At 74.0% G+C, this 113,911-nt stretch carries 90 protein-coding genes, 5 tRNA genes and 3 pseudogenes (1 of these 98 cut by a window edge); 43 read left to right on the top strand and 55 right to left on the bottom strand.

The features are described 5' to 3' along the window. The 5 genes and pseudogenes from AB0Q99_RS13195 to AB0Q99_RS13175 form a co-directional block, all read right to left on the bottom strand. Nucleotides 1-949: the 5' portion of a phospholipid carrier-dependent glycosyltransferase gene (locus AB0Q99_RS13195; RefSeq protein ID WP_363571040.1), read on the bottom strand. It extends 854 nt beyond the left edge of the window; 949 of the gene's 1,803 nt are visible here — the first part of the coding sequence; it begins with the start codon at nt 947-949; its stop codon lies beyond the left edge, outside the window. A 103-nt stretch (nt 950-1,052) separates the two neighbouring features. Beyond that, complete coding sequence (locus AB0Q99_RS13190; RefSeq protein ID WP_363571294.1) at nt 1,053-1,421, bottom strand: hypothetical protein; 369 nt, start codon at nt 1,419-1,421, stop codon at nt 1,053-1,055. 68 nt (nt 1,422-1,489) lie between these two features. Continuing rightward, nucleotides 1,490-1,761, bottom strand: a pseudogene (locus AB0Q99_RS13185) (sigma factor); the annotation flags it as partial. 93 nt (nt 1,762-1,854) lie between these two features. Next, the gene (locus AB0Q99_RS13180) at nt 1,855-2,481 is read right to left on the bottom strand and encodes a hypothetical protein (protein WP_363571038.1); all 627 of its coding nucleotides are present in this window, start codon (nt 2,479-2,481) and stop codon (nt 1,855-1,857) included. Nucleotides 2,482-2,697: 216 nt separating this feature from the next. Further along, nucleotides 2,698-3,465: a CDP-alcohol phosphatidyltransferase family protein gene (locus AB0Q99_RS13175; protein WP_363571036.1), complete on the bottom strand. Its 768-nt coding sequence runs from the start codon at nt 3,463-3,465 to the stop codon at nt 2,698-2,700. Between the two features lie 311 nt (nt 3,466-3,776). Here AB0Q99_RS13175 and AB0Q99_RS13170 point away from each other — a divergent pair, with 311 nt between their 5' ends. Both AB0Q99_RS13170 and AB0Q99_RS13165 read left to right on the top strand, forming a co-directional pair. After that, nucleotides 3,777-4,352, top strand: a complete 576-nt coding sequence (locus AB0Q99_RS13170; RefSeq protein ID WP_363571034.1) for an NUDIX domain-containing protein — start codon at nt 3,777-3,779, stop codon at nt 4,350-4,352. Nucleotides 4,353-4,419: 67 nt separating this feature from the next. After that, complete coding sequence (locus tag AB0Q99_RS13165) at nt 4,420-5,106, top strand: HAD family hydrolase (protein ID WP_363571032.1); 687 nt, start codon at nt 4,420-4,422, stop codon at nt 5,104-5,106. An 80-nt stretch (nt 5,107-5,186) separates the two neighbouring features. Here the strand turns inward: AB0Q99_RS13165 and yidC are convergent, their stop codons facing one another. Both yidC and AB0Q99_RS13155 read right to left on the bottom strand, forming a co-directional pair. Beyond that, on the bottom strand, nt 5,187-5,891 hold the full coding sequence (gene yidC, locus AB0Q99_RS13160) for a membrane protein insertase YidC (protein ID WP_363571030.1): 705 nt from the start codon (nt 5,889-5,891) through the stop codon (nt 5,187-5,189). A gap of 115 nt (nt 5,892-6,006) precedes the next feature. Then, nucleotides 6,007-6,300: a DUF6412 domain-containing protein gene (locus AB0Q99_RS13155; RefSeq protein ID WP_363571028.1), complete on the bottom strand. Its 294-nt coding sequence runs from the start codon at nt 6,298-6,300 to the stop codon at nt 6,007-6,009. Between the two features lie 236 nt (nt 6,301-6,536). On the opposite strand from AB0Q99_RS13155, the gene AB0Q99_RS13150 reads away from it, so the two are divergent. After that, complete coding sequence (locus AB0Q99_RS13150; RefSeq protein WP_363571026.1) at nt 6,537-6,821, top strand: type II toxin-antitoxin system Phd/YefM family antitoxin; 285 nt, start codon at nt 6,537-6,539, stop codon at nt 6,819-6,821. Further along, a complete protein-coding gene (locus AB0Q99_RS13145; RefSeq protein WP_363571025.1) occupies nt 6,814-7,236 on the top strand; it encodes a type II toxin-antitoxin system VapC family toxin in 423 nt (140 codons plus the stop codon). Before AB0Q99_RS13150 ends, AB0Q99_RS13145 begins: the two co-directional genes overlap by 8 nt. Here AB0Q99_RS13145 and AB0Q99_RS13140 read toward each other — a convergent pair. The 3 genes from AB0Q99_RS13140 to AB0Q99_RS13130 all read right to left on the bottom strand — a co-directional run bounded on the left by AB0Q99_RS13140 (nt 7,223) and on the right by AB0Q99_RS13130 (nt 9,780). Continuing rightward, nucleotides 7,223-7,828: a hypothetical protein gene (locus AB0Q99_RS13140; RefSeq protein WP_363571023.1), complete on the bottom strand. Its 606-nt coding sequence runs from the start codon at nt 7,826-7,828 to the stop codon at nt 7,223-7,225. The genes AB0Q99_RS13145 and AB0Q99_RS13140 overlap by 14 nt on opposite strands. Before the next feature lie 102 nt (nt 7,829-7,930). Further along, nucleotides 7,931-9,043: a Gfo/Idh/MocA family oxidoreductase gene (locus AB0Q99_RS13135; RefSeq protein WP_363571021.1), complete on the bottom strand. Its 1,113-nt coding sequence runs from the start codon at nt 9,041-9,043 to the stop codon at nt 7,931-7,933. A gap of 101 nt (nt 9,044-9,144) precedes the next feature. Beyond that, nucleotides 9,145-9,780, bottom strand: coding sequence for a MarR family winged helix-turn-helix transcriptional regulator (locus AB0Q99_RS13130; RefSeq protein WP_363571019.1), 636 nt, complete (start codon nt 9,778-9,780; stop codon nt 9,145-9,147). Between the two features lie 215 nt (nt 9,781-9,995). Between AB0Q99_RS13130 and AB0Q99_RS13125 the strand changes: the two genes are divergently transcribed. The 5 genes from AB0Q99_RS13125 to AB0Q99_RS13105 all read left to right on the top strand — a co-directional run bounded on the left by AB0Q99_RS13125 (nt 9,996) and on the right by AB0Q99_RS13105 (nt 15,128). Next, nucleotides 9,996-10,553 carry a carboxymuconolactone decarboxylase family protein gene (locus AB0Q99_RS13125; RefSeq protein WP_363571017.1) on the top strand — a complete coding sequence of 186 codons (558 nt, stop codon included), beginning with the start codon at nt 9,996-9,998 and terminating at the stop codon, nt 10,551-10,553. A gap of 200 nt (nt 10,554-10,753) precedes the next feature. Further along, on the top strand, nt 10,754-11,533 hold the full coding sequence (locus AB0Q99_RS13120; protein ID WP_363571015.1) for an HAD-IIA family hydrolase: 780 nt from the start codon (nt 10,754-10,756) through the stop codon (nt 11,531-11,533). Between the two features lie 91 nt (nt 11,534-11,624). After that, complete coding sequence (locus tag AB0Q99_RS13115; RefSeq protein ID WP_363571013.1) at nt 11,625-12,998, top strand: low temperature requirement protein A; 1,374 nt, start codon at nt 11,625-11,627, stop codon at nt 12,996-12,998. Between the two features lie 78 nt (nt 12,999-13,076). Next, nucleotides 13,077-13,805 (top strand): uracil-DNA glycosylase, encoded by a 729-nt coding sequence (locus AB0Q99_RS13110; protein WP_363571011.1) that lies wholly within the window; start codon nt 13,077-13,079, stop codon nt 13,803-13,805. Nucleotides 13,806-14,054: 249 nt separating this feature from the next. Further along, entirely contained in the window at nt 14,055-15,128 is a 1,074-nt protein-coding gene (locus AB0Q99_RS13105; protein WP_363571009.1) for a glycoside hydrolase family 6 protein, read from the top strand. 54 nt (nt 15,129-15,182) lie between these two features. On the opposite strand, the gene AB0Q99_RS13100 is transcribed toward AB0Q99_RS13105, so the two are convergent. The 4 genes from AB0Q99_RS13100 to AB0Q99_RS13085 form a co-directional block, all read right to left on the bottom strand. Continuing rightward, the gene (locus tag AB0Q99_RS13100; RefSeq protein WP_363571270.1) at nt 15,183-17,042 is read right to left on the bottom strand and encodes a kelch motif-containing protein; all 1,860 of its coding nucleotides are present in this window, start codon (nt 17,040-17,042) and stop codon (nt 15,183-15,185) included. Nucleotides 17,043-17,127: 85 nt separating this feature from the next. Then, entirely contained in the window at nt 17,128-19,227 is a 2,100-nt protein-coding gene (locus AB0Q99_RS13095; RefSeq protein ID WP_363571007.1) for a cellulose synthase catalytic subunit, read from the bottom strand. 625 nt (nt 19,228-19,852) lie between these two features. Further along, nucleotides 19,853-20,638, bottom strand: coding sequence for a 3-oxoacid CoA-transferase subunit B (locus AB0Q99_RS13090; RefSeq protein ID WP_363571005.1), 786 nt, complete (start codon nt 20,636-20,638; stop codon nt 19,853-19,855). Between the two features lie 4 nt (nt 20,639-20,642). Continuing rightward, nucleotides 20,643-21,404, bottom strand: a complete 762-nt coding sequence (locus AB0Q99_RS13085; protein ID WP_363571003.1) for a CoA transferase subunit A — start codon at nt 21,402-21,404, stop codon at nt 20,643-20,645. Nucleotides 21,405-21,817: 413 nt separating this feature from the next. On the opposite strand from AB0Q99_RS13085, the gene AB0Q99_RS13080 reads away from it, so the two are divergent. From AB0Q99_RS13080 to AB0Q99_RS13055, 6 genes are all read left to right on the top strand, one after another. Beyond that, a complete protein-coding gene (locus AB0Q99_RS13080) occupies nt 21,818-23,089 on the top strand; it encodes a substrate-binding domain-containing protein (RefSeq protein ID WP_363571001.1) in 1,272 nt (423 codons plus the stop codon). A gap of 5 nt (nt 23,090-23,094) precedes the next feature. Next, complete coding sequence (locus AB0Q99_RS13075; protein WP_363570999.1) at nt 23,095-23,892, top strand: ABC transporter ATP-binding protein; 798 nt, start codon at nt 23,095-23,097, stop codon at nt 23,890-23,892. Nucleotides 23,893-23,927: 35 nt separating this feature from the next. Beyond that, entirely contained in the window at nt 23,928-24,746 is an 819-nt protein-coding gene (locus AB0Q99_RS13070) for an ABC transporter ATP-binding protein (protein WP_363571268.1), read from the top strand. Continuing rightward, nucleotides 24,746-25,612: a branched-chain amino acid ABC transporter permease gene (locus AB0Q99_RS13065; protein WP_363570997.1), complete on the top strand. Its 867-nt coding sequence runs from the start codon at nt 24,746-24,748 to the stop codon at nt 25,610-25,612. Before AB0Q99_RS13070 ends, AB0Q99_RS13065 begins: the two co-directional genes overlap by 1 nt. A gap of 206 nt (nt 25,613-25,818) precedes the next feature. Beyond that, nucleotides 25,819-26,946 carry a branched-chain amino acid ABC transporter permease gene (locus AB0Q99_RS13060; RefSeq protein WP_363571266.1) on the top strand — a complete coding sequence of 376 codons (1,128 nt, stop codon included), beginning with the start codon at nt 25,819-25,821 and terminating at the stop codon, nt 26,944-26,946. Beyond that, on the top strand, nt 26,943-27,848 hold the full coding sequence (locus tag AB0Q99_RS13055; RefSeq protein WP_363570995.1) for an alpha/beta hydrolase: 906 nt from the start codon (nt 26,943-26,945) through the stop codon (nt 27,846-27,848). Before AB0Q99_RS13060 ends, AB0Q99_RS13055 begins: the two co-directional genes overlap by 4 nt. Before the next feature lie 154 nt (nt 27,849-28,002). Here the strand turns inward: AB0Q99_RS13055 and AB0Q99_RS13050 are convergent, their stop codons facing one another. Then, entirely contained in the window at nt 28,003-29,277 is a 1,275-nt protein-coding gene (locus AB0Q99_RS13050) for a hypothetical protein (protein WP_363570993.1), read from the bottom strand. Between the two features lie 386 nt (nt 29,278-29,663). Next, complete coding sequence (locus AB0Q99_RS13045) at nt 29,664-30,251, bottom strand: VTT domain-containing protein (protein ID WP_363571264.1); 588 nt, start codon at nt 30,249-30,251, stop codon at nt 29,664-29,666. Between the two features lie 637 nt (nt 30,252-30,888). Here AB0Q99_RS13045 and AB0Q99_RS13040 point away from each other — a divergent pair. Next, nucleotides 30,889-31,980: an LLM class flavin-dependent oxidoreductase gene (locus AB0Q99_RS13040; RefSeq protein WP_363570991.1), complete on the top strand. Its 1,092-nt coding sequence runs from the start codon at nt 30,889-30,891 to the stop codon at nt 31,978-31,980. 76 nt (nt 31,981-32,056) lie between these two features. Here AB0Q99_RS13040 and AB0Q99_RS13035 read toward each other — a convergent pair whose 3' ends face one another. Beyond that, nucleotides 32,057-34,114, bottom strand: a complete 2,058-nt coding sequence (locus AB0Q99_RS13035; protein WP_363570989.1) for an EAL domain-containing protein — start codon at nt 34,112-34,114, stop codon at nt 32,057-32,059. A 387-nt stretch (nt 34,115-34,501) separates the two neighbouring features. Then, nucleotides 34,502-34,927: an OsmC family protein gene (locus AB0Q99_RS13030; protein WP_363570988.1), complete on the bottom strand. Its 426-nt coding sequence runs from the start codon at nt 34,925-34,927 to the stop codon at nt 34,502-34,504. 292 nt (nt 34,928-35,219) lie between these two features. Between AB0Q99_RS13030 and AB0Q99_RS13025 the strand changes: the two genes are divergently transcribed. Together AB0Q99_RS13025 and lepB are read left to right on the top strand one after the other, a co-directional pair. After that, nucleotides 35,220-35,555, top strand: coding sequence for a chorismate mutase (locus tag AB0Q99_RS13025; protein ID WP_363570986.1), 336 nt, complete (start codon nt 35,220-35,222; stop codon nt 35,553-35,555). A gap of 229 nt (nt 35,556-35,784) precedes the next feature. Next, on the top strand, nt 35,785-36,618 hold the full coding sequence (lepB, locus tag AB0Q99_RS13020) for a signal peptidase I (protein ID WP_363570984.1): 834 nt from the start codon (nt 35,785-35,787) through the stop codon (nt 36,616-36,618). Here lepB and AB0Q99_RS13015 read toward each other — a convergent pair. The 3 genes from AB0Q99_RS13015 to AB0Q99_RS13005 all read right to left on the bottom strand — a co-directional run bounded on the left by AB0Q99_RS13015 (nt 36,581) and on the right by AB0Q99_RS13005 (nt 40,706). Continuing rightward, nucleotides 36,581-37,714 carry a DMT family transporter gene (locus AB0Q99_RS13015; RefSeq protein ID WP_363570982.1) on the bottom strand — a complete coding sequence of 378 codons (1,134 nt, stop codon included), beginning with the start codon at nt 37,712-37,714 and terminating at the stop codon, nt 36,581-36,583. The genes lepB and AB0Q99_RS13015 overlap by 38 nt on opposite strands. Nucleotides 37,715-37,985: 271 nt before the next feature. Next, entirely contained in the window at nt 37,986-40,412 is a 2,427-nt protein-coding gene (locus AB0Q99_RS13010) for a transglycosylase domain-containing protein (protein WP_363570980.1), read from the bottom strand. Nucleotides 40,413-40,632: 220 nt separating this feature from the next. Beyond that, nucleotides 40,633-40,706: transfer RNA gene (locus AB0Q99_RS13005), tRNA-Lys, on the bottom strand. Between the two features lie 264 nt (nt 40,707-40,970). Between AB0Q99_RS13005 and AB0Q99_RS13000 the strand changes: the two genes are divergently transcribed. Further along, on the top strand, nt 40,971-41,822 hold the full coding sequence (locus AB0Q99_RS13000) for an alpha/beta hydrolase (RefSeq protein ID WP_363571263.1): 852 nt from the start codon (nt 40,971-40,973) through the stop codon (nt 41,820-41,822). A gap of 80 nt (nt 41,823-41,902) precedes the next feature. Here the strand turns inward: AB0Q99_RS13000 and AB0Q99_RS12995 are convergent, their stop codons facing one another. From AB0Q99_RS12995 to AB0Q99_RS12975, 5 genes are all read right to left on the bottom strand, one after another. After that, nucleotides 41,903-42,547: a GPP34 family phosphoprotein gene (locus AB0Q99_RS12995; RefSeq protein ID WP_363570978.1), complete on the bottom strand. Its 645-nt coding sequence runs from the start codon at nt 42,545-42,547 to the stop codon at nt 41,903-41,905. 72 nt (nt 42,548-42,619) lie between these two features. Beyond that, a tRNA-Lys gene (locus AB0Q99_RS12990) sits at nt 42,620-42,693 on the bottom strand. Nucleotides 42,694-42,818: 125 nt separating this feature from the next. Then, on the bottom strand, nt 42,819-44,948 hold the full coding sequence (locus AB0Q99_RS12985; protein WP_363570976.1) for an ABC transporter ATP-binding protein: 2,130 nt from the start codon (nt 44,946-44,948) through the stop codon (nt 42,819-42,821). After that, nucleotides 44,945-45,955, bottom strand: a complete 1,011-nt coding sequence (locus AB0Q99_RS12980) for an ABC transporter permease (RefSeq protein WP_363570974.1) — start codon at nt 45,953-45,955, stop codon at nt 44,945-44,947. The genes AB0Q99_RS12985 and AB0Q99_RS12980 overlap by 4 nt, the downstream gene beginning before the upstream one ends. A 15-nt stretch (nt 45,956-45,970) precedes the next feature. After that, on the bottom strand, nt 45,971-46,951 hold the full coding sequence (locus tag AB0Q99_RS12975; RefSeq protein ID WP_363570972.1) for an ABC transporter permease: 981 nt from the start codon (nt 46,949-46,951) through the stop codon (nt 45,971-45,973). Nucleotides 46,952-47,353: 402 nt separating this feature from the next. Between AB0Q99_RS12975 and AB0Q99_RS12970 the strand changes: the two genes are divergently transcribed. Together AB0Q99_RS12970 and AB0Q99_RS12965 are read left to right on the top strand one after the other, a co-directional pair. Next, nucleotides 47,354-49,060 carry an ABC transporter family substrate-binding protein gene (locus tag AB0Q99_RS12970; protein ID WP_363570970.1) on the top strand — a complete coding sequence of 569 codons (1,707 nt, stop codon included), beginning with the start codon at nt 47,354-47,356 and terminating at the stop codon, nt 49,058-49,060. Nucleotides 49,061-49,526: 466 nt separating this feature from the next. Beyond that, nucleotides 49,527-50,738, top strand: a complete 1,212-nt coding sequence (locus tag AB0Q99_RS12965; RefSeq protein WP_363570968.1) for a low temperature requirement protein A — start codon at nt 49,527-49,529, stop codon at nt 50,736-50,738. Between the two features lie 73 nt (nt 50,739-50,811). On the opposite strand, the gene AB0Q99_RS12960 is transcribed toward AB0Q99_RS12965, so the two are convergent. Then, the gene (locus AB0Q99_RS12960; RefSeq protein ID WP_363570966.1) at nt 50,812-51,810 is read right to left on the bottom strand and encodes a LysR family transcriptional regulator; all 999 of its coding nucleotides are present in this window, start codon (nt 51,808-51,810) and stop codon (nt 50,812-50,814) included. Nucleotides 51,811-52,077: 267 nt separating this feature from the next. Between AB0Q99_RS12960 and snpA (AB0Q99_RS12955) the strand changes: the two genes are divergently transcribed. From snpA (AB0Q99_RS12955) to AB0Q99_RS12940, 4 genes are all read left to right on the top strand, one after another. Further along, nucleotides 52,078-52,737 carry a snapalysin gene (gene snpA / locus AB0Q99_RS12955; protein WP_363570964.1) on the top strand — a complete coding sequence of 220 codons (660 nt, stop codon included), beginning with the start codon at nt 52,078-52,080 and terminating at the stop codon, nt 52,735-52,737. 302 nt (nt 52,738-53,039) lie between these two features. Further along, on the top strand, nt 53,040-53,663 hold the full coding sequence (snpA, locus tag AB0Q99_RS12950; protein ID WP_363570962.1) for a snapalysin: 624 nt from the start codon (nt 53,040-53,042) through the stop codon (nt 53,661-53,663). A gap of 215 nt (nt 53,664-53,878) precedes the next feature. Beyond that, nucleotides 53,879-54,538, top strand: a complete 660-nt coding sequence (locus tag AB0Q99_RS12945) for a pentapeptide repeat-containing protein (protein ID WP_363570960.1) — start codon at nt 53,879-53,881, stop codon at nt 54,536-54,538. A gap of 254 nt (nt 54,539-54,792) precedes the next feature. Next, a complete protein-coding gene (locus AB0Q99_RS12940; protein WP_363570958.1) occupies nt 54,793-56,871 on the top strand; it encodes a phosphocholine-specific phospholipase C in 2,079 nt (692 codons plus the stop codon). Nucleotides 56,872-56,948: 77 nt separating this feature from the next. On the opposite strand, the gene AB0Q99_RS12935 is transcribed toward AB0Q99_RS12940, so the two are convergent. Both AB0Q99_RS12935 and AB0Q99_RS12930 read right to left on the bottom strand, forming a co-directional pair. After that, a complete protein-coding gene (locus tag AB0Q99_RS12935) occupies nt 56,949-57,593 on the bottom strand; it encodes a dihydrofolate reductase family protein (RefSeq protein WP_363570956.1) in 645 nt (214 codons plus the stop codon). Nucleotides 57,594-57,724: 131 nt separating this feature from the next. Then, the gene (locus AB0Q99_RS12930; RefSeq protein ID WP_363570954.1) at nt 57,725-58,531 is read right to left on the bottom strand and encodes a phosphoribosyl-dephospho-CoA transferase MdcG domain-containing protein; all 807 of its coding nucleotides are present in this window, start codon (nt 58,529-58,531) and stop codon (nt 57,725-57,727) included. Between the two features lie 251 nt (nt 58,532-58,782). Here AB0Q99_RS12930 and AB0Q99_RS12925 point away from each other — a divergent pair, with 251 nt between their 5' ends. Continuing rightward, nucleotides 58,783-59,010, top strand: coding sequence for a hypothetical protein (locus AB0Q99_RS12925; RefSeq protein WP_363570953.1), 228 nt, complete (start codon nt 58,783-58,785; stop codon nt 59,008-59,010). A gap of 47 nt (nt 59,011-59,057) precedes the next feature. Here the strand turns inward: AB0Q99_RS12925 and AB0Q99_RS12920 are convergent, their stop codons facing one another. Beyond that, on the bottom strand, nt 59,058-62,297 hold the full coding sequence (locus tag AB0Q99_RS12920) for a S41 family peptidase (RefSeq protein WP_363570951.1): 3,240 nt from the start codon (nt 62,295-62,297) through the stop codon (nt 59,058-59,060). 201 nt (nt 62,298-62,498) lie between these two features. On the opposite strand from AB0Q99_RS12920, the gene AB0Q99_RS12915 reads away from it, so the two are divergent. Then, complete coding sequence (locus AB0Q99_RS12915) at nt 62,499-64,196, top strand: glycosyl hydrolase family 18 protein (RefSeq protein WP_363570950.1); 1,698 nt, start codon at nt 62,499-62,501, stop codon at nt 64,194-64,196. Nucleotides 64,197-64,257: 61 nt separating this feature from the next. Beyond that, nucleotides 64,258-65,451 (top strand): MFS transporter, encoded by a 1,194-nt coding sequence (locus AB0Q99_RS12910; protein ID WP_363570948.1) that lies wholly within the window; start codon nt 64,258-64,260, stop codon nt 65,449-65,451. A 4-nt stretch (nt 65,452-65,455) separates the two neighbouring features. Here AB0Q99_RS12910 and AB0Q99_RS12905 read toward each other — a convergent pair whose 3' ends face one another. The 4 genes from AB0Q99_RS12905 to AB0Q99_RS12890 form a co-directional block, all read right to left on the bottom strand. Next, nucleotides 65,456-66,091 (bottom strand): DJ-1/PfpI family protein, encoded by a 636-nt coding sequence (locus AB0Q99_RS12905; protein WP_363570946.1) that lies wholly within the window; start codon nt 66,089-66,091, stop codon nt 65,456-65,458. Then, nucleotides 66,091-67,062, bottom strand: a complete 972-nt coding sequence (locus AB0Q99_RS12900; RefSeq protein WP_363570944.1) for a GlxA family transcriptional regulator — start codon at nt 67,060-67,062, stop codon at nt 66,091-66,093. The genes AB0Q99_RS12905 and AB0Q99_RS12900 overlap by 1 nt, the downstream gene beginning before the upstream one ends. 188 nt (nt 67,063-67,250) lie before the next feature. After that, nucleotides 67,251-67,324, bottom strand: a tRNA-Lys gene (locus AB0Q99_RS12895). A 93-nt stretch (nt 67,325-67,417) separates the two neighbouring features. Next, complete coding sequence (locus AB0Q99_RS12890) at nt 67,418-68,326, bottom strand: NADP-dependent oxidoreductase (protein ID WP_363570942.1); 909 nt, start codon at nt 68,324-68,326, stop codon at nt 67,418-67,420. A gap of 187 nt (nt 68,327-68,513) precedes the next feature. Here AB0Q99_RS12890 and AB0Q99_RS12885 point away from each other — a divergent pair, with 187 nt between their 5' ends. Both AB0Q99_RS12885 and pgi read left to right on the top strand, forming a co-directional pair. After that, on the top strand, nt 68,514-70,097 hold the full coding sequence (locus AB0Q99_RS12885; protein ID WP_363570940.1) for a Na+/H+ antiporter: 1,584 nt from the start codon (nt 68,514-68,516) through the stop codon (nt 70,095-70,097). Nucleotides 70,098-70,285: 188 nt separating this feature from the next. Then, nucleotides 70,286-71,947, top strand: a complete 1,662-nt coding sequence (gene pgi, locus AB0Q99_RS12880; RefSeq protein ID WP_363570938.1) for a glucose-6-phosphate isomerase — start codon at nt 70,286-70,288, stop codon at nt 71,945-71,947. Nucleotides 71,948-72,097: 150 nt separating this feature from the next. Here pgi and AB0Q99_RS12875 read toward each other — a convergent pair. The 3 genes from AB0Q99_RS12875 to AB0Q99_RS12865 all read right to left on the bottom strand — a co-directional run bounded on the left by AB0Q99_RS12875 (nt 72,098) and on the right by AB0Q99_RS12865 (nt 73,304). Continuing rightward, nucleotides 72,098-72,171 (bottom strand) — tRNA-Lys (locus AB0Q99_RS12875). A gap of 68 nt (nt 72,172-72,239) precedes the next feature. Then, nucleotides 72,240-72,797 carry a bifunctional DNA primase/polymerase gene (locus tag AB0Q99_RS12870; RefSeq protein ID WP_363570936.1) on the bottom strand — a complete coding sequence of 186 codons (558 nt, stop codon included), beginning with the start codon at nt 72,795-72,797 and terminating at the stop codon, nt 72,240-72,242. Nucleotides 72,798-72,947: 150 nt separating this feature from the next. Then, nucleotides 72,948-73,304, bottom strand: a complete 357-nt coding sequence (locus tag AB0Q99_RS12865; RefSeq protein WP_363570934.1) for a hypothetical protein — start codon at nt 73,302-73,304, stop codon at nt 72,948-72,950. A gap of 234 nt (nt 73,305-73,538) precedes the next feature. Here AB0Q99_RS12865 and AB0Q99_RS12860 point away from each other — a divergent pair, with 234 nt between their 5' ends. Next, on the top strand, nt 73,539-73,847 hold the full coding sequence (locus AB0Q99_RS12860) for a hypothetical protein (protein ID WP_363570932.1): 309 nt from the start codon (nt 73,539-73,541) through the stop codon (nt 73,845-73,847). An 85-nt stretch (nt 73,848-73,932) separates the two neighbouring features. On the opposite strand, the gene AB0Q99_RS12855 is transcribed toward AB0Q99_RS12860, so the two are convergent. From AB0Q99_RS12855 to AB0Q99_RS12845, 3 genes are all read right to left on the bottom strand, one after another. Beyond that, nucleotides 73,933-75,324 carry an AAA family ATPase gene (locus tag AB0Q99_RS12855; protein WP_363570930.1) on the bottom strand — a complete coding sequence of 464 codons (1,392 nt, stop codon included), beginning with the start codon at nt 75,322-75,324 and terminating at the stop codon, nt 73,933-73,935. After that, complete coding sequence (locus AB0Q99_RS12850; RefSeq protein ID WP_363570929.1) at nt 75,324-76,949, bottom strand: hypothetical protein; 1,626 nt, start codon at nt 76,947-76,949, stop codon at nt 75,324-75,326. Before AB0Q99_RS12850 ends, AB0Q99_RS12855 begins: the two co-directional genes overlap by 1 nt. Before the next feature lie 260 nt (nt 76,950-77,209). Further along, nucleotides 77,210-78,409: a hypothetical protein gene (locus tag AB0Q99_RS12845; protein ID WP_363570927.1), complete on the bottom strand. Its 1,200-nt coding sequence runs from the start codon at nt 78,407-78,409 to the stop codon at nt 77,210-77,212. 230 nt (nt 78,410-78,639) lie between these two features. Between AB0Q99_RS12845 and AB0Q99_RS12840 the strand changes: the two genes are divergently transcribed. Then, complete coding sequence (locus tag AB0Q99_RS12840) at nt 78,640-79,296, top strand: histidine phosphatase family protein (RefSeq protein WP_363570925.1); 657 nt, start codon at nt 78,640-78,642, stop codon at nt 79,294-79,296. Nucleotides 79,297-79,390: 94 nt separating this feature from the next. On the opposite strand, the gene AB0Q99_RS12835 is transcribed toward AB0Q99_RS12840, so the two are convergent. From AB0Q99_RS12835 to AB0Q99_RS12825, 3 genes and pseudogenes are all read right to left on the bottom strand, one after another. Further along, nucleotides 79,391-79,960, bottom strand: coding sequence for a DinB family protein (locus tag AB0Q99_RS12835; RefSeq protein ID WP_363570923.1), 570 nt, complete (start codon nt 79,958-79,960; stop codon nt 79,391-79,393). A 121-nt stretch (nt 79,961-80,081) separates the two neighbouring features. After that, nucleotides 80,082-80,304 (bottom strand): annotated as a pseudogene (locus AB0Q99_RS12830) (hypothetical protein); the annotation flags it as partial. A gap of 91 nt (nt 80,305-80,395) precedes the next feature. Next, nucleotides 80,396-82,018, bottom strand: coding sequence for a tetratricopeptide repeat protein (locus tag AB0Q99_RS12825; protein WP_363570921.1), 1,623 nt, complete (start codon nt 82,016-82,018; stop codon nt 80,396-80,398). 263 nt (nt 82,019-82,281) lie between these two features. Between AB0Q99_RS12825 and AB0Q99_RS12820 the strand changes: the two genes are divergently transcribed. Further along, nucleotides 82,282-82,794: a hypothetical protein gene (locus AB0Q99_RS12820; protein ID WP_363570919.1), complete on the top strand. Its 513-nt coding sequence runs from the start codon at nt 82,282-82,284 to the stop codon at nt 82,792-82,794. Between the two features lie 231 nt (nt 82,795-83,025). Next, nucleotides 83,026-83,934, top strand: a complete 909-nt coding sequence (locus AB0Q99_RS12815; RefSeq protein ID WP_363570917.1) for a fused MFS/spermidine synthase — start codon at nt 83,026-83,028, stop codon at nt 83,932-83,934. Nucleotides 83,935-84,254: 320 nt separating this feature from the next. Here the strand turns inward: AB0Q99_RS12815 and AB0Q99_RS12810 are convergent, their stop codons facing one another. The 5 genes and pseudogenes from AB0Q99_RS12810 to AB0Q99_RS12790 all read right to left on the bottom strand — a co-directional run. Next, a complete protein-coding gene (locus AB0Q99_RS12810) occupies nt 84,255-85,175 on the bottom strand; it encodes a hypothetical protein (RefSeq protein ID WP_363570915.1) in 921 nt (306 codons plus the stop codon). Between the two features lie 110 nt (nt 85,176-85,285). Next, entirely contained in the window at nt 85,286-85,732 is a 447-nt protein-coding gene (locus AB0Q99_RS12805; protein WP_049660764.1) for a DUF4442 domain-containing protein, read from the bottom strand. A 163-nt stretch (nt 85,733-85,895) separates the two neighbouring features. Further along, nucleotides 85,896-85,971, bottom strand: a tRNA-His gene (locus AB0Q99_RS12800). A 191-nt stretch (nt 85,972-86,162) separates the two neighbouring features. Further along, a complete protein-coding gene (gene orn, locus AB0Q99_RS12795) occupies nt 86,163-86,765 on the bottom strand; it encodes an oligoribonuclease (RefSeq protein ID WP_363570913.1) in 603 nt (200 codons plus the stop codon). Nucleotides 86,766-87,634: 869 nt separating this feature from the next. Further along, a pseudogene (locus AB0Q99_RS12790) lies at nt 87,635-88,633 on the bottom strand (helix-turn-helix domain-containing protein); the annotation flags it as partial. Between the two features lie 995 nt (nt 88,634-89,628). Here AB0Q99_RS12790 and AB0Q99_RS12785 point away from each other — a divergent pair. Further along, nucleotides 89,629-90,429 carry a GNAT family N-acetyltransferase gene (locus tag AB0Q99_RS12785; RefSeq protein WP_363570911.1) on the top strand — a complete coding sequence of 267 codons (801 nt, stop codon included), beginning with the start codon at nt 89,629-89,631 and terminating at the stop codon, nt 90,427-90,429. A gap of 38 nt (nt 90,430-90,467) precedes the next feature. On the opposite strand, the gene AB0Q99_RS12780 is transcribed toward AB0Q99_RS12785, so the two are convergent. Then, nucleotides 90,468-91,703 (bottom strand): HAD-IA family hydrolase, encoded by a 1,236-nt coding sequence (locus AB0Q99_RS12780; protein WP_363570910.1) that lies wholly within the window; start codon nt 91,701-91,703, stop codon nt 90,468-90,470. Between the two features lie 1,124 nt (nt 91,704-92,827). Here AB0Q99_RS12780 and AB0Q99_RS12775 point away from each other — a divergent pair. Further along, complete coding sequence (locus AB0Q99_RS12775; protein ID WP_363570908.1) at nt 92,828-93,367, top strand: universal stress protein; 540 nt, start codon at nt 92,828-92,830, stop codon at nt 93,365-93,367. A 131-nt stretch (nt 93,368-93,498) separates the two neighbouring features. Here the strand turns inward: AB0Q99_RS12775 and AB0Q99_RS12770 are convergent, their stop codons facing one another. From AB0Q99_RS12770 to AB0Q99_RS12755, 4 genes are all read right to left on the bottom strand, one after another. After that, entirely contained in the window at nt 93,499-94,689 is a 1,191-nt protein-coding gene (locus AB0Q99_RS12770; RefSeq protein ID WP_363570906.1) for an acyl-CoA dehydrogenase family protein, read from the bottom strand. Nucleotides 94,690-94,871: 182 nt separating this feature from the next. After that, on the bottom strand, nt 94,872-95,822 hold the full coding sequence (locus tag AB0Q99_RS12765; RefSeq protein WP_363571261.1) for a hydroxymethylglutaryl-CoA lyase: 951 nt from the start codon (nt 95,820-95,822) through the stop codon (nt 94,872-94,874). A 32-nt stretch (nt 95,823-95,854) separates the two neighbouring features. After that, nucleotides 95,855-98,161, bottom strand: coding sequence for a biotin carboxylase N-terminal domain-containing protein (locus tag AB0Q99_RS12760; RefSeq protein WP_363570904.1), 2,307 nt, complete (start codon nt 98,159-98,161; stop codon nt 95,855-95,857). 178 nt (nt 98,162-98,339) lie between these two features. Next, on the bottom strand, nt 98,340-100,052 hold the full coding sequence (locus AB0Q99_RS12755) for a carboxyl transferase domain-containing protein (protein ID WP_363570902.1): 1,713 nt from the start codon (nt 100,050-100,052) through the stop codon (nt 98,340-98,342). A 133-nt stretch (nt 100,053-100,185) separates the two neighbouring features. Between AB0Q99_RS12755 and AB0Q99_RS12750 the strand changes: the two genes are divergently transcribed. Next, nucleotides 100,186-100,908, top strand: coding sequence for a TetR/AcrR family transcriptional regulator (locus AB0Q99_RS12750; protein WP_363570900.1), 723 nt, complete (start codon nt 100,186-100,188; stop codon nt 100,906-100,908). Between the two features lie 323 nt (nt 100,909-101,231). Next, entirely contained in the window at nt 101,232-105,248 is a 4,017-nt protein-coding gene (locus AB0Q99_RS12745; RefSeq protein WP_363570898.1) for an ABC transporter ATP-binding protein, read from the top strand. 83 nt (nt 105,249-105,331) lie between these two features. Here AB0Q99_RS12745 and AB0Q99_RS12740 read toward each other — a convergent pair whose 3' ends face one another. Next, nucleotides 105,332-106,303 carry an ATP-grasp domain-containing protein gene (locus AB0Q99_RS12740; protein WP_363570896.1) on the bottom strand — a complete coding sequence of 324 codons (972 nt, stop codon included), beginning with the start codon at nt 106,301-106,303 and terminating at the stop codon, nt 105,332-105,334. A gap of 124 nt (nt 106,304-106,427) precedes the next feature. On the opposite strand from AB0Q99_RS12740, the gene AB0Q99_RS12735 reads away from it, so the two are divergent. Further along, entirely contained in the window at nt 106,428-106,973 is a 546-nt protein-coding gene (locus tag AB0Q99_RS12735; protein WP_363570894.1) for an NUDIX domain-containing protein, read from the top strand. 142 nt (nt 106,974-107,115) lie between these two features. Here the strand turns inward: AB0Q99_RS12735 and AB0Q99_RS12730 are convergent, their stop codons facing one another. Beyond that, nucleotides 107,116-108,426 (bottom strand): hypothetical protein, encoded by a 1,311-nt coding sequence (locus tag AB0Q99_RS12730; RefSeq protein ID WP_363570892.1) that lies wholly within the window; start codon nt 108,424-108,426, stop codon nt 107,116-107,118. Nucleotides 108,427-108,920: 494 nt separating this feature from the next. Here AB0Q99_RS12730 and AB0Q99_RS12725 point away from each other — a divergent pair, with 494 nt between their 5' ends. The 4 genes from AB0Q99_RS12725 (at nt 108,921) to AB0Q99_RS12710 (ending at nt 113,575) form a co-directional block, all read left to right on the top strand. Continuing rightward, nucleotides 108,921-110,450 carry an APC family permease gene (locus AB0Q99_RS12725; RefSeq protein WP_363570891.1) on the top strand — a complete coding sequence of 510 codons (1,530 nt, stop codon included), beginning with the start codon at nt 108,921-108,923 and terminating at the stop codon, nt 110,448-110,450. A 271-nt stretch (nt 110,451-110,721) separates the two neighbouring features. Then, entirely contained in the window at nt 110,722-111,744 is a 1,023-nt protein-coding gene (gene trpS, locus AB0Q99_RS12720; RefSeq protein WP_363571259.1) for a tryptophan--tRNA ligase, read from the top strand. Between the two features lie 119 nt (nt 111,745-111,863). Further along, a complete protein-coding gene (locus AB0Q99_RS12715; RefSeq protein WP_363570889.1) occupies nt 111,864-112,826 on the top strand; it encodes an LD-carboxypeptidase in 963 nt (320 codons plus the stop codon). A gap of 74 nt (nt 112,827-112,900) precedes the next feature. Further along, nucleotides 112,901-113,575, top strand: a complete 675-nt coding sequence (locus AB0Q99_RS12710) for a nucleoside/nucleotide kinase family protein (RefSeq protein ID WP_363570887.1) — start codon at nt 112,901-112,903, stop codon at nt 113,573-113,575. Nucleotides 113,576-113,911: the final 336 nt, after the last annotated feature.

Raw genomic sequence — 113,911 nt, 5'->3', positions numbered from 1 at the left:
GCCCGCCGATGCCCCAGGTGGAGACGGTGAAGCACCAGATCTGCCCGGCGGTGCGGGTGAGCGTCCGCTGGGCGGCCTCCGGGTCGGTCAGGCCCCGCCAGAGGAACCCGCCGACGTCGCTGTTCGCGACGGTGAACTGCGCGTGCAGCCAGCCGGCCAGCAGTTGCGCGCCGAGCACGCCGAGGCCGAGCGCGCCGAGCCCGGCGGTGGTGGCGCGCCACGGCGCGCGGCGCGACAGCAGGACGCCGAGGAGGACGGCGGCGGTCAGCGCGACCACCACGCCGCCGCGGTCGTGGGTGGCCATCGCGTAGCCGGCCGCCGCGCCGGCCCCGACGGCGTGCCAGGTGCGGCGCCGCAGGGTGCCGTCGGCGAGCCAGCCGTGCAGGCAGAGCAGCCAGGCGAGGATCAGGACGGGCAGCACGGCGTCGGTCAGCGCGAACTGCGAGTAGAAGACCACCGGCGGCAGCAGGGCGGTCACCCCGCCGAAGACGTACGCGAGCCGCCGACGCAGGCCGAGGCGGCGCAGGGCGACGTAGGCGAGCGGCAGCACCAGCGCGTTGACCGCGGCGTTGATGCCCATGATCAGCCGGTAGGCGGTGACCGGGTCGTCGGCCAGGCGCAGCGCGGGGGAGATCAGCAGGGGGTAGCCGCCGGGGATGACCACGCCGACCGGGATCTCGGTCGTCGGGCGGCCCGCGAGGACGCGCGCCAGGACGAGGTAGGAGTCCTCGTCGGGGTGGACGGACGGGAAGCTCATGTGCCGGACGAGGACGAGCCGGAACAGCAGCTCGGCGACGTACCCGGCGAGCAGGACGGCGCCGGGGTGGAGGGCGAGGGCCCGGGCGGTGAGGGCCTGCGCGGCGCGCCGGGCGGCGGTGGCGCGCGTGATGGCGGCTGGTCGGGTGGCCGCGGGCGGGGTGGGGGGCCGGGTGGTGATGAGTGGCGGCATGGGGGCGCACCCCTTCTGTCGGACGACTGTATATGTCGTTGGACTGTATATGTAGTCCGATTGGTTCCGAAGAAGGGGTGCGGCGTTCGGGATCAGGCCCGGATCACCGGGCCGCCGGCGGCGGGGTGGTCGGGAGCAGGCTGGCCAGTGGGTTGACGAAGGCCCTGGACTCCAGGCAGGAGGGGCCCGGGGACTGCATCAGCCCGGCTTCCAGCTCGCGGAAGCTGTTGGCCGGATCGGTCCTGGCCAGTGGCAGGTAGATGAAGATCTCCGTGCCCTTGGGGAGTTGACGAGGGTGGACGGTCAGCACCATCGGGGCGTTGCCGGGCCGCGAATCGATGTCCCACCCGGCATTGGGGTCCACGTGCTTCGGCTGCCTCGGCCGCTCGGTCTTGCAGCCGGGCTCGCCCGCGTAGACCCGGGCGCGGATCCCGAATCGGTCCAGGTCGCGCTGCAACTGGATCGTGTCCACCGGCTTGTACCGCTCCAGAATTGCTGAGCCGGACGACGTCCTCGGCGCTCTCCAGGGTGTACGCGACCGTGCCGGCGGGCCGCACGGCGGGTTTTGCGGATGACGTTCCCCGCGATCCCCAGCGGCCACGGCGCCAGGCTGTCGCCCTCGGGGGCGACCCGCGTGCGCAGCCGCCAGGCCTCCAGGAAGGTCAGTGAGACCACGTCCTCGGCGACGGTCCGGTCCCCGGTCATCCGTACCGCGCGCCGGTACACCGTCCGGGCGTGATCCTCGAAGACCTGCCCGAACGCCGCGACGCGGCGTCCCCGGCGCGGATCCGCGCCCGTACCGATTGCTCCACACCCGGTCCTGTCCGGCGGGCCCCGCGCGCTGCGGTGATCCGCGTCACATCGGCGCGCTCCGGTCGGCGGTGTCCCGTGCGGGTCGTGTTCTTTCAGGCCGCGCTGCGGGGCGGGTGGGGGGTCGGGCGGGGGATCGCCGTCGCCCGGTGGCGGCGGTGGTACGACACGGCCACGGCGGCCAGCAGCGGCGCCCAGGCGACGGTGGGCAGGTAGAGGAAGCCGACCAGGAAGTGCCCCAGCGGGGTCATGTCCGTGCCCGGCATGGCCCACCACCCGGCGAAGGGCGTCCAGAGCAGGGCCAGTCCGACGGCGCCGAGCGCGGCCGCGCGGACCACCGCACGGGGGTCGACCGCGCGCCCGCCGACGAACGGGACCCAGCGCGGCGGCACCGTGCCCCAGGGCCGGACCAGCCCGAGGGTCAGCAGGGCCAGCGCCTCGGTGAACAGGCTCAGGAAGACCGGCCACACCGCGCCCCACCCGGTGAACCCCATCGCCTGGTAGCCCGCGTCGGTGTACCCGCCGTGCCAGCCCGCGACCAGCCCGAGCCGCCACAGCCCGGCCGGCAGCGCGGTGACGGCCGCGAGGTGGGCGGCGCGCACGGCCCACCGGGGCGGGGCGGGCACGGCCGGGCGGACGGCGGTGGCAGCGGCGGTGGCGGCAGCGGCGGTGGCGGTGGCAGCGGCAGTCGTGGTGTCGGCGGCGGGCCAGGTCAGCGTCATGCCCTCACCCTCCCGCCCGGGCCCGGCCCACCGCGTCCACCCGGCGACGGGCTTCGCCGGCGCGCCTCCCCCGGGCGGGGGAGGCGCGGGTCACCCTCCCGCCGGGGCGGGCCGGCCGAGGATCGGCAGGTCGCGGGGCCGGCCGGTAACAGGGGCGGCAGGCCGAGTCGCCGGCCGGTAGAAGGGTCGGCCGGTAGCAGGGCCGGCCGGTCGGGCTCAGCGCAGGCGCGAGGAGGACAGGATCGACGCCAGGTGCGCGACCACCATGCCCCAGGTGATCACCGTGATCCCCGCGAGCGCCGCCCGCGTCGCGTCCAGGTTGCCGAGCCCGGTGTCCACCGCGGCCGCCGCCAGCAGCACCAGCGAGGCCTCGATGCCGTTCGTCACCCGGTGGATCTTGAATATCGAGGCGAACCGACGGGCCGTCGCGATGCCCTGCGACCGCGGCTGGGTCGACTCCTCGTCCGCCGGCGGCTGCCCGCTGCGGGCGCGGGCCACGTCCACCAGGTCCGTCGACGCCTTGAGCAGCACCACGCCCAGCGCGGCCGCCAGGCCCACCGACACCCACAGCTCCGAGCCGCCGCGCGCCGCCCGGACGCCCGCGCCGATCATCAGCGCCGCGTCCGCCAGGTAGGCGCCGAGCCGGTCCACGTACACCCCGGCCATGCTGAACTGGCGCTTCCAACGCGCCACTTCGCCGTCCACGCAGTCGAAGAGCAGGAACAGCTGGAACAGCACGGCCGCCAGCACCGCGCCGGTCAGCCCCGGGATCAGCAGGGCCGCGCCGCCGCCGACCCCGCACACCACCATCACCCAGGTCAGGGTGTTCGGCGACACCGAGGTGCGGACCAGCTGCCGGGTGGTCCGCAGCGAGATCCGCCGCATGTACAGCCGACCCGCCCAGTGCTCACCGTTGCGGCTCTGCAGCTTGGCCTGCGGCTGGCACACCTCGCGCAGCTCGGCGAGCGCCGGAGCAGCCACCATGACGACATCCCTCCACCTGTCCCGTAAACGATCACCACAGGCTACGGCCTCCGGGAAACGCCCCGACCGGCCGGTACGGCACCTGCGACGCGGCGGCTCCGTCGGCACGGCCGGGCGAAAACCGGTGGGCCGTCCGACGGCCCCCGGGCTAGGCTGCCCGGGTCCGCCGGAACGGGACTCCCCGGGCCCGACCACCCTTTCCCCACAAGCCCGTTGACGCGATCCGGCGCGGTCCGAGGCGGTCCGCCGCAGCGCGCGAGATCCCGGGCGGACCCGGACCGATCCCGGAGCAGAACGAGGAGTACGGATCCATGGTGACCACGGGCAGCCCGTCGCCCAGCCCCGACCTGGCCCGACTGCTGGACGACCACCGGCCGCACGGCCCGGTCGAGACCGCCGACCACGAGCGGGCCCGCGGCCTCCTCGACGCCGCCGACCCCTGGAACCGCGGCACCTTCCCCCTCCACTTCACCGCCTCCGCACTGGTCGTCCACCCGCCGACCCGCCGCGTCCTGCTGCGCTGGCACGTCCGCCAGCAGGCCTGGCTGCAGATCGGCGGCCACGGTGACCCGGGGGAGACCCGGCCGCTGGACATCGCCCTGCGCGAAGGCCGGGAGGAGACCGGTCTCGCCGACCTCACCCCGTGGCCCGACGCCGCCCTGCTCCACCTCGCGGTGGTCCCCGTCCCGGCCTCGCCCGTCGAACCCGCCCACGACCACGCCGACCTGCGCTTCCTCCTGGCGACCGCCACCCCGGACCGGGCCCGGCCGGAGAACCCGGCCTCCCCGCTGGAGTGGCTCACCGTCGAGGAGGCCGGGCGGCGGACCACCGAGGACAACCTCCGCGAGACCCTCGACCGTGCCGCCCGCCTGCTCCCGCCCGCCTGACGCCCCCGCCCGCCCGGCGCCCTTGCCCGTCCCGACCGCCTGCCGCACCCGCCCTGGAGACCACCGGATGCACACCGACCAGATCCTCATCTTCGACGCCGACGACACCCTCTGGGAGAACAACGTCCTCTTCGAGCGGGTCATCGACGGCTTCCTGGACTGGGTCGCCACCCCGGCCGAACGCGACCGCACCCGGTCCCTCCTGAACGGCATCGAGGCCGCCAACTCCGCCGCCCTCGGCTACGGCGCCACCGTCTTCCGGCAGAGCCTCGCCGACTGCCTGCAGCACCTCAACGACGGCCGCACCCCCACCCCGGCCGAGCACGCCCGGATCGACGCACTGCTCACCCCGCTGAGCAACCGGCAGGTCGAGCTGATCCCCGGCGTCGCCGACACCCTCGGCGCCCTCGCCGACCGGCACCACCTGCTGCTGCTCACCAAGGGCGACCAGGACGAGCAGCAGGGCAAGGTGACGGCCTCCACCATCGACCACCACTTCCGGGGCGTCCACATCGTGGCCGAGAAGTCGGTCGACACCTACCGGCAGCTGACCGCCGACCTCGGCCTCGACCCGGGCCGCACCTGGATGATCGGCAACTCGCCCAAGTCCGACATCGCCCCCGCCCGCCGGGCCGGCCTGCGCACCGTCTTCATCCCGCACGAGCACACCTGGGTGCTGGAGCACGAGGACCTCGGCCCGGACGAGGCGACGCTGCAGCTCGGGGCCTTCCCCGAACTGCTGCGCCACTTCTGACCCGGACGGCCCGAGGGGCTCAGGCGGTCCGACGGTTCCGGACGGCCGACGGCCTCGGACTCTCCTACGGTCCGAGGGCCTCAGACGGCGAGCGCCGCCACCGGGGCCGGCGTCCCGTCCCGGTACAGCCAGGCCCGCTCGGCGGCCGACCACGCGCTCGTCGTCAGCAGGTACAGCGCGGCGGCCACCGGCACCAGCAGCGCGAACAGCACCGACCCGAACGACAGGTACGGCAGCAGCCCCGCCCCCGGCTGCGGGGTGGGCTGCGCCGCCGCGGCCGTCGCCGCCGCACGCCGCGCCCGGCGGAAGTTGACGAACCCGACCGCCGCCAGCCCCGCGTACAGCACCCCGAACACCGCCAGCTGCCCGGCGCCGTGCGCACCGCCGACGTGCAGGCCCAGCGGCACGCCGAACAGGGTGTGGTCGAGCAGGTCGTTCGGGGTGGTGAACAGCCGGTACATCACCGAGAAGAACGGGATCTGCACCAGCAGCGGCAGGCATCCCGCGAACGGCGACACCTGCTCCTTCCGGTACATCTCGGCCAGCGCCTCCTGCAGCTTCTCCGGGCGCTTCTCGTGCTGCTTCCGCAACTCGGCGACCTTCGGCGCGAGCACGGCCCGCGCCTTCTCCCCGCGCGCCGCCGCCCGCGCCAGCGGATGCAGCGCGAGCCGGACGGCAACGGTGAACAGCACGATCGCCGCCGCGGTCGGCAGGACGTGGGCGATGGCGGCGACGACGGTGTGCGCGACGGCGACCGCGGGATCGAGAACGGCGAGAACGGACATGGTGAAGCGAGCCCTCCGGGGTCTCAGGACATGAGTGAACGGCGGAGGACGGCCGCGAAGGAGTTCGAAGCTCCCGAACTCAGGGAGTCACCAGGAACTCCGGGAGCCACCGGGGTTACGCGGCCGCCGGGGCCGTCCCCGGCGCCCTGGGGCGTCGCCGGCCCCGGGCATCCGGATCACGCTGCGGAAGGAACGCCGTACCGAACGCCCGCCGTCGCAGCACCCCGCTGCGCACCGCCGCCGGCGCCCGCGTCCCCAGGACCCGAGCCCCCACCAGCGCCCCGGCGACCGCTCCGGCCACCAACGCCACGGCCGCGACGGCCGCGACGGACGCCAGCGTCCCGCTCTCACCCATCAGGTCCCCGGTCAACACCCGGAGCAGCCCCAGCAGCATCGAAACCACGGCCACGGCCCACTCCTCCTCGGTGTCGCGCCGACTCCCGGACGTACCGGCACGACGATCCTACGGCCCGCCGGGTTCCCGTCCACCACCGGATTCTTCTACGGCGCCTCCACCGCCTCCGCCCGCACCCGCCCGCATTCGTTTGCATTCGAACGCAGTGGGCCCGGAAAGGCGGGGACGGGCTTGCGCCGGGATGTGCGGGGGTGTAGCCATCGGTGCTACGCGGGGCTACCGTGGAGTGCATGAAGACGATTACCCAGCGGGAGTTCCGGAACAACTCCGCCGCGGTGATGGATGCGGTGGAGGCGGGGGAGACCTTCCACATCACCAGGAACGGGGTCGAGGTCGCCGAGTTGCGGCCGGTGTCGGGGCGGCGGCGGCTCACGGCGGAGGAGCTGGTGGCGCGGCACATGACCTTGCCGCGGGTGGACTACCAGCAGATGCGCAAGGAGGCCGAGGAGTACTTCGGGCCCGAGGAGCTGGTGGGGGACGAGGGCGACGACCCGTTCGAGCGGCGGCGTGGCTGAGCGCCGGCGGGCGGCCCGGCGGCGGCCCGCCGGGGTGCTGGACACCTGTGTGTACATCGACCTGGCGCTGCTCGGTCCGGCGGACCTGCCGGCCGTGCCGGAACTGACCGCGATCACGTTCGCGGAGCTGCAGCAGGGTGTGTCGATGGCCCGCGACCCGGTCAGCCGGGCCGCCCGGCTGGAGGTGCTGGGCGCGGCGATGGCCGACTTCGATCCGCTGCCCTTCGACGCGGCCGCCGCCGCGCGCTACGGGACGCTGGTCACCCTGACCATCGCCGCCGGTCGGCAGCCGCGGCCGCGCCGGATAGACCTGATGATCGCCGCCGTGGCCTCCGCCCACGGGCTGCCGCTGTACACCCGCAACGTGGCGGACTTCCGGGGGCTGGGTTCGGCGGTGGAGGTCATCGGGGTGTGAGGGCGGCGGTCCCGTCCTGTTCGACCCGGTCGGCGAGGGCGGCCGCGTACCGCAGGGCCTCCCGTCGGCTGTGGCCGCGCAGCAGGACGGTGTTGTTCGCGCCGCCCTTGCCCCGGTCGGGGCCCGCGGCGGCGCCGACGGCCCAGCGCGGGCGGCCGGTGAGCCGCAGGATCAGCCAGCGGAGGCCGGAGTTCAGGCCGACGAGGATGACGTAGAGGGCGAAGAGGAGGATTCCCTCGACGCCTCCGGAGGCCAGGTCGACGGCCGGGATCGGGTCGTAGTCGTTCAGCGGTCTGCGGGTGGCCCGAAAGCGTCCGAGCCACACCACGGCGATCCGTACCGGTACCTCGTCGGGCCCGGTGACGTCGAGGTAGCCGATGGATCCGGCCCGCTCGCCCTTCGCCCAGGAGGTCCGTTCCGCGGCGATGGACGCGACGTGCCGTTGTTCCCGGCTCTCGGCCTCGATGGCCTTCTGGCGCTTCTCGAACTCCGCGGTGAAGGCCTTCTCGCGCTTCTTCTGCTCGGCGGACCAGGCCCGTTCGCGTTCGCGACGCTCGTCGGCGCTGATCTGCCGCCCCCGCTGACTGTTCATCCGGTCAGCATAGGAGTCGAGTGGGTGGGGGCGGCAGGATCCGGCGGAGCCTTCGGCCGGAGCGTCGGTCAGGTCGGGCGGAGCCTTCGGCCGGAGTGTCCGTCAGACCAGGCGGACCGTCGTCCCGGTCGCGGCGGAGGCGCGGGCGGCCTCCAGGACGGTGAGGGTGGCCACCGCGTCGCGCGGGTCGACCGGGGGCGGGGTGCCGGGGTCGGTCAGGGCGGCGGCGACGCCCGCGTAGAAGGCGGGGTAGTCGCCGGGGTCCGTCGGGAGGGAGATCGCGGACTCGTCGGTGCCGAGGGTGCCGTAGTACGAGGGCTCGTCGGCGCCCCAGGGGCGGGTGTCGTCCGGGCGCAGGCCCGCCCGCAGGTCCGCTTCCTGCGGGTCCATGCCGGACTTGACGTACCCGGCGGTGTCGCCGAGCACCCGCAGCCGGGGGCCGATCAGCGGGGTGATGGCGCTGGTCCACAGGTGCGAGCGGGTGCCGGAGGCGTGGGTGAGGGCGAGGAAGGCGTCGTCGTCCACGACCGCGCCGTCGCGCCGCACGTCGATCTCCGCGTACACCGTCTCGACCGGCCCGAACAGGGTCAGCGCCTGGTCGACCAGGTGGCTGCCCAGGTCGTACAGCGTGCCGCCGACCTCGGCCGGGTCGGCGAGCTCGCGCCAGCCCGGCTTGGGCTTGGGGCGGAAGCGCTCGAAGCGGGACTCGAAGCGGTGCACCCGGCCGAGCGCGCCGCCGCGCACCAGGCGGCTGGTGGTGAGGAAGTCACCGTCCCAGCGCCGGTTCTGGAACACGGAGAGCAGGACGCCCCGCTCCTCGGCGAGCCGGCACAGCTCCAGCGCCTCGGCGGCGGTGCCGGCCAGCGGCTTGTCCACCACGGTGGCCAGGCCCGCCCGCAGGGCGGCGCGGGCGAGCGGGGCGTGGGTGCGGTTGGGCGAGGCGATGACGACCAGGTCGAGCGCGTCCGGATCGGCGAGCAGTTGCTCGGGGGTGTCCACGGCGCGGGCGTCGGGGTGCTCGTGCGCCAACTGCTCGCGGCGCTCGGGATTGGCGGTGACCACGGCGTCCAGCCGCAGCCCCGGGGTGGTGGCGATCAGCGGCGCGTGGAAGGCGGAGCCGGCCAGGCCGTAGCCGATCAGGCCGACGCGCAGCGGCCGACCGGGCACCGGCCGGCCGGGCAGGGAGCGGGAGGTCTGCGGGGTCTGCGGGTTCATGCGGCCTACTCAATCACGAGGCGCCCGGTTGCTCCCGGTTTGCTGCACGGCTCGGTGCGCGGCCTGGGGTGAGGCTCGGTACGCGGCGGCTCCGGGGGCGTTCACGGCTCCCGGGCCGGAGCGTCGTCGGGGAAGACCGCCGGCTCGTGGTCGGGGCAGTCGACGCGCAGCCGGCCGTCGCCGAAGGGGGCGTCGACGAAGTCGCAGTGGTGCGGTGCGCGCGGGTCCTCGGGGTGCGCGTCGGGCCGGTAGAAGCGGCAGGTGACGCAGGTGCGGGAGACCGGGACGGCGTCGTGGTGCTGGAGCGTGCGGATCATCGTGGTGGTGCCGCGGAGCATCGCGGCCACGGTGTCCTCGTCGAGCGCGGCGAGCGCCTCGCCGAGCGGCGGGGGCACGACGGCGAGGCGCTCGGCCTCGGCGCGGCCGGCCTCGGTGAGGGTCAGGGTGACGGCGCGGGAGTCCGCCCGGTCGCGTTGACGGTCCACCAGCTCCTTGCCGGCGAGGGCGCGGACGGCGTCGCTGACGGTGGGTGCGGTGGAGGCGAGCGCGGTGACGATCTCGCCCTGACGGCGCGGCCGCCGGTCGCCGGCCAGGAACAGCAGGATGTCGGCCTGGAGCGGGGTGAGCCGGACCGGGCCGGTGTGGTGCCAGGTGCTGAGGCGGACGGCCTGGCCGAGCCGGGTGAGGCCGATCAGCAACTGCTCGCTGGGGGAGAGCCCGGGCAGTTGGTCCGCCATGGTGTCGGTCCTCTCCGCTGGGTGGCCTCGGGGCCGGTCGGTCGTCGGCGCTCGGCGCCCGGTCCTCGGTCCTTGGCGCTCGGTCCTTGGCCCTTGGTTTCGGCGCTCGGGTTCGGTGCTCTTGCATTCTAGGCAGTGCCAACTATATTTGGCTCTGCCAACAACCACTTGGCACTGCCAAGGAAAGTCCACCGCAGCGAACGGAGAGCACAGCCATGCCCCGACTCGGCACGATCGACCCCGCGACCGCCGAACCCGCCGCCAAGAACCTCCTCGACAAGGTCGAGCGGGCCCTCGGTGTGACGCCCAACATGATGCGCGCCATGGCCACCTCGCCCGCCGTCCTGGAGGCCTACCTCGCCTTCAGCGGCGCCCTGGCCAAGGGGCGCCTCGGCGCCGGTCTGCGGGAGCAGATCGCCCTGGTCACCGCCGTCGAGAACGCCTGCGACTACTGCTACGCGGCCCACCACGTGCTCGGCGCCCGCGCGGGCGTCAGCCCGGCCGACCTCGCCGCCGGCGGCCACGCCGGGGCCGCCGACCCGAAGGAGGCCGCGGCCCTGCGGTTCGCCCGGGCCGTGCTGCGCAGCAAGGGATTCGTCTCCGACGAGGACCTCGCCGAGGTGCGCGCGGCCGGCTACGGGGACGGCGAGATCGGCGAGATCATCGGCGCGGTCGCGCTGAACTCCTTCACCAACTGGTTCAACTCGGTCGGCCGGACCGAGATCGACTTCCCGGTCGTCCCGCTCCCCGAGCCCGCGCCGATCAGCGCCTAGGCTCCCGGCCCGGGGCCGATCCGGTCCCGTGTCCGTTCGTGCCCGGCGCCGACGCGTCCCCCCGACCGCGGCGGGAGTGCGCGTCGGCGCTGTTCCGGTGGGCGGGACGTAGTGCCGTCGGCCAGGTGTGCGGATTAGGCTGTGCCGCGTCAGGGCCCTCGCACGACGCAAGACGCTGCAACACTCCGGGAGACACGCACGTGGCAGACCGCAAGCCCATTGAGTCCTGGCTGACCGACATGGACGGGGTCCTCATCCACGAGGGCACGCCCATCCCCGGGGCGGAGGAGTTCCTGCGCAGGCTGCGGGAGTCCGGCAAGCCGTTCCTGGTCCTCACCAACAACTCGATCTACACTCCGCGCGACCTCAGCGCCCGCCTGGCCGGAATGGGCCTGGAGGTGCCGGAGGAGTGCATCTGGACCTCCGCGCTCGCCACCGCGAAGTTCCTCAAGAGCCAGCGCCCGAACGGCACCGCCTACGTGATCGGCGAGGCCGGGCTCACCACCGCGCTGTACCAGGCCGGCTACGTCCTGACCGACAACAACCCCGACTACGTGGTCCTCGGCGAGACCCGCACCTACTCCTTCGAGGCGCTCACCAAGGCGATCCGCCTGATCAACCAGGGTGCCCGGTTCATCTGCACCAACCCGGACGAGACCGGCCCCTCCACCGAGGGCGTGCTGCCGGCCACCGGCTCGGTCGCGGCCCTGATCACCAAGGCGACCGGCGTCGACCCGTACTTCGTCGGCAAGCCCAACCCGCTGATGATGCGCGAGGCGCTGAACACCGCCGGCGCCCACTCCGAGACCGCGGTGATGATCGGCGACCGGATGGACACCGACATCGTCGCGGGCATGGAGGCCGGCATGGAGACCATCCTGGTGCTCACCGGTCTGACCTCCGCCGCCGACGTGGAGCGCTTCCCGTACCGGCCGACCCGCGTGGTCGCGTCGATCGCGGACCTGGTCGAGCTGGTCTAACCTCTGCGGTGCTGTCGTGGGCCCCGTTCCGGCCGTTCGCCGGGCGGGGCCCGCTTCGTACGTTTTCGGCTCGCGGGGAGGCAGGGCGCTGATGAGCGCGACGGGGGAATCACCGGATCCGGAGCTGCGGGATCCGGAGCCGCGGGACCTGGAGCCGCGGGACCTGGAGCCGCGGGACCTGGAGCCGCAGGACCTGGAGCCGCAGGATCTGGAACTGTCGGCCCCGGATCCGGTGGAACCGAGGCCGGTGGAACCGGGGCCGGAGGGGCCGGACGAGAAACGTGTCACCTGGGCCGAGCTCTACTTCGACCTGGTCTTCGTCCTCGCGATCACCCAGGTCTCCGGCCTGCTGCACCACCACCACGACGCGGTCGGCCTGGTCCGGGCGCTGGTGGTGTTCGTGCCGGTGTACTGGTGCTGGGTGGGGACCACCGTGCAGGCCAACATCCGGGACGTGGACAACGCGCGGGACCGCCTGGGCATCCTGTCGGTCGGCCTGGCCGGGCTGTTCATGGCGCTCGCGATCCCGGGCGCGTACGGCGGCCGGGGCGTGCTGCTCGGCGCCGCGTACTGGCTGGCCCGGCTGGTGCTGCTGCTCCTGCTGGTGCGCGTCCCGGGCGTCTGGCGCGGTCCGTACGGGGTGGGCGTGCTGGTCAGCGGGCCGCTGCTGGTGGCGGGCGGACTGCTGCCGGACGGGCCGCGGCTGGCGCTGTGGGCGGCCGCCGCGTCCTGCGACCTGGCCGCGCCGCTGGTGTTCCGGCGGCGGCTCGCGAAGGTCGCCTACCACCCGGCGCACATGCCGGAGCGGTTCGCGCTGTTCCTGCTGCTGGCGCTCGGCGAGTCGATCGTCGGGATCGGCGGCACGGCGGCCTCCGCCCGGCTGGACATCGCCGAACTCGCCGCCGTCGCGGTCGCGTTCACCATCTCGGCGGGCCTGTGGTGGCAGTACTTCGTGTACGCGGCGGACGCCATGCGGCACGCCGTGGTGATCGCCGACTCGCGCCGGGACATGGTCCGGCGGATCTTCCAGTACGGGCACCTGGCGCTGGTCGCCGGGGTGATCGGGGTCGCGGTCGGCTTCGGGGAGACGGTCGCGGACCCGTGGCGGGCGCTCGGCCCGGGGTCGGTGGCGCTGCTGTACGGCGGGTGCGGGCTGTACCTGCTGACCTTCGGGTACACGCGCTGGATGATGTTCCGCCAGGTCGCGACGACCCGGCTGGTCGCGGCGGCCGTGGTGCTGGTGCTGCTGCCCGCCATGGTGCGGCTGCCGGCCCTGGTGGTGCTGGCGACGCTGGCGGTGCTGCTGGTGGTGCTGAACGTGCTGGAGCACCGGCGGGTGGAGCGCGTGGCGCGGGGTGCCGCCCGGGATGCCGGAGTCGTTCCCGCGCCCGCCGCTGCTCCCGCCGCTGCTCCCGCCGCTGTTCCCGCCGCTGTTCGTGCTCCCGCTTCCGCTCCTGTGGAGTGAGGTGTCGGTGGGCCTGTGTAGCGTTCGGGGTGAAAGAGGGCGTGCGGCGCAACGGCCGCGGTGTGGGAGGTAGATGTCGTGACGGACACGGTCGAGGCGGGCGTGGTCGAGGCCGGCGAGGGCGGCGGGCTGGAGCTGCCCGAGTCCTGGCGCGGGGTGCTGGGTGCCGAGACGGAGAAGCCGTACTTCGCCGAGCTGGCGGCCTTCGTGGCGGCCCAGCGCGCGGAGCACGAGGTGTTCCCGCCGAGCGGCCAGGAGTTCGCCGCGCTCGAAGCCACGCCGTACGACAAGGTCCGGGTGCTGGTGCTCGGCCAGGACCCGTACCACGACAACGGCCAGGCCCACGGGATGAGCTTCTCGGTGCTGCCCGGCACCAAGACGCCGCCGTCGCTGCGCAACATCTTCAAGGAGCTGGACGCCGACCTGGGCGTTCCGGCCCCGGACAACGGCTACCTGATGCACTGGGCCGAGCAGGGCGTCCTGCTGCTCAACGCGGTGCTCACGGTCCGCGCGCACGAGGCCAACTCGCACAAGGCGAAGGGCTGGGAGAAGTTCACCGACGCGGTGATCAAGGCGGTGAGCGAGCGCGAGGAGCCGGTGGTCTTCGTGCTGTGGGGCAACTACGCGAAGAAGAAGCTGCCGCTGATCGACACCGAGAAGCACGTGGTGGTGCAGGGGGCGCACCCGTCGCCGCTGTCCGCCAAGCTGTTCTTCGGCAGCCGTCCGTTCTCGCAGATCAACGCCGCGCTGGACGGTTTCGGCGGGGAGCCGATCGACTGGCGGGTGCCCGACCTGAAGCAGGGCTGAGCGCGGAGCCGGGCCGGGCTGTCGGGCTAGGCGCGGAGCCGGGTTGAGCGTGGGGTGGCCGTGGGCCGGGCGGGTTCGATCTCCCGTCCGCCCACGGCCACTCGGCGTTCACCGCCGGGGGCCGTCGGCCGGTGCCGGGTGTGCTTAGCTGGTGGCGACCGGTCGCCGGACCGGTTCCGGGAGGGGCGGTACGTGCACGGGCTGGGGCGGTCGAGGACGTTTCGGTGGGCGGATGCCTCCCGGTGGGCCGTGGGGGTGCTGCTGACCGGGGTGCTGGTGGCCGTGTCCGGCTGCAGCGGTGCGGACGGCGGCGGGCCCGGTCCCGCCTCCCGGACCGGCGCAGCCACCGCCGGTGCGGGCAGCGTCGGCGGTGCGGGCGGTGTGGGCGGTGTCGGCGGGTCAGGCGGTGCGGGTCCGGCCGTCGGGCCGGGCGGCCTCGCCCAACTGCCCGGACAGACCTTCTACGTCTCCGACCAGACCAACGCCGCCCGACAGGTGGCCGCGCTGCGCGGCCAGGGCCGGACCGGCGAGGCCGACACGCTGCTGCGGATCGCCTCCCAGCCCTCCTCGCAGTGGCTCGGCGAGCAGGGTGCCAGGGAGATCGCCGAGCAGGTGAGCCGACGGGCCGCCGAGGCGGGCCGGACGGCGGTCTTCGTCGCGTACGACATCCCGCACCGGGACTGCGGCCAGTACTCGGCGGGCGGCGCCCCCGACGCCGCGGCCTACCGGGCCTGGATCACCGGCGTGGCGCAGGCACTCGGCGACCGCAGGGCCTGGGTGGTGCTGGAGCCGGACGCCGTCGCGCACACCCTGGACAACTGCGGCATCAAGGGCGACCTGGCCGCCGAGCGGTACGGCCTGCTGGCCTTCGCCGTCCAGGAGTTGAAGAAGCGTCCGAACGTCCGGGTCTACCTGGACGCGGGCAACCCCGGCTGGGTGCAGGACCCGGACGAGCTGGCCGCCGCCCTGCGCAAGGCGGGCATCGCCGCGGCGGACGGCTTCGCCGTGAACGTCGCCAACTTCTACGACACCGACCGGAACACCGCGTACGGCGCCCGGCTCTCCGCCGCGCTGGGCGGGAAGCCCTTCGTCGTCGACACCAGCCGCAGCGGCAACGGCGCGCTGGGCGGCGACGCCTGGTGCAATCCGCCGGGGCGCGCGCTCGGCGAGCGGCCGACCGCCGACACCGGTCGGCCCGGGGTGGACGCCTACCTGTGGATCAAGAACCCGGGGGAGTCGGACGGCGACTGCGGCCGCGGCGAGCCCCGGGCGGGCGAGTTCTGGCTGCCGTACGCGCTCGGGCTGGCGCAGGCGGCGCGCTGAGGCCGACTGCCCGCGGTGCGTTGAGGCTGCCCGCGGCGCCCCTGGCGGGCCGCGCTACCCGGTGACCCGGATCCAGCGGGCGACCGACGGGGTGCCGGCGGCGTCGGCCAGGAACAGCATGTACCAGCCCGGCGGCATCAGGTTCGGGTTGCCGGGGAGGGCGAGCGAGACGCCGTCCGCCGTCCGTCCGGTGATGTCCAGCGCCACCGAGCGCTGCTCGACGTCCGTCACGTGGGTGACCGAACTCGGCCGGATCAGCTTGGCGGTGGCGACCGCGTCCGGTCGGGCGGTGCCGACGTCGACGGTGCCGCCCAGCTTCGCCGTCTGCGGCGCGGCGCCGAGCTGCGGGCGGTCGCCGCGGTACAGGTACGGCGGGGTGTAGATCTCGATGCGCTGCTCGAAGCCGCCCGGCTGGGTCTCGGCCTTGTCCGCGAAGAGCGGGTTGGAGCCCAGCACGGCGACCCGGCCGTCCGGCAGCAGCAGCGCCTCCGAGTGGTAGTCGCGGCCGACGGCCGGCTCGGCGGCGGGGCTGAAGCTGTTGGAATCCGGGTGGTACACCTGCGCCTTGAGCAGGTCGCTGTCGCCCCGGCCGCGGTAGCCGCTGGAGCCGCCGGTGGTGAAGACGGTGTCGTCCGGGAGGATCACGCTGTTGAGGTAGCGGGTGCCGCCGGCCGGCAGGTCCGGACCCGGGGTGAAGGAGGGGGTGGCGGCGGAGAGGTCGGCGATGTCGGTGCGGGCCGTGGACAGCGGCGACTCGCCGACGCCACCGCCACCGAGCACCATCACCTTCTGCGCCTGCGCGGGCGGCAGCAGCACCGAGGAGGAGGTCTCGGTCAGGGCGGGGTCGCGCAGGCCGGGGACGGGGTGGAAGCCGTTGTCCGACAGGTCCCACACGCCGGGCTCGCGGCCCTTGTCGGCGGGGCCGTAGCCGCCGTTGGAGCCGGAGTAGAAGAGCTTGCCGGAGGCGGTCAGGAAGATCGCTGGGTACGTCGGGAAGTAGCGGTCGGGCGCCTTGGCCCAGGTCTTGCTCCTCGGGTCGTAGACCTCGTTGTCGTTGCCGTCGAGGATCTCGCCGGTGTCGTCCAGCCCGGAGACGGTGACCACCCGGCCGTCGCCCAGCCCGGTCAGCGTCGGGTACCAGCGGGCGTGGGCCATGTCGGTGACCGGTTCGTACAGCTCGGTGTCCGGGTTGAACTCGAAGGCGGAGCGGATGCCCTGGTACTCCTGCTTGTCCAGGGTCAGCTTGTCGCTCTGCCCGTAGAGGTTGTGGGCGTCGGCGCCGCTCAGGCCCTTGATCCGGTACTGGGCGGGGGAACCGGCGACGTAGTCGGGGCCGGTGCCGACCGCCTCCACGAACACGTGCTGCCGGCCGGCGGTGACGACGGTCTGCTTGCCGGAGCCGCTCTTGGTCGCGGCCGGGACGGTCACCGGGACGGTGGTGGCGTACTCGCGGCCGTTCGGGGCGACGAAGACGGTGCCCTTCGGGAAGGTCCGGTCGCGCTCCGGGCTCTCGTTGCGCACCTGCATGACACCGGCCGCCTTCTTCACCGCGCCCGCCAGCTTCTCGTACCGCTGGGTGCCGCCGGCCACCAGGACCCGGCCGTCCGGCAGCGAGGTGTGCCCGCCGCAGAACATGTCCGCCGGGGTGGGGACCAGCTTGTAGCTGTTCTTGACCGGGTCCCAGAGCAGGCTCTTGAAGGTGCCCGCGTCGAACTGCTTCTCGTCGTTGCCGGAGCCGGCCACGATCAGGACCTTGCCGGTGCGCAGCAGGGTGGCGTGGACGGCGTTGACCCGGAACTCGGCGGGCAGCGTCAGGGTCTGCCAGTGGCCGTACTGCGCCTTGTACTCGGGGCGGTTGATCACGTACTGGTGGTACTGCCGGCTCGCGAAGCCGAGGACGGCCGGGGCGTTCATCCCGACCACCGTCAGGGCGACGGTGCTGCCGAGGGCGAAGCGCTTGGTGCGGCCGGTCTTGTGGATCCTCACGGTGGTTGCTCCCTCAGTGGATGGGGGTGCCGCTCTCGGCCCGGTCGGGTGCGGGGAGGGTGGAGGAGGGCGGCTGCTCCGGTGCTGTCCGTGTGTGCTGCGGGGGTCGCTGCTGGGTCTGCAGCGGGGTCCGTTCCGGTGTCCGGGGGGTGCGGGCGTGACGCGGGCGGCGCTTCTCCAGGAGGACCTTCGGCGTCTCCGCCGGGCCGCCGGTGACGGTCAGGGTGGCGGTGGGCCGGGTGCGGCGGCGGCGTACGGCGTCACCGGCCAGGATCAGGACCGGCAGCAGGGTCAGCGCCAGGGCGATCCAGGCCCAGGTGCGCATCGCGACGTGGTCGTAGCCGGTGACGTAGGAGGCGGCGATCGCGCCGCCGAACACCAGCGTCCAGAACAGGTGGAAGCGGAAGGTGCCGAGGCGGTCGGTGCTGGCCGAGCGGCCCTTCGGGGTCACCTCGAAGCGGCTGCGGCGACGCACCAGGGCCTGCAGCAGCGAGGCCGCGTAGACCGGACCGCAGAGCGCCGACATCACCATTCCGGCGACCCCGGAGGAACCGGCCGGCTCGTGCGGGCTCACGTTGTGCTTGCGGTTCCAGGTGTAGAGCAGGAGCTGGAGGGCGGCGGCGTCGCTGTAGAGCATCATCCAGATCTCGGAGGAGACGTGCACGCCCGAGGCGCCGAAACCCAGGTAGAGCACGCTGGACAGGCCGCCGAGCAGCCAGGTGAGCGCGGCCATCGGGTAGAAGCCGACCATCAGCGAGTAGTTGAGCAGCCGGCCCGGGGAGAGCTGCCAGAGCACCCGCCAGTACTGGGTGAGCAGGGTCTCGTAGGTGCCCCGGCTCCAGCGCAGTTGCTGGGAGAAGAAGTCGGTCCAGGAGGACGGGCCCTCACCGACGGCGAGTACGTCCGGGGTGTACACGGACTTCCAGCGCTCTCCGGTCTCCGGGTTCCGGCTCCGGTGGAACTCCAGGCCGGTCGCCATGTCCTCCGTGATGGAGTCGTACAACCCGCCGATCGACTGGAGTGCGCGGATTCTGACGGCGTTGTTGGTGCCGACGAACATGGGGGCGCCGTAACGGTTTCCGGCGCGTTGGATGAGGGCGTGGAAGAGGTACTGCTGGCTCTCGGAGAATTTGGTGACGGCCGAGCCCGAGCTGCGGTAGTTCCCGTACACCTGGGGTCCGACCACGAATGCCACGTCGGGGTCGCGGAAGTAACCGAGCATGCGCTCGCAGAAGTCGGGCAGCGGAACGTGGTCGGTGTCGACGGACACCCAGAAGTCGTAGTCGGCGCCGTGGGCCTGGAGCCAGGCGTTGTAGTTGCCGTGCTTGCTCCTGGCGCGGAACCGGCCCTCGGGGCGGTTCCAGTGCGGGCGGCCGGCGCGGGTGAAGTGGCGGACGCCCAGATCGCCGCAGAGGGCCCGCATCGCCGGGTCGTCTCCCTCGTCCAACAGCCATACGTCGTAGGGTCCTTCGTGCCGTACGGCGCGGGCCGCGACCAGGGTGGCCCGGACCATCTCGGGCGGCTCCTTGCCCGGTACGCAGGTGGTGAGGAAGGCGACCCGGGTGCCCGGCTCCGGGGTCACCGGGATCGGGTCGCGGGCGACCAGGGTGGCGTGGGTGTTGGAGACCACGTTGACCAGCCGGAACACCTCGACCAGGGCGATGATCCCGATCATCACCTTGTCGCCCAGCAGTACCAGGGAGTCGGTCTCGTCCAGCCGCTCCGGCCAGTGCTCCGGCAGCAGCAGCCAGACCAGCAGCACCGCCTCCACCACGGGGGCGGCGGTCAGCAGCAGGGCGGCCCGGATCCGGTGCGGCTCACGGCGCAGCAGGCTGCGGTACCGGACGCGGTAGGGGGAGGCGGAGGGATCGGGCGGGAGTGCGTCGGCGCCGGTCACGGGGTGGTGGACGGCCGGCTCGGGGCGGTAGACCCCGCCACCGAGGTCGTCGTCCTCGTCCGGATCGTGGGCCGGGCCGGCCAGACGGCTGAAGTGGCCGTAGTCGTACGGGGCTTCGGGCGCGGGTAACTCGCTCAGGGCGGCCTCGTCGAGCCTCCCGGCGCCTCGCCCGTGGGCCGTTCCGACGCCCTTCCGTCGTGAGAACGGCGTGGTCATGGCTGTTTCCCCCCGGAGTTCCGAGCCTTGCTTCGCTTGCTCGGCTTCGCTCGGCATTGTGCTCGGCTTCGCTGGTCATTGCTTGGCTCTGCTGACATTGCATGGCTTTGCTGGGCTTTGCGTGGTCCCGACTCGGCGCCGTCCGGGTCGTTTCGGGGCGTTCGGGGCGTTCGGGGTGTTCGGGGTGTTCGGGGCGTTCGGGTGGAACACTGCCCGGTGAACTGCGGCTTTCCGGCAGTTCCCGGGCGGCCCGGCACATCCGGCCTCCGGTGCATCCAGTGTGTGCGACCGGTTCGGCCGTGCGCCCGTACGGCGGCCTCGAATGCGGGATCCCGGAGTGCTTTCCGGCTTCCCCTCCGGTCGCGTGGGATCCCTGGCTTCCTCAACTCTCCCCGAGCGTAACGGTGATCGCAACCAATCGGGGGGACGATCGCCGTGCGGGCGTGAAGATGCCGCAGTTCCAGGCCATTTCGGCGGCTGTCGCTGCTATTGCCGTGAATTCTCCCCTCCCCCGACCGCGTGATATCGTTCCGCCCCCTCGCCTTCTCCGGGTGTGGAAGCCCGCACACGGCAGCGGCCGGACCACCCCGGGGGCGATCCGGCCGTCGGCGCGGGGCCGGGCTCGTCAGCGCGGCGGCAGCAGGGCGGCTCCGGTCGCCGCCCGGACCGTTTCGAACCCCACGCCCGGCGCGGTCTCCACCACGCGCAGCCCCTCCGGGGTCACGTCGATCACCGCCAGGTCGGTGACGATCCGGTCCACGACTCCCCGGCCGGTCGCCGGAAGTGACAGCTCCTCGACGATCTTCGGCGAGCCGTCCCGGGCGGTGTGCTCCATCACGACGATCAGCCGACGGGCCCCGTGCACCAGGTCCATCGCGCCGCCCATGCCCTTGACCATCCTGCCGGGGATCATCCAGTTCGCGAGGTCGCCGGCGGCGGACACCTGCATCGCGCCGAGCACCGAGACGTCGATCCGGCCGGCCCGGACCATGCCGAAGGAGTAGGCGGAGTCGAAGTACGAGGCGCCCGGGGCGACGGTCACCGTCTCCTTCCCGGCGTTGATCAGGTCGGCGTGCTCGGCGCCCTCCTCCGGGTACGGGCCGACGCCGAGGATGCCGTTCTCCGAGTGCAGTACCACCTCGACGCCCGGCGGCAGGTGACCGGGGATCAGGGTGGGCAGACCGATGCCCAGGTTCACGTACTCTCCGTCGCGCAACTCCCGGGCGGCCCGGGCGGCCAGGGCGTTGCGCGGGTCGAGCGCTCGCGCGGGGGCGGTGGTTGCGGTCGCGGTGCCGGTCGCGGTCGCGGTCGTGGTGCCGGTCGCGGTCGTGGTGCCGGAGGTGGCCGTGGTGCCGGAGGTGGCGTCGGACATGGCGTCGGACGTGGTGAGGGTGCTGCTCGGGGTGGACATCGGTTCAGGCCTCCTGGAGTGCGGGGCGGACGGTCCGGCGCTCGATGCGGCGGTCCCCGGGGTCGGCGGCCACCACCCGGTCGACGTACACCCCGGGCAGGTGCACCGCGTCCGGGGGAAGCTCGCCCGGCTCGACGATCCGGTCCGCCTCGACCAGGGTGATCCGGCCCGCTGCCGCGCAGAGCGGGTTGAAGTTGCGGGCGGCCGCGTGGAACACGCAGTTGCCGTGCCGGTCGGCCACCTCGGCCCGGACCAGCGCGAAGTCCGCCGTGATCGCCTCCTCCAGCAGGTACCGGCGGCCGCCGAACTCCCGGACCTCCTTGGGCGGCGAGGCCAGCCGCACCGAGCCGTCCGCCGCGTAGCGCCAGGGCAGCCCGCCCTCCTCGACCTGGGTCCCGACCCCGGCCGGGGTGTAGAACGCCGGGATGCCGGCTCCGCCCGCCCGCAGCCGCTCGGCCAGGGTGCCCTGCGGGGTCAGCTCCACCTCCAGCTCGCCGGAGAGGTACTGCCGGGCGAACTCCTTGTTCTCCCCGACGTAGGAGGAGGTCATCCGGGCGATCCGGCCCGACCGCAGCAGCAGGCCCAGCCCCCAGTCGTCCACTCCGCAGTTGTTCGAGACCACGTGCAGCCCGGTGGTGCCGGTGTCCACCAGGGCGCCGATCAGCGTGCTCGGGATGCCGCAGAGACCGAAGCCTCCGACGGCCAGCACCGCACCGTCGGGGATGTCACCGACCGCGTCGGCGGGGGAGTCCAGGACCTTGTCCAAGGGATCACCTCGTGTGGGAGTGGGAGGGAAAGGGGCGGTGAGCGGGCGGGCGGGACGGGTCCGGCGGGCACGGCAGCCCGGCGGGCCCGGCGGGCGTGGCGTGCTCGGCAGGCTGGGTGGGCTCGGTCGGGCGGCGTGTGCGGCCCGCCGCCGGGTCCGCCCGGGCCCGGTCGTCCGCCCCACCACCGTCACCGGGTACGGGCCGTCGCAGCCATGGCGGCCACCACCACGGGTCGGTGCGGATCCGTGTCGGCGGACCACACCCGGACGCCCGGAAGCCGGCGCCGGGCCGGCGGTATGGCGACCGGAGCCACATCGCGTCGGACCGATGCGTTGATCGGCCACATGTCGTCGTTCCCACCGCACACCTACGGTTCCGGCAACCACCCGCCGCACCCCAGGAGTCGGTCACCATGCGCAGCTCGACAGCCCCCACCAGGACCGTCTCCGCCGCCCATCCGGGCGGGTCCCTGACCGGCGGCCCGGCCCGGAAGCTCGCCGCCCTCGCGGCGTGCGTCCTGCTCGCCGCAGGCTGCGCCAAGGCCGGGACCGCCGGGACGGGTGCGACGGGCGGCGGCGGGAAGGGCCCGGTCAAGGTCGGCCTGGTGTACTCCAAGACCGGACCGCTGGCCGCCTACGGCAAGCAGTACCTGGAGGGCTTCAAGGCCGGCCTGAGCTACGCGACCAAGGGCACCGGCGCGGTGGATGGTCACCCGATCGAGTTCGAGGAACAGGACGACGCGGGCGACCCGGCCAAGGCGGTGTCCGCCGCCAAGGACCTGATCGGCAAGGGCTACAAGGTCCTCGCTGGTTCCACCGCCTCCGGCGTGGCGCTCCAGGTCGGCCCGATCGCCGCCCAGAACAAGGTGCTCTTCATCAGCGGCCCGGCCGCCGCCGACAAGGTCACCGGTCTGAACAAGTACACCTTCCGTTCCGGCCGCCAGTCCTACCAGGACATCAGGACCGCGGCCTCGTTCGTCGGTGACGCCAAGGGCAGGAAGGTCACCGTGCTCGCCCAGGACAACGCCTTCGGGCAGGCCAACGTGGCCGCCGTGAAGGCCGTGCTCGGTGCCGAGGGGGCGACGGTCGAGCAGGTGCTCGCCCCGCCGAGCGCCACCGACCTCACGCCCTTCGCCACCCAGGCCAAGACCGCCAAGCCCGACCTGCTGTTCGTCGCCTGGGCCGGCGACACCGCCTCGGCGCTGTGGACGGCCCTCAGCCAGCAGGACGTGTTCACCGACACCAAGGTCGTCACCGGCCTCGACCTGGCCGCCTCCTACCCGCTGTTCGGCCCGGCCGGCGAGAAGATCTCCTTCCTGAACCACTATTTCGGCGGCGCCGCCGGCACCCCGGTCGAGAAGGCCATGGACCAGGCCGTCACCGCCGCCGGGGGGAAGACCGACATCTTCACCCCCGACGGCTTCACCGCCGCCCAGATGATCGTGCACGCCGTCGAGGCCAACCACGGCTCCGCCGACGACACTTCGGCGCTGGTCAAGGCGCTGGAGGGCTGGAGCTTCGACGGGGTGAAGGGGAAGACCACGGTCCGCGCCGAGGACCACGCCCTGCTCCAGCCGATGTTCCAGGTCCGGCTGACCGGTACCGGGGCCGCCGCCAAGCCCTCGGTGGAGAAGACCCTGGCCGCGGACGCGGTGGCGCCTCCGGTCACCCCGATGGCGGGCTGATCCCGGTGCCCGCCCGTACCGCCTCCACTCCTTCCCCGTCGTCCGTCCGTTCCTCCTCCCCGGTGCTGAGCCTGGACGGCCTCGGTTGGTCCGTCCGCGGTGTGCCGATCGTCGAGGACGTCTCCTTCTCGGTCGGCGAAGGCGAGTTCATCGCCTTCATCGGGCCCAACGGCGCCGGCAAGACCTCCCTCTTCAACCTGATCTCCGGTATCTATCCGGCGACCCACGGCAGCCTCCGCCTCGACGGTGCCGACGTGACCGCCGAGAGCGTGCACGCCCGGGCCCGCCGGGGGCTCGGCCGCACCTTCCAGACCTCCTCCCTCTGGCCGGGCATGACGGTCGCGGACCACGTCCGGCTGGCCGCCCAGGCGGCGGCCGGTCCGCGTGCCTCGTACCGGCTGTGGCACCGCGCCGACCGCTACCAGGAGCAGCTGGCCGACACCCTGGACCGCACCGAACTCACCCACCGCGCGGACACCTTGGCCGGCGCGCTCTCGCACGGGGAGAAGCGCAAGCTGGAACTGGCCGTCCTGCTGGTCTCCGAACCGCGGCTAATCCTGCTGGACGAGCCGATGGCCGGTGTCAGTGCGGAGGAGGTGCCCGCCCTCACCGCGTTGATCCGCTCCGTGCACCGTGACCTGGGCCGGACCGTCCTGATGGTCGAGCACCACATGGACGTCCTGCTCGGCCTGGCGGACCGGCTCGCGGTGATGCACCACGGCACCTTGCTCGCCCTGGACACCCCCGAGGCCGTGATGGCCGATCCGACCGTGCAACAGGCCTACCTGGGCGAGGCGCTGTGACCTCCTCTCCGCTCTCCTCGTCGTCCGCCGCATCGTTGCCCTCGGCCTCCTCGCCGTCCGCTGGCGAACCCCTCCTCTCCGTCCGCGATCTGCGGGTCGTCATCGACGGGCTGCACATCCTGCACGGTGTCGATCTCGACGTGGCCCCCGCCGGGGTCACCGCGCTCCTCGGCCGCAACGGGGCTGGCAAGACCACCACGGTCAAGGCCGTCATGGGCCTGGTGCCGCGCACCGGCAGCATCCGCCTCGACGGCGCCGAACTCTCCTCTCTTCCGACACATCTGGTCGTTCGTCACGGCATCGGGTACGCGCCCGAGGACCGGGGGATCTTCGCCGGCCTGACGGTCGCCGAGAACCTCCGTCTCGCCGAGCGCGCTGCCCGGGGCGGGGAGGATGCCGGTGAGCCGAACTACGCGCTCGTCCACGAGCTCTTCCCCGAGTTGAAGCAGCGAGCCGGGCAGTCGGCCGGGACGCTCTCCGGCGGCCAGCAGCAGATGGTGGCGATCGGCCGGGCGCTGCTCAACCGCAACCGGTTGATCATCGCCGACGAACCCACCAAGGGCCTGGCACCGAAGATCGTCGCCGAGGTGGCCGAGGTGCTGGCGCGTGCGGCCGAGGCCGTTCCCGTCCTCCTCGTCGAGCAGAACCTCGCCCTGGTCCGCCGACTGGCCGGCGGCTGCGTCGTCCTGGCCGACGGCCGTACCGCCCACCGCGGGGACACCGCTGAGCTGTTGGCCGACGAGGAGGCCGCCCGCCGCCTGCTCGGCGTCGGCTCCCGTCACCCGCTCGCCGGCGGCCCCCGGCCCGCCGCCTCCCCGGCTGCCTCTGTCGTCACCGCGGAGGTGAAGCCCTGATGGACACCGTCGTCCTCCTCTCCTGTACCGGACTCGGTCTCGGTGCGCTGTACTTCCTGATCGCCTCCGGTCTGTCGTTGATCTTCGGTCTGATGGACGTGCTCAACTTCGCGCACGGAGCCCTGCTCTCCATCGGCGCGTACGCCACCTGGTGGGCGGGCACCGAGGCCGGCCTCTCCTTCTGGCTCGCGGTGCCGTTCGGCACCTTGGTCGGGACGGCCGCCGCCGTCCTGCTGGAGCTCTTCCTGATCCGGCCGCTCTACAGCCGCCCGCGCGACCAGATCCTCGCCACCGTCGGGGTCGGGCTCGCCGTACCCGCCCTGCTCATGGGGATCTGGGGCGCGGACGCCCGCCCCTTCCCCCAGCCGGCCCTGCTGTCCGGCACCTGGCACGTGCTCGGTGCGACCGTCCCGGTCAACCGTTTCGTGCTGGTGGCAGCCGCCGCGCTGCTGTTGCTCGCTCTTCGGTTGTTCCTCGCCCGCACCCGCTACGGGCTGATCGTCCGGGCCGGCGTCGAGGACCGGGCGATGGTCACGGCGCTCGGCATCGACGTCCGGAGGGCCTTCACCCTCGTCTTCGCCCTCGGTGGGGCGGCCGCCGCGCTCGGTGGCGCGCTCGGCGGCCTCTACTTCGGCTCGGTCAATCCCGGACAGGGGACCGGCCTGCTCATCTTCGCCTTCGTCGTCGTCGTGATGGGTGGGATGGGATCCGTGACCGGGGCCGCCGCCGCCTCGGTGGGCGTCGGCCTCGTCCAGCAGTTCGCCAACTACTACACCGGCGCCGGGCTCGGCGACCTCTCGGTCGTCGTCCTGCTCGCCGTCCTGCTTCTGGTCCGACCCCGTGGACTCACCGGGAGGCTCGCGTGAGCTCCGAAAGCCCGACCGCGAGCACCGGTGGCCCCGCGGCCCACCGCGGCACCGCCCCGGCAGGGGGGACTGACACCAGCCCTGCCGTGACCACCATGTCGGCAGAGGGGACTGACACCAGCTCCGCCGACACCGCCACTGTGGCAAGGGGGACTGACACCAGCCTTGCCGAGACCCATTCTGGACACACGCACGAGCCCGGCGCCATCCCTCGAACAGGTGATTCAGTCACTCATCGCTGGACAGTCGCACACAGAGCGCTACGCTGGTGGCCGATCGCCCTGCTGATCACGTTCCTTGTCGCCCCATACAGTGCGCTTCCCGTCCCGGGACTGCTCGACGGCCCGCTCGGCAGCCCCGGAAGTCTCCAACTCCTCGCCCTGTGCCTGCTCTACGGTGCCCTCGCCACCGGGTACGACCTCCTGCTCGGTCGTACCGGACTGCTCTCCTTCGGTCACGCGCTCTACTTCGCGACCGGCCTCTACGCCACCGACCTCGGCATGCTGGAGCTGCGCCTGCCGTTCGCCGCCGCCGCGGTGTTCGGCGTCGCCTGCACGGCGGTGCTGGCCCTGCTGCTCGGCACGGTGAGCCTGCGCGTCACCGGTATCGGCTTCTCCATGGTCACCCTCGCCTTCGCCCAGGCCGGCTCGATCCTGGTGCAACGCAACCCCGGTGGCGTCACCGGCGGCGAGGAGGGCCGCTCCGCCCCGGCCGACCTGCTGCCCTCCGGCCTGCTCGGGATCGAGAACACCGCCAACCTCTATTGGATCGCCGTTGGGTACCTGGTGCTGACGGTCGCCGCGGTCCACTGGGCCGTCAACTCGCCTATCGGCCGGGTCTGGGAAGGCATCAAGGAGAACGAGCGCCGGGTCGAGGTGCTCGGACTGCGGCCCTACGGCTACAAGTTGGTCGCCTTCGTGCTGGCCGGCACGCTCGCCGGCCTGGGCGGGGTGGTCTACCTGCTGCTGACCGGTGGCGCCACCCCGCAGGCCGCCACCTCGGACGCCACGCTCGCGCTCCTGGTCATGGTCGTCCTCGGGGGATCCGGCACCCGCTGGGGACCGCTGCTCGGCGGCGTCCTGTACACCTGGGCGAGCCACCGGCTCGGCGACCTCGCCAACTCCACGGCCGTCGCGGACCTGCCCGCGGCGCTGCGCGTGCCGCTGTCCCAACCCCTGTTCCTGTTGGGCGCCTTGTTCGTCGCCGTGGTCTACCTGCTGCCCGGGGGCCTGGCTAGACTGCCTGCCCGCATCCGTGCCGCCCGATCCGCCCGCTCGGCCCGGACGCCGGCCGGCGTCCCGACCGCCCGACCCACCGGAGGTACCCCCGCGTGAGCCAGTCACCTTTGAAGCCCGAGGAGTTGAGCGTCCCCGTGCCCGGTGGGGACCTGGCCGTCCTGCGCTGGCCCGCCGAGGAGCCGGGGGCCCCGACGGTCGTGGCGGTGCACGGCATCACCGCCAACGGCCTCGCCTGGTACGAGGTCGCCCGGCGGCTCGCCGGTCGGGTCACCCTGGTCGCGCCCGACCTGCGGGGCCGCGGCGCCAGCCGGTCGGTCGCCGGACCGTACGGGCTGGCCCGGCACGCCGACGACGTGGCCGCGTTGATCACCGCCCTCGACGCGGGGCCCGCCGTGGTGGTCGGCCACTCGATGGGGGCCTGGGTCACCGCTCTGGCGGCCGTTCGGCACCCCGAACTCGTCCGCCGGGTGCTGCTGGTGGACGGCGCGGTGACCTTCCCGATACCGGAGGGGGGCCGGTCGGAGGACGCCCTGGCCACGGTGCTCGGTCCCGCGCTGGCCCGGCTGTCCATGACCTTCCCGGACCGCGAGGCCTACCGCGACTTCTGGCGCCGGCACCCGGCCTTCGGCGGCGCGTGGTCCGAGGGGATCGACGCCTACACCCAGCGCGACCTCGTCGGCGCGGCGCCCGAACTGCGCTCCTCCTGCGTCCTGGAGGCCGTCCAGACCGACGGCGCCCAGGTCCTCCTGGACCAGGACGCGGCCGCCGCCGTGCACCGGCTGCCCTGCCCGGCCGAATTCCTCTGGGCGGAGCGCGGGCTGCTCGACGAGCCGCAGGGACTCTACGACCACCAGCGGATCGAGGTGGCCGGCCTGGACGGGGACCGGGTCCCGGCCGAGCTGGTGCCGGACAGCAACCACTACTCGATCCTCTGGGGCGAGGCCGGGGCCGACCGCATCGTCCGCAGCCTCCTCGCGGACGCCCCCGCCGCGGGGTAGCCGGGCCGCCCGGCCCGGTCCCGGGACGACGGCGGCCGGCGGGGTGCGACCACCCCGCCGGCCGTACCGCTCCCGGTCGGTCGTACCTCCCCAGCGGCGTCGCTCCCGGTCGCGCGGCCCCCGAGCGGTGCCGGTCCCTCCGCCCCGTGGTGCGTCAGCCGGCCGTGCCGAGGAAGGCCTCCCAGCCGCCCGCCGGTGCCTGGCCGACGTTGAGCGAGCGCAGCTTGCGCACGGTGGACTGGTCCTGCACCTCCAGCCACTCGACCAGCTGCTTGAAGGAGACCAGCCGGACGTCCGGCTTGCCCGCGATCGCCTTGAGCGTCTGCTCGACGGCGTCCATGTAGATGCCGCCGTTCCACTGCTCGAAGTGGTTGCCGATGAAGAACGGCGCGCGGTTGCTGTTGTAGGCGCGGTCGAAGCCCGCCAGGTAGGAGCCCGCGGCCTGGGTGCGCCAGTCGTTGTACTTGGCGGGGTCGCCCTTGGTGCTGCCGCTGGACTGGTTGGCCAGGATGTTGTAGTCCATCGACAGGACCTGGAAGGTGTGTCCGGGGAACGGTATGGACTGCAGCGGGAAGTCCCAGACCTTGCCGTCCTGGACCTTCTGCGGCCATATCTGGAGGCCGCCCGAGGAGCTGGCGTCGTACTTCCAGCCGAGCTTCGCGATGGTCGGCAGCAGCGCCTTCTGCCCCTCCAGGCACGGGGTCCGGCCGCCTATGAGCTCCTTCTTGTAATCGAAGGGCAGCGGATCGACGTCGGTGAAACCGGTGTTGGTGCGCCACTGGGTGACGAAGCCGATGGCCTGGTCTATCTCGCTCTGCCAGTCCTCCGGGGTCCACATGTTGACCCCGTTCTTGTCGGGGCGGCTGGAGCAGAAGTGCCCGTTGAAGTGGGTCCCGATCTCGTGTCCGGCCAGCCAGGCCTGGCTGATGAGCTTGAGCGTGCTCTTGACCGCGCCGTCCGACAGGTACGGGATGTCGGAGGCGCCGACCGAGTGCTTCGGCGGGTGGTACAGCTCGGCCTTGTTCTTGGGCAGGGCGTATATCCCGGAGAGGAAGAAGGTCATGGTGGCCTTGTACTGCTCCGCCAGCTTCAGGAAGCGGGGGAACTGGCCGTCGTCGGTGCCGCCCGCACCGTCCCAGGAGAACACCACGAACTGCGGCGGCTGCTCGCCCGGCTTGAGCTTCTCGGGCTTGGGCTGGTTCGGCTGCGGCCCGGTGTCCGCGTTGGAGCCGTCGCCGATCGGGGTGCCCTTGGGCACCACGACCTGGGTCGGGTCGCCGGTGCTGCCGCCCTGGGTGGCACCCGCGCCGCCGGAGGAGGTGGAACCTTGACCCGAACCGGATCCGCCGCTGGAGCAGGCCGCGACCGCGCCGAGGGCCGCGGTCGCAGCGGTCGCACTGAGCACCGTCCTGCGCGAGATGCTGGTCATGGTCTCCCCTGGGTGCCGACACCGGTGGTGGGGTGGTCCGCAGCCGCACCGGTCAAATCGGGCAATTGATGAATATTCCGCCGTTAGCATGTCATGTCGCCGCGGCGGCCTCCAAAGCCGCCGAGCTCAGACAACTCTCAACACGCCGGGTGTATCCGCCTGGGCTGCAGGGATCCGGCGTCTGTTGCCGTCCTGTGACGCTTCGCACTCCTCGTGGCCCGCGCAGTACGGTACCGCCGGTCCGCCCGGCCCCAGGGGGAGTTCGTCGGCGTTCGGCCCGGTTGGTCGCCCTTTTGGGAAAAGTTTTGCTCCTTGATGGGGCGTGCGGCCCGAGCGCGGAGAGGAGGTGGCGGGGGCTGCGGGAGCGGGGCGTGCGGGGCGGCCGGTCAGCGGGTGGCGAGCCGCCGGTTGCGGCGCACGATCCGCGCGATCGCGGTGCTGATGGCGGTGGCCGCCGCGCAGGAGACCACGAGGCTCAGCCAGGCGGTGTTGAACCAGTGGCTGTTCAGCCAGCCCAGCGTCACGATGTAGGCGGCCCAGACCAGTGCCGCCAGCGCCGACCAGTGCAGGAAGCGGTGCGGATGGGCGGGGGAGTGGCCGATGGCCAGGTCGAGGACGGTCCGCCCGGCCGGGACGAACCGCGCGACCACCACCATCGCGGCGGCGGCGCCGCGCGGGCGTTCGACCAGTACCTCCTGGACCCGGACCACGCTGGCCGCCAGTTTGGGCCGCCGGGCCAGCCGGCGGTGCAGCATCGGGGCGCCGCGGCGTGCCAGGTGGAGCAGCAGTACGTCACCCAGGAAGGAGGCCACCGCGACGCCGAGGCCCAGCAGCACCGGCGCCCCGTTGATCTGTGCCGTCTTGAGGACGGCCAGGATGACCAGCGTCCCGCTGGGGATGAAGGGGAGGAGGGCGTCGCCGAGCACGGCGAACAGAGCCAGGGCGCAGATCCACGAGGATCCGATCGCCGCCACGAAGTCCAAGCCCTTACTCCCTCCACGCCGCCCGAGCGAGCAGGTGGCTGTAGGGGTCAACGCTAGCGCCTCGACTTTTCATGCCATGAAGCACCCCGGTATGCCGCAGGTCACGACCGCAGGTTCCGGCCGCCCGTCGGAGCGCCGGTCCACGCGCCCGGGCCGGAGGCTCGGACCGGGCAGTGGGCGCGCCGATCCGGAGGGCGTCGCCGCACATGGAACGAGCCCCCGGGGCGGGGTGCCGCGCCGAGGGCTCGCAGTGATCGTCCGGAACTGGTCCAGTCCGACGATCTTGCTGGTGGAGTGCGGATGCCGTTCGGCGATCCGCTCCCGACCACCAGCCTGCCGGACGCCGCTCCCCGTCGCGAGCCCTGGCGCTGGCGACTTCCGGCGCTGGCATGAAGTCGCCAACCGTGCCCGTCCGCTGGCTCTCCGTCAGCCGAACGGTCGGTCGGTGGTCCCGGGAGGAATGGCCGAAACGCACCCGGACCGGCACCGAACGGCATCCCGCAGCCGGGAACAGCGAGCCCCCGGGCGTGGTTGACCCCGGTCGGCAGCAGCGACCGCCGGGCCGTCCGGGCCCCCGCGCGGTCGCCACACGAAGGCCGGCTCAAGGGCGGCCAGGAGGGCGGACGGCATGACCACCGAGGACCAGCAGGAGCACGGGGCCGAGCCGCCGGCCGGCACGGCGGTCCGGGGCACCGCCCGCGGTACGGCACCCGCTCCGCTCTCGATCCTCGACCTGGCCACCGTCGGCGTCGGCCACACGCCCGCCGAGGCCCTGGCGGCCACCACCGAGCTGGCCCGCAAGGCCGAGCAGTGGGGCTACCACCGCTTCTGGGTGGCCGAGCACCACGGCATGCCCGGGGTGGCCAGCTCGACCCCGGCCGTCCTGCTCGCCCACCTCGGGGCCAACACCACGACGCTCCGGCTCGGTTCGGGCGGCGTGATGCTCCCCAACCACGCCCCGCTGGCCATCGCCGAACAGTTCGGCCTGCTGGAGGCCCTGCACCCCGGCCGGATCGACCTCGGGCTCGGCCGCGCCCCCGGCACCGACCCGGCCACCGCCCGCGCGCTGCGCCGCGGCCACGCCGAAGGCGCGGACGACTTCCCGCAGCAGCTCGCCGAGCTGACCCACTTCCTCGACGGCGACTTCCCCACCGGTCACCCCTACGCCCAGCTGACCGCCGTCCCCAGGGGTGAGGGCCGTCCGCCGATCTGGCTGCTCGGCTCCTCCGGCTTCAGCGCCCGGCTCGCAGGCCGCCTCGGCCTCCCGTTCGCCTTCGCCCACCACTTCAGCAGCACCAACACCCTCCCGGCCCTGGACCTCTACCGGTCGTCCTTCCGCCCCTCCGCCGTGCTCTCCGAGCCGTACTCGCTGATCGGCGTGAGTGCGGTCGCCGCCGACGACGAGGCCTCGGCCCGTCGCCTCGCCCGCTCCGCCGCCCTCGGCATGCTCCGGCTGCGGCGCGGCAACCCCGGCCCGATCCCCACCCCGGAGGAGGCCGAGCAGTACCCGTACAGCCCGGTCGAGGCGGACTTCGTCGACGGCTGGCTCGACAACGTCGTGCTCGGTGACCCGGGCCGGGTCGCCGACGGACTGGAGGCCCTGCGCAAGCGGACCGGGGTGGACGAGCTGATGGTCACCTCGCACATCCACGGCCACGAGGCCCGCCTCCGCTCCTACGGCCTGATCGCCGAGGCGTACGGCCTGACGGCGGAGGTCTGACGGCGGAGGCCTGACGGAGAAAGCCGGGCGGCCGGCGCCCGCCGACCGCCCGGCCGGCCCGACCCCCGGAGTACCGCTACCGCCCGTCCAGGGCGGGACGGCCCTCGCGGAGTATGGCGGCCACCAGCGCGGCCTCGCCCGGTCGGGCGAAGTACCAGCCCTGGGCGGTGTCGCAGCCGGTCAGCCGCAGCCGCTCGGCCTGGGCGGCGCTCTCGATGCCCTCGGCGGTGACGGTCAGGCCGAGGGTGTGGGCCAGCTGCACCATCGCACCGACGATCTGCTCATCGGCGTCGCTGCGGCGCGAGCCGAACGCGGGGAGGCCGGGCCGTTCCGCGGGGGCCGGGTCGCGGAAGCCCTCGATGAAGGTGCCGTCCAGCTTCAGGACGTGCACCGGGAGCCGGGAGAGGTAGGCCAGGTTGGAGTAGCCGGTACCGAAGTCGTCGATCGCGATCCGCACACCCATGTCCGCGAGGGCCTGCAGGGCCTGCAGCGGGCGCCCGCCGGGGCCGAGCAGGGCGCTCTCGGTGATCTCCAGCTGGAGCAGCCGGGCGGGCAGGCCGGTGTGGTCGAGGGCCCGGGCGACGTCGGCGACGATGTCCGAGTCCCAGATCTGGCGGGCGGCCAGGTTGACGCTCACGAAGGTCTCGGTGTCCGGGAACTCGGTGAGCCACTGCCGGGCCTGGCGGCAGGACTCCTCCAGCACCCACTTCCCCAGCGGCACGATCGCGCCGGACTCCTCGGCGAGCGGGATGAAGCGGTCCGGGGAGAGCGTCCCGTAGCGGGGGTGGCGCCAGCGGACCAGGGCCTCGGCCCCGTGCACGGCGCCGTCGGCCAGGCCGACCAGCGGCTGGTACTCGATGGTGAACTCGCCGCGCTCCAGGGCCGGCCGCAGCGCGGTGGCGAGCAGCTGGCGGGTGAGCTGGTGGGCGCCGCGGTCCGGGTCGTAGAGGGTCCAGCGGGCGCGGCCGTCGGCCTTGGACCAGTAGAGCGTGGCGTCGGCGTCCTTGACCAGGTCGGTCGGGGTGGTCTCGTGCACGGACCGTTCGACCACGCCCACGCTGGCGGTGATCACCAGCCGGTGCCCGGCGACGTCGAAGGGGCGTTCCAGCAGCTCCAGGATCCGGTCGGCCAGCTCGGTCAGCTGCTCGCTGCCCAGGCTGTCGGTGACCAGGACGGCGAACTCGTCGCCGCCCATCCGGGCCACCAGGTGGGTGTCGTGCCCGTCGAACCCGCGCCGCAGCCGGGTGGCGACGGCGATCAGCAGCTGGTCGCCGATGTGGTGGCCGAGCGCCTCGTTGATCGCGGCGAAGCCGTCGAGGTCCAGGTAGCAGACGCCCACCCGGCGGCTCGCCCCGGCGGCCGGGCCCGGAGCGGGATCCTCGGTCGCCGCGAGGCAGGCGGCGTCGAGCCGTTCGAAGAAGGAGGCCCGGTTGGGCAGCCGGGTCAGCGGGTCGTGCAGGGCCTGGTACTCCAGGCGGTCGCCGAGCCGGCGCTGTTCGGTGATGTCCTCCACCAGTGCGAGGGTGTAGAGCGGTTGCCCGGCGCCGTCCCGGATCAGCGAGACGGTGACCTTGCTCCAGACCTCGTGGCCCTCGCGGTGCTTGAGCTGCTTCTCCACGCGGAACCGTTCCCGCTCCCCGTGGACGAGTTCGGCGAACAGCCGGTCCGGCATGCCCTCCGGGTCGATGATCTCGTGCAGGTGGGTGCGGACGAGTTCGCCGACGCCCCGTCCGATCAGGCCGGCGAAGGCGGGGTTGACCTCGATGATCCGGTCCTCGGGGTCGATCAGGGCCATCCCGATGACCGCGTCGCAGAAGGCGGCCCGGAACCGGGATTCGCTGGCCCGCAGTGCGGCCAGCAGCCGGTCGGTGCCGCCGTCCGCGCGGTCGGGCCGGTCGGTGGCGTCCCGGTGCGTGCCGTTGGCGAGCGGGGTCGAACAGGTGGGGCAGAGCAGGACCTCGGGCTCCTCCAGCGTCCGGCAGGCACCGAGGGCGGAGGCGGGGTCGGTGATGGGACCGGCCGGGGGCCCTGCGGCCGGGTCGAGGACCGGCGCGGCGAGGTGGCGGCGGCGTGGTGATTCCTCGTGCCGCACGCCCGGGTGGTGTGCGTCGGCCCCCTCGTTCCGGCCCGGCACGGCATGCTCCCGTCCGCTGCTGACGCTTGACGATGGTTCGGCCGGTCAGTCGGGATCCCGGCGGCCGGCTCCGCACTCTGTCGCGGTCCTCGGAGTCGGTCCGCTGCGAGACGCCCGCGGTGGGGCGCTGTCGTGCGGGGACCCGTGCGAAGAGAAGAACAGGGCGCTGCGGCCGATCATAGGCCGCGACGACAACGCGCGGTGACCGCCGCGAGGGTGATTCGCCCGCTTTGTGATCATGAGTGGCGGAACGTGCAGACGCCCCCAGTGCACATCACATGATGTGCGCCAGGGGCGCGTGCGCCGATGTCGCGCCCCTGGGCGCTGGTTGCGCGCCGGGGTGGGACGGGGCGGTCGGACGGGCGGCGGCGGAAGCGGCCGGACAGGTCAGGCCAGCGTGGCGTCGAGGGTGATGGTGGTGCCGGTCAGGGCCTGGCTGACCGGGCAGTTGGCCTTGGCGTCCTCGGCGGCCTTGACGAAGCCCGCCTCGTCCAGGCCGGGTACGACGCCGGTGACGCTCAGGTGGATGCCGGTGATGCCCTCACCCGGTTGGAAGGTGACGTCGGCCTGGGTGTCCAGCGTGGTGGGCGGGGTGCCGGCACCGGCCAGGCCGTGCGAGAGGGCCATCGAGAAGCAGGCCGAATGAGCGGCCGCGATGAGCTCCTCCGGGCTGGTCTTGCCGTTGGCCTGCTCGGCGCGGGCCGGCCAGGACACCGGGTACGTGCCGATCCCGGACGAGACGAAGGTCGTCCGGCCCTGCCCTTGGAGGAGGTTGCCCTCCCAGGCCGTACGAGCGGTGCGGGTGGTTGCCACGATCGGTACCTCCATCACGGGGGACAGCTGAGTGGTCACTTCCGGTCATGCACGCACCAGCCTACGGGCAGCCCCGCGCCGGGACCGGCGTGTCACGCCGGTCGGACGGCCCGGCGGCGCGGGACGCCGGGAGGGTTCCGGACAGCCACCCGGGGGCCCGGATGCTGTCCGGATGGTGGACGGATCCGTCCGCGGTGCCGGGCCGGAGCAGGGGCCCTGTTAGATTTGCCCGGGCCCGAGCCCGGCCGTCGCACGGCCGGGTGCCCACCCAGACACACCGGGAGCCGCCCCGATGACGGACCACCCCACGACCCCCGACACCACCCTGTCCGAGGGGATCGACGACGCCGTACGGGCCGAGCTGACCAGCCTGCGCGAGAGCATCGACAACATCGACGCCGCGGTGGTCCACATGCTGGCCGAGCGGTTCAAGGCGACCCAGCGGGTCGGCCGGCTCAAGGCCGAGCACAAGCTGCCGCCGGCCGACCCGGCGCGCGAGCGGGACCAGATCAAGCGGCTCCGGGAGCTGGCTGCCGGGGCGAAGCTGGACCCGGTCTTCGCGGAGAAGTTCCTGAACTTCATCATCGCCGAGGTCATCCGGCACCACGAGGCCATCGCCCGCGCCTGACGGGCGGGCCGCGGCTCCTGGACGGGGGAGGCCGCGGGAGTGAGGGGCCCACCCGGGTCCCGGAGCACCTGTGAAGCACGTCCGGAGTACGTCCGGCACGTCCGAAGCGCGTCCGGAGCGGGGCCGGGACACCCGGTGATGTCGGCGGCGGCTAAATGCCCGATTTCGCCAGGCTCCGGGGGTGGCGTACCGTGCAGGTTTCCCCAGCCGGAGAGGTGGAGCAGCGACGATGGCGGTGAACCTGCCCGAAACGCCCAGCGAAACGCCCAGCGGAACACCCGGCGACCCCGCCGCGCAGGACGCCCCGACCGCCCACCGGGGGACCGGCGGTCGCGCCGAGGCCCGCCGTCGGGCCCGCGGCGCGGGCGGTCGTCGGGCCGTCCGATCGGACGGGAGGGGTCGTGCGGGCCGGTCGGGTCGTCGTCCCCGGCCGTGGTGGATCGAACTGCCGATGATGATCGTGGTCGGCCTGGCGGTCGCGCTGCTGATCAAGACCTGCCTGTTCCAGGTGTTCTCCATCCCGTCCGGCTCGATGGAGAACACCCTGCGGATCGGCGACCGGGTCGGCGTGAACAAGCTGGCACCGCTGACCGGCTGGGAGCCGGAGGCGGGGCAGCCGGTGGTGTTCAAGGACCCGGGCGGCTGGCTGCCGCCGCAGCCCGTCGACTCGAACCCGGTCACCAACGCCGTGAGCTCGGCGCTCAGCTTCGTCGGGCTGGTGCCACCGAAGGACGACAACTACCTGGTCAAGCGGGTCATCGCGACCGGCGGCCAGACCGTGCAGTGCGACGGCAGCACGCTGAGCGTCGACGGGCGGACGGTGGTCGAGCCGTACCTGCACCCGGGTGACGACTCCTGCGCGGGCCTGGACTTCGGTCCGGTGAAGGTGCCCGCAGGCTACGTCTGGGTCGAGGGCGACCACCGCAGCGACTCGTCCGACTCCCGCTACCACCAGCGCGGCCCCGGTGGCGGCGCCGTGCCGGTGGGCAACGTGGTCGGCCCGGTGTCGGCCGTCGTCTGGCCGCTCAATCACTTCGACTGGTTCGGCTGGACCGGCCGCTGACCCCGTGCTCGGCGGCCACCCGCTCCCGCTCCCGGGAGCCGTGGCCGCCGCCGGTTCCGCGCGAGCCGTCCACGTCCACGTCCCCGTCCCGGCTTCCGTCCCTGTCCGCCGGACCCGTCACGGGTACGGGGGCCGCGGCCGCCGCGTCCGTCGCCGCCTTCCCCTCCGCTCCCGAGGCGCTCGCCTGCGCCGCGAAGGCCCCGGCCAGCACCAGCAGACCGCCGACGATCTGCGGCAGCCCCAGGTGCTCACCGAGCAGCACCCAGGCCAGCACGGTGGCGACCACCGCCTCCAGGTTGGCCACCACCCCGGCGATCGGCGGCGAGAGGTACCCGACCGAGGCCACGCCGGTCAGGTAGGCGAGCACGGTCGCGATCAGGACCATCCACAGGGCCGGGACGAACGCGGGCAGGCTGTGCCCGTTCATCACCACGTCGCCGCCCAGGCGGCTCCAGTCGGCCTGCCAGGGCCGGGTGACGACGGTGAGCAGGGCGGCGCCGATGAGCAGCCCGTACGCACTGACGGCGAGCGGGTCGACCGGGCGGTCACCCCGGCGTCCGGCGTCGGCGAGCACGAAGTAGCCGACCTGGCAGCAGGCCGCGCCGAGGGCGAACAGCACGCCGAGGGCGTCGAAGCTCAGACCGTTCCAGACCTCGACCACGCAGGCCAGCCCGGCCACCGCGACACCGGCGCCGATGGCCGCGCCCCGGCTGATCGGCTTGCGCTGGACGAACTTGACGTACCCGATCAGCAGCGGCGGCCCGAGGTACTCGATGAGCAGGGCGACGCCGACCGGAATCCGGGAGATCGCCGCGAAGTAGCAGGCCTGGACGCCGGCCACGGCGAGCAGGCCGAAGCCGAGCAGCAGGCCGGGGCGACGCAGCACGGCGTCCCGGTGCCGGTAGGCGATCGGGAGGAGGGCCACGGCGGCGCCGGTGACCCGCAGCCACACCACGTGCAGCGGGGAGAGCCCGGCCTCGATGAGCGGCTTGGCCGCGGTGCCGGAGCCGCCGAAGGCGAAGGCGGAGACCAGCGCGAGGCCGAGGCCGAGGGTTCGGCCCGAAGGGAGGGTGGGCGAGGCCGTTGATCTGTGCACCGCCGCATTGTGACAGTCATACCGGCGCTTCGGTAAGGTGCCATTTCGGCATTTGGTCCTGCACTCAACTGTGCGCAGTGGCGCAATCACCGGGCCGAGCCGACGAGCCGACGAGCCGAGCAATCGAGCCCCCAGTCGAGCCGACGAGCCGAGCCGATCAACCGCCCCGATCAGCCGATCGACCGACCCTGAACCGCCGACCGACCCCGAACAGTCGACCGGCCCCGACCGGCCGAGGCCAGTCGGGGCCGGTCGACGGCCTCTCCGCAGGTCAGCCCCCGGAGCGCGCCGAGGCCGCCGCCCCCGCCCCCGCCCCCGCGAGCGCGCCCGCCCCGGCCGTGGGCTGGGTGGTCGGCTGCGAGGTCGGGTCCGCGGTCGGCTGCGTGGTCGGGGTCGGCCGCGTGGTGGGCCGCCCGGTCGGCCGGGAGGTGGGCTGATTGGTCGGCTGGTCGGTCGCGGGAGCCGTCGGCGCGGTGGTGGCCCCACCGCCGGTGCCGCCCGAGGGCGTCGGCGAGCCGGAGCCCGATCCGTCGCCCGGCGGGGTGGTGGCGCCACTGCTCGGGCCGCCGGTGGGGGCGCCCGTCGACGGGGTGCCGGTCGGCGTGCTCGGGGCGGTCGGCAGGTCGGCGGCGCCCGAGGAGTCGTCGCCGCCGGCCGGGGTCGCGAAGTCGCTGACCGGCTGGCCCTTGAGCGCGGCCTTCATGTAGGCGGTCCAGATCTGCGCCGGGTACTGGCCGCCCGCCGCGCCGTCGATCCCGCCGACGCCGCTCAGGCTGACCTGGGCGCCGGTGCCCGGGTCCTGGCCGAACAGCGCGACCGAGGTGACCAGCTCGGGGGTGTAGCCGACGAACCAGACCGACTTCTGGTCGTCGGTGGTGCCGGTCTTGCCCGCCACCGGGCGGCCGAGCGCCTTCGCCCGCCAGCCGGTGCCGCCCGGGTCGCTCACCACGCCCTGGAGCATCGAGGTGACCTGATCGGCGGTGTCCGCGCTGACCGCCTGGGTGGTCTTGTGCGCGGGCAGCGGCATGGCCTCGCCCTCGCGGTCCACCGACTGCACCAGCCACGGGGTGATCTGCTTGCCGCCGTTGTCCAGCGTGGCGTACACGCCGGCCATGTCGAGCACGCTCGGGGTGGCCGCGCCCAGCGGGATGGAGGGCACCGGGTCGAGCCCCGGGGTGTTGCCGGGCAGGCCCAGCGCGATGCCGGTGTCCTTGACCTTCTGCAGCCCGGTGTCCTGCGCGAGCTGCGCGAACGCCGAGTTGACCGACCAGTCGATCGCCTGCTGCAGGGTGATCTGCCCGTAGCTCCGGTCGCCCTCGTTCGGCGGCGCGTACGGGGTGCCCTTGCCTCCGCGGACCTTCCGGCCGCTGGTGCCGTCGTAGACGGTGTGCGGGGTGACGGTGCGGCCGTCCTGGGTCTTGGCGCCGTTCTCGAAGGCGGCGGCCAGCGCGATCGCCTTGAAGGTCGATCCGGCCTGGTAGTCGCGCCGGGTCGCGTTGTCCACGTAGTGCTTCACGTAGTCGACGCCGCCGTACAGGGCGACGATCGCGCCGGACTTCGGGTCCACCGAGACGGCGCCGGCCTGGGCGGCCGCGTCCTTCTTCCGCTTGTCCGGGTTCAGGGTGTCGTGCAGCTGCGCCTGGACGGAGTCCTGCAGGGCCTGCTGGCGGCCCGGGTCGATGCTCAGCTTGATCGTGTAGCCGCCCTTGGCCAGCTCGGTCTCGCTGATGACCCCGCTGGAGGTCAGGTACTGGGTGGCCGCGTCCACCAGGTAGCCGGCCTGGCCCGACAGGCCCGGGTTCGGCTGAGGGTCCCGGACGTCCGGGAAGGTGGTCTTCGCCCGCTCCTCGGCGGAGAGCCAGCCCTCCTTGACCATGCCGTCGAGCACGTAGTTCCAGCGGTTGACGGCGTTCTGCTTGCCGGCCGCGGTCGCGGTGGCCACGTCGTAGGCGCTCGGGGCGTTCAGCAGGGTGGCCAGGTAGGCGCCCTGCGCGGGGTCGAGCGCGGAGGCGTCGATGCCGAAGTAGGCCTGGGCGGCGGCCTGGATGCCGTAGGCGCCGCGGCCGTAGTAGGAGGTGTTCAGGTACCCGGAGAGGACCTCGTCCTTGCTCTCGGTGGCGTCCACCTTGATGGCGATGAACAGTTCCTTCACCTTGCGGGTGACCGACTGCTTCTGGCTCAGGTAGGTGTTCTTCACGTACTGCTGCGTGATGGTGGAGCCGCCCTGGGTGCCCTCGCCCTTGGCGGTGTTGACCGCGGCCCGGACCAGGCCCTGGAGGTTGACGGCACCCTCGTTGTAGAAGTTCCGGTCCTCGGCGGCCAGCGCCGCGTGCTGGGCGGCGGGGGAGACCTTGTCCAGGGTGACGTTCTGCCGGTTGGTCTGGCCGGTGCGGGTGATCACCGAGCCGTCCGAGTAGAGCCAGGTGTTGCTCTGCGCGGTCGCGGCGGCGTGCGCGTCCGGGACCTTCACCAGCGCGATCCCCAGCGCGAACAGGCCGATGCCGAGCAGCAGCGCCGAGACGAGGCCGAGCAGGGTCATCCGCCAGGTGGGTATCAGTCGGCGCCAGCCGGTGCGCTTCGGACGGCGCGGCTTCTCGTCGCCGGCCCCGTCGAAGCCGCCGGTCGGGCGCTTGAAGCGCTGGACCGGCCGGAGATCGATCGACGGCGTACGACGGCCGCTCTGGGCGTTTCTGGACAAAGCGCGGCCTTTCCTGCGGGCGCACCGAAGCAGCCGGCACGGACGGGGACATCGGTCGGGGACCTCTGTCCCGCTTCCGGTTGTACTGCCCTGGACGAGCAGGACGGGCCTGTCGGCTCCGTCGGATCGCCAATCGAGACCGACATCACACACAAATCGGACTTCGAGGGCCAAAAAATCGGGGAGCCCCTCGCGATCGCGAGAGGCTCCCCGGTGTCTGTGCGCCGCCAGGGACTCGAACCCCGGACCCGCTGATTAAGAGTCAGCTGCTCTAACCAACTGAGCTAGCGGCGCCTGCTGACCTGGAAAACAATACACGGTCCCGAGGGGTGCCTCGAACCGGTTCCGGAGACCGGCGGCCGATCCGTCCCTTTCCTTCCGGTTGGGGCGGAGTTCGCCGCTGGTTAGGGTGGAACCGTGCCCAGCCAGGACACCGCACCACCCGGCCGAGCCGCTCCCGGAACGGAGGCCGGCATGACCGCACCCGACGACCCCGGCGTCCCCCAGGTCCCCCGCCGGTCGGATGACCCCCGCCGGTCCGGAGACCCCGGTGCCCGGGTGCACTTCCTGCGCATCGACGGCGTCCCGCTGCACGTCCGCACCGAGGGCAGCGGCCCGGTCTGCCTGCTCAGCGGCGGCCTCGGCAGCAGCTGGTTCGACTGGGACCTGGTGGTCCCCTTCCTCACCTCCTACCGCACCGTGGTCCGCTTCGACCGGCCCGGTTACGGGCTGAGCGCCGCCGAGCCCGCCACCGGGCGGCCCGCCCCGACGGCGGCCGGGGAGGCCGGGCGGATCCGGGCGGTGCTGGACGGCCTCGGGCTGCGCGGGCCCTGCACCGTCGTCGGCCACTCGCTCGCCGCCTTCCACGTCGAGGCCTTCGCCAGGCTGCACCCCGAGCGGGCCGCCGGGTTGGTCCTGGTCGACGGCAGCGTCGAAGCGGGGGCCCGGCCGTACCCGGCGCCCGGCGCGCGCGACCTGGCGGCCCGGGCGGCGGCCGGCGCCGCCACCGCCCTCGCGGTGCCCTACCTGCTCGGCCCGACCGTCCGCCGGACGGTGGCCCGGCTGTCCACCGCCCGCCGTGAGGACCTCGCCCCGGCGCCGCTGGTCCGGCACTGCTACCGCACCGGCCGGGCGCTGCGCGCGCTGCTGCGGGAGAACGGGCGCTACCTCGACATGGCGGCCGAGCTGGACGGGCTGCGGCGCAGCCGGCCGTTGCCCGAGGACCTGCCGGTCACCGTGCTGGCAGCCGACGACGGCTGCCGGACCCGCCGGACCGAGGCCTGGCTGGCCGAGCAGCGGGAACTCGCGGCGCTGCTCGGCGCCGACTTCCGCACCACGGCCCCGGCCGGGCACCTGGTGATGTTCGACCGCCCGGACGCGGTGGCCTCGGCGGTGCTCGACACCCCCTGAGGCGCCGACCGAAGTGCCGACGGAGGCCCGACGGAGGTGCCACGTCGGCCGAGGAAGGAGCCGGACGCCCGGCCGGGGTTTCAGTTGCTGGAGCTGACCCGCCCGACCGCCCGCGGGATGGGCAGCTCCCGGGCCAGTTTCCGCACCGCGCGTCTGACCGGGGCGCCGGTCCGGCCGGGGTAGAGGCGGTGCTCCAGGCCGGCGACGCCGATCAGCCCGGCCAGTTGGCGGTCCCGTTCGGCCGTCGGCCGGTCGTCCCCGCCCTCGGGGCCCAGCAGGGTGGCCGCCACCCGGGCGGCGGTCTGCGGTCCGAGCTCGGGCCGGGTCGCCGGGTAGGTGCGCCACGGCAGGCCGAGGAACCGCCTCTCCTGCACGGTGCAGTACCCCTCCGCGACCAGGCGGTCGAGGTGGAACCGGTACCCGGGCGGGTTCGGCACCCGGGTGATCGCCTGGTCGAGCCCGGGCCGGAACCGGCTCTTGCCCTTCGCCTCCAGCCGGGCCAGCACCCCGGCCTCGACCTCGTCCCGGGCGCCGAAGGGCTGGTGGCCTGTGATGTACCGCTCGTCGACGGTGATGGCGCCGGCCAGCAGCAGCTCGGCGAGGACGGCGCCGGCGACCACGTGGTGGAACTCGGCGGTCGGGGCCCGGAAGCGCCCGTGCTGCGGATGGGCGGCGCAGAGGAGGAGCAGTTCCTCGGGGAGCGGACGGGAGTCGGAGGACGTCACGGGGCCACCCCTACCCGCCTCGGGAACGCCTCAGGCCGCCCACCGAAGTGAGCGGCCTGAGACCTTGCCATGTGCGCCGCCAGGGACTCGAACCCCGGACCCGCTGATTAAGAGTCAGCTGCTCTAACCAACTGAGCTAGCGGCGCTTGCTGACGTCGAAGACATTACACGGCCCGGGCCCGATCCACCGAATCGTAGGCGGATGATCACGGCAGGTGATCGCCCGCCGTGACCGAGCATCGTGATCGAGCATCGTGACCGACCGCCGTGATCACCTCCCGCGACCGCCCGCGTACGACGGCTCCGGGTGGTGGCAGGCCGCCCGGTGGTCCGCGCCCGGGGCCTCGCCGGTCAGCGCCGGCCGCTCCCGCTCGCAGCGGGCCCGGTCCGCCGGGTCGGTGAGCCCGGCGTGGCGCGGGCAGCGGGTGCGGAACGGGCAGCCGGTGCGGCGCTCGGTGGGGGAGGGCGGGTCCCCGGCGAGCAGGACGCGGTCGCGGGCGCGCTCGGCGGCGGGGTCGGGCAGCGGGACGGCGGAGAGCAGGGCGCGGGTGTACGGGTGGCGGGGCCGGTCGAAGACGGCGGAGACCTCGCCCTGCTCGACCGTCCGGCCGAGGTACATCACGCTGACCCGGTCGGCGAGGTGGCGGATCACCGAGAGGTCGTGCGAGACGAACAGGTAGGAGAGTCCGAGCTCCGCCTTGAGTGTCTGCAGCAGGTTGAGCACCCCGGCCCGGATGGAGACGTCCAGCGCGGAGACCGGTTCGTCCAGCACCAGCAGCCGGGGGCGGACGGCGAGCGCCCGGGCGATCGAGACGCGCTGGCGCTGGCCGCCGGAGAACTGGTGCGGGTAGCGGACGGCGTGGTCCGGGTCGAGGCCGACCTGGCGGAGCAGTTCGGGCACCCGGTGGGCGATCTCCGCGCGCGGGGTGCGCCGGGCGAGCAGGGGTTCCGCGACGATGTCGCCGATCGGCATCCGGGGGTCGAGGCTCGCCATCGGGTCCTGGAAGACGATCTGCAGCTCGGCGCGGAGCCGGTGGGCCTCGGCCCGGGTGAGCCGCGCGGTGTCGTGGCCGAGCAGTTCGATCCGGCCGGTCTCGGGGGCACCGAGCCGCAGCAGTTCGAACAGCGTGGTGGACTTGCCGGAGCCGGACTCCCCGACCAGGCCGAGGGTCTCGCCCTCCCGCAGGTCCAGGTCGACGCCGTCCACCGCGTACACCTCGCCGACCTTGCGCTTGAACACCGTGCCCTTGAGGAGCGGAAACGTTTTGCCGAGGCCGCTGACCGCGAGGACGGGCGCCAGGTCGGAGCGGTCGCCGGGAGCGGAGGCAGCGGGCAGCTCGGGTACGGGGTAGACCTCGGCCGGTGCGGGCCGCCGCTCGGCGAGCTCCGCCGACCGCACGCACGCCGACAGGTGCCCGCCCGCAGCCTCGGGAGCGCTCCCCGAGGCTGCCGAAGCCCCTGTCGACGTGGGCGCCAGCGCGGGCTCCGCCGCCGAACAACGCTCCTCCGCCAGCGGGCAGCGCGCCGTGAACGGGCAGCCCGGGGGCAGCTCGGCCATCGGTGCCGGGGTGCCGGGGATCGGCACCAGCGGACCGCCGCGCCCGTCCAGCCGGGGCAGCGCGCCGATCAGCCCGAGCGAGTACGGGTGGTGCGGGGCCGCGAACAGCTCGTCCACGCCGGCCGTCTCGACCACCCGCCCCGCGTACATCACCGCGACCCGGTCCGCCGTCCCGGCGATCACCCCGAGGTCGTGGCTGACCAGGACGAGCGCCGCGCCGGTCTCCCGACGTGCGGTGCGCAGCACGTCCAGCACCTGGGCCTGGATGGTGACGTCGAGCGCGGTGGTGGGTTCGTCGGCGAGCAGGATGTCGGGCTCGTTGGCGACGGCCATGGCGATCATCGCGCGCTGGCGCATGCCGCCGGAGAACTCGTGCGGGAAGCTGTCCAGGGCCCGGTCGGGCGCCGGGATGCCGACCAGGTCGAGGAGTTCGGCGGCCCGGCGGCGCGCGGTGGCCCTGTCCACCCGCTGGTGGACGCGGACGGCTTCGGCGATCTGGTCGCCGATCCGGTAGACCGGGGTGAAGGCGGAGAGCGGGTCCTGGAAGACCATGGCGACCCGGCGCCCGCGGATCGCCGCGAGCTCCCGCCCCGGCAGCCCGACCAGCTCCCGTCCGTCCAGGCGCACCGACCCGCTGACCCGCGCCGTCCCGGGCAGCAGTCCGAGCACGGACAGCGCGGTGACGGACTTGCCGGAGCCGGACTCGCCGACGATGCCGAGGGTCTCGCCGCGCCGCAGGGTGAGGTCCACCCCGCGTACGGCGGGGACCGGGCCGTGCGGCCCGGCGAAGTCCACCCGCAGGTCCCGGACGGAGAGCAGCGGGGTTTCGACGGTGGTGGTCACGGGCGCTTCCTACGGCTGACGGAACGGCTGACGGAACGGCGGGAACGGGAGTGACCGGACCGACGTGACCGACCGGGTGCGGCCCCGGAGGTGGGGTCGAGGGCGTCGCGCAGCCCGTCCCCGATCAGGTTGACGGCGAGGACGAACAGCACCAGCAGCCCGGCGGCGAAGTAGAACAGCCAGGGGAACACCGGGGCTTCGCTGGTCCCCGCGGCGAGCAGGGTGCCGAGCGAGACGTCCGGTGCCTTGACCCCGAAGCCGAAGTAGGAGAGCGCGGTCTCGCTCATCACGGCGCCGCCGACCGCGATGGTGGCGTCGATGATGAGGAAGGAGGCGACGTTCGGCAGGATGTGCCGGCTGATGATCCGCACCGGCCGCACCCCCATGAACCGTGCGGCGCGGACGAATTCGCGTTCGCGCAGGGAGATGGTCATCGAGCGGACCACCCGCGCGGTGATCATCCAGTTGAACAGCGCGAGCAGCAGGACGAAGGCGATCCAGCCGGCGCTCTTCAGCCGGGCCGAGACGATGGTGATGACCAGGAAGGCCGGGAAGACCAGCAGCAGGTCCACCAGGAACATCAGCGCCCGGTCGGCCCAGCCGCCGAAGTAGCCGGCGCAGGCGCCGACCACGGAGGCCAGCACGGTGGAGAACAGGGCCACCAGCAGCCCGATGATCAGCGACTTCTGCAGCCCCCGGACGGTCTGCGCGAAGACGTCCTGGCCGACTCCGTTGGTGCCGAACCAGTGCTCGGCGGAGGGGGGTTGGTGCAGCGCCGAGAAGTCGGGGGTGGCGTAGTGCCAGGGCGTGAGGTACGGGCCGCCGAAGGCGAGCGCGAACAGCAGCAGCACGACGACGGCCCCGACCAGGGCGCCGCGGGCGGCGAGCAGCCGGGCCAGGACGAGCCGTCCGCGGCCGGCCGCCCGGGGCGCGGGGGCGGCGCCCCGGAGGCGGGTGGGGTCCGCGGGCGAGGACGGCTCGGCCGGTTCGGCGGAGAGGGTGGTCATCTCGGTCTCCTCCGGTCAGGACCGCACGCGCGGGTCGAGGGCGGCGTGCAGGGTGTCGGCGAGGAAGCCGGAGACCAGGACGACGACGGCGGTGAACAGGTTGATCGCCACCACCGAGTTGACGTCCTGTTCGTTGATCGACTGGATCAGCCACTCGCCCATGCCGTGCCAGCCGAAGATCGTCTCGGTGAAGATCGCGCCGGTGAAGATGCCCAGGAAGCTGTAGGCGAACATGGTCGACATCGGGATCACGGCGGTCCGCAGCCCGTGTTTCAGCAGCGCCCGTCCGCGGGTGAGGCCCTTCGCCTCGGCGGTGCGCAGGTAGTCGGAGCCGAGTACGTCGAGCATGGTGCCGCGCTGGTAGCGGCTGTAGGTGGCGAGGCCGCCGAGGGCCAGCGAGACGGTGGGCAGCAGCAGGTGCAGCGCCCAGTCGGCGAGGTGGGTGCCGAGGCCGCCGGTGAGTCCGGGGGTCTCGTAGCCGGTGAACGGGATCACCTCGTGGCCGGCCGCGTCCTTGGCGGCGATGGCGCCGTTCTTGAGGAACAGCGCGACCAGGAAGACCGGTGTGGAGAGCAGCACGAAGGACAGCACGGTCAGCAGCCGGTCGGAGATCCGGTACTGGCGGACGGCGCTCCACGCTCCGACGGCGACGCCCAGGAGCATGCCGAGCAGGCTGCCGAGCAGCAGCAGCCGCAGCGAGACCCAGACCCGGCGGCCGAAGTCGTCGGTGACCGGGGTGTCGTGGATGGTCCGGCCGAGGTCGCCGTGGAGCAGGCCGCCGGCCCAGTGGCCGAAGCGCTCGACCACCGGGGTGCGGTCGTTCAGGTTGAGCGCGGTGAGCTGGCGTTCGACCGAGGCGGCGGACGGGCGCGGGACCTTGGCGTCGAAGTAGGTGCGCGGCTGCAGGGCGGTCGCGGAGATCGCGTACGCCAGGAAGACGGCGGCGAGCAGCAGTGCCGCGTAGTAGCCCAGCCGCTTCGCCAGGTAGCTGAGCATCAACGGCCGCCCGGGGTCGGGGTGGGGCCGACGCGTCTGATGGGCATCGGGTGGTGGCCTTCGGTCGGGGCCCGGTCGGGGCGTCAGATGGCGGGAGGGGAAAGGTAGGTGGGAATGCGCAGGCCAGAGTGAAGCACTCGTGGACGGCGGCGGTGTTTCGGCGGCATCGCCGCCCGTGGCTTGTGGATCAGGTGTGCTCTCCTCCCCCTGGTGGCGGATCTGATCCGCTGTTAGGTTCCTCTGGCTCGGTGCCGTTTGAGTGCCCACGCTCAAGCCGAGTCATGCCTGCCGCGCCCGAACTCCTGTCCTGACCCGCACCGCGACTCGCACACGTTGCGCAGCACGCAGGCCACGCAGCACGCCGACCACGCAGAGCACGCCGACCTCACCAGGGGGACCCTCATGGACGCTTCCACCACGGCCCGCCGTCTCGGCCGGGCCGCCGCCGCGGCCGTCGCCGTCGCGCTCGCGGTCACCGCGTGCACCTCGGGCGGGGCCGGCTCGTCCGGTGACGTGGCCAAGAGCGAGCCGCCGAGACAGGACTCCCAGGACATCAACGCCAAGGCGCCGGACCAGCTCAAGGACGGCGGCGAGGTGCGCTTCGCGCTGGACCAGTGGATCACCCAGTGGAACCCGCTGCAGGTGGACGGCGGCTCCTACACCGACACGGTGAACCTCGTCCGCGCCCTGGAGCCGACGCTCTTCGACACCGACGCCTCCGGCACCTTCCGGCCGAACCCGAACTACCTGGTGGAGGCCAAGGTCACCTCGACCTCGCCGCAGGTGGTCACGTACAAGCTCAACCCCAAGGCCACCTGGTCGGACGGCAAGCCGCTGAGCTACCTGGACTTCAGGGCCGACTGGCAGACGAGCAACGGCAAGGACCCGGCGTACAACGGCTACGACCCGTCCGGCTACGAGCTGATCTCCGCGGTCGAGCAGGGCGCCGACCCGAGCGAGGTGAAGGTCACCTTCTCCGAGCCGTACGCGGACTGGCAGAACCTGTTCCGCCCGCTGGTCCCGGCGGCCGGGATCTCCACCCCGGACGACTTCAACAAGGGCTGGGTGGAGAAGGTCCCGATCACCGCGGGCCCGCTGAAGATCGGCGTGGCGGACAAGACCGCGCAGACCATCAGCCTCGTCCCGGACCCGGCCTGGTGGGGCACCCGGGCCAAGCTCGACCGGATCACCTTCCGGGTGATGGACAAGGCGGCGAGCACCCAGGCGTACCTCAACAACGAGATCGACCTCGCCTCGGCCGGCACCGCCACCGCGTACGGCCAGCTCAAGAACGCCAAGGACACCGTGATCCGGGCCGCCAGCCCGTGGGACGAGGTGCACATCTCCTTCGGCGGCACCGGCGCGCTGGCGGACCAGCGGGTCCGCCAGGCGCTCGGCCGGGCGATCGACCGCTCGGCGCTGATCAAGATCGCCAACAACGGGGTGCCGGTGGAGTTCAAGCCGCTCGGCAACCACATCATCATGCCCAACCAGGCCGGTTACCAGGACAACTCCGGCGAGTGGGCGAAGTTCGACCCGCCCGCCGCCAAGAAGCTGCTGGACGAGGCGGGTTGGCAGGAGGGCGGAAGCGGTCAGCCGCGCACCAAGGACGGGCGGCCGCTGGAACTGCACTGGGTGCTCAGCGACGGCTCCACGCAGGCCCAGCTCGACCTCGCCACCGCGGCGGCGGCGATGTGGCAGGCGGTCGGGGTCAAGGTCGACCTGGACAAGGTGGCCGCCAACGACTACTTCGCCAAGTACGTGACCCCCGGCAAGTTCGACATCGCGAGCTGGCGCAACACCGACTCCTTCCCCGACTCCAAGAGTCTGGCCAACTTCCGTCTGCCGGTGGGCGACAACACCTTCAGCAACCCCTCGCGGCTGGGCACCCCGGAGATCGACGGCCTGCTGAAGAAGGCGGCCGGGACGGTCGACCCGGCGGAGGCCGCGAAGCTCTACAACCAGGCGGACGCGAAGATCTGGGAGCTCGGCCACACCGTCGAGCTCTACCAGCGGCCCACGGTCGTGGCGGTGCGCAAGGGCCTCGCCAACTACGGGGCGTTCGGTCTCGCGGCGGAGGACTACAGCAAGGTCGGCTGGGAGAAGTAGCCGCCGCCGACACGGCGAGCCGGACCGCACGGCAGGCGCTGGCGAGCAGCGCGGTGATCACGAGGCCGGTGGTGCGGACACGGGAAGGTCGGCTGTGCCGCCCCCGCTGTCCCGTCACCCGCCTTGACCTTCCGCGTTGCCCGCAGGCCGCCCGTGTCATGGGACCCCGCAGGGCCCGCGCTCTTCCGACCGGGGATGAATCTAGCGGCGCTCCGGCCCCGGGTGGCGCAGCGCGCGGGGCGCGTCCGGAAACCCGCCGTGCTGTCACCCGGTTCGCGCACCGCAGCGTCAACTACGGCTGACGGCAAGGAAAAAAGGGACATGAGGGGGCATCCTGTCCGGGGTGTTCCCGGCTCGCGCCCACCGGCGCACGCGTCGCGGTGGTGCGTGCGCCGGGCCCGGAGTGCTGCCAGGATGCGCGGGACGACCCGCCCCTCCTGACCCTCCCGACCCCGGAGCAGCTCCGATGGCCAGTGACCCCGCCGCTGTGGCGCCCCGCGCACACCACGTCGACCCGCCGCCGGTGCGCCGGATGGTCCCGCGCGACCGGCACGAGCCGCACCGGGTCGCCACCCCGCTGGAACTCTTCTTCGACCTCTGCTTCGTGGTCGCGGTCGGCCAGGCCGGGCGCGAACTGGCCCACTTCCTCGCGACCGGGCACTACGGGGAGGGGCTGCGCGGCTACGCGCTGGCCTTCTTCGCCATCTGGTGGGCCTGGATGAACTTCACCTGGTTCGCCTCGGCGTACGACTGCGACGACGTGCCGTACCGGATCACCACGCTGGTGCAGATCGCCGGTGTGCTGATCCTCGCCGCCGGGGTGCCGCGGATGTTCGCCACCCAGGACCTGACCCTGGCGATCACCGGCTACGTGGTGATGCGGCTCGCGATGGTGACGCAGTGGCTGCGTGCGGCGGCCGGCGAGCAGGGCGAGGCGCGCCGGGTCGCCCTGCGGTACGCGGTGGGGATCACCGTCTGCCAGGTCGGCTGGGTGGTGCTGCTGTTCCTGCCGCCCGAGGTGCGCCCGTACGTCGTCCCGATCGGCGTGCTGTGCGAGCTGGCCGTGCCGGTGATCGCGGAGCTGCGGACGCAGACGTCCTGGCACCCGCACCACATCTCCGAGCGGTACGGGCTGTTCACCCTGATCGTGCTCGGCGAGACGGTGGCGGCGGCGACCGTCGCGGTGCAGTCGGCGGTGGACGCGCACGAGGAGCTGGGCCGGCTGGTGCCGGTGGCGATGGGCGGTCTGCTGATCTGCTTCTCCGCCTGGTGGATCTACTTCGCCCGGCCCGTCCACGAGCACCTGCGCTCCAACCGGCAGGCCTTCGCGTGGGGGTACGGGCACTACCTGGTGTTCGGCTCGGCGGCCGCGATCGGCGCCGGGCTGGAGGTGGCGGTGGAGTCGGCCGTGCACAAGGCGGAGATCTCCGAGGCCGCCGCCACCGCGACGGTCACCGTGCCCACCGCGGTGTACCTGGTCACGGTCTGGTTCCTGCACTCCCGGCACACCAAGCGCGGCCCGGCCGCCCAGGCGGTGGCGCCGGTCGGGGCCGCGCTGGTGCTGGCCTGCACCGCGCTCGGCGGCCCCGGGGTGGCGGCGGCGGGCGTGGTCTGCGCGCTGATGGTGGCGACGGGTGTGCTGCTGCACAGCCGGGAGGGCGCGCTCCGGGGCGCATGACAGCGGTCCCGGGGACGGCCGGGAGCGGCCCCGGGACCTTCGGGGGACGGCCCCCGGGGCGGCCGGGAGCGCGCTACGGGGCCCCTGAGGGCAGGCCCTGCCCCCGCCCCAGCAGCACCGGTTCGTGCCGCGCCAGCCAGGCCAGGTAGGCCGGGTTGACCTTGGCCAGATCCAGGTAGGCGGCGCGCAGTTCGCCGTACAGCGCGTCCAGCGCGGGCGGGCTGAGCGCGCACGGCCGCCAGGTGAACAGCAGCCGGACGGCCAGCGGGTCGCCGTCCACCGGTCGGACGACCGTGCCGGGCCCGGGCGGTGAGGTCGGCTGGCAGGGGCGGACGGCCTCGCCGGAGGCGACCAGCTCGGCGGCGGTGGCGTTGTCCCGTACCTGCAGCACCCGGGGGTTGAGCCCGGCCTCGGTGAACACCCGGCGCATCGCCGCGTACTCGTGGTCGGCGGTCGGGTCGACCATCCAGGTGTCCCCGGCGAGGTCGGCGAGGCGGACGACCGGACGGGCGGCGGCCGGGTGCCCGGCGGCGAGTTCGACGTACTGCGGCTCGCGGGCCATCAGCACCCGCTGTTCGGCGTCCGGCGGCACCCGCAGCGGGAAGCCCTCGCTCTCGTGCACGAAGGCCACGTCCAACTGGTCGGCGGCGACCATCCGCAGCAGCGCGCTGGCCGAGACGTCGACGTGGATGGTGGTGTCGGTGTCGGGCAGCCGCTCGTGCACCCGGCGCAGCCAGGCGGCGACCGCCCGGCTGCCGACACTGCCGATGCGCAGCCGCCGCTTCCGGCCGGGCCCGGTCGCGTCGCGGGCCTCCTGGCGGGCGGCGGCCACCAGGGCGGCCATCTCGGTGATCACCGGCCGGGCCCGGGAGAGCACCGAGTGGCCGAGCGCGGTGGGCCGGCTGCCGGTCTGCTCGCGGGTGAACAGGGTTCCGCCGATGGCCCGTTCGATGCGGTGCAGCTGGGTGGTGAGGGAGGGCTGGGTCATGCCGAGCTGGAGCGCGGCCTTGCGGAGGCTGCCGCTGTCGGCGATCGCGCACAGCACCCGGAGGTGTCTCACGTCGAGCTCCACGTCGGGAGCATAGACGCCATCGAGCCATCTCGCCAAGGACATGACAGGCAATCAAAGGTGCTCGGGAGGAGGCGCATCGGAACCCCTCCGGTATGCGGTGGTGCTATCGCCGGTTGACATCATCCGCGACGGGCCCGGGCGGGTCGAAGCTCGGGGGCAGCAACCCGCCCCCGCCACCGGCCGGGGCGGCCCCCATCGTGCGCCGCCGTCGTGCCCGGCCCCCACCGGTCCCGGCGGGGCGGCGCACCGTGCATTCGGAGCCCCCACATGAAGCGATCCGTGCTGTCCGCCGCCCTGGGCCTCGCCCTCGCGGCCGGCCTCGCGACCCTGCCCACCACCGCCGTCGCCGCCCCGGCCGCGCCCGCCGCCCCGGCCGTCCAGGGCTACACCCCGGCCGCGTACGCCGGTTCGACCGCGGAGGCCGTGAACAACCGGGCCTTCTTCCAGGCCGTGGTGGCCTCGGTCAAGGCCAAGCAGGCCGCCAACCCGTGGCTGCGGACCGTCACCGTCACCTACGACACCGGCAACGCGCCCTCCTTCACCAGTCAGATCGCCACCGCCGCGCAGATCTGGAACGGCTCGGTGCGCAGCGTGCGGCTCCAGGAGACCGGCGGCAACGGCGACTTCTCGTACTACGAGGGCAGCGACAGCCAGGGCTCCTACGCCAGCACCGACGGGCACGGCCACGGCTACGTCTTCCTCGACTACCAGCAGAACCAGGAATACGACTCGGTGCGCGTCACCACCCACGAGACCGGGCACGTGCTCGGCCTGCCGGACCACTACTCCGGGCCGTGCAGTGAGCTGATGTCGGGCGGCGGCCCCGGCCCCTCCTGCACCAACCCGTACCCCGACGCCACCGAGCGCAGCCAGGTCGACTTCCTCTGGGAGAACGGTCTTGCGGCAGCCAAGCAGGCCACCAGGTAAGCGAGTTCGGGCGCGGCGGGCCGCTCGGCCGGAATCGGGCGGCCCGCCGCTCCGGGTACTTCCCCGCATCGGAGCCTAGCCCCCACCGGAACGGAATGCCAGGGGCACGGTTGGGTCAAGACGAGGGAAAGACGGCTCGAATCGGCGCGACCCCGGGGGTATTGCACGGGGCTATCGCGGGTTGACATCATCCGCGCGCCCGCCGGGCTGCCCGAAGCTCTGGGGACATCACCCGTTGACCAGGTGTCCCCCCGAGCCGGCCCCCAACCGGCCACGGCACCACAGGAATCGGAGACCCCCACATGAAGCGATCCGTGCTGTCCGCCACCCTCGGCCTCGCTCTCGCAGCCGGCCTCGCCGTGCTGCCCGCCACCGCCGCGACCGCGGCTCCGGCCGCCCCGGCCGTGCAGGGCTACACCGCCTCGACGTACGCCGGCTCGGCCGCCGAGACCGCGGACAACCAGGCCTTCTTCCAGGCCGTGATGGCCTCCGCGAAGGCCAAGCAGGCCGCCAACCCCGGCCTGGCGACCGTCGTGGTCACCTACGACGCCAGCTCGGCCCCGTCCTTCCGCACCCAGATATCCCAGGCCGCGCAGATCTGGAACAGCTCGGTCGCCAACGTGCAGCTGCGTTCCGGCTCGGCCGCCGACTTCCGCTACTACGAGGGCAACGACAGCCGGGGCTCGTACGCCAGCACCGACGGGCACGGGCGCGGCTACATCTTCCTCGACTACCAGCAGAACCGGCAGTACAACTCGGTGCGGGTGACCGCCCACGAGACCGGGCACGTGCTCGGCCTGCCGGACCACTACTCCGGCCCGTGCAGCGAGCTGATGTCGGGCGGCGGCCCCGGCACCTCCTGCACCAACCCCTACCCGAACGGCACCGAGCGCAGCCGCGTCAACTCCCTCTGGGCGCGCGGCTGACGGACCCACCGGACCCCCGGCCGGCCGCCCCGCGCGGCCGGTCCGGGGTTCCGCCGCTCCTGGGACGGTCCGGTGCGGGAGCTGCCGGAGCGGGCGCAGCTGCCGTCGCTGCCGGGCGTGGGTCGGTGCCGGATACCGTCGCTGCGGGCCGTTGTCGGTGCCGCGTGCGAGCATGCGGGCGAGACGACGTCCACCCCCGACCGCAAGGTGCCGCCATGCCCCGCTCCGCCCCCGACCGGCTCGACGACCTGCCGTACGCCGAGCTGCTGCGCCCGCACACCGGGCCGCTGCGCAGCGACGAGCGGTACGACACCGCGCACTTCGACGGCGGCGAGCACACCGACGAGTCGGGCGCCGGGGCGGTCTTCCTGGAGTGCGCCTTCACCGGCGTCGCGCTCAGCGGGGTCAAGCTGCGCCAGTCCCGGTTCAACGAGGTCTGGGTGCAGGCCGGCCGCTGGGTGGCCTGCGACCTCAGCGACTCCGAGTGGCAGGACAGCGCCTTCGTCGGCGGCGTGCTGGCCGGGGTCGCGGGGTACGGCTCGGCGCTGCGCCGCGTCGTGTTCCGCGGCTGCAAGCTGGAGGCGGTCAACCTGCGGTCGGCCGTGCTGCGGGACGTGGTCTTCGAGGACTGCCTGCTGCGCGACGTGGACTTCGGCGGGGCGAAGCTGACCGGGGTGTCCTTCCCCGGCTCGACGCTGGAGGAGGTCCGGCTGCGCGGTGCGACGCTGAGCAGGACGGACCTGCGCGGCGCCGTCCGGCTGGGCCTGGCCGACGGCCACCAGGGGCTGCGCGGGGCGGTCATCAGCTCCACCCAACTGCTGGAGCTGGCACCGCAGTTCGCCCAGGCGCTGGGCATCGACGTGCAGGACCGCTGACCACCGCGCCTCCGGCCCGGCCACGGCGACCCCCGGCCCGACCACCGCAACCCCTCCCCACCGACTCGACCGCCCGTTCAGCCCGGCGTCGCTCGGTGACGCCCCGGCGAACTCCGGTGACCCTCCGACGAACAGTCCGCCAACCCTGCCGCACGGACCTGGTGGCCCGCTCCGAGTGCGGTGGAGACTTCTCCGCGATCGAGTGAGCCCGACTTGTGTACACAACATCGCCAGCGAAGGGACGGGCCGGACTGATGGCCGAGCTGAGTCGTAGGAAGTTCGTCACGCTGTCGGGAGCCGCCGCGGCCGGCCTCGCCGTGGCCGGCACCGGCGCCGCCGGAGCCGCCCCGGGCACCGCGCCCGCCGCCGCCTCCACCACCGCACTCACCAGCACCGGGACCATCACCGACGCGCAGCACGTGGTGATCCTGATGCAGGAGAACCGCAGCTTCGACCACTACTTCGGCACCCTGCGCGGCGTACGCGGCTTCGCCGACCGCAGCGCGATCCAGATCGCCGGCGGCTACAGCGTCTTCAACCAGCCCAACGGCCTGCTCTCCCGCCAGTACCCGTGGCAGTTCAGCCAGACCAAGCCGGCCGGCGGCGCCGACCCCGAGCGCCTCGCCCAGTGCAACGGCGACCTCAGCCACGGTTGGAGCGACCAGCACAAGGCGTGGAACGGCGGCAAGATGGACTCCTGGGTCGCCGCCAAGGGCAACGTCCGCACCCTCGGCTTCCTCACCCGCCAGGACATCCCGTTCCACTACGCACTGGCCGAGAACTGGACCCTCTGCGACGCCTACCACTGCTCGGTGCTCAGCGCGACCGGCCCCAACCGCACCTACCACTGGTCCGGCCAGATCGACCCCGCCGGCACCGCCGGCGGCCCGGCCTACGACGGCGGCGACGAGAAGGGCCTGCGCTGGCAGACCTACGCCGAGGCGCTGGAGAACGCCGGCGTCAGCTGGAAGGTCTACCAGAACGCCGCCGACAACTACGGCGACAACGCCCTCGCCTACTTCAGCCAGTTCTCCGGCGCCCCGGCGGGCAGCCCGCTGGCCGTCAAGGGCATGGGCTCGGTGCCCAAGGTCACCGGCCGGACCCCGGACGACATCGTCGCCGCGATCAAGGCCGACGTGCTGGCCAGCACGCTGCCGCAGGTCTCCTGGATCGTCCCCGACCAGGCCTCCTCCGAGCACCCGTACGCCACCCCGGCCGACGGCGCGCACTTCGTCCACATGGTGATCGACGCGCTCAACGCGGACCCGAACGTCTTCAACTCCAGCATCCTTTTCATCAACTACGACGAGAACGACGGCTTCTTCGACCACGTCCCGCCGCCGGTCGCCCCGGCCGGCACCCCCGGCGAGTTCTACAGCGGCACCAACATCGGCCTCGGCTTCCGCGTCCCGATGATCGCCGTCTCGCCCTGGACCCGCGGCGGCTGGGTCAACTCCGAGACCTTCGACCACACCTCGGTGCTGCGCTTCCTGGAGACCTGGACGGCCGCCCTCGGCACGCCCGCCACCAGTCCGAACATCAGCGACTGGCGCCGCCGCGTCTGCGGCGACCTGACCAGCGTGTTCGACTTCGCCAACCCGGTGTACGGGCTGCCCGCGCTGCCCGACACCTCGCAGACCATCGGCCTGTCCGCCTGCGGCCCGCTGCCCAACCCGGCCCCGGTCAACAACCAGCTCCCGGTGCAGGAGTCCGGCACCCGGCAGGCCCGCGCCCTGCCGTACCAGCCGAACGCCAACCTGGACCACCTGGAGTTCGGCTCGGGCGGGGTGATGAAGGTCTGGATCGCGATGGCCAACCAGGGCGCCGCGGCCACCAAGTCCGCGCACTTCGCCGCCTACGCCAACGCCTACCGCAGCGGCGGCCCCTGGCAGTACACCGTCGACCCGGGCGGCAGCACCAGCGACTTCTTCAACTGCGGCACCGGCTTCGGCGGCGGGCCGTACGACCTCACGGTGGTCGGCCCCAACCGCTTCCTGCGCCGCTTCAAGGGCGACGCCACCAAGGCGGGCAAGAACGCCGCCGTCACCGCCTCGTACGCCGTCGAGCCGGGCACCGGCAAGCTCGCGGTCTACTTCAAGCTGGCCAACAGCGGCAGCACGGCGCTGACCTTCACCATCGCCTCCAACAACTACCGCACGGACGGCCCCTGGACCTACCAGGTCCCGGCCGGCGGCAGCGTCAGCGACTACTTCAACGCGGTCGCCTACGCCAACGGCTGGTACGACTTCACCGTGACGGTGGACGCCGACAGCAGCTGGTCGCAGCGGTTCACCGGCCACCTGGAGACCGGCGCGCCCAGCGTCAGCGGCTGACGGCCTGCTCCCGCCGCGGACGACCGGGGCCCACGACCCGCCGCCGGGTCGTGGGCCCTCGCGTCATCCCCCCGGCGTCACCTCCGCCAGAACAGGTGGTGCGTCACGCCGCTCGGGCTGGGCACGACCTCCAGGTGGAACCGGTCGAGCAGCTCCTCGGGGGACTCCCAGAGCTTCAGGCCGGACCCGAACTCCACCGGCGAGACCGCCACGTGCAGGGTGTCGACCAGGTCGGCGTCGAGGAACTGCCGGATGGTGGAGACCCCGCCGCCGAGCCGCACGTCCTTGCCCGCCGCGGCGTCCTTCGCCCGTTCGAGGACGCTGGCCGGATCGCCCGCGACGAAGTGGAACGTGGTGTCGGAGAGCGTGAACGACGGCCGCTCGTAGTGCGTCATGACGAACACCGGAGTGTGGAACGGGGGCTCGTCACCCCACCAGCCGCGCCACTCGTGGTCCTGCCAGGGCCCGCGCTGGGGCCCGAACTTGTTGCGGCCCATGATCTCGGCACCGATGTTGCGGGGGAAGTCCCGGGTGAAGTAGTCGTCCAGGCCCCGGCTGCCCCCGGAATCCGTGCGCATCGGCCAGCTCGCCGTGGCCCCGGCCCAGGAGAACAGCCTCTCGGGGCGGTCGAGGCCGAACGGGAGCTCCAGGCGCTGGTGCTCCCCGGCGGCGACGCCGTCACCGGAGACGCAGAAATTCATCACTCTGAGCAGTTGATCCATGGCCGTACCTCGGCAGTCCTCGTTGCGTCGTCGCGCGGCGGGGCGCCGCACACCATGACGTCGGAGCGGACCCGGCCGGATCGACATCGGCCGGCGACCGTCGCACCACCCGGTCCGGCTGAGGCCGTCCGTCACGCGAACGGGCCCCGGGGGAACCACGGGTCGTGGACCTCCCGGGGGCCGTACGCGGTGAGCAGGGTGAGGCTGTGGGAGCCGGCGGCGTAGTCCGCGAGCTGGACGGAGCCGTGCCGGGTCTCCAGTTCGGCCTGGATCGGGACCGGCAGTTTGGTCAGCGCCCGCCGCAACTGCAGCGCGTCGCGCCGGCTGACCGGCTGCGGGGAGCGCAGCACCAGCCGCAGCGGGCTCAGCGGTCCGGCCACCGGCACCCCGCTGCCCAGTTCGTAGCCGACCGCGCCGATCGGGCCCCAGGGCATCCGGTGGTCCGCGACCAGTCGGCCGACCTCCGGCAGCAGGGCCAGGGCCGGGATCCTGGCGAGCCGCTCGGGAGCGAGCCGTTGGCGCCGTTCGGCCAGCTGCTCGGGCCGCAGCGTCCGGGCCACCGCCGCCCAGGGCGCCAGTGCGTCCAGCCGCTGCCCGGGCCGCGGGCCGCGCACGGTCACCGGGAACCAGAGCTCGGGCGCGGCCTCCGGGTCACGGGTGCAGCGCTGCGGGTACGGCAGGTCCGCCGGATCGCCGACCACCGCCGGGGCCCGGCCGACCGTCACCCAGGGGTGCACCCGCAGCACCGCGCGCGCCCAGTCCGGCAGTTCGCCACCGGTGAGCGGCCGCAGCGAACTGGGGCACTGCATCAGCAGCAGGTCGTGGGCACCGGGCAGCCGCCCGTCCAGCGCGGCCAGCGGGCCGACCCGTCGGCGCGGTCCGTCGTGCGGGTCCTCGGCGGTGCGCCGGGCGTTGCTTCCGGGATGTACGACGGTCACAGCGGGCTCCAGACGGTGGCGTCAGACGGGTGGCGTCAGTTCGGCCGACGGCTCCACCCTCCGCCCGGCCGGCACCGCCCGGCTACGGTCGTTGGGCGCGTCCACCAGGGACCAAGGACTCAACCCGGGCCCGCCCGCCGGGCCCGTCCGGGCCCGTCCGGGCCCGGCCCCGGTCCGAGGTGCGCCGGTGCGGACCCGGTGTGAGAGTGGGGGCAGCCCGGTAATCCGACGTTCCTTCCGGAGGAGGAGCCATGGGCATCTTCGACAGGTTGTTCCACCGCCCGCCGCACGAGGCCACCGGGCAGGACGCCTCCCAACGAGCCGCCCTCGCCCACGACGAGGCCGCCGACGCGTTCCGCGACGACGTCGAGCGCACCCGCGACACCCAGGAGGGGGCCGTCCGGGAACGGCTCTCCCAGGAGGAGGCCGACCGGCGCGCCGCCGAGAACATGACGGCCGAGGGCGACCCCTGGGACTGAGTCCCGCCGGTTCCGCCCAGCGCCCGCCCCCGCCCGCCGCTCCCGCCTCACCGCTCCCGCGGCGGCAGCGGCGGGCGCCGCAGGTCCGGCCGGGGCGTGGACTCCGGCGGGGGCGCCGCGGCGGGCGCGTCCTCCAGCAGCTCCAGGGCGAGCTGGACGGCGGTGACCAGCTCGGGATGGCGCCCCCGGGCCCAGTCCCTCGGGGTGCGCAGCACGTGCACGTCCGGCTCGACGCCCCGGTTCTCGACCGACCAGCCGAGGCCGCCGCCGAACCAGGAGGCGTTCTTGGGCACCGAGATCTGGGTGCCGTCGCCGAGGGTGTGCCGCCCGGACATCCCGACCACCCCGCCCCAGGTGCGGTTGCCGATCACCGGGCCGAGCCCGAGCAGCTTGATCGCCGCGATGATCACGTCCCCGTCCGAGCTGGTCGCCTCGTCCGCGAGGGCGACCAGCGGGCCGCGCAGCGCGTGCCGCGGCCAGCGGACCGGCTGGCGGTCCCGGGTGAAGTCCCAGGCCAGGACGTGCCGGGTGAGCTTCTCCAGCACCAGCTCGGAGACGTTGCCGCCGGCGTTGCCCCGTACGTCCAGGACCAGCGCGGGCTTGTCCAGCTCGCGTCGCAGGTCCCGGTTGAACTGCGCCCAGCCGGAGCCGCCGAGGTCCGGGATGTGCAGGTAGCCGCACCGCCCGTCGCTGAACTCCCGTACCAGGGAACGGCGTTTGGCCACCCAGTCCTGGTAGCGGACGGGTCGTTCGTCGGTCAGCGGGGTGACCGCGATCCGCCGCACCGGGCCGTCCGGGCCGGTGCGCAGGGCCAGTTCCACGGTGGTGCCGCCGGTGCCGGCGAGCAGCGGCAGCGGTCCGCGCACCGGGTCCACCGGCCGGCCGCCGATCGAGAGCAGTTCGTCGCCGTCCCGGACGCCCTGGGCGGCCAGCGGGGCGCGGGCGCGCGGGTCGGAGGACTCGCCGGCCAGCACCCGGCCGACCAGCCAGCGTCCGTCGGGGGAGCGGCGGGCGCTGGCGCCGAGCAGGCCGAGCGGCTGCTGGGCGAGCGAGGGCCCTTCGGCGCGCCGGGAGGTGGTGACGTAGGCGTGCGAGGTGCCCAGCTCGCCGAGGAGTTCGCGCAGCAGGTCGGCGAAGTCGTCGGGTGAGCAGACGCGTTCCAGCAGCGGTTCGTACTGGGCGACCAGGGCGGGCCAGTCCAGGCCGGACATCCGCTCGTCCCAGAACTGGTCGCGGACGATCCGGGCGGCCTCGTGGTAGGCCTGGCGCCACTCGGCGGCCGGGTGCACGGTGTGGGTGATCCGGCGCAGGTCGACGGCGGTGCCGGCGGAGGGGGCGGAGACCGGGATCACCCGGAGCGTCCCGGCCGAGTAGACGGCGACGGAGCCGCCGTCCCCGGAGACCGCGTAGCCGTCGAGCTTGTCCACCAGCGTGCTGCGGGTGCCCCGGGCGAGGTCGAAGTGCTCCAGGGAGGGGCGGCCGGAGGTGTCCTCCGGGCTGGCGAAGGTCTGTCCGAGGGTGCCGGAGATCGGCCAGCGCAGCCAGACCAGGCCGCCGCGCACCGCGTCGGTGGCCGAGTACTTGGAGGCGATCACCGGGAACTGCAGCAGCCGGTCGCCGATGCCCTCGGGCTCGACCCGGACGGTGCCGTCGCCGCCGCCGTCCCCGCGCTGGGCGACGTCCTCGACCGGCGCGGCGAACGGCGAGGGCGTGTCGGCGGTCAGCGGCACCAGGTACGGGCGGCAGCCGAGCGGGAAGGAGAGGTCGCCGGTGTGCACGTCGTGGACCGGGTCGAAGCCGCGCCAGGACAGGAAGGCCAGGTAGCGGCCGTCCCGGGTGAACACCGGCTGCTCGTCCTCGAAGCGGCCGTCGGTGACTTCGGTGATCGGCGCGGGCGCCTCGGTTCGGGTGAGCCGGATCCGGCGCAGCGAGCGCCCGGCGACCGGCTGGGACCAGGCGATCCAGTGCGAGTCGGGGGAGAACCGGGCGCTGGAGACCGGCCCGTACTCGGAGGAGGTCAGTTCGTGCACCCCGCCGTCGTCGGTGGAGACCAGCAGCAGCCGGCCGTCCGAGGAGGCGGCGGCGAGCCGGCTGCCGTCGGGGGAGGCGGTGAGTTCCAGGACGCGGCCGAGCCGGCCGGCGGCGAGCACCCGGTGCCGGTGCTTGGGCCCGCCGCCGGACCCGGGCGGCGCCTCGTGCCCGGGCAGCGGCACCACCTCGATCGCGTCGGCGCCCTCCGCGTCGGTGATCCAGGCCGCCTCGCCGGTGTGCCCGAGCACGACCGGCAGCCGGGTCCGCACCCCGGGGGTGTCGGCGAGCGCGCGGGCCGGGCCGTCCTTGTGGGTGAGCCAGTACTGGCTGCCGCGCACGGTGACCACCCCGGCCCGGCCGGTCCGGTCGCAGGCGAGGTCCTTGACCTGGGACGCGGCGCCGACCTGGTACGGGCGGCGGCCGGCCCGGGCGCCGCCGAGCGGGACGTCCAGCCGGCGCGGGGCGGGGGCGTCCAGGCCGTCGAGGAGCCAGAGGTCGCCGGCGTGCTGGTAGACGATCCGGGTGCCGTCGGTGGCGGCCTCGCGGGCGTAGTAGGAGGCGTGGTCGGTGTGCCGGCGCAGGTCGGTGCCGTCCGGGCGGCAGGAGTAGAGGTTGCCGATGCCCTCGTGGTCGGAGAGGAAGGCGATCCGGTCGCCGAGCGGCCCGGCGACCGGCATCGGAGCGGCGAGGTGGCCGGTGTGGTCGGGCAGGATCCGTTCGCCGTCCACCCAGAGCCGGCCGACGGCGCCGCCCCGGTAGCGCTTCCAGGCGGCCGGCTCGTGCGGGGCGGCGCCGGTGAGCAGGACGGTCCGCGTGCGGCTCATCTGGGCGTCGCCGACCGGGCCCCAGGGCATCCGGCGGCCGGGGGAGCCGTCGGGCGGCAGGGCGTGCGCCCAGGTGTAGTGGCCGAAGGGCTCGTGGAAGGAGGTGACGGCGAGCACCTCGCCGTCCGGCAGCCAGCCGCGCACCCGGGTGTCCTGGCTGCCCCAGAAGCTGAGCCGGCGGGCCGGGCCGCCGTCGACCGGGGCGGTCCACACCTCGGGGGTGAGGCTGAGCCAGCCGGTCCAGGCGAGGGTGGCGCCGTCGGGGGAGAAGCGGGGGTGGCTGACCCTGGTGCGGTCGCAGGTCACCCGCCAGGCCCGGCCGGTCACGGCGCCGCCGCCGTCCAGCGGGGCGATCCAGACGTCGTCCTCGGCGGTGAAGGTGAGCAGGCCGCCGTGCAGGTGGGGGTAGCGGAGGTAGCCGGGCGGGGTCACCCCTCCATCCTTCGACGGGGTGTCACCCCCGGCAACCGGAGAAGGCCGGAACCGGTCTGGACCATTGACACCGTACGGCCGGATCCACTTCAGTGGTCTAGTCCAACTAGGGTGCCAGGCCGGGCCGTTCCCCCCACTGGCGCGGTGCTCCGGCGTGCCCTCGGACGTCCCCCACGACCGTGCCACCGCAGGAGCGCCCCCATGCGCAGATCCATGCCCCGTCACTCACCCGCACGCCCCCGGGCCCGTCGTGCCGCGCTCGCCGCCGGCACCGCCTCCGCCGTCGCCGCGGCCACCCTGGTCGGCGTCACCCTGGGCCTGGCGCCCACCGCCTCGGCCGGCGAGTTCCTGGTCAACGGCGGCTTCGAGTCCGGCTCGCTCGGCCCCTGGAACTGTTCCGGCGGCACCGGCAGCGTCGTCACCAGTCCGGTGCACGGCGGCAGCCGCGCGCTCGCCGGCGCGGCCTCGGCCGGCGACACCGCCCAGTGCTCCCAGACCGTCACCGTGGCCCCCAACACCACCTACACGCTCAGCGCGTACGTCAACGGCTCGTACGTCTACCTGGGCGTCGACGGCGGCCCCAGCACCTGGACGCCCGGCACCGGCGGCTCGTACCAGAAGCTCAGCCTCGGCTTCACCACCGGCGCCACCCAGACCAGCGCCACCGTCTACACCCACGGCTGGTACGGCCAGGGCACCTACTACGCGGACGACGTCTCGCTGGACGGGCCGGGCGCGCCCAGCCCGACGCCGACGCCCACCGCCACCGCCACCGCCTCGCCGACCGCCACCGCCTCGCCGACCGCCACCGCCTCGCCGACGGCGACCCCGACCGGGACCCCGACGGGCACGCCCACCGGCACCCCGACCAGCCCGCCCGCCGGCAGCCACGCCCTGGTCGGCTACCTGCACGCCAGCTTCGCCAACGGCGCCGGCTACACCCGGATGGCCGACGTCCCGAACTCCTGGGACTTCATCGACCTCTCCTTCGGCGAGCCCACCTCCGTCACCTCCGGGGACATCCGCTTCAACCGCTGCCCGGCCACCGAGTGCCCGACCGTCGAGTCCGACGCCGACTTCAAGGCCGCCATCGCGGCCAAGCGCGCCCAGGGCAAGAAGGTGCTGATCTCGATCGGCGGCCAGAACGGCCAGGTCCAGCTGACCACCGCCGCCGCCCGGGACACCTTCGTCAGCTCGGTCTCGGCGATCATCGACAGGTGGGGCCTGGACGGCCTGGACATCGACTTCGAGGGCCACTCGCTCTCGCTGAACACCGGCGACACCGACTTCAAGAACCCGACCACCCCGGTCGTCGTCAACCTGATCTCCGCGCTGAAGACCCTCAAGGCCAAGTACGGCCCGGGCTTCGTGCTGACCATGGCGCCGGAGACCTTCTTCGTCCAACTCGGCTACCAGTACTACGGATCCGGCCCCTGGGGCGGCCAGGACCCGCGGGCCGGGGCGTACCTGCCGGTCATCCACGCGCTGCGCGACGACCTCACCCTGCTGCACGTCCAGGACTACAACTCCGGCTCCATCATGGGCCTGGACAACCAGTACCACTCGATGGGCGGCGCCGACTTCCACGTCGCGATGACCGACATGCTGCTCAAGGGCTTCCCGGTGGCGGGCAACACGGCCAACGTGTTCCCGGCGCTGCCGGCCTCCAAGGTCGCCATCGGCATGCCGGCCACCACCAACGCGGGCAACGGCTACGTCGCCCCGGCCGAGGTGGACAAGGCGCTGGACTGCCTCACCAAGCTCACCAACTGCGGGACGTACGTGCCGCGTTCGGGTGCCCAGCCGAACCTGCGCGGGCTGATGACGTGGTCGGTGAACTGGGACCAGTTCGGCGGCCGGGAGTTCTCCAGGAACTTCGACGGCTACTTCGGCCGCTGACCCGACGTCCGCGGGACCGTGCTTGAACCTGACACCCGTGTGAGGTCCGAGCATGGTCCCCATGGCGACCACACAGCTCCCGACCCCGGTACCCCGCAAGCCCTTCCCGCTCCCCTCCCTGCTCGCCCTGGCCACCGCCGTCTTCGTCACCGCACTCACCGAGAACCTGCCCGCCGGGGTGCTGCCCGGGATGGGCGAGTCCCTCGGCGTCAGCGAGTCGGCCGCCGGGCAGACCGTCACCGTCTACGCGATCGGCTCCGCCGCCACCGCGATCCCGCTCGCCGCGGCCACCGCCGACTGGGGCCGCAAGCGGCTGCTGCTCACCGCGATGGGCGGCTTCGCCGTGGCCAACACGGTGACCGCGGTGTCCGGCAGCTACCCGCTCACCCTCGCCGCCCGCTTCCTCGCGGGCGTCGCGGCCGGCCTCGCCTGGGCGCTGCTGGCCGGGTACGCCCGCAGGCTGGTGCCGGTCGAGCAGCAGGGCCGGGCGATGGCCGTCGCGATGGCGGGTGTGCCGGTGGCGCTGTCGCTCGGGGTGCCGGTCGGCACCTTCCTCGGCCGAATGTCCGCCTGGTGGGTGCCCTTCCTGGCCATGACGGCACTGGCGGTCGGCGTGGTCGGCTGGATAGCGGCGTTGCTGCCCGAGGAGCCGGGCCGGCCGGACGGCGAACACCTGCCGGTCCGGCACGCGCTCGCCGTGCCCGGGGTGGTGCCGGTGCTCGCGGTGACCGTGCTCTACGTGCTCGCGCACACCATCCTGTTCACCTACATCGCGCCCTTCCTCGACCGGGCCGGCCTCGGCGGCGCCACCGGGACCGTCCTGCTGGTCTTCGGCCTGGCCTCGATGGCGAGCATCTGGCTGATCGGTGCCCACATCCACCGCCGACTGCGGCAGTTGACGATCGGCGGCGCACTGCTGGTCGCGGTGACGGCGGGCCTCCTCGCGGTGTGGTCGGGCAGTGCGGCGGCGGTGTACGCGGCGGCGCTGCTCTGGGGCCTCGGCTGGGGCGGCGTCCCGACCCTGCTGCAGACCGCCCTCGGTGACGCGGGCGGCGAGCGGGCGGACGCCGCCCAGGCCGTGCTGGTGACCCTGTGGAACGTCGCCATGGCGGCCGGCGGGGTGGCCGGCGGAGTCGTCCTGGGCGGTCTCGGCACCGGCGCCCTGCCCTGGACGGTCCTCGCGCTGATGCTCCCCGTCCTCGCGGTGGTCACCGGCGCCCGCCGGCACGCCTTCCCGCCGGCGCGGGTTCGATGAACCCCTAGCGCAGCAGCAGGTTGTTCGACAGCAGGTCGGCCACCAGCCCGGGCGGGGCGGTGGCGACCGAGCCCGCCGAGTACGGCGGCTGCGGGTCGTACTCGATGACGAGCTGGATCGCCTCCGCCGTACGGTCGTCGGCCAGCCGGCCGGTCAGCGACAGCGCCAGGTCGATCCCGGCGGAGACCCCGGCCGCGGTCGCGTACTTGCCATCGACCACGATCCGCTCCGTCCCGGTCGGCTCGGCCCCGAAGCGGGGAAGCCGGTCCAGACAGCACCAGTGCGAGGTGGCCCGGCGCCCCTTCAGCAGTCCCGCGGCGGCCAGGATCAGTGAGCCCGAGCAGACCGAGGAGGTCCAGGTGGTGGTGGCGTCCACCGCGCGCACCCACTCCACCACGGCCGGGTCGGAGAGCTGGGCCTCCGTCCCCGGGCCGCCGGGCACGAGCAGGACGTCGGCGGCGTCCACCTCGTCCAGCGCGGCGTCGGCGGTGAGCGCCAGGCTCTTCATGTCAGTGCGCACCGGCCCGCGCCGGGCGGCGGTGAACACCACCTCGGCGCCGGGGATCCGGGACAGCACCTCGTAGGGGCCCACCGCGTCCAGCGCGGTGAAGTCGTCGTACAGCAGGATGGCGATGCGCATCAGTGTCCTCCGTCGTGACTGGGGTGGAAGCGGCGCCGGTACTCGGCGGGCGGGACGGCCAGGGCCCGGACGAAGGCGCGCCGCATCGCCTCCGGGGTGCCGTAGCCGCAGCGGCGGGCGATCTCCTCGATGCCGTCGGCGGTGTCCTCCAGCCGCCGCCGGGCGGCCTCCAGCCGGACGCCGTCCACGTACCGGCCCGGGGTCACCCCGACCTCGGCGGCGAAGGCGCGGGCGAAGTGCCGCGGCGACAGCGCCGAGCGGAGGGCCAGCGCCTCGACCGACAGGTCGGCCTCCGGGTGCTCGGCGATCCACCGCTGCACCTCGCGCAGCGGCTGCCGGTCCGCCACCTGGGCGGCCAGCTGGGTGCTGAACTGGGCCTGGTTGCCGGGCCGGCGCAGGAAGACCACCAGGTGACGGGCGATCAGCAGGGCGGCCTCCCGTCCGAGGTCCTCCTCGACCAGGGCCAGCGCCAGGTCGATGCCGGCGGTGACCCCGGCCGAGGTGGCGACGCGTCCGTCCCGGACGTGGATCGGGTCGGGGTCCACCTCGACGTCCGGGAACCGCCGGGCCAGCGCCTCGCAGTACGCCCAGTGCGTGGTGGCCCGGCGCCCGGCCAGCAGTCCGGCCTCGGCGAGCAGGAAGGCCCCGGTGCACACCGACACCACCCGCTCGGCCCGGTCGGCCAGCTCCCGGATCCGCGCCACCAGCGCGCGGTCCGGGCGTTCGGTGTCCGTCCCGCCGGGGACCAGCAGGGTGTGCACCGGACCGACCCCGGCGAGGTCCGCGTCCGGCAGCAGTCGCAGACCGCCGGTGCTGCGCACCGGCTCCCCGCCCGGTGAGGCGGTGACCACCCGGTACGCCCCGGGCTGCCCGGAGGCGGCGCCGGCTCCCGTGAACACCTCGACGGGGCCGGTCACGTCGAGGCTCTGCACGCCCTCGTAGAGGACGACCAGCACGTTGCGCGCTCTCATGCGGCCAGCGTGTCAGCGGGCCGGGGCGGCAGCAATGACCTGCTTCCCACCTTTCCTGCCACCCGCACCGTCCTCCCACCCGCACGGGAGGACGGTGCGGGTGGGAGCGGCGCGGCCGGGGAACGCCCTGGCGGCCCACGAAACGCCGGAAGGCCCCTCGCTCTCGCAAGGGGCCTTCCGGCTGTCTGTGCGCCGCCAGGGACTCGAACCCCGGACCCGCTGATTAAGAGTCAGCTGCTCTAACCAACTGAGCTAGCGGCGCCTGCTGACGTGGAGAACATTACCTGGTCAGCGGCCGAAACACACAATCGGCCCGGAGCGGGGTCCGGGGAGCCCCGGGGCCGCGCCCGGGGCCTCACATGGTCAGCACCACCTTGCCCCGGACGTGCCCGGTGCCGACCAGACGGTGGGCCTCGCCGGCCCGCTCCAGCGGGAGTGCCTCGGCGATCTCCAGCCGCAGCCCGCCCGCCTCCCACAGCCGGACCAGCTCGGTCAGCCGGGCGGCGGTGCGCCGGGTGCGCAGCGCCCGTACGCCCAGTCGCCGGGCGCCCTCGTGGTCGACGACGGTGCCGATCCGGTCCCGGTCGGCGACCAGCTCGACCGAGGCCTCCAGCGCGCCCCGCCCGGCCGCGTCGAAGGCGGCGGTCACCCCCTGCGGCGCCGCCGCCCGGACCCGCTCGACCAGGCCCTCCCCGTACGTGACCGGGACCGCGCCCAGTTCGCGCAGGTAGGCGTGGTTGCGCTCGCTCGCGGTGCCGATCACGGTGGCGCCCCAGGCCCGGGCCAGCTGGACGGCCACCGTGCCGACCCCACCGGAGGCGCCGTGCACCAGCACGGTGTCGCCGGGGCCGACCCCGAGCAGGGTGAGCGCCGTGTGCGCGGTCTGGCCGGAGGCGGAGAGCGAGCCGGCCTGCTCCCAGGGCATCCCGGCCGGCTTGGCCACCAGCTGGGCGGCGTCCACCGTGACCAGCTCGGCGTGGCTGTCCAGCAGCCGGAAGCCCAGCACCTCGTCGCCGGTCCGCCAGTCCCCGCTGTCCGGTCCCAGCCGGTCCACCACCCCGGCGAACTCGTTGCCGAGCACGAACGGCGGCTCGACCGCCAGCCCCGGCGGCCGGAAGCCCTCCCGGATCGCCAGGTCCACCGGCTGCACGCCGGCCGCGTACACCCGTACCCGCACCTCGCCCGGGCCCGGCTGCGGATCGGGCACCCGGGTGACCCGCAGGACCTCCGGACCGCCGGACTCCGTCACGGTGACCGCCTTCATGTCTGCTCCCGCCCGTTCGACTGTTCACCCGTTCGGCCGTTCGACCGAATCCGTCGGCCGGTCCCGATCCTCCGGCCTGAAGTGCGCTTGAGGTCAAGCGGTTATTCAGCGTGTCTTCACGAATGGGCGCATTGTCAGATTTATCCTGGGCGGCGCTCAGCCGTCCGCCGTCGAGAGGAACCTCCCCGTGGGCCAGCTGCCCCTGTTCTTCCTGGTGCTGCTCGCCTCCGTGGTCACCATGCCGCTCGCGCGCCGGACGGGCGTGCCGCAGCCGGTCCTGATGACCCTGCTCGGCATCGTCATGGCGCTCGTCCCGCAGATCCCGGACGTCACCATCGAGCCCGAGCTGATCCTCCCGCTGGTCCTGCCGCCGCTGATCTTCGCCGTCGCCCGGCGCTCCTCGGTGCGCTACTTCAAGGCCAACGCCCGCTCGATCCTGCTGCTGGCCGTCGCCCTGGTGGTGGTCACCACGGTCGCGGTGGCCGGCACCGTGCACTGGCTGCAGCCCGCCCTGCCGCTCGCCGCCGCGATCGCGGTCGGCGCGCTGGTCTCCCCGCCCGACCCGGTCGCCGCCGTCGCGGTGGCCGGCAGCGTCGGCCTGCCCCGCCGCCTGGTGTCGATCCTGGAGAGCGAGGGCCTGTTCAACGACGTCACCGCGATCGTCATCTACTCGCTGGCCGTCGAGGCCGTGGTCAGCGGCGACTTCTCGGTCGGCGACGCGGTGCTGCGGTTCGTGCTGTCCGCGGTGCTGGCCGTGGTCGTCGGCGTGGCGCTCGGCTGGGTCAACACCAAGCTCGCCGAGCGCCTGGACGACCCGACCCAGCAGGTCGCGCTCAACCTGCTGGTGCCCTTCGCCGCCTACACCATCGCCGAGGAGATCCACGGCTCCGGCGTGCTCGCCGTCGTGACCTGCGCGCTCTACCTCGCCGAGCGGGCCTCCGACGCCGACGCCGTCGCCTACCGGCTGGTCGGCAACGCCTTCTGGGAGGTGGTCGAGATCCTGATCACCGGCGTCGCCTTCGGCCTGATCGGCCTGGAGCTGGCCACCGTGCTCAAGGAGGCCGGCCGCGGCTGGACCGGCTTCCTCGGCGACGCCGCCGCGGTGATCGCCGTCGTGGTGGTGGTTCGGCTGCTCTGGCTGCTGCCGGCCGGCTGGCTGTCCCGGAAGCTGCGCAGCGGCGACGACGAGGACACCCCGTTCAGCTGGAAGGAGAGCGTGGTCCTCTGGTGGTCCGGCATGCGCGGCGTGGCCACCGTCGCGCTGGCGCTCGCCATCCCGCTCACCCTGCACTCCGGCGCGGACTTCCCCGAGCGCGGCCGACTGGTCTTCATCGCCTTCAGCGTGGTGCTCTTCACCCTGCTGGTGCAGGGCCTGACCCTGCCCTGGCTGGCCAAGCGGCTCCGGCTGGACATCGACCAGGACAAGCACGAGCAGGCCGTCCGTCAGCTCTGGTGGCGGGCCGCCAAGGCCGGGCTCACCCGGCTCGGCGAACTGGAGGAGCAGGACCGGCTGCCGGCCGAGGTCGCCGACCGCCTGCGCGACCGTCAGCACGACCGGCTGGCCCGGCTCTGCCCGGAGAACTACGCCGAGGAGGAGGCCGCCGAGGCCAAGCTGCGGCTGTCCCAGTGGCGGGCCGCCCGGGAGGTCGAGCAGGAGATGATCGCCGCCTCCCGCCGCGAGATGCTCGTCGCCCGCAGCGAGCTCGGCGCCGACCCGGAACTGGTCGACCAGGTGCTGCGCGGTCTCGACCTGCGCTCCGACCGGAAGTGACGGGCTGTCCGCCGGTGGGCGGAATGTGCGCGACCGCCCCCGCGGTTGCATAGGCTGAACCCGGGCAGGCCGTCAACGGAGTCGGCGCACCACCAGTACCCGCACGACCTCGCACCGAGACCCTCACCCTCGGGGGCTCACGCCTGGCCCTGCCGGTTTCTGCACCCAGATGAATCGAGGACCCACCGATGTCGGAGACCCGCGCCGACTCCCGCACCCCGCTGGACCGCACCCCGCAGTGGGCCGCCCTGGCCAAGCACCGGGCCGAGCTGGGCGACACCCACCTGCGCGAGCTGTTCGCGGCCGACCCCGAGCGCGGCCGCCGCCTCACCCTCCGGGTCGGCGACCTGCACGTGGACTACGCCAAGCACCTGGTGACCGACGAGACGCTGGAGCTGCTGCGCGAACTCGCCGCCGCGACCGGCGTCGCCGAGCTGCGGGACGCGATGTTCCGCGGCGAGAAGATCAACAACACCGAGCAGCGCGCGGTCCTGCACACCGCGCTGCGCGCCCCGCGCGGCGCCGTGGTCGAGGTCGACGGCGAGAACGTGGTGCCCGCCGTGCACGCCGTCCTCGACAAGATGGCCGCCTTCGCCGAGAAGGTCCGCAGCGGCGAGTGGAAGGGCCACACCGGCAAGCCGATCCGCGCCGTCGTCAACATCGGCATCGGCGGCTCCGACCTCGGCCCCGCGATGGCCTACGAGGTGCTCCGCTCGTACACCAAGCGCGACCTCGACGTCCGCTTCGTCTCCAACGTGGACGGCGCCGACCTGCACGAGGCGGTCCGCGACCTCGACCCGGCCGAGACGCTCTTCATCGTCGCCTCCAAGACCTTCACCACCATCGAGACCATCACCAACGCGGTCTCCGCCCGCGACTGGCTGCTCGACGGCCTGGGCGCCGGCACCGAGGCGGTCGCCAAGCACTTCGTCGCGCTGTCCACCAACGCCCGGGGCGTGCAGGACTTCGGCATCGACACCGCCAACATGTTCGAGTTCTGGGACTGGGTCGGCGGCCGGTACTCCTACGACTCGGCGATCGGCCTCTCGCTGATGACCGCCATCGGCCCGGACGCCTTCCGCGAGATGCTGGACGGCTTCCACCTGGTCGACGAGCACTTCCGCACCGCCCCGGCGGAGGAGAACGTCCCGCTGCTGCTCGGCCTGCTGGGCGTCTGGTACGGCGCGTTCTTCGACGCCCAGGCGCACGCGGTGCTGCCGTACTCGCACTACCTGTCCAAGTTCACCGCCTACCTGCAGCAGCTGGACATGGAGTCCAACGGCAAGTCGGTGACCCGTGACGGCACCCCGGTGGACTGGCAGACCGGCCCGGTGGTCTGGGGCACCCCCGGCACCAACGGCCAGCACGCCTACTACCAGTTGCTGCACCAGGGCACCAAGGTGATCCCGGCCGACTTCATCGGCTTCGCCAAGCCGGTCGCCGACCTGCTCCCGGGCCTGGTCGCCCAGCACGACCTGCTGCTGGCGAACTTCTTCGCCCAGACCCAGGCGCTGGCCTTCGGCAAGACCCCGGAGGAGGTCGCGGCCGAGGGCGTGCCCGCCGAGCTCGTCCCGCACAAGACCTTCAAGGGCAACCACCCGACCACCACGATCCTGGCCGGCGAGCTGACCCCGTCGGTGCTCGGCCAGCTGGTCGCCCTCTACGAGCACAAGGTGTTCGTCCAGGGCGCGATCTGGAACATCGACTCCTTCGACCAGTGGGGCGTCGAGCTGGGCAAGGTGCTCGCCAAGCGGATCGAGCCGGTGCTGCTCACCGGCGAGGGCGCCGAGCAGCTGGACAGCTCCACCGCCGAGCTGGTCGCCCGCTACCGCGCGCTGCGCGACCGCTGAGGCCCGGCCGGGCCGTCCGCTCCGGCGGGCGGCCCGTGCGCCGGTGACCGGCTCCCGCGCCAGAAGGTCGGAACGCCGGAAGGTCGGAACGCCGAAACGCCGAAACGCCGGAAGGCCCCTCGCTCTCGCAAGGGGCCTTCCGGCTGTCTGTGCGCCGCCAGGGACTCGAACCCCGGACCCGCTGATTAAGAGTCAGCTGCTCTAACCAACTGAGCTAGCGGCGCCTGCTGACAGAGAAGACTCTAGCAGCGCCGCGTGGCCGAGCCAAAATCGAATACCGGTCGCCCCGCGTTCACCCGCCGGTCACGACGGCCGCCCCGGCGGGAACCGGCGCGCCGGGCTCCCGCGCCGCCCGTACGCAGGCCCAGAGCACCACCGAGGCACCGGGCAGCCAGGGCTCGCGGTCCTCCGGGGCGACGATCCACCGGCCGGAGCCCTGGCCGGGGGAGTCCGGGCCGTTCACCATCCGCTGCAGCGGCGGCACGGTCACCGTGTCGCCCTTGCCGTGGCACAGCAGCGGCGGCACGTCCCGGGCCCACTCCTCCCAGGCCAGCAGCCGGCGCAGCCGGGGCGCCGCGCCCGGCTGGACGAACAGCAGGGTCCGCCCCCGGTAGGCCGCGACCGGGCCGCAGCCCGGGCCGGAGGCCCACAGCTCGTCCAGCACCCGGCGGCCGAACAGCGCCGGCATGCTGATCACGTCGAAGGCGCGCCCGCAGGGCAGCACCGAGGGCGCCCACGGGCGGGTCTCCCAGAGGGCGCGCATGCTGCGCGGGTACTCACTGGCGGAGGCGAGCCAGGCCTCCCCGGCCACGCTGACGTACTCCACCGACTGATGCGTCCAGATGTCCACGCACAGCAGCCTGCGCCGTGCGCGCACGCGGCATGGTGGAAAGCACGGTTTGCCGGACAGCGCGGCGGGGAAGGGCGTACCCTTCCCCGCCGCGCATATGCCAGAGGCCGGTGTCCGGGGGTGGTGCGTGCGGCCCAGTCGGTGCTGCGCTCAGTCCTCGTGGCGGCGCGGCTGGAGCAGGGTGCGGCCGTACTCGATCATCTTGGCGGCGTAGTCCGGGGTCCAGTCCGCCCGCAGGGCGACCTCGGCGTCCGACAGCGCGTCGAACCGGCGCGGGTCGGCGAGCTGGGCGGCGGCGACCGCCTGGAAGTCCGTGGCCCGCTCGGCGGCGGCCCGGAAGGCCAGGGCCAGCTCGGTGGAGCGGCGCAGCAGCTCCGCCGGGTCGTCGATCGACTCCAGGTCGAAGAAACGTTCCGGCTCCGGGTCGGCCGACTGCGGCTCGAACAGCAGCTGGGCCGGACGCATGCGCCGGGTGGGCTCGGTCGACTCTACAGGGGAGTCGGGCATGGACGGACACCTCCGGGGTCTCGGTGGGGGGCGGGCAGAGCTGCTCCGGGTTGCGCCGCCCGGGTTGTGGCCGTCGTCCATTGTCTCCCGGCGACGGCCGGTAACGGAACGGTGCGCGTGCGGGCGCTATTCCCCGGCGCGCGCCGGGGGTGTGCCACGAGCGCCGCGCATCCAGGTCGTGTGCGAATCGGTTGTCCCGGTGCAACCAGTCACCCGCACACCCAGGGAGATCCCATGCACCCGCGGACGATCCTGCCCGTCGGCGTCCTGCTGACCGCCGCCGCCCTCGGCCCGGCCACGGCGGCACCCGCCGTCGCCGCCGAGTCGGCGGTGGTGGTCCAGGGCCCGGTGAGCGCCCCGGGCGGCCTGTCGCGGGCGACCTGCCCGAGCGGCACCCACCTGACCGGGGGCGGCTACCGGCTGCCGGCCGGCACGCACGACACCGTCAGCTACAACGGCCCGTCCCCGGACGCCACCGGCTGGTACGCGCAGGCCGACCACACGGCGGTCCAGGCCTTCGCGGTCTGCGAGACCGGGGACTGACCGGGCCCGGTAGTCGACCGGCCCGGCCCCCCGACCGGCGTCGAGGGGCCGGCCGGGGGGCGATCCGGCTGCGGTGGCGGACCCGCTACCGCAGCCGGACCCGGTGGCCGCCCAGGTGGTGCAGCACCTGATGATTGGCCTCCCAGCCGTCCGGGAAGGCCACCGGGACCCCCAACTGCACCGGCTCGGTGGCCGGGTGCTCGTCCAGCAACTCGGCGATCCCGGCCCGGGCCACCACGATGCAGGCGTGCCGGTGACGGGAGGCGAGCACACAGAGCCGGCCGGTCTCCAGGTGGAACGCGGTCGCGTCGGGGCGGCCGGAGAGCGGGTGCAGCACCACGGTGACGTCGTACTCGCGGCCCTGCAGCCGGTTGGCGGTGTCCACCGTGACGGCCGGCCCGGCCGTTCCGTCCACCGGGACGCCCACCGTGAGCAGGGCCGCGCGCACCGCCGCCGCCTGGTCGCGGTGGGCGGTGCCGACGGCGATCCGGTCCGCGGTGAGCGGTGCCCCGCCCTGCTCGGAGTGCGCCGTCAGCCCCCGCTCCAGCAGCCGGCGCACCGTCGCCGCGACCGCCGCCACGGCCTGCGGGTCGGTCCGTACGGTGTGCCGGGCGGGCAGCTCCAGCAGCGCCCAGCCGTGCTCGGCGGCCCGGTCGATCGCCGCGTCCAGCGCCGAGCCGTCGGGGCGGACGGCGGCGGTCAGCCTGCGGTCGTCCGGCCCGGTGCCGGAGCGGAACGGGGTGTACGGGTAGAAGGCCCGGGAGATCAGCGGCGCCGCGCTGGCGGGCAGCCGCCAGGAGACCGGCAGCCGGTGCGGCTCGATCTGCGGGTTGTGCGCCAGCAGGGTGACCACGGCACTGCTGGACGGGTCGTACGACAGGCCGGCCCACTGCTCGGTGCCGACCACGGTGAACGGGTCCAGCTGGCCGGGGTCGCCGACGAACAGCGCCCGCTCGAACAGCCGGGCCACCGCGAGCAGGGCGTCCGAACGCATCTGGTACGCCTCGTCGACGATCGCGTGCCGCCACGGCGCCTCGGCCCGCACCCACTGCCACTTGGCCGAGGTGGAGATCACCACGTCGTGCTCGATCAGGTCGGCGACCTTGTCGGAGGGCGTCACATTGGCGTGCTTCAGCACCTCAGGGCCCGGCCGGGAGTCCGCGGCGTGCAGCCGGCCGATCGTCAACTCCGGCGCCTTCTCGGCCAGTCGGCCGACCAGGTCGTCCACCTGGCCGTTGGTCTGGGCGACGATCATCAGCCGCTCGCCGGCCTCGACCAGCTCGCGGGCCGCCCGCACCACGAGCGTCGACTTCCCGGCGCCGGGAGGTGAGTCCACCACCACGCCGCGCGGGGCGCCGGCCGCCGGCCGGACGGTCGCCGCCAGGATCCCGGCCACGGCGGCGTCGGCGGCCGCGCCCGGGGGCTGCGCGGAGGCCGGCCGGGCGTCCCGGTCCGGCCGCGGGTTCGAGCTGGTCATCACTCCCACTCCTCGGAGGCGGGCGGGGCGGGGACGGGTGCGGCGCCGGGCGGGCCGCCGTGCGTCCAGGGTGTGTCGTCCGGCTCGGGCAGCGGAGCGGACTGGCGGACCGTCAACTCGAACAGGGCGAAGGTGACCGACTCGCCGGGCTCCGGCAGACTGCCCGGCTCCGGCTCCTTCCGGCGGCCCATGCCGGACAGCACCCGCAGCGTGATGGTGCCCTCGGCGGTGTCGACCGCCACCACCTCGGCCTTCTGCGCGGACGGCCCTCCCCCGGCCTCCGGCCGGGGGGACCCCCAGACCCGGTGCGCCTCCCGGCCGGGGTCCGCGTGCGGGCGGTCGGTGGTGCGCAGGGTGACCAGCGGGCGGGGCTTGGGCGAGCGGCCGGTGGTGTCCCAGTCCGGCACCACCTCGGTCACCACGCCGCTGAACGCCTCGCCGGACAACCGGTGTTCGGCCATCGCCAGCGGATCGTCCAGCGCCTCCTGGACGTCCAGCCGGGCCTGCTCACGCTCGCGCTGGGCGAGCTTGCGGGCGGCGGTCACCGCGTCGTCCTGCCGGGGCTGCGGCGGCTCGCCCGCCGCCACCCGGTCCCGGTGGCCGGTGTAGGACCAGCGGTCGCCGGTCCAGCGCTCCGCCAGGTGACCGGCCGGCGGCAGGGCGCGCAGCAGGTCCAGGCCCTGCCAGACGTCCCGCCAGGTGGGCAGCAGGACGGCCGCCAGTACCTCCTCCAGCTGTCCGACCGAGGCCCGCACGGCCGCCCGGGCCCGCTCGGCGGCCGCCTCGTCGCGCTGCTCGACAGCGTGCTGCAGGGCGCCCACCGCGGAGTCGTAGCGGCTGATCGCCGGGGCCAGCACCGCCTCGTCGAAGCGGGGATCGGTGGCCGGGCCGGCCGGCGGGTGCAGCAGCTGCCCCCGTTCGTCCCGGGCGGACTCCGCCAGTTCGGCCGCCTCGGCGCCGGTCAGCCCGGGCGGCGGGCAGTGCCAGGCCAGCCGGGCGGCCAGGTGCTGGTCCTCCAGGTGGCTCTGGCCGGTGGCCCAGTGCCGGGCCAGCAGACCGGTCATCGTCAGCAGCAGGCTGGAGCCGGGCACCTGGGCCCGGTCGGTGAGGTGGGTCAGCCAGCGGCCCAGCAACGGCACCCGGACCGGCGCCGGGTGGGGGCCCGGCTCCTCGTCCTCGACGGTGCGGCGGAAGCGGGTCGAGCGGCCGATCAGGGCCAGGTGGTGCACCCCCGCGCCGTTCGGCACGATCAGCTGCGGGGCGTCCGCGCACAGTTCGCGGAACACCTGGGTCTTCTCGCCGGTCTCCGGATCCTTTTCGGAGCCCTCGATCTGCTCGACCTCGTCGGCGAAGGACTCCAGGTAGGGCAGCAGGTCGGCGGCCAGCTCGGCGAGGAAGTCGAACCGCAGGGTGCGGTTGAGCGGCTGCGGCACCAGGTGCAGCCGGGGCGCGTCCCGGTCGGTGCCCAGCATCACCGCCAGCGGCGCGCCGGACTCACCGGCCGCGGTCAGCGGGACCAGCACCATCGGACGGTCGGACAGGTGCCGGTGCCGGACGGTGGCCAGCGGCTCGGCCCGGCCGCTGCGGACGGCCTCCAGACGGGCCAGGGTGGTGAGGAGACTCATGCGCCCGCCTCGCTGCGCTCGGCGGGGGCATTCGCCCACGCGCACCGCCTGTTGATTCGCTCGCTGCGCTCGCTCATGCGCCCGCCTCGCCGCGCCCGGCGGGGGCATTCGCCCACGCGCACCGCTTGATGATTCGCTCGCTGCGCTCGCTCATGCGCCCGCCTCGCCGCGCCCGGTGGGGGCATTCGCCCACGCGCACCGCCTGTTGATTCGCTCGCTGCGCCCGCGCACCGCCCGTCGGCCCGCCTCGCTGCGCTCGCTCATGCGCCGGCCCCCAGGGCCTCAGCGCGCAGGGCGGCAGCGTAGGCCAGGCGCTCGGCGGCCTCGTCCGCGCCGTCCAGGTCGTCGCTCTTCGTGCCGGCGGCGGCCAGCGCCTCGGCGACCGTCCGGAGGCTGCCCAGCTCGCCGCGCACGCTCCGGCCGAGCTGCTCGACCCGGTCGTCGCAGCGGGCCCGGGCCCGGCAGTGGAAGCCGAGCTCGCAGGCGGAGAGGCAGTCCGGGCTGTACGCGGCGGGCACCGCCTCGACGGAGGCGGCCAGCTGTTCCGCGGAGCGCGCGGGCGCGCCCGCCTCGTCGGAGGCCAGGTCGAAGCCCGCGTCCGGCGGCAGCGCGTCCAGCAGCCGGCCGATGCCGGTCATCCGGCTCAGCTGCCGGCGGGTGGTGGCCAGCTCGCGGCGGACGTCGACGGCGACCGCGGTCGGCCGGTTGCCGAAGTCCTTCGGGCAGACCAGCAGCACGCTCGTCCGGGGGCTGCCGGGCAGTCGCTGCTCGGTGTACGGGTCGTCGCCCAGGGCCACGCCGGCCGCCGTGGCGGCGGTCTGCTGGAGCGCCAGCACGTACACGGCGGCCTGGCGGGCGGCGGCGCCGACCTTGGCCGGGTCCGCGCTGCCGTCGAGCACCGGGAAGGACTTGATCTCGACCACCGTGCACCGGCCGCCGTGCACCACGAGCGCGTCCGGCTCCAGGTAGGCGGTGCTGCCGGCCACGTCCAGGCGCAGGAGCGGGTGGTCGAGCAGCGTCCAGGCCTCCGGGTCGGCGGCGGCCCGGGCCAGGGCCTGGGCCGTCCGGTCGGCGCGGACGGCCGGGCCGGAGCGCTGCAGCAGGTCCGGCACCTGCAGCGGGGCGTGGCCGTCCGCCGGGACGTCCAGGTGGTGGCGGAGCGGTTCCAGCAACGCCGCGTAGTCGTCCGCCTTCAGTCGGGACTCGAAGATCACGCCGCGGGCGATCGCGAAGGGGGACTGGCCGAAGGGGGCGGGGCGGCCGAGCCGGGCGGCCAGCGCCGACTTGTCGACCCCGGCCGCGTCGAGGACCGCGCGGCGGTGGCAGCCCGGGTTGGCGGCCAGCGCGGCGAGGGAGCGGGCGTTCAGACTGCGCTGCGGGGCCGGTCCGCGCAGCTCGGCGAGCCGCTGGGCGAGCGGCTCAGCGGACCCGCGGGGCGGGACGTTCGTCGAGACGTTCATGGTGCGGCCCAGTGTCGCATCCGGGTCCGACAACGCGGTACGGACCGGCCGTTCACGGCCTGAACCGGGCGTCCCGCGGCCGCCCGGGCCGCCCGTGCGCGGCCGGGACCGCCGCCCCGCGGTCCTCCGCACCGGCCCGCGATCGTGGCCGCCGCCCGGGTGGGGGATCATGGAACCCGGTGCTCAAGGGTGAGACCCGACCGTTGCCGCCCCGTTGCGAGGAGTCCCCCATGCCCGCCCGAATCGTGCTGGTCCGCCACGGCGAGACCGAGTGGTCCGCCACCGGCCGTCACACCGGCCGCACCGACATCCCGCTGACCGAGGAGGGCCGCGCGATGGCCCGGGCCCTCGGCGCCCGCCTCGCCAAGGCCCCCTGGAACGGGCTGCCGGACGCGCTGGTCTACACCAGCCCGCTCGACCGGGCCAAGGAGACCTGCGCACTGGCCGGCTTCGGCGACCGCGCGGTGGAGCGTCCGGAGCTGATGGAGTGGGACTACGGCCGCTACGAGGGCCGTACCGGCCCGGACATCCGGACCGCCGACCACCCCGGCTGGCTGATCTGGCGGGACGGCGTGCCCGGTGGCGAGAAGCTGTCGGAGGTGGCCGCGCGGGTCGACGCCTTCCTCGCCGACCTCAACCGGGAGCACGGCGTCCCGGAGCCGGACACCACCGTGATGCACTGCGCCGACCGGGACGTCGTCCTGTTCGCGCACGGCCACCTGCTGCGCATCCTGACCGCCCGCTGGCTGGGCCTGCCGCCGGAGTTCGCCCAGCGGTTCAAGCTCGGGACGGCGGCGCTGTGCGTGCTGTCCTGGGAGTACGGCGCCCCGGCCGTGGAGGTCTGGAACGACCTCTCCCACCTGGAGGGCCTGACCGCCGGGCACTGACTCGGGAGGCGTTCCTGGTCGCCCCCGGCGTCCCTGGGTGTCCGGGGCGGCCTCGCCACTGCTGTGACCGAGAAGGTTCACCGGGTGGGTGCGATCAGTCGGAGCGCGCTGCTTTCCATATCCACGAGGTTCGGCGGGGAAGGCCGTCCAGTTCCCGGCGGCCGGTGCACCAGAGAAGTACCTGGACGGGGTCTCCAGGAGGGGCGCCGGGGAACAGCCGACCGAGCACGGCCGCGCACAGCGGTGCGGGCGGCTGCCAGTCCACGGCCAGTCCCCGCGTGATGTCGTGTGTGTGCAGCAGGGCTTCAGCGACGCCCATGGCTGCGAAGCCCTCGGGATCACAGGGACCCCAGTGCCAGGCCCTCGAGGTCGGACTGGCTGCGGCCAGTACGGAGCTGAGGAGGCGGCCGCAGGCGGTGACCGTCTGGAGCACCTCGGTCGGGGAGGCAGTGGGGCGGACGTTCAGGTCGAACGGGAGGTAGGAGTCGGCGGGACGTGCTGCCACCTGCCCCGCGTAGGCCAGCAGGTCGTGCCCGATGTGCGCCGCCGTCTCCCAGCAGCTCCACTCCAGCGGACCTGCCGGCACCGTCCAATCCTCGTCGACATGCGGTCCCAGTGCCCTCAGCAACTCTGCCAAGGCCGTGTCGACGTCCCGATGGTCCATGCGGAGCTCCTCGTGAGGTTCGTGCTGTGCAACTGGGCTGTGCTCGTGGCGTCTTTCACGCCGCTCGGGTGACGGGTCGCGCTCCCCACCGGATGCCCTTCTCGCGGCGGATGCGGGCTCGGGCCTCACGGCCGATGCGGACTACCGGCCGTGGACCCGGCGCAGGTGGGCGAGCAGTTTGCGGATGGACCAGCGGGTGAAGGGCTGCCCGAGCTTGCTGGGGCGCGTGGTGGCCGTCTGGACGACGAAGTCCTCGTCGTATTCGTGCTGCCACGGCGCACGATCCGCTGCAACTGCCGGCCCTCCTGGTCCATGAGCCTTCGGACCCTGACCGGCTCTGCCACTGGCCTCGCTCCTCCGAGTCGAACGTCTCGCGACATCCAACCGGCTCAAGACCTGCCAGCGCCAACCCGGTGGACCTTCTCGGTCACGGCACTAGGCGGCCGCCGCCCGGTCGTACTCGGCCAGGAACCGGCGCACCTCGGGCACCGCGGCGTGCGGTCGCAGCCGCCCTGCGGTGTCCGCCAGCATGCTCCGGATCCGGGCCGAGCGGACGTCGCCGAACAGGGCGACGGCGGACGAGCCGTGGTGCGCCGCGCCCGCCAGGTCCCCCCGGCCGAGCCGGTCGTGGGCCAGTTCGGCGGTGTACAGCACCCGGTTGCGGACGAAGTGCGGCTCCTGCAGCGCTATGGCCAGCCCGGCCTGCTCGCTGGCGCGCTCCCAGTCGCCGAGCGCGGACCAGCACTGGGACTGCAGGCCGGCGATCTCGGCCTCGCCGAAGAAGGACATCCACTCCGGATCGGCCGCGGCGGGCCCGCGGTCGAACAGCGCGTACGCCCGGCCGAGCGCGCGTTCGCAGGCGGTGCGGTCCTGCAGCAGGGCCCAGGCGCCGGCCTCGCGCATGGCCAGCAGGGCGAGCAGCCGGTGGGAGCCCGACTCCCGGGCGGCGACCTGCCCGGCCTGGGCGGCGCGCAGCGCCTCGCGCGGGCGTCCGGCGTCCCGGGCGAGGAAGGCGCTGTTGCAGAAGACGTGCGCCTCCAGTGCGGAGTCCCCGGCCATCCGGGCGGTGGCCAGGGCCTCGGCGTAGAACGAGCGGGCGTCCGCGAGGCGGTTCGAGTCGTGTGCCAACCAGCCCACCGAGATGGCGAGTTCGCCGGCCCCGGCCTGCAGCCGGCGTTCCGTGTCGGCGCTGTACTCGCCCTCGTTGAGCAGCACGTACGCGGTGCGCAGCGACTGCCCGGCGAGCTCGTACAGGGCGTCGGCGCCGTGCGCGTCGTCGGCCAACCGGATGTCCCGGACGGCCTGTTCGACGCTGAGCACCTCGGCGGCGCCGACCCGGCGCAGTGGTGGCACCGGACCGGGCCGGCCGGGCACCGGGGGATCGGCCGCGAGCAGTGACGGGGCGGTGAACTCCGCACCGGGAAGGGCGCCTCGGCCGGTGCGGACACCGGAGGCGCCGTCAGCACCGGCCTGCCGAGCGGCGGCCGTGGCCGGCCGGTCGATGCCGATCACGGCGGCCAGCGCGGTGGTGCCGCCGGCCAGGAACGTACGGCGACGCACGTCGTCGTTCTCCTCGTCGAGATAGGGCGATCCATCGGGCCCCCGGGGCACCGCGCCGGGGCTCGGCCACGGGGGGCCCTCCGGAGCGGCTGGATTCGCGTACGGCGAGGCAGCGTACGGGAGTTGAGTGGAGAGCGGTGAGCGCGGGGCGGGCAGGGGCGGGAACGGCGGGTGGAGCGGAGGCAGCCCGGCCCGCCCGCCCTCGCCGTCCGCCGAGCGGCGGCGGACGGCGGCGCGGGGGGCGAAGCCGAGGTCGCCGAGCGTGCGCCCCGGCCACATGTGCCGGAAGACCCGCTCGTAGGCGTAGTTGGGGCAGCGGATCTCACCGGACTCGACCCGGCCGATGTAGCGGGCGTCGCAGGAGACGTGCTCGCCGATCTCGCGGGCGGCCCGGCGCACCGCCGTGGCGAACTCGCCGGGAGAGCGGTCGCCGCGCAGCGCGCGCATCACAAGGTTGGGGGACGGTCGGTTCGGCTCGGCCGGTGGGGTGGCTGCCATGGCGCCGAGAGTACTCGGAGTCACCGAGCGGACACGTGGGGTTGGCGGGAGATATGGTGACAATTCCGGGCATAACGGGCCATGTTGCGGGATATCCGCCATGAAATGCCATGCCTTGCTGTAAGGCGCCCCGTGGCCTGGGATGCGTTCGCCGCGTTGTCCTGATACGTGGAAGCCCAGGCCGTCGCCCCGGCACGTCCCAGCCCGGTGGCCCCTCCGGGCGGCTGTGCTTCCGGATCCGACGAGGTACAGGAGGGCCCGTGATGGCCACCGGACTGCCGCAGCACCGACCCGTGGCCGGGGGCGTGCTCGCCGGCGCAGCCCCCGCCCTGCTGCCCGACCCCGCCGACGACCGGATCCCCGGCCGGGGTCCGGTCGAGGGCGGCCGTGCCCCCTGCGGCGGCCCCCGGCGCGAGCGCGCCGTCCCCGACGAGGGCACCCTCGTCACCGGCTGCGACACCGTGACGGTCGCCCTGCGGCACGGCCTGGAGGCCGTCGACATCCTGAGGCTGCGCCGTGCCTGCGGGGCCGTGCTGCAGAGCCGCAACGGCAGCACCGTCTCCTTCCTGGTCCCGGCCGGCACCTGGGAGACCTGGCACCTGCCCGGCAGCTCCTGTACGGCGGGCGCCGTCGTCCCCGCCGCCACCGATCCGCGCTGGGTGATCCCGCCCGCCGGCTCCGGCTGCACCGCGCGCCCCACCGACGCCTGGGTGCTGCGCTCCGCCCTCTGCGAGGCCGCCTGCACGCTCACCGCGGGCGGCCTCGGGCCGTTCTAGCGGGCGTGCCGCGCGGATCCCGCCGGGCCCGCGAGCGCCGCTCGCCCCGCCGGCCGGATCCCCCTGGCACGCCCGCGGCCGACGGGTTCCGCTTCGGTGGCGGCGGGGCCTCGCCTCTGCGGGGGAGGCACCTGCACGCCTGCGGCGACAGGTACCCGCACGCCTGCGGCGACAGGTAACCGCACGCCTGCGGCGACAGGTACCCGCACGCCTGCGGCGATAATGGCCCACATGGGACGACGCAGCAGCAGAACCGCGCGCGGCGGCGAGGCGGAGGCCGCCACCGGCGCGGGCGGACGCACTCACGCCCAGGGGCCGCTCACCCGTCCCGTCGGCTCCGGCCTCGCCGAACTGCGGCCCGACCGTGACCGCCCGGCCGCCTGGTCGCTGCTGATCGACGGCGCCCCGCAGTCCCTGGTCGACCTCGCCGACCCCACCCACCTCGGCTTCGAGTACCAGCGCCGGCTCGGCCACCTGATCGACCTGGTGGCCCCGCCCGGCCGACCGCTCACCGTCCTGCACCTGGGCGGCGGCGCCCTCACCCTGGCCCGTTACGCCGCCGCCACCCGGCCGCGCTCCCGCCAGCAGGTCGCCGAGATCGACACCGCGCTCACCGAACTCGTCCGCGCCGAACTGCCGTTGGAGCGCGGCTGGCAGATCAAGGTGCGCGGCGGGGACGCCCGTAGCGTGCTGGAGCGCACCCCCGAGGGCACCGTCGACCTGGTCATCACCGACGTCTTCTCCGGCGCCCGCACCCCGGCGCACTGCACCACCGTCGAGTTCACCGCCCTCGCCGCCCGCGCCCTCGCCCCCGGCGGCTGGTACGCCGCGAACATCGCCGACGGCGGCGCCCTCCCCTTCGCCCGCTCGCAGGTCGCCACCCTCGGCGCGGTCTTCCCCGAACTCTGCCTGATCGCCGACCCCGCCGTCCTGCGCGGCAAGCGCTTCGGCAACCTCGTCCTGGCCGCCGCCCACACCCCCCTCCCGGTCGCCGACCTGACCCGCCGCGCCGCCTCCGACCCCGCCCACGCCCGGGTCGAACACGGCCGCGCCCTCACCGACTTCGCCGCCGGGGCCGCCCCGGCGACGGACGCGACGGCCGCCCCGTCCCCGGAGCCGCCGCCGGGGGTCTTCCACTGACGGACGGTCTTCGCCGGCGGTGCGCCTTCGTGCGGACCCGTCGCCGCAAGACCGCTGGCCGGCGACCGGATCGCCGCCGAGGGTGGCCGTGCCCGTGCAGCCGTCCACCCCGAGGGGGCACCAGACGGATGGCCCGACCGGACCGGCTGCCCGGGGGAGTCGGCCCTCGACGCTGCCGCGATCCAGCGGGCCGCGGTTCGCCTCGTCGGTCATGGGTGCGACCTGGATCGGCGGTGTCCCGTCCGGCTCGATCCCGTGGCGTTGAACTCCCGTTGACGGCGCTGGAGCCGGCCTCGGAGGCGTGGCTCGTGGTCGTCGGCTCAGTGCCCGCGCGGCAGTCCGCGGTGCTTGCACATGGCTGCCCCGGTGAGCAGCAGCCCGGCGGCGATGGGGGCGAGGACGGCGGTCGCGGTGGCGGAGCCGTCGCCGACGGTCGTCACGGTGGCGGTGTCGGCGACGGCGAGCGTTTCCGGCGTCCCCCCGTCGCCCGGCCGGGCAAGGGCGGCAGGGGCCGTCGTGCCGTCCCGGTCGGCGGAGGTCCCGGCCGTGGGGGCGGTGTCGGACGCCTCCAGGACCGGGGGTGGCTCCGCGGCCTCGCGCTGCCGGGGGACGGTGGGGTGGGCGCCGTCGGAGCGTGGCCGGTCGGCGGAGGGCGGACCGGCGGGCTCGCCTTCGCGGGAGGCGAGGGCCTCGGCGGGGTGGTCCTGGGCGGGGGCGCTGTCGAGCAGCCCGGAGGCGATCGCGAAGGCGTCGGGGACGGCCGCCCGCTGGCCGGGCAGGGGCAGTCCGCCGGACCGGATCCGTTCCTGCCACCCGTCGCCGACCGCCCCGGTGGCTCCTGCGACGCGGCCGCCGCCGGTCGGCTCCCCGATGCCCCCGGGGGAGCGCCCCGGCGCCTCGGCCGCCGACTGCCCCGGCCCGGCGGGGCGTTCGGCCGGCTGCCGGTCGAGTGCGGGTCCGTCGAGCGCGGGTCCGTCGAGGGCCGGCCCGTCGAGCGCCGGTGCGACGCGCGGGGCGCGGCGGACGGCGGGCGGCGGCGGTTCGCGCAGCGGGTCGGCGGTCGCCGCGTACGCGCCGGGGGCGCCGAGGCCCCAGAGCTGGGCGAGCAGGGCGCCGGCGGCCGCGACGGTACGGGGGCCGGGCAGCCACCGGGCGATCCCGCACCGGGCGATCCCGCACCGGGCGCCGGCGACGCCGCGGTGGGCGGGTTGCGGGGGCTCGGTCGCGTGATTGGCTCGCACGTGAGTCGAGAACGAGCGGACGGGCGGTGAGGTCACGCCCGCCGTCACGGACAGTCATCGCGCGGTTCGGCCCCGGGGTGGTGCTCCCGGGGCCACCGGCCGCGCGGCGGTCAGGAGTTGGGGCGCAGAGTCCACGTGACCGTCATCACACCGGTGACGGCGCCGTCGGCGCGGGTGATCTCGACGGTGACCGGGAACTCCGGGCGGCCGCCGGCGTCCAGCTCGGCGACGACCTCGGCGGCCGGGCGACCGAGGAGGGCGGTGGCGGTGACCTCGCCCATGGCGAGCTTCTTGTACGCGATCTCGGCGTTGACGGCCAGCGGCACGGCCCGGGACAGCTGGTCGCCGAAGGCGGCGAGCACGATGCAGCCGCTGGCGGACTCGGCGAGCGTGAACATCGCGCCGGCGTGCGGGCCGCCGACGTGGTTGTGGTACGCGGGCTGGTCGGGCAGCCGGAGCACGGCGCGCTCCGGGGTGGTCTCCAGGTACTCCAGCTTCAGCGTGTGCGCCATCGGCACGGTGGAGTCGAGCATCTGGCCGATCGTGGGTGTGGTCATGGCGACGATGTTACTAGTCGGTAGCTTCCGGCGGCAGGGGTCGACCGGAAAAGTCGGACGCCGGGTGCGACTGGAGGAGAGCGGAGTTGAGGGAGTGCGAACGTGAGGGAACGCGAAAACGCCTGAGGGGCCGATCTCTTGAAGAGATCGGCCCCTCAGGCTCTGGGGTGAGTGACGGGACTCGAACCCGCGGCCACCTGGACCACAACCAGGTGCTCTACCAACTGAGCTACACCCACCATCTGTCCGGTCCGTTCCCGCTTCCGCGTTCCCGTTCCGACAGGAAGAACTCTACAGGATCCGAGAGGGTGCTCGCGCCAGGGTTCCGCTCCGGCGGACGCGGGCACTCTCTCCGACCGTGAGGCGGGGTTCCGTCGGGTGGTCCCACGGGGTGGTCCGGTCCGGTTGGTCCCGTGGGGGTGGCCCCGGATCAGCCGGCGGGTGCCTGGTACTTCCCGGCGATGGCGCGCGCGGTGTCGGCGTCCGGGCCGGGCTGCGGGACGAACACGGCCTCGCGGTAGTACCGCAGTTCGTTGATGCTCTCCCGGATGTCGGCGAGCGCCCGGTGGTTGCCGCCCTTCGGCGGGCTGTTGTAGTACGCCTTCGGGTACCAGCGGCGGGCCAGCTCCTTGATCGAGGAGACGTCCACGATCCGGTAGTGGAGGTGCTTCTCCAGGGCCGGCATGTCCCGGGCCAGGAAGCCGCGGTCGGTGGCCACCGAGTTGCCGCACAGCGGTGTCCTCCCGGCCTCCGGCACGTGCTCGCGGACGTACGCGAGCACTCGCTCCTCGGCCTCGGCCAGGGTCACGCCCCGCTCCAGCTCCTCCAGCAGGCCGGAGGCGGTGTGCATCGTGCGCACCACCTCGGGCATGTGTGCCAGCGCCTCGGCCGGCGGCCGGATGATGACGTCCACACCCTCGCCGAGGATGTTCAGCTCGGAGTCCGTCACCAGCACCGCGACCTCGACCAGGGCGTCCTGGTCGAGGTCGAGGCCGGTCATTTCACAGTCGATCCATACCAAACGGTCATTCACGCAACTCACCCTACGGCGCGATCACGCGCCGCGGGGACCGGTGGAGCCGAGCGGGGTGCCGGGGCACAGGCCTCGGCCTGATGCTCCTCCGCCCCGCCGTGACCGCCGTGACCGTCCGGGTGCTCGCCCTCCCGGCCGGTGCGGACGGCGTGCCCGTCCCGTCCGGCACGGGCCTCGCGGCCCGTCCGGGGGGTGTCGGCCGCGGGCCGACCGCCCTGGGTGCGGACCTGTGGTGCCCGGGCCTGGCGGCCGCGGAGTTCGGCCGAGCCCGAGCCCGACCCTGACCCCGGTGCGGACCCCGACCCCGGCTGCCCGGCGGGGGAGGACAGCCGTCCGGCGGTCGCGCCGTGGCCGCGTCCGGCCGCACCCGGCTCGTCCGCGGGCCGTTCGACCGCGCTCCGGTGCCCCTGGCCCTGGCCGCGCGCCCCCGGTTGGGGGAGGCCGTCCTCGGCCGCCGCGTGCTCGGCGGTGCGGGGCGGACGTCCCGCACCCGGTCCTGCCTGCGGCGGCACCAGCGGTGGCCGCACCGGACCGCGCCCCGCCGCACCCTGCTGCCCGGGGTGCGACTGCGGCGCCGCGGCCTGCTGGTGCGGGTACGGCTGCCCGACCCGGGCGTGGAAGCCCTGGGCGGCCGGCGTCCCGGCCGGACCCGCGCCGAACCCGACCGGCTGGCCGTGCAGCGGCTGCCCGTGCGGACCGGTCGGCACCGGCGCCCCCGGTCCGCCCGGGAACGGCTGCGCCGACTGCCCGCCGTGCGCCCCGCCGAACAGCGGTCCGCCCGCGGCCGCACCGGCCGCCGCGTGCGACAGCGCGCCGGGCAGCCGCAGGTCGCCGCCGTGCGCACCGGCCGCCGTGGGCTGCTGCTGCCCGGGACGGCGCGCCCGGTAGCTGGTCCGGTACGCGGCCGGGGAGACTCCGAGCTGACGGCGGAAGTGCCCGCGCAGCGCCACCGGCGAACGGAACCCGCACCGGCGCGCGACGTCGTCCACCGACAGCTCCGAGGTCTCCAGCAGCCGCTGCGCCTGGAGCACCCGCTGGGTGATCAGCCACTGCAGCGGAGCACTGCCGGTGAGCGTGCGGAACCGCCGGTCGAAGGTGCGGCGGCTCATGTAGGCGCGAGCCGCCAGCACCTCGACGTCGAACTGCTGGTTGAGGTTCTCCAGCGCCCAGGTGACCACCTCGGCCAGCGGGTCGTTGCCGATCTCCTCCGGTAAAGACTGATCGATGTACTGGGCCTGTCCTCCGCCGCCGCGGCGGCTGGGCACCACCAGGCGACGGGCCAGCGCGTTGGCCGCCTCGGCGCCGTGGTCGCTGCGCACCACGTGCAGGCACAGATCGATGCCGGCGGCGGTGCCGGCCGAGGTGAGCACGTCGCCGTCGTCCACGAACAGCTCGCGCGGGTCGACGTGCACCCGCGGGTAGCGCTTGGCCAGCGTCGGCGCGTACATCCAGTGGGTGGTCGCCGGGCGGCCGTCGAGCAGACCGGCGGCGGCCAGGACGAAGGCGCCGGTGCAGAGGCCGATGATCCGCGCGCCCTCGTGGTGGGCCTTGCGCAGGGCGGTGATCGCCTCGACCGGCGGAGGCTGGGAGATCGAGCGCCAGGCCGGTACGACGATCGTGCCGGCCCGGGCGAGGGCCTCCAGGCCGTACGGGGCGGAGAGGGTCAGGCCGCCGGTGGTGGCCAGCGGGCCCTCCTCGCCGGCGCAGACCAGCAGGCGGTAGCGGGGCACCCCGGCGTCCTGGCGGTCCACGCCGAAGACCGAGAGCGGGATGGAGCTCTCGAAGATCGGGGCGCCGCCGAAGATCAGCACCGCGACGGTCTCGCGGCGGCGTCGGCCGGACAGCTTGCGCGGAGCGGCCGCCGTCATCGAGGCGGAGGAGCCGTTCGCACCGGGGCCGCCGCCGTGGCCCAGCGGGCCGTGGCCGGGCGCGGTGCCGAGCGCGAGCCCGCCGAGCGGGCCGCCGACGGCTCCGGAGGCGCCGTTCAGGGCCGGAACGCCGCCGGGGTGGGCGGGGTGGCCGGAATGGCCGGGGTAGCCCGGATAGCCGGGGTACTCGCCGCCGTAGGCCGAGGCGTGGCTGACGGGGCCTCGGCTGACGGGCTGTCCGCCAGGCGTCGGCCCGCCGACCGACTGTCCGCCGCTGACGGGGTGTCCGGCGAAGGCCTGCCCGCCGATGTTGTGTCCCCCGGCGTTCTGTCCCCCGACCGGCGACTGGCCTCCGTACGGTGTCGCGGCGCCGTGCTCGGCGGCGGTCGGGGCCGTGCCCGGGCCGCCGACGGGGGGATGCGCTGCGGGGTACGAGGAGTGCGGGGCGGCGCCCGTGGTGCGGGAGGTGGCGGCGATCGCGGAGGTGCCAGTGCTTCTCACGGCCCGACTCGCGGTGCCGGCCACCGCCTGGCCGCTGTCAGGACCCGCGTCGCTCCTGCTCACCCTGCTCAAGGCGCTCAAGCCCCCTCGGTGGTGTGGTGTGGGTGGTGCGGCACTGCTCGCCAAGATCGAAATCTATCGGGTGGACCATTGCCGTTGTGACAAGTTCACCATCCGACGCTATGTCGACATGGCAATTTGGCGTGATGCATTCGATCACGAAGCGTGGCACCCGTCGACCTTTCTGGGAAGAGGGCCGGGGCAACGGTGGCTGGTTGTCGCGGGGCCGCTCCTGGGGTGTCCGGGTCTCGTGCGTCCGATCGGCGGGTCTGGGCTGCGGGTTTGCCCAAGCGGGAGGGAGCGGCGCGAAATTGACCGAAAATCGGCGGTGCACGGGAGGGCGCACGGGCGCGGTCCGTGCGCCTCCCAGGCTTCATCCGGCCAAGCCTGGCCCGGTGGAACCGCTATCCGGACCGCCGGGTTACGGTCCTGCCGTGAACACCGACGGCCGGCTCGAACGGGCCAACGACAACGCGGCGGCCTTCTGGCTCGCCCAAGCCCGGGCGCACGGCTGGCGCTCCCGGATCCGGCCGGGCCTGACGGCGGTCCGCTGCGCCCGCACCCCGGACGATCCGCACCGCATCCTGCTGACCCGCCCGTACGCGGAAACCGGCTCGGTGGAGCGGGAGTTGACGGACCTGCTGGCCGAGTGGTCGACCATCCGCTTCACGCTGGAGGATCCGTACGGTGGGCTCGACCTCACCCGCTTCGGGGCGGCCCGGCTGCCGCCCATGCCGGTGATGGTCCGGGACCCGGGCGCGGTCGAGGGGATGACGACCGCCCTGCCCGCGATCCGGGAGGCGCACGGGGGCGGAACCCTGACGGTCGATGAGGCGGTGGACGGGGACAACGTCGCGCTGGTCGAACGGGCGATCGTGGACGGGTTCCCGCTGCCCGCCCGCCGGCCCTGGGTGCGCGGCGACGCGTTCCCGGAGCGGCTGCTGGGCGAGCCCGGGTGGCGGGCGTGGCTCGGCCGTGTCGACGGCGCCGTGGCGGGCACCTGCCTGACCTACGACGACGGGCGGGCCACCGGCGTGTACTGGGTCGCCACCCTGCCCGACTGGCGCGGCCGCGGGGTGGCCGGGGCCGTCCTGCGGACCGCCCTGGTCCACGCGCACCCGGACCGCCCGGCCACCCTGGTCGCCACCTCGCTCGGCGAACCGCTCTACCGCAAGCTCGGATTCGTCGAACGGGCCCGTACCTGCTGGTGGAGCCGCACCTCGGCGCAGGGCTGACCGGAGGGCGGTCCGGCCGCCTCCCGGTCGGCGGGGCGCTACCCGGCGACCGCCGTGACCGGCGCGGTGGTCGTCGCCGTCTGGGTCGCTGCCGTCGTTGTGGTGTTCCCCGGTGCCGTCGTGGTCGCCGCCGTCGGGGCGGGCGCCGCCGTCGGGGCGGGCGCCGCCGTTCGGGCGGGTGCCGGGAGGGGCACCGCGATCGGTGCCGTGAGGGGTGCGGCAGTGAAGACGGTGCGGCCGGCGGGTGCGGCCGTGTCGGCCGCCGCGCGGAGGGGCACCGGACGTCCGACCGGGGCGGACCCGCGGCCGTCCGCGCCCGCCTCCGACGCGGCCCCCGCCCGTGCCCCGGAAGCTGTCCCCTGGCCGGTGCGGCCGTCGGCGGTCACGGCAAACCCGCCGGATCGGTTTCGGACACCGGACCCGGCTCCGACGCCCGGCGTCCCGCCCGTCCCGGCGTTCGCGGCAACGGGCGCACTCGGACCGGCAGGGGCGGTCGTCACAGAGCGTGCGCCGGACCGTGCGCCGCGCTGCGCCGTGACCCGTACCGAGGTCCCGGCAGGCCCGCGCCGGGCCGGGCCGCCGGCGCGGATCCCCGGCCGGGGCGCGGGCGCGTTGCGGGCGGCGAGCACCTGGCCGACCGCCTCCGGCAGCCCGGCCGCCTTCAGCGTCGGCCGGTAGCCGCTCTCCGCCCACGGCCGGCCGTGGTGCAGCCAGACGCTGCGGAGCCCGGTCAGTTCGGCCCCGGCGATGTCGGCGGGCGCGTGGTCCCCGATCATCCAGGTGTGCTCCGCCCAGTTCCCGGTCGGCGCGATGCCGCACCGCTGGGCGGCCAGCTCGAAGATCAGCGGGTCCGGTTTGACGCAGTCGGCCTCCTCCGAGATGACCCAGCCGTCGACCAGCGGCCCCAGCCCGGTCCGCCGGATCTTCTCCAACTGCGGACGGGTGCCTCCGTTGCTGACGATCCCGAGCGTCCACCCGGCCTCCCGCGCGGCCCGCAGCGCCTCGATGTGCCGGGGCGGGCAGTGGATGTGGGAGTTGATGCCGCGTCGGTAGTGGGCGAGCAGGAAGTCGGCGGAGACGTCCAGACCGTAGCGGCGCCGCACCGCGGACAGTACGGTGCTGCGCGGCACGTAACCGCCGCCGTCGAGGGTGACGAACCAGTCGACGTCGCCGGGCGGGAGGTCGTGCTCGGACAGGAAGTCCTGCGCCCAGGCCCGGAAAGCGGCGTCCCGGGGGAGCAGCGTGTTGTCGAGGTCGAACAGGAGCAGCGGCATGCCGAGCATGGTGCCAGCGGCCCCGCCTATGCATCTGGCAAATGCCAGTCCGCGTCGTGAAGCCGTCCGTCGTGGCTGGATCGGGCTCCGGCGGCTGGCGTACCGGTCCCGTGCGGGCCGGGTACGGATGGTGTCCGGGCAGGCCGGCGGGGCTGTGGACGACCTGTGGGGCGTAACGGTTCGCGACGTGCCGCAACGGATCGTCGCCGATCAATGACAGTCCGGTCACGGTGTCCCGGGGGCCTGTTGCGCCGCCCGGTCCGCTCAGTCAAGCTCCAGAGAACCTCCTTTCCGGAGGGGGCGCGATCGCCTGCGGGCAGGGCGCACCGCCACGGCGGGCGCATCCTCCCTTCGCGGGAACACCATCGCTCCGGGGCTTCGCCGCTGGGCTGGGCCTCCTGCCCGTCGTACTCTGAAAGGAACAGGTCACATACGGTGCTGCGCGGCGCAGACCGACGTCATCCCGTGGGCGGGCCTGCTGCCCGGGCAGCGTTGTCCTCTTCTGTCGGCCACTCTCCATCGAAGAGCCGTGAGCCATGGCTGGTTTTGAGCCTCCCCGACCGGTTGATCCGGACCCGCCCCGCGGTGCGGGCGCAGCGACCGGGGGAGACGGCGATCGCACGAACCCCGGCCCGGCCGACGGGCACGCCCCTGAGCGCCTCGACGGTGGCACCGGTGGCACCGGCGACCGCGGGACCGGCGGCCGTGATGGCGACCGCGATGGCGACCGTGCGGACAGTCGCGGGCCCGGGGACAGCCGTGGGGACACGGACAGCCGCGAGGACGGGCGCGCCGACAGCCGCGAGGCCGGCGGGGCAGCCGAGCCTGCCGATGGGCGCGCTGGCGGGCGCGCCGACCCGCACGCCGAGCTGCGGAGCACGACGCACGCGGAGGCCGCAGGGCGCGTCCCGGCGAGCCGGAGCGGCGACGAGCAGGCCGGTGCCACCGGTGCCGCAGGGGCGGCCGGGCCGGCGGAGCCGGACCCTGGTGGCGACGGCTCCCGGGGCCTCGCCCGCGCACTGCGCGGCTTCGGCTTCGCCCGCCGTGGCGACCTCGCCCGCCGGGACCGCCCAGAGCCCCGCCCGCGCCGCGGCGAGCCCCCGGTCGGCCCTGCGGGGCCTCCGGTGACGGGCCGCCTGGGCCCGGGCGCCGAGCGCCCGGAGGCGGCCTCGGGCGCGGCCCACGCGTTCGACGGCCACACCGAGCCGCCGGCGCAGGACGCCCCCGCGCCGTCCCTCGACCCGACCTTCCAGCACGGGGTGGTGGTCGGCTTCGACGGCTCGCTGTCGAGCGAGCGCGCCCTCGCCTACGCGGTCGGCATGGCGCGCCGTTCGCAGTGCGGCCTGGTGATCGTGCACGTCGCCAACCGCTTGCCCGCCACGGTCTGGGCCGGCTGCGAACCGCCCGTCTTCGTCGACCTCCCGGACCACCGGACCGAGGTCCTCGGCCTGGAGCTCGCCTGCGCGGACTTCCTCGCCGGGGTGCCGTGGGTCCTGGTCGAGCGCGGCGGCGACATCTGCCACGAGATCGAGGAGGTCGGCCGCGAGTACGCCGCCGACGCGATCGTCGTCGGCACGACGCACGGCCTGCTCGGCAAGATCTTCGGCTCGGTCTCCGGACGGCTGGCGCGGCGGGCCAACCGCCCGGTGATCGTGATCCCCTGAGGGTTCGTTCGGACGCCTTCTCCTGCTGCCTCCTCCGTGTCCGTCGTGGCCCGCTCCTCGAAACGGCGTGCGGGAGCGGGGAGTTGACCCGGCGGGCTCGGCTCAGGACGAGACCGCCGGGCCCGTGACGGTCACGAAGTGACGCCGAGCTCCCGGGCGATGAGCATGCGCTGGACCTCGGACGTGCCCTCCCCGATTTCCAGGATCTTGCTGTCGCGCCAGAAGCGGGCGACCGGGAATTCGTTCATGAAGCCGTACCCGCCGTGGATCTGGGTCGCCTCGCGGGCGTTGTCGACGGCAGCCTCGGACGAGTACAGCTTCGCGATCGCGGCCTCCTTCTTGAACGGTTCACCCTGCAGCATCCGGGAAGCGGCGTCCCGCCAGGCCAGGCGGGAGGTGTGGGCGCGCAGCTCCATGTCGGCAAGCTTGAACTGGATGGCTTGGTTGGCGCCGATCGGTCGGCCGAAGGCCCGGCGCTCGCCGGAGTACTTCACGGACTCGTCGACACAGCCCTGGGCCAGGCCGGTGGCCAGGGCCGCGATCGCGATGCGGCCCTCGTCGAGGATCCGCAGGAACTGGGCGTAGCCTCGGCCACGCTCGCCCAGCAGGTTGGCCGCGGGAACGCGGCAGTCGGTAAAGGACAGTTCGCGGGTGTCGGATGCGTTCCACCCGACCTTCGAGTACTTCTTCGAGACCTGGAACCCCGGGGTCCCGGTGGGCACGATGATGGAGGAGATCTCCCGCGTGGGCGAGCGGAATTCGCCTTCTTCACTCGAACGAGCGATCGGTTCGGTGAGTGCGGTGACGGTGACCAGACCGGTGATGTCGGTGCCGGAGTTGGTGATGAAGCACTTGGTGCCGTTGATGACCCACTCGTCGGTGGTCTCGTCGTACCGCGCGGTGGTGCGGGTGGCCCCGGCGTCCGAGCCGCCCTCCGGCTCGGTGAGGCCGAAGGCGCCGAGGAGTTCGCCCGAGGTCAGCCGGGGCAGCCAGGTGCGCTTCTGCTCCTCCGTGCCGAAGCGGTAGATCGGCATCGCGCCGAGTGAGACGGCGGCCTCCAGCGTGATCGCGACCGAGGAGTCGACGCGGGCGAGCTCCTCCAGGACCAGGCCGAGGGCGAAGTAGTCACCGCCCATGCCGCCGTACTCCTCCGAGAAGGGCAGGCCGAAGAGCCCCATCCGTCCCATCTCGCGGACGATCTCGTAGGGGAACTCCTCCCGCTCGTAGAACCCGCCGATCTTCGGCGCCACCACGTCCCGGGCGAACTCGGCGACGGTGCGCCGCAGTTCCTCGTACTCGCTGCTGAGTCGGTGGTCGAACACGGTGAACCTCCTGAGACCCGGCCGGGTGGCCGCGGGCGTGAGCGGGACGGACCGGCGTCCGTCTGACGGTCCGTTGGTCGCGCGGTGTGGTTGGGGGGACGAGCGGTGCGGGATGACCGCGGTGCGTGGCGCAGGCCGGACCGCACGGGACGCGGCCGGCGCCGGAGCGGGTGCGGGGCGGGTCAGCCCCGGGCGGTGCCGAGCAGCGCCTGGACGGTGCGGGAGGGGCTCGGGCGGCCGAGGCGCTCGGCCATCCAGCCGCTGGTGGCGACCAGGGCGCGCAGGTCCACGCCGGTGCGGACGCCGAGCCCGTGCAGCATCCAGACCAGGTCCTCGGTGGCCAGGTTGCCGGTGGCGCTCTTGGCGTACGGGCAGCCGCCCAGACCGCCCGCAGAGGAGTCCACCGTGGTGACGCCCTCGCGCAGCGCCGCCAGGGTGTTGCTCAGCGCCTGGCCGTAGGTGTCGTGGAAGTGCACGGCGATCCGGTCGGCCGGCACCCCGGCCCGGGCGAAGCCCGTCAGCAGGGCGCCGACCTGGCCCGGGGTGGCCACGCCGATGGTGTCGCCGAGGCTCAGTTCCGAGCAGCCCATCTCCAGCAACTGCACGCCGTGGCGGACCACCTGAGCGACCGGGACGGGCCCCTCCCACGGGTCGCCGAAGCACATCGAGAGGTAGCCGCGGACCGTGGCCCCGGCCTCGGCGGCCCGGGTCACGACCGGGCGGAACATCGCCATGGCCTCGTCCGCCGAGCGGTTGAGGTTGCGGCGGGCGAAGGTCTCGGTGGCGCTGGCGAACACCGCGATGTGGTCGGCGCGGTGGGCGAGCGCGCGGTCCAGGCCGCGCTCGTTGGGCACCAGGACCGGCAGCCGCAGGCCCGGGTGGCGGGTCGGCAGGTCGGCGAGCCGGGGCATCAGCTCCTCGGCGTCGGCCAGCTGCGGTACCCATTTCGGGTGGACGAAGCTGGTGGCCTCGACGGTGCGCAGGCCGGCCGCCGCGAGCCGGGCGATGAACTCGGCCTTCACCTCGACCGGCACCAGGGCGCCCTCGTTCTGCAGGCCGTCGCGCGGACCGACCTCGTGGATCCGGACCTCCTCGGGCAGGCCGGGGGCGCGGACCGGGTCGGGCAGGCCCAGGTCGAGGGCGTCGGGCTCGTGCGCCGGGGCGGTCACGACCGCACCTCCGCGGGCTCGGCGTTCTGCGCGGGCTCGGCGCCCTCCACGCTCTCGGTGTCCCCGTCGGCCGCGGCCTCCTCGACCGGGGCGACCACGACCAGCAGGTCCTCCATCGCGACGGTGGCGCCGGCGGTGGCCCGCAGTTCGGCCACCACGCCGTCGTGCGGTGCGGCGATCACGTGTTCCATCTTCATGGCCTCCAGGACGAGCAGGGGCTGGCCCTTGCGGACCGTCTCGCCCGCCGTGGTCTTGACGACGGTGACGGTGCCGGGCATCGGGGCGGTCAGCGCGCCGTGGTGCGCGGCCGCCCCGGCGGCCCGCTCGGCGGCCGGGTCGTGGGCGTGCAGCGGCCAGGCGTCGCCCTCGATGCCGAGCCAGGTCACCGGGCCGGCGGCGGGGCCGGGGGCGGCGTCGCCGGCCAGCGAGAACGTGGTCTGCAGGCCGTCGACGGTCAGGTGCAGCCGGTCGCCGGCCAGGGCGGCGCGGGCGGGGTGCACCGGTCCGTCGCCGAGCCGGAGTTCCACCGCGAGGGTGGGTCCGGCCGGATTGTCAGTGGCATCGGCTACGTTGCCCGCAGTGATCGGACGGACGCGCACCGAGACCGGTTCCTGGCCGGGGGCCCGGAGTCGGTGGGTGGTCCAGGCGGGCGTGCCGCTCAGGCGCCAGCCGGAGGGAAGGGAGAACGGGTCGGTCCAGCCGCCGGGGGCGGCGGCCGGGGTGAGTTCCAGGTGCCGTGCCAGCGCGGCCGCGTAGTAGAGGAGGTGGGCGGGCGACGGCGGTTCGGCCGCTACGGCGTCGGTCCCGTTCCCGGCGTGGGCGGGCGCCGTGGTCGCGGCCGGGGCGGTCGCGTTGGCGGGGGAGTACGGCGCGGCGAGCAGGGCCGGCTGCTGCTGGGCGGTCTGCTCCACCAGGCCGGTGTCCAGTCGTCCGGCGGCGACCTCGGGGTGTGCGAGGAGCCGGCGCAGGAAGCCGGTGTTGGTGGTGACGCCCAGGATGCGGGTGTCGGCCAGTGCGGCCCGGAGCCGGCGCAGCGCGGTCGCGCGGTCGGGCCCGTACGCGATGACCTTGGCGAGCATGGGGTCGTAGGCGCTGGTGACGACGGTTCCGGGGGCGACCCCGGAGTCGACGCGGATGCCCTCGCCCCGGGGCTCGTCCAGGGTGAGGATGCGGCCGCCGGTGGGCAGGAAGTCCCGTTCCGGGTCCTCGGCGCAGATGCGGGCCTCGATGGCGTGGCCCAGGAAGGAGATGTCGGGCTGGGTGAAGGAGAGCGGTTCGCCGGCGGCGACGCGCAGCTGCCACTCGACCAGGTCGAGCCGGGTCGAGTCGGCGCCGACGGCGACGGCCAGTTCGGTGACGGGGTGTTCCACCTGGAGACGGGTGTTCATCTCCATGAAGAAGAAGTCCCGCACCCCCTCGGCGGCGGAGGCGGGGGCGTCCGGGTCGATGCCGGGGACGATGAACTCCACGGTGCCGGCCCCGGTGTAGCCGCAGGACTCCGCGGCGCGGACGGCCGCGGCGCCCATCGCATCGCGGGTCTCGGCATTGAGGAGAACGGAGGGAGCCTCTTCGATCAGTTTCTGGTGGCGGCGCTGCAGGCTGCACTCGCGCTCGCCGAGGTGGACGGTGGTGCCGTGGGCGTCGGCCAGCACCTGGACCTCGATGTGGCGCGGCCGGTCGATCCAGCGCTCCAGCAACAGGGTGTCGTCGCCGAAGGCGGTGCGGGCGACGCGGCGGGCGGCGGCGATCTCGGTGGGCAGGTCGGCCCGGTCCCGGACGAGGCGCATGCCCTTGCCGCCGCCGCCGGCGGACGGCTTGAGCAGCACCGGGTAACCGATCTCGTCGGCGGCGGCGACGAGGTCCTGGTCGGTCGGCGCGGTGGCCTGGCTGCCGGGGACCACCGGGACGCCGGCGGCCCGGACGGCCTCCTTGGCGTTGATCTTGTCGCCCATCAGCTCGACCGCACCGGGAGGTGGTCCGATGAAGACGAGGCCTGCGTCGGCGCAGGCGCGGGCGAAGCCGGCGTTCTCGGCGAGGAAGCCGTAGCCGGGGTGGACGGCCTGGGCGCCGGTGCGGCGGGCGGCGGCGAGGATCTGGTCGGTCCGCAGGTAGGTCTCGGCCGCCGAGCTGTCGCTGCGGTCGGCCGGGCCGAGCCGGACCGCGACGTCCGCCGCGCGGACGTGCGGAGCGTCGGCGTCCGCGTCGCTGAACACGGCGACCGAGCGGACACCGAGCCGCCGCAGGGTGCGGATCACCCGGAGGGCGATCTCACCGCGGTTGGCGACCAGAACTGTGTCGAACATGGGAGGCGTTCCTCCGGGTCGAGGGGAGCCGTACGAAGGAGGTGGCGATGGGCGGTCGGGCGGTGGGCGGTCGGGCGCCGGCCCGTGGTCGGACCGGCGCCGCGGACCCCACCCCCGGAAGCGGACGTCACCCCCGGAAGGGAAGGGGTCACGAACGCGGGGGTGCCCTGCCGGGGCGTCACATGCGGAAGACGCCGTAGGGGGCGGGCGGTGCCAGCGGGGCGTTGGCGCAGGCGGTCAGCGCGAGGCCGACGGCGGTGCGGGTGTCCATCGGGTCGATCACGCCGTCGTCCCAGAGCCGGGCGGAGGCGTAGTAGGCGTTGCCCTGGCGCTCGTACTGCTCGCGGACGGGGCGCTTGAACTCCTCCTCCGCCTCGGTCGGCCACTGCTCGCCGTGCGCCTCCAGCTGGTCGCGGCGGACGGTGGCGAGGACGGAGGCGGCCTGCTCGCCGCCCATCACGGAGATCTTGGCGTTCGGCCACATCCACAGGAAGCGGGGTGAGTAGGCCCGGCCGCACATCGAGTAGTTGCCGGCTCCGTACGAGCCGCCGATCACCACGGTCAGCTTCGGGACGCGGGTGCAGGCGACGGCGTTGACCATCTTGGCGCCGTGCTTGGCGATGCCGCCCGCCTCGTACTGCCGACCGACCATGAAACCGGTGATGTTCTGCAGGAAGAGGAGGGGGATGCCGCGCTGGTCGCACAACTCGATGAAGTGGGCGCCCTTGAGCGCCGACTCGGAGAACAGCACGCCGTTGTTGGCGACGATGCCGACGGGGTGGCCGTGAATCCGGGCGAAGCCGGTGACCAGGGTTGCGCCGTACTCGGCCTTGAACTCGGCGAAGCGGCTGCCGTCCACCAGGCGGGCGATCACCTCGCGCACGTCGTAGGGCGTGCGCGGGTCGACCGGGACCGCCCCATACAGGCCCGCCGGGTCCACGGCCGGCGGCTCGACCGGGGCGAGCGGCCAGGGCCCGGCCGCGCGCGGGCCGAGTCCGGAGACGATCGTGCGGACGATGGAGAGCGCGTGGGCGTCGTCCTCGGCCAGGTGGTCCGTCACGCCGGAGGTGCGGGAGTGCAGCTCGCCGCCGCCCAGCTCCTCGGCGGTGACCACCTCGCCGGTGGCGGCCTTCACCAGCGGCGGCCCGCCCAGGAAGATCGTGCCCTGGTCGCGGACGATCACGGCCTGGTCGCTCATCGCCGGGACGTACGCACCGCCGGCCGTGCAGGACCCGAGCACGGCGGCGATCTGCGGGACGCCCGCGGCCGAGAGCCTGGCCTGGTTGTAGAAGATCCGGCCGAAGTGGTCGCGGTCGGGGAAGACCTCGTCCTGCATCGGGAGGAAGGCGCCGCCGGAATCCACCAGGTAGATGCAGGGCAGCCGGTTCTCCAGCGCGACCTCCTGGGCGCGCAGGTGCTTCTTCACCGTCATCGGGTAGTAGGTGCCGCCCTTGACGGTGGCGTCGTTGGCGACCACCACCACCTCGCGTCCGGCGACCCGGCCGATGCCGGCGATCACCCCGGCCGCGGGCGCCGCGCCGTCGTACATCCCGTCGGCGGCCAGCGGGGCCAGTTCGAGGAAGGGCGAGGCCGGGTCGAGCAGGGTGTCCACCCGGTCGCGGGGGAGCAGCTTGCCGCGCGCGGTGTGCCGGGCACGGGACTTGGCACCGCCGCCCAGGGCGGCCGCGTCGAGCTTCGCGCGCAGCTCGGCGACCAGCGCCCGGTGCGCCTCGGTGTTGGCGCGGTAGGCCGCGGAGCCCGGATCGACCGAGGTGCCGAGCCGGGGCGCCGGTGCGGCGGCTCCGGGCGGTACGGCGGTCGGCGCCGCCGCGGTTCCGTTCGCAGAGCTGAGCTGGAGGCCGGTGGGTACGCCGGCGGTTGAGATGACCATTCCCAAGAGCTCCCTTGCCCTCGGCACCAGGTGGGCGCCGGAGGTGCTGCGCCCATGGAGTCCCACGTTAATTAACGTTAACTTACGTCGCCCAGGTTAACGACGGATAACCCGACTGTCTACGATGGGCGGCATGCCGAACGTCCCCGCAGCCTCCGCGCTCCCACGCCGCGACCAGATCCGCCGGGAGGCCGCGCGGCTGTTCGCCGCCCGGGGCTTCCTGGGCGTGGGCGTGGACGAGATCGGCAAGGCCGTCGGGATCAGCGGCCCCGGGCTCTACCGCCACTTCGCCGGCAAGGACGCGATGCTCGCCGATCTGTTGATCGGCATCAGCGAGCGGTTGCTGGAGGAGGGGCGCCGCCGGGCGGGTGGCGGCGACGGTCCGGCCGCCGCGCTGGACGCGCTGATCGGCGGCCACGTCGACTTCGCCCTGGACGACCGCGACCTGATCACCCTGCACGACCGCGAGCTGCTGAACCTCAAGGAGGAGGACCGCCGCACCGTCCGCCGGCTCCAGCGCGGTTACGTCGAGCTGTGGGTGGACGTGGTCCGGCAGGCCTACCCGGCGCTGGCCGACCCCGCCGCCGAGCCGGTGGCACGGGCCGCCGTGCACGCCGTCTTCGGCCTGATCAACTCCACCCCGCACAGCCTCGGCTCGAACCCCGGCCAGGGCGAGCGCTCCGGTCAGGGCGAGCGCCCCGGGCCGGGTGAGCGCTCCGGACTGCAGCGCGACGGCATGGCCGCCCTGCTGCACGCCCTCGCCCACGGCGCGTTCGCCGCCGCTGCCGATGCGGCCGTCGCGAGCCCGGTGGCCATGATCCCGGCGACCACGGGCCCGGCGACCGCGACCGACTGAGTCCGTCCGTTCCCGCCGTTCCCGCTGTTCCCGCAGGGCCCCTCGTTCGCGCACGCTTCGCTTCGCCTCGCCCGGAGGCCTAGGCCCAAAGGACGGTGCCTGCCCACCCCCGGTCGCTGGGCGTTCGGCGGATCGTCGGCGACCCTGGAGGCTAACGGCGGTCGACGGGTCGCGCGGATGTTCGAGCGGGAATCTCCGCAGGCTGCAGTCTGTTGCCCAATCCGCCGGACCGGACGATCCGGGCTGCCCCGGCCCGCCCCGAACCCACCCGGGGTCGGAAACGCCGTGGCGGCCACCCGACGAAATGGTTAGCATCCCTAAATATGCCTGAGACTCACGGATCCACGGTGGAGCAATCCCCGAGCGGCCCACCGGCCCCCGGCCCGACGACGCCGGAGGCCCCCGCCGTCGAGCGCGCCGTCGACCGCACCGATGAGCGCACCGCCGGAGCGGACGCCACCGACGGGCGCACCGAGCCCGCCAGCTGGCTGCGCCGCTTGGTCGGCTACAGCTGGCGGTCTCGCCGCAGCCTGCTGCTCGCCTTCGGCGCCTCGCTCCTCGGCATGGCCGTCACCGCACTGGTGCCGCTGGTCACCAAGCTGATCATCGACGACGTCATCGTCGCCCACACCCGCTCGCTGGCCCCCTGGGCGGTGGTGCTGCTGCTGGCCGCCGTCGTGGTCTTCGGGTGCACCCAGGTCCGTCGCTACTACGGCGGCCGGCTCGCCCTGGACGTCCAGCACGACCTGCGCAGCGACCTGTTCCGCTCGCTCGGCCGACTGGACGGCCACCGCCAGGACCGCCTGGACACCGGCCAGGTGGTCGGGCGCGCGACCTCCGACCTCCAACTGGTCAACGGCCTGCTCTCGATGGTGCCGATGATGACCGGCTACCTGCTGATGTTCGTCATGTCGCTGGTCGTGATGGTCTGGCTGTCCCCGCCGCTCACCCTGGTCGCCCTGGTGATGGCGCCCGCGCTGTGGTGGGTCTCCGTGTTCAGCCGCAAGCGCCTGTTCCCCTCCACCTGGGCCGCCCAGCAGGAGGCGGCCGCCGTCGCGGGCGTGGTGGACGGTGCGATCGGCGGCGTCCGCGTGGTCAAGGGCTTCGGCCAGGAGGCCCAGGAGCTGGACAAGCTGGAGCAGGCCTCCCACGACCTGTTCGCCGCCCGGCTGCGTTCGATCCGGCTCAACGCCCGCTACAACCCGGCGATGCAGGCGATTCCGGCCCTCGCCCAGGTCGCCGTTCTGGCCTTCGGTGGCTGGCTGGCCGTCGAAGGCCAGGTCTCGCTCGGGACCTTCGTCGCTTTCTCGACCTACGTCGCGCAGATGACCGGCCCGGTGCGGATGCTGACCATGATCATCACGGTCGGCCAGCAGGCCCGGGCGGGTGTGGAACGCGTCCTGCAGCTGATCGACGAGCGCCCGCTGGTCCAGGAGCGCCCGGACGCGCTCACCCTGGACTTCACCCCGCACGGCACCCCGCAGACCGGCACCCCGCACGGCACCCCGCAGACCGGCACCCCGCACGGCACCACCGTCGGCCCCCGGACCCCCGACGTCGCCCTGGAGTTCGACCGGGTCGAGTTCCGCTACGACCCCGAGCACCCCGCCCCCGTCCTGCACGGCCTCAGCCTGAGGCTGGCCCCCGGCGAGACCCTCGCCGTGGTCGGCGCCTCCGGCTCGGGCAAGTCGACGGTGGCCCAGCTGGTGCCCCGCTTCTACGATCCGGCCGCCGGCACCGTCCGCCTCTACGGCCACGACCTGCGCGACCTCACCCTGGACTCGGTCCGGGCCACGGTCGGCATCGTCCCCGAGGAGAGCTTCCTCTTCTCCGAGTCGGTCCGCACCAACATCGCCTACGGCCGCCCGGACGCCACGGACGAGCAGATCGTCGCCGCCGCACGCGCCGCCCAGGCCGACGAGTTCGTCCGCGCGCTCCCGGACGGCTACGAGACCAAGGTCGGCGAGCAGGGCCTGACCCTCTCCGGCGGCCAGCGCCAGCGGATCGCCCTGGCCCGGGCGATCCTCACCGACCCCCGGATCCTGCTGCTGGACGACGCCACCTCGGCGGTGGACCCGCAGGTCGAGGCGGAGATCCACGACGCGCTGCGCTCGGTGATGACCGGCCGCACCACGCTGCTGATCGCCCACCGCCGCTCGACCCTGCAGCTCGCCGACCGCATCGCCGTCCTGGACCACGGCCGGCTGCTGGACATCGGCACCCACGAGGAACTCGAAGCCCGATGTCTCCGGTACCGGGCCCTGATCACCGACCCCGAGGCGGGCCGCACCACCCAGCCCCCCGCCTCCGCGACGCCGACCGAGCCCCCCGCCGGAGCACCGGCCGGGGCACCGGCGGGAACCCCGACCGAAGCCCCGACCGGACCGTCGGCCAACCCGGCAGCCCCGGCCGCCCCGCAGCCGTCGACCCCCGTCCTCCCCACCCCCGTCCTCCCCACCGCCGCCCTGGCCAAGGCCGCCCGCACCGCCGACGCCGACCTGCTGGCCAAGGTCGCCGCCCTCCCGCCGGCCGCCGACACCCCGGCCGTCCCGCGCGCCGAGGCCGAGGCCGGCGACCCCGACTTCACGCTGAGCCGCCTGCTGCGCCCCTTCCGCGTCCCGCTGCTGATCGCCCTCCTGCTGGTCTCGCTGGACGCGGCGGCCGGCCTGGTCCTGCCGGTGCTGATCCGGCACGGCATCGACGAGGGCGTCCGCAAGGGCCTGATGTCCGGCGTCGCGGTGGCCTCGCTCACCGCGCTGGTCGTGGTGCTGCTGGACTGGGCGGTGCAGGGCGCCGAGAACCGGATCAGCGGACGCACCGGCGAGCGGGTCCTCTACACGCTCCGGCTCAAGATCTTCGCCCACCTCAACCGGCTCGGCCTGGACTACTACGAGCGCGAGCTGACCGGGCGGATCATGACCCGGATGACCACCGACCTGGACTCGCTGACGTCCTTCCTGCAAACCGGCATGGTCACCGCCGTGGTCAGCCTGCTGACCTTCGCCGGGATCTTCGCCGCCCTGCTGATCATCGACGCCGGCCTGGCCCTGGTGGTGTTCGCCGTGCTGCCGCTGCTGGTGATCGCCACGCTGGTGTTCCGCAAGAAGTCCAAGGACCAGTACGAGCGCTCCCGCGACCTGATCAGCACCGTCAACGCCGACCTGCAGGAGAACGTGGCCGGCATGCGGATCGTCCAGGCCTTCCGCCGTCTGGACACCAACACCGACCGCTTCGTGGCCCGCGGCGAGGCCTACCGCGACGCCCGGGTCCGCGCGCAGCTGTACATCTCGCTCTACTTCCCGTTCGTCCAGTTCCTCTCCAGCGTGGCCGCCGCGCTGGTGCTGATCGTCGGCGCCGCGCGGGTCGACGCCGGGACGCTGACGGTCGGGGCGCTGGTCGCGTACCTGCTGTACATCGACCTGTTCTTCGCGCCGGTCAACCAGCTGTCCCAGGTCTTCGACGGCTACCAGCAGGCCTCGGTGGGCCTCGGCCGGATCCGCGAGCTGCTGCGCACCCCGACCACCACGGCCGCGGCGGCCGATCCGGTCCCGGTGCCCGAGAGGCTGCGCGGCGAGATCGACTTCGAGGGGGTCGGCTTCGCCTACAACGGCGGCGTGGACGGTGCCCCGACCGTGCTGACCGACGTGAACCTGCACATCCCGGCCGGGCAGACGGTGGCACTGGTCGGTGAGACCGGCGCCGGGAAGTCGACGCTGGTGAAGCTGGTGGCCCGGTTCTACGACGCGACCGAGGGCACCGTCCGGGTGGACGGGGTCGACCTCACCCGCTACGACCTGGCGCAGTACCGCCACCGCCTGGGCGTGGTGCCGCAGGAGGCCTACCTGTTCGCGGGCACGGTCCGCGAGGCGATCGCGTACGGTCGACCGGGCGCCTCGGCGGCCGAGGTGGAGGCGGCGGCCCGGGCGGTCGGCGCGCACGACATGATCGTCCGGCTGTCGGGCGGCTACGACCACGAGGTGGCCGGCCGCGGCCGGAACCTCTCGGCGGGCCAGCGCCAGCTGATCGCGCTGGCCCGGGCCGAACTGGTCGACCCGGACGTCCTGCTGCTCGACGAGGCCACCGCGGCGCTCGACCTGGCCACCGAGGCGGCGGTCAACCACGCCGCGGACCGGCTCAGCGGCGGTCGCACCACCCTGGTCATCGCCCACCGCCTGACCACCGCCGAGCGCGCCGACCGGGTGATCGTGCTGGACCACGGCCGGGTGGTCGAGGACGGCACCCACACCGAACTGCTCGCCCTGGGCGGCACGTACGCCCGGCTCTGGCAGGCGTTCATCGCGGACGGTCACCCGGCGGTCGAGACCGTCGCCGCCGGGTAGCCGGCCCGCCCGGCAGCCGGCAGCGGCCCGGCGCCGGGGCCTTCCGTCCGGCAGCCGCCCGGCGGCCCGTCCCGCGACGGCCGTCAGGCGGTGATCAGCGAGGTCAGCAGCCCCGACGGGTCGGTCCCGTGCGGGAGGCCGCTCACCTGTCCGTCGCCGACCTCGACCACCCGCCAGCCGGAGCCGTCGGCCCGGTTGGCGAGGTCGGTGGTGACGAAGCGGCAGCCGAGCGTCCGGACCAGTGCCCGGACGTCGGTGAGGTCGGGCCGGACGCTCCGGCGCGGGGCGTCCGGGTGCGGTCCGACCAGGACCGGCCGGCCGTCCAGCCACCACACCCGGGCCTCCACGGCCCGCCCGCCCGCACCCGGCCCGCCGTCCTCGCCGACCGTGCCGCTCCCGTCGGTTCCACCGGCCCCGATGCCCCCGGTACCCTCCGCGCCGCCGTCGGCCCGCTCGAACTCCTCGTAGCGCCGCAGCACCACCCCGCCGGCCAGGAACTCGCCCTGCAGTTCGACGAACCGCTCCACCACCCGGCCGAGGGCCGGCAGGTCGGCCAACTCGGGTACGTAGCAGGCTTCGTGCCACTCGTGCTTGCGTGACTTCACGTAGTCCTTGACGATCGCCGGGCCGCTCCCGCCGATCCGGGCCGCGGCCGCCGCCAGGTCCTCCGGCTTCGGCACCACCAGTCCGTCGGACGGGATCCACGCACTGTCCGGCGTCGCCCCCTCGAACACGCCGTACCAGCCAGGCAGTTCGTGCGCCGTCGCGTAACCGGCCGCGCTGGTCAGCAGGTTGCCGCCGCGCGCGGTGAGCGCGGCGGCGAAGTCCGCGTACCGGGCGGAGGGGAGCATCCAACCCCGGTACCAGAGCGGGCCGCTGCCCCGCGGCACCCGCCGGACCGCCTCCTCGGCCCGCCCGGCGAGCAACGCGTCGTGGTCCACCAGGTGGTGCTCGCCGCCCGACTCCCGCAGCAGCCTGGCCTCCCAGACGAAGTGCGGATCGGGCCGACGCGGGTCGAGTGGATCGGCGGGGAGGATGATCGCGGGAGCGGGCATGGCCGTCAGGGTACGGCGCAGGGGCCGGTCCCGCCCCGCGCCGGGCGGCTCGGAACCGTCGAACGCCGGATCGGAGGGGCGAATCCGCTCGACGCCCCCGGGGGGCCGCTGCGAGAGTGATCCGATGCGAAATCCGATGCGCAAGCTGCGGCGACCCCGCGAACGCGTGCCCCGGCAGGCGGCCCGCACGGTGGTCCTGGACGGGAACGGCTCGGTGTTCCTGCTCCGTTCGGACGACGAGGAGGTCGGCGTCCACTGGACCATGCCGGGCGGCGGTCTGGAGCGGGGCGAGACCCCGTGGGAGGGGGCGCGGCGCGAGCTGTGGGAGGAGACCGGCTGGACCGACCTCGAACCCGGCCCGCTGCTCTGCACCTGGGAACACGACTTCACCTGGCACGGGACCCCGGTCCGCCAGCACGAGCACATCTACCTCACCGGCGGACCGCACCGCGGCCCGGTCGGCGACGTCAGCGCGGTGCACGCCGTCGACCAGATCCTCGAATGGCGCTGGTGGACCCCGGCCGACCTCGCCGACGAGCAGGCCGACGCGCTCTGGCCGCCCCGGCTTCCGGAGCTGCTGGACGCCGTCCGCCCCGGTCGGGCCGCGGACGGACCGCCGCCGGTGCCCGTCGACCTCGGGTACGTCCCGAACGCGCCGAGGGTCCGCTGACCACTGGCCGCCGACCACTGACCGCCGACCACTGACCGCCGACCACTGACCGCCGACCACTGGCCGCCGATTGCTGACCGCCGACCGCCGGCACCGGCCCGGGACGCGCCCCGCGAACCGGGCCAGGAGCGACCAGGACCGGCTACGGCTGCCCGCCGCGCCGACCCCGGGCGGCCGGACAGGGCTCCCAGCCGTGCAGTTCCAGCTCCCGGTCGTGCAGCGCGCTCGGGTTCATCAGCACCGTCAGCCGACTGCCGGGGAGCTGGGCGAAGCTGAGCCCGGTCGCGGCGAGCAACTGCTCGGTGGACACCGAGACGGCGATGGCGGGGCGCCAGGAGGGCAGCACCACCAGGCTGGTGCCGCGCCCGACCCGGATCGGCTCGGCCGGCACCCGGACCGGCACCCGTTCCTCGGGCCGGCCGACGGAACCGGGCTGGCCGGGGCTGCCACCGATCAGGATGCCGAGCGGCGGCTCGGCGTGCGGTGCTTCGGCACGCGGCGCCCCGGCGGGTGAGGTGCCGGTGCCCGGGGTGATCGCGGTCGTGGTGTCGGCGCCGAACGGCACCTGAGCCGCCATCGTGCCCGTCGCTTCGGCGAGTTCACCCGTCCACGCGGCGGTCCCGTGGAGATCCGTCCCGGCCCGGGCGGTCGCGGCCGTCTCCCGTGCGGTCGCCTCCTGCCCGTCCGGGGCGGTCCGCGGGTGCATCCGGCGCAGTCGGCGCGAGGGCGAGGGCCGCCGGGAGCCCGGGGGCCGCAGTTCTTCGCGTGGCGGACGCCGTGTCGACGGGGACGGACCGTCCTCCGGCGGCGCGGCGGCCGAGGGGAACCGGACGAACCCGACCTCGACCCCTCTCCCGGTCCCGGTCCCGGTCCCGACCTCCACCTCCGTGCCGTCCACGGCCTCGGCTCCGACTCCGGCCCCGGCCTCCCGGCCGTCGTCGGGGACGAGGACGGCCGGCGCATCCGCACCGTCCCCGGTCGCCTCGCCGAGCAGCGCCTGCACCTCCGCGACCGGCCGACGGCACGCGGCCGCCAGCTCGGCGACCGAACGGCCCTGGGCGCGCGCGGCCCGCAGCCGCTCGGCGAACGCCGACCGCAGGCGGGCCGCGGTCGGATCACCGTTGGCAGGGGAGGAGTCCGTCGCAGGGGCCACCGCCGGAAGGACAGACGCGTCCGCGTCGTCCCGGCTGCGCGGCCGGGGCACCGAGTCGGGGCGGCAGGCGGAGCCCGGTCCGACCACCCCGCCGGCGGAGCCGGTCGCGCTGGTCGTGCCGGTTGCCCCGGTCGTCCCGGTCGTGCCGACCTCGCCGACGGCCGCGATCGAGCACACCGGGACGGCCGCGACGGCCGTGACGGTCGCTCCGGGTACGGAGGGCGGGGACGAGGCCCCGGCGTTCTCCCCGGGAGGACCGGGCAGGGACGGGGCGGGTGCGGTGGGGTGGAGCGAGGTCATCGGCGGGCCCTTCGGGGGACGGTCCCGACGATCCTCCCGCACGGCGCGACCAGCTCCAAGTGCCGATTTCGGCGGTGTCCCGGAGACGCCCGCGAAGATCACCGCAAGACCGCCGGAGGACCACCGCAGGACCGCCGCGGAGCTCGCCGAAAGAGCCCGACCGCACCGCCGTGGCACCGCCGCCGGGGCTCCACCACCGGAGCGTCCCGGCCCGTTTCCCCGACCCTCGTCGACGGTCCCCGGTCAACTCCCGGGCCCGACGGTGCGTGGGTGGACGCCGAGGGAGGTCTGGGGGAGATCCGAAAGGAGATCCGGAGGGGGGAGGCAAAAGTCAGGTCATCGTACGTGCATAAAATCACCAAGAGTTGGTCTATTCAACATTCCGTGTCCGCACTTAGAGTGCGCTGGTGTTTGATCAGCAGCTCTCAGAGCACACGAGCAGCGGCCGGGCAATGGCGCCCGGCGCTCCGCAGGGTGCCCCGGTCAGTGGTGCCATGGATGGAGTCCCCGACCAGGGGACGGCCGGGGGAGCGGGTGACAAGGGCCTACGGGGCGGCTCGGTGGGCCTGCTGAGCAGCGTGGTGCTGGGCGTCTCGACCGTCGCCCCGGTCTACTGCCTGACCGCGACGCTCGGCCCGACCGTCACCGCGGTCGGCGTTCGGATGCCCGCCGTGTTCCTGGCGGGCTTCCTGCCGATGCTGCTCGTCGCGTTCGCCTACAAGGAGCTGAACAAGGACTTCCCGGACTGCGGAACGTCCTTCACCTGGACGGTCAAGGCCTTCGGCCCCCGGGTCGGCTGGATGGCCGGCTGGGGACTGACCGTCGCGACCATCATCGTGCTCTCCAACCTGGCCGGGGTGGCGACCGACTTCCTCTACCTGATGCTCGGCGAGATGACCGGCAGCGGCTGGGTCGCCGATCTCGACCAGAACAAGGCCGTCCACCTGCTCACCGTGGTCCTGCTGATCGCCGGTGCCACCGCGATGAGCTACCGGGGCATGACCGCCACCAAGTGGTTCCAGTACGGTCTGGTCGGCCTCCAGCTGGCCGTGCTGCTGCTCTTCTCGGCGATCGCCATCGGCAAGGCCGCCGCGGGGGACCTGCCCGACTCGATCGGCTTCTCCCCCTCCTGGCTCGACCCGTTCCAGGTCGGCTCGTTCAGCGCGTTCACGGCCGGACTGTCACTGTCGATCTTCATGTACTGGGGCTGGGACACCTGCCTGACCATGAACGAGGAGACCCTCGGCAGCGCCAAGACCCCCGGCCGAGCGGCGATGATCTCCATGGTCACCCTGGTCGGCTCGTACCTGCTGGTCGCGATCGCCGCCCAGATGTTCGCGGGCGTCGGCACCACCGGCAACGGCCTCGGCAACCCGGAGACCGCCGACAACGTCTTCGCCGCGCTCGCCCGTCCGGTGCTCGGCTCGCCGTGGAGCATCCTGCTCTTCCTGGCCGTGGTCGCCAGCGCCGCCGCCATCCTGCAGACCACCTTCATCCCGGTCGCCCGGACCCTGCTCGCGATGAGCGCCTACCGCGCCGTGCCGCCCCGCTTCGGCGCCGTCCACCCGCGCTTCCGCACTCCCGGCTACGCCACCGTCGCGGCCGGCATCGCCACCGCCGTGTTCTACGTCGGCATGAGCCTGATCAGCGAGAACGTCGTCCAGGACACCATCCTGGCGCTCGGCCTGATGATCTGCTTCTACTACGCGCTGACCGCCTTCGCCTGCGTTTGGTACTTCCGCCGCTCGCTGCGCACCGGCCCGCGCGACCTGCTGCTCAAGGGCATCGCCCCGCTCCTCGGCGGGGTGCTGCTGAGCGCGGTCTTCCTGCAGACCCTCACCGACGCCTGGGCCCCCGACTACGGCAGCGGTGCCGTCCTCGGCATCGGCTCGGTGTTCGTCATCGGCGTCGGCATCCTGCTGCTCGGCGCCGCGCTGATGACCTGCTACGGCCTGGTGCGGCCGGAGTTCTTCCGCGGCGAGACGCTGCGCAGGGAAACCCCCGCGCTGGTGGTGGAGGACTGACGCTACCCTTGGGCGCATGAAGCGCTTCGTGGGCCTGTGCTGGTGGCCGTCCTAGGACGGCCACCAGCACTCGCCTGACCAGGGCCGTCCGGGATGGACGGCCCTGTCGCGTTTCCCCGCTCTCCCGCGGGACGGGCCCTCGCCCGGACGGCCGCCACCACCGCCGTACCGAGGAGAAACCGTGACCGCCGAGACCATCGCCGCTGCCACCGGAACCGCCACCAGCACCGCCGCCACCAGCACCACTGCTGCCTCCGCCGCCGGATCCGCCGTGGCTGCGCCCGCGCTCGTCGACGACCCGACCGCCCACCGCGTCCTCACCGGGGACCGCCCGACCGGCCCGCTCCACCTCGGCCACTACTTCGGCACCCTGCGCAACCGCGTCCGACTGCAGGACCAGGGCGTCGGGATGTTCGTCGTGGTCGCCGACTACCAGGTCATCACCGACCGCGACATCGCCGACCGGCTCGCCGAGCACACCGAGAACCTCGTCCTCGACTACCTCGCGGCCGGCCTCGACCCCGAACGGGCCACGATCTTCGCGCACAGCGCCGTCCCCGCCCTCAACCAGCTGCTGCTGCCCTTCCTCAGCCTGGTCAGCGTCGCCGAACTGAACCGCAACCCCACCGTCAAGGACGAGATCGCGCACTCCCGCCAGTCCGCCGTCAACGGGCTGATGTTCACCTATCCCGTCCACCAGGCCGCCGACATCCTCTTCTGCAAGGCCGACCTCGTCCCCGTCGGCCAGGACCAGCTGCCCCACCTCGAAGTCGCCCGCACCGTCGCCCGCCGCTTCCACGAGCGCTACCCGCACGCCGACGGCAGCGCCGTCTTCCCCCGCCCGCAGGCGCTGCTCTCCGACGCCCCGATGCTGCTCGGCACCGACGGCGGAAAGATGAGCAAGAGCCGGGGCAACGCCGTCGCCCTCGGCGCAGACGAGGACGAGACCGCCCGGATCATCCGCGGCGCCAGGACGGACGCCGACCGCCGCATCGGCTACGACCCGGTCGGCCGCCCCGAGGTGTCCGGCCTCGTGCTGCTCGCCGCCCTCTGCCAGGACCGCGCACCCGAAGCCGTCGCCGAGGAGATCGGCGACGGCGGGGCCGCCGTGCTCAAGCGCGTCGTCACCGAATCCGTCAACGAGCACCTCCGCCCGCTGCGCGCCCGCCGCGCCGAACTCGCCGCCGACCGCGGCCACCTGCGGCAGGTCCTGCGCGACGGCGCCGAGCGCGCCAACGTCGTCGCCGAGGCCACCCTGAGGGAGGTGCGGGAGGTGATGGGCGCCGTGATCTGAAGAGCCCTCACCCCGGCGACATCGGCCGGTCGACACGGGGGCATATGGTCACCGGGCGGCCGCGACCACACAGCGGCCGCCCGTACCCCCGCTCCCGCGCCCGAAAGGCGGCCCGGCCCATGGACCAGCACCCGACCACACCCGGCCAGGGGCTGACCCGCCCGCCGCACCTGCGCCCCGGCGACCACATCGCCGTCGTCGCCACCAGCGGCCCGATCGAACCCGAACGCCTCACCGCCGGCTGCGCGATCCTCCGCTCCTGGGGCCTGCGCGTCACCGTCGCCCCGCACGTCCTCGACACCCACCCCACCCTCGGCTACCTCGCCGGCACCGACGCCGACCGCGCCGCCGACCTCCAGGACGCCTGGCTCGACCCCACCGTCGACGCCGTCATCTGCGCCCGCGGTGGCTACGGTGTGCACCGCATGGTCGACCTGCTCGACTGGACGGCGATGCGCGCCGCCGCGCCCAAGCCCTTCATCGGCTTCAGCGACGTCAGCTCCCTGCACGAGGCCTTCGCCCAGCGCCTCGGCCTCGCCACCCTGTACGGCCCGCTGGCCGCCGGCGCCTCCTTCGTCTCCGACGGTCCCACCGCCGAGCACCTGCGCCGCACCCTCTTCGACCCCGCCGCCACCACGGTCCTCACCTCGCCCACCGCCGCGCCGCTCGTCCCCGGCCGGGCCCACGGCGTCACCGCCGGAGGATGCACCCACGTCCTCGCCTCCGAACGCGGCACACCCGCAGCCCGGCCCTCGTACGCCGGCAGCATCCTGGTGCTCGAGGACGTGAACGAGCACCCGTACCAGCTGGACCGCCTGCTCACCCAGTTCCTGCGCTCCGGCGCCCTCGACGGCGTGGCCGGCATCGCCCTCGGCTCCTGGGAGGGCTGCGGACGGCCCGAGCGGGTCCGCGAGGTGATGCTCGACCGGCTCGGCGGGCTCGGCATACCGGTGCTCTGGGAACTGGGCTTCGGGCACTGCCCGTCCACCCTCACCGTCCCGCTGGGCGTCCCCGCCCTGCTCGACGCCGACGCCGGCACCCTCACCCTCGACCTGCCCGCCCTGGCCGAGCGGCCGCTCTGACCACCGGACGACCGCGCTGACCACCGAGCGACCGAAGGCCCCACTGCTCGAACCCCGGTGAGTAAGGTGCGGCCATGAACGAGGACCGCCTCACCGCCCTAGCCCTCGGCTTCCTCCGCGGCCCGGGCAGCAACGCCCGCACGATCCTCGGACTTGCCGGCCCGCCCGGCGCCGGCAAGTCCACCCTGGCCCGTCGCCTGGTCGCCGAGGTCGAGCGCGTCGAAGGACCCGGCACCGCCGCCTACGTCCCGCTCGACGGCTTCCACCTCTCCGGCACCCAGCTCGACCGCCTCGGCCTGACCCACCGCAAGGGCGCCCCGGCCACCTTCGACGCCCACGGCTACGTCGCCCTGCTGCGCCGCATCGCCGCCGACCGCTTCCAGGACATCTACGTCCCCGACTTCGACCGCACCCTGGACGAACCGGTCGCCGCCCGCCACGTGGTCCGCCCGCACACCCGCCTCGTCATCACCGAGGGCAACTACCTCGCCTCCTCCGACACCCCCTGGCCGGACGCCCGCCGCCTGCTGCGCGAACTCTGGTACGTCCACACCGAGGACGCCGTCCGCGAGGAGCGTCTGCTCGGCCGTCACCGCGACGGCGGCCGCGACGAGGCCACCGCCCGTCGTTGGGTCACCGGAAACGACCATCCCAACGGCGAGTACGTGAAGCCCGGCCGGGCCCTCTGCACCCGGACCGTCCCCGGCACCGGGTTGCCTCCGGCGCCGGACAGGGGTAGTGTTCTCTAGTCGCTCGACAGGGAGCACCGGACGCGCATCAGCGTGGACGGCCCGGGGCGGCCAATCCTCTGAAACACCACTTCCCAGGTTCGGGCTGGGTCGCGTGCGCATTTCTGCGTCGCGGCCTGGCGCTTATGTGGCGTGCTCGTTTTATCGGATTGCGGCGGATTCGCTTTTCGGAGTACGGATCGGCTAGAGTTTGAAACGTCGGACAGGGCGTCAAGCCCCGGAAGACACCGGCGAGTTGGATGAACGAAGCCCCGGAAACGGAGCGGAAAACGTCTGATAAGCTGGAAACACGAAAGAACGAAGCCCGGAGGGTCCGCTGGAAGGCGGTCCGAAGGA

The sequence above is a fragment of the Kitasatospora sp. NPDC086791 genome, assembly GCF_040685975.1.
Lineage (GTDB): Bacteria > Actinomycetota > Actinomycetes > Streptomycetales > Streptomycetaceae > Kitasatospora.
Note: the sequence above shows the minus strand (reverse complement) of the source record. Positions and strands in the feature narration are given on the sequence as shown.

What these genes read in the sequence shown, in the direction of transcription:
- AB0Q99_RS12965 (WP_363570968.1), top strand. Translation starts at nt 49,527, where the DNA reads ATGGCCAGTGACCCCGCCGCTGTGGCGCCCCGCGCACACCACGTCGAC.
- AB0Q99_RS13130 (WP_363571019.1), bottom strand. Translation starts at nt 9,780, where the DNA reads ATGGCGGACCAACTGCCCGGGCTCTCCCCCAGCGAGCAGTTGCTGATC.
- yidC (WP_363571030.1), bottom strand. Translation starts at nt 5,891, where the DNA reads ATGTCCGTTCTCGCCGTTCTCGATCCCGCGGTCGCCGTCGCGCACACC.
- AB0Q99_RS13180 (WP_363571038.1), bottom strand. Translation starts at nt 2,481, where the DNA reads ATGACGCTGACCTGGCCCGCCGCCGACACCACGACTGCCGCTGCCACC.
- AB0Q99_RS12855 (WP_363570930.1), bottom strand. Translation starts at nt 75,324, where the DNA reads ATGACCAGCTCGAACCCGCGGCCGGACCGGGACGCCCGGCCGGCCTCC.
- AB0Q99_RS12725 (WP_363570891.1), top strand. Translation starts at nt 108,921, where the DNA reads ATGGATGGAGTCCCCGACCAGGGGACGGCCGGGGGAGCGGGTGACAAG.
- AB0Q99_RS12980 (WP_363570974.1), bottom strand. Translation starts at nt 45,955, where the DNA reads ATGACCACCCTCTCCGCCGAACCGGCCGAGCCGTCCTCGCCCGCGGAC.
- AB0Q99_RS13170 (WP_363571034.1), top strand. Translation starts at nt 3,777, where the DNA reads ATGGTGACCACGGGCAGCCCGTCGCCCAGCCCCGACCTGGCCCGACTG.
- AB0Q99_RS12760 (WP_363570904.1), bottom strand. Translation starts at nt 98,161, where the DNA reads ATGTTCGACACAGTTCTGGTCGCCAACCGCGGTGAGATCGCCCTCCGG.
- AB0Q99_RS12975 (WP_363570972.1), bottom strand. Translation starts at nt 46,951, where the DNA reads ATGCTCAGCTACCTGGCGAAGCGGCTGGGCTACTACGCGGCACTGCTG.
- AB0Q99_RS12910 (WP_363570948.1), top strand. Translation starts at nt 64,258, where the DNA reads ATGGCGACCACACAGCTCCCGACCCCGGTACCCCGCAAGCCCTTCCCG.
- AB0Q99_RS12915 (WP_363570950.1), top strand. Translation starts at nt 62,499, where the DNA reads ATGCGCAGATCCATGCCCCGTCACTCACCCGCACGCCCCCGGGCCCGT.
- lepB (WP_363570984.1), top strand. Translation starts at nt 35,785, where the DNA reads ATGGCGGTGAACCTGCCCGAAACGCCCAGCGAAACGCCCAGCGGAACA.
- AB0Q99_RS12865 (WP_363570934.1), bottom strand. Translation starts at nt 73,304, where the DNA reads ATGCCCGACTCCCCTGTAGAGTCGACCGAGCCCACCCGGCGCATGCGT.
- AB0Q99_RS12905 (WP_363570946.1), bottom strand. Translation starts at nt 66,091, where the DNA reads ATGCGCATCGCCATCCTGCTGTACGACGACTTCACCGCGCTGGACGCG.
- AB0Q99_RS12745 (WP_363570898.1), top strand. Translation starts at nt 101,232, where the DNA reads ATGCCTGAGACTCACGGATCCACGGTGGAGCAATCCCCGAGCGGCCCA.
- AB0Q99_RS13150 (WP_363571026.1), top strand. Translation starts at nt 6,537, where the DNA reads ATGAAGACGATTACCCAGCGGGAGTTCCGGAACAACTCCGCCGCGGTG.
- AB0Q99_RS12925 (WP_363570953.1), top strand. Translation starts at nt 58,783, where the DNA reads ATGGGCATCTTCGACAGGTTGTTCCACCGCCCGCCGCACGAGGCCACC.
- AB0Q99_RS12835 (WP_363570923.1), bottom strand. Translation starts at nt 79,960, where the DNA reads ATGGACCATCGGGACGTCGACACGGCCTTGGCAGAGTTGCTGAGGGCA.
- AB0Q99_RS13065 (WP_363570997.1), top strand. Translation starts at nt 24,746, where the DNA reads ATGGACACCGTCGTCCTCCTCTCCTGTACCGGACTCGGTCTCGGTGCG.
- AB0Q99_RS13100 (WP_363571270.1), bottom strand. Translation starts at nt 17,042, where the DNA reads ATGAACGCCCCGGCCGTCCTCGGCTTCGCGAGCCGGCAGTACCACCAG.
- AB0Q99_RS12935 (WP_363570956.1), bottom strand. Translation starts at nt 57,593, where the DNA reads ATGGATCAACTGCTCAGAGTGATGAATTTCTGCGTCTCCGGTGACGGC.
- snpA (WP_363570964.1), top strand. Translation starts at nt 52,078, where the DNA reads ATGAAGCGATCCGTGCTGTCCGCCGCCCTGGGCCTCGCCCTCGCGGCC.
- AB0Q99_RS12860 (WP_363570932.1), top strand. Translation starts at nt 73,539, where the DNA reads ATGCACCCGCGGACGATCCTGCCCGTCGGCGTCCTGCTGACCGCCGCC.
- AB0Q99_RS12940 (WP_363570958.1), top strand. Translation starts at nt 54,793, where the DNA reads ATGGCCGAGCTGAGTCGTAGGAAGTTCGTCACGCTGTCGGGAGCCGCC.
- AB0Q99_RS13175 (WP_363571036.1), bottom strand. Translation starts at nt 3,465, where the DNA reads ATGGTGGCTGCTCCGGCGCTCGCCGAGCTGCGCGAGGTGTGCCAGCCG.
- AB0Q99_RS13080 (WP_363571001.1), top strand. Translation starts at nt 21,818, where the DNA reads ATGCGCAGCTCGACAGCCCCCACCAGGACCGTCTCCGCCGCCCATCCG.
- AB0Q99_RS12710 (WP_363570887.1), top strand. Translation starts at nt 112,901, where the DNA reads ATGAACGAGGACCGCCTCACCGCCCTAGCCCTCGGCTTCCTCCGCGGC.
- AB0Q99_RS13140 (WP_363571023.1), bottom strand. Translation starts at nt 7,828, where the DNA reads ATGAACAGTCAGCGGGGGCGGCAGATCAGCGCCGACGAGCGTCGCGAA.
- AB0Q99_RS13090 (WP_363571005.1), bottom strand. Translation starts at nt 20,638, where the DNA reads ATGTCCACCCCGAGCAGCACCCTCACCACGTCCGACGCCATGTCCGAC.
- AB0Q99_RS12820 (WP_363570919.1), top strand. Translation starts at nt 82,282, where the DNA reads ATGGCCACCGGACTGCCGCAGCACCGACCCGTGGCCGGGGGCGTGCTC.
- AB0Q99_RS12715 (WP_363570889.1), top strand. Translation starts at nt 111,864, where the DNA reads ATGGACCAGCACCCGACCACACCCGGCCAGGGGCTGACCCGCCCGCCG.
- AB0Q99_RS12945 (WP_363570960.1), top strand. Translation starts at nt 53,879, where the DNA reads ATGCCCCGCTCCGCCCCCGACCGGCTCGACGACCTGCCGTACGCCGAG.
- AB0Q99_RS12815 (WP_363570917.1), top strand. Translation starts at nt 83,026, where the DNA reads ATGGGACGACGCAGCAGCAGAACCGCGCGCGGCGGCGAGGCGGAGGCC.
- AB0Q99_RS13050 (WP_363570993.1), bottom strand. Translation starts at nt 29,277, where the DNA reads ATGACCAGCATCTCGCGCAGGACGGTGCTCAGTGCGACCGCTGCGACC.
- AB0Q99_RS12780 (WP_363570910.1), bottom strand. Translation starts at nt 91,703, where the DNA reads ATGCCGCTGCTCCTGTTCGACCTCGACAACACGCTGCTCCCCCGGGAC.
- AB0Q99_RS12840 (WP_363570925.1), top strand. Translation starts at nt 78,640, where the DNA reads ATGCCCGCCCGAATCGTGCTGGTCCGCCACGGCGAGACCGAGTGGTCC.
- AB0Q99_RS13025 (WP_363570986.1), top strand. Translation starts at nt 35,220, where the DNA reads ATGACGGACCACCCCACGACCCCCGACACCACCCTGTCCGAGGGGATC.
- AB0Q99_RS12750 (WP_363570900.1), top strand. Translation starts at nt 100,186, where the DNA reads ATGCCGAACGTCCCCGCAGCCTCCGCGCTCCCACGCCGCGACCAGATC.
- AB0Q99_RS13040 (WP_363570991.1), top strand. Translation starts at nt 30,889, where the DNA reads ATGACCACCGAGGACCAGCAGGAGCACGGGGCCGAGCCGCCGGCCGGC.
- snpA (WP_363570962.1), top strand. Translation starts at nt 53,040, where the DNA reads ATGAAGCGATCCGTGCTGTCCGCCACCCTCGGCCTCGCTCTCGCAGCC.
- AB0Q99_RS12755 (WP_363570902.1), bottom strand. Translation starts at nt 100,052, where the DNA reads ATGGTCATCTCAACCGCCGGCGTACCCACCGGCCTCCAGCTCAGCTCT.
- AB0Q99_RS12850 (WP_363570929.1), bottom strand. Translation starts at nt 76,949, where the DNA reads ATGAGTCTCCTCACCACCCTGGCCCGTCTGGAGGCCGTCCGCAGCGGC.
- AB0Q99_RS12900 (WP_363570944.1), bottom strand. Translation starts at nt 67,062, where the DNA reads ATGAGAGCGCGCAACGTGCTGGTCGTCCTCTACGAGGGCGTGCAGAGC.
- AB0Q99_RS13115 (WP_363571013.1), top strand. Translation starts at nt 11,625, where the DNA reads ATGAGCGCGACGGGGGAATCACCGGATCCGGAGCTGCGGGATCCGGAG.
- AB0Q99_RS12970 (WP_363570970.1), top strand. Translation starts at nt 47,354, where the DNA reads ATGGACGCTTCCACCACGGCCCGCCGTCTCGGCCGGGCCGCCGCCGCG.
- pgi (WP_363570938.1), top strand. Translation starts at nt 70,286, where the DNA reads ATGTCGGAGACCCGCGCCGACTCCCGCACCCCGCTGGACCGCACCCCG.
- AB0Q99_RS12805 (WP_049660764.1), bottom strand. Translation starts at nt 85,732, where the DNA reads ATGACCACACCCACGATCGGCCAGATGCTCGACTCCACCGTGCCGATG.
- AB0Q99_RS12730 (WP_363570892.1), bottom strand. Translation starts at nt 108,426, where the DNA reads ATGACCTCGCTCCACCCCACCGCACCCGCCCCGTCCCTGCCCGGTCCT.
- AB0Q99_RS13095 (WP_363571007.1), bottom strand. Translation starts at nt 19,227, where the DNA reads ATGACCACGCCGTTCTCACGACGGAAGGGCGTCGGAACGGCCCACGGG.
- AB0Q99_RS12890 (WP_363570942.1), bottom strand. Translation starts at nt 68,326, where the DNA reads ATGAAGGCGGTCACCGTGACGGAGTCCGGCGGTCCGGAGGTCCTGCGG.
- AB0Q99_RS13135 (WP_363571021.1), bottom strand. Translation starts at nt 9,043, where the DNA reads ATGAACCCGCAGACCCCGCAGACCTCCCGCTCCCTGCCCGGCCGGCCG.
- AB0Q99_RS12825 (WP_363570921.1), bottom strand. Translation starts at nt 82,018, where the DNA reads ATGGCAGCCACCCCACCGGCCGAGCCGAACCGACCGTCCCCCAACCTT.
- AB0Q99_RS13165 (WP_363571032.1), top strand. Translation starts at nt 4,420, where the DNA reads ATGCACACCGACCAGATCCTCATCTTCGACGCCGACGACACCCTCTGG.
- AB0Q99_RS12735 (WP_363570894.1), top strand. Translation starts at nt 106,428, where the DNA reads ATGCGAAATCCGATGCGCAAGCTGCGGCGACCCCGCGAACGCGTGCCC.
- AB0Q99_RS12740 (WP_363570896.1), bottom strand. Translation starts at nt 106,303, where the DNA reads ATGCCCGCTCCCGCGATCATCCTCCCCGCCGATCCACTCGACCCGCGT.
- AB0Q99_RS12845 (WP_363570927.1), bottom strand. Translation starts at nt 78,409, where the DNA reads ATGAACGTCTCGACGAACGTCCCGCCCCGCGGGTCCGCTGAGCCGCTC.
- AB0Q99_RS13125 (WP_363571017.1), top strand. Translation starts at nt 9,996, where the DNA reads ATGCCCCGACTCGGCACGATCGACCCCGCGACCGCCGAACCCGCCGCC.